At 62.7% G+C, this 105,930-nt stretch carries 135 protein-coding genes and 1 tRNA gene (2 of these 136 running past the window's edge); 81 read left to right on the top strand and 55 right to left on the bottom strand.

Going from position 1 to position 105,930, the window contains the following annotated elements:
- Window positions 1–779 carry the 3' portion of an ATP-binding protein gene (locus FGU64_RS07485; protein ID WP_139951893.1) on the top strand. 631 nt of this gene lie to the left of the window's left edge, so the window shows 779 of its 1,410 coding nt (coding positions 632–1,410); its start codon lies beyond the left edge, outside the window; the stop codon is at window positions 777–779.
- Window positions 780–822: 43 nt separating this feature from the next.
- Here the strand turns inward: FGU64_RS07485 and FGU64_RS07490 are convergent, their stop codons facing one another.
- From FGU64_RS07490 to FGU64_RS07505, 4 genes are all read right to left on the bottom strand, one after another.
- The gene (locus FGU64_RS07490; RefSeq protein ID WP_210239058.1) at window positions 823–1,446 is read right to left on the bottom strand and encodes an alpha/beta family hydrolase; all 624 of its coding nucleotides are present in this window, start codon (window positions 1,444–1,446) and stop codon (window positions 823–825) included.
- A gap of 142 nt (window positions 1,447–1,588) precedes the next feature.
- A complete protein-coding gene (gene choV / locus FGU64_RS07495; protein ID WP_139951896.1) occupies window positions 1,589–2,770 on the bottom strand; it encodes a choline ABC transporter ATP-binding protein in 1,182 nt (393 codons plus the stop codon).
- Window positions 2,767–3,621, bottom strand: coding sequence for a choline ABC transporter permease subunit (gene choW / locus FGU64_RS07500; protein WP_139951899.1), 855 nt, complete (start codon window positions 3,619–3,621; stop codon window positions 2,767–2,769). The genes choV and choW overlap by 4 nt, the downstream gene beginning before the upstream one ends.
- Before the next feature lie 291 nt (window positions 3,622–3,912).
- Window positions 3,913–4,848, bottom strand: a complete 936-nt coding sequence (locus tag FGU64_RS07505) for a choline ABC transporter substrate-binding protein (RefSeq protein ID WP_139951902.1) — start codon at window positions 4,846–4,848, stop codon at window positions 3,913–3,915.
- 251 nt (window positions 4,849–5,099) lie between these two features.
- Between FGU64_RS07505 and FGU64_RS07510 the strand changes: the two genes are divergently transcribed.
- From FGU64_RS07510 to FGU64_RS07555, 10 genes are all read left to right on the top strand, one after another.
- Entirely contained in the window at window positions 5,100–5,711 is a 612-nt protein-coding gene (locus FGU64_RS07510) for a thymidine kinase (protein ID WP_136359015.1), read from the top strand.
- Between the two features lie 159 nt (window positions 5,712–5,870).
- Window positions 5,871–6,152 carry a 30S ribosomal protein S21 gene (gene rpsU / locus FGU64_RS07515; protein WP_180375650.1) on the top strand — a complete coding sequence of 94 codons (282 nt, stop codon included), beginning with the start codon at window positions 5,871–5,873 and terminating at the stop codon, window positions 6,150–6,152.
- Window positions 6,153–6,301: 149 nt separating this feature from the next.
- Window positions 6,302–7,393: a hypothetical protein gene (locus FGU64_RS07520; protein WP_139951905.1), complete on the top strand. Its 1,092-nt coding sequence runs from the start codon at window positions 6,302–6,304 to the stop codon at window positions 7,391–7,393.
- A 19-nt stretch (window positions 7,394–7,412) separates the two neighbouring features.
- Window positions 7,413–8,558, top strand: coding sequence for a hypothetical protein (locus tag FGU64_RS07525; protein ID WP_139951908.1), 1,146 nt, complete (start codon window positions 7,413–7,415; stop codon window positions 8,556–8,558).
- Window positions 8,559–8,577: 19 nt separating this feature from the next.
- Entirely contained in the window at window positions 8,578–10,488 is a 1,911-nt protein-coding gene (locus FGU64_RS07530; protein WP_139951911.1) for an ATP-binding protein, read from the top strand.
- A gap of 59 nt (window positions 10,489–10,547) precedes the next feature.
- Complete coding sequence (locus FGU64_RS07535) at window positions 10,548–11,018, top strand: DUF559 domain-containing protein (protein WP_139955296.1); 471 nt, start codon at window positions 10,548–10,550, stop codon at window positions 11,016–11,018.
- Complete coding sequence (locus FGU64_RS07540) at window positions 11,015–12,307, top strand: DUF6638 family protein (RefSeq protein WP_139951914.1); 1,293 nt, start codon at window positions 11,015–11,017, stop codon at window positions 12,305–12,307. Before FGU64_RS07535 ends, FGU64_RS07540 begins: the two co-directional genes overlap by 4 nt.
- Before the next feature lie 18 nt (window positions 12,308–12,325).
- Window positions 12,326–13,462, top strand: coding sequence for a DUF2333 family protein (locus FGU64_RS07545; RefSeq protein ID WP_136359029.1), 1,137 nt, complete (start codon window positions 12,326–12,328; stop codon window positions 13,460–13,462).
- A gap of 135 nt (window positions 13,463–13,597) precedes the next feature.
- A complete protein-coding gene (locus FGU64_RS07550; RefSeq protein ID WP_139951917.1) occupies window positions 13,598–15,277 on the top strand; it encodes a formate--tetrahydrofolate ligase in 1,680 nt (559 codons plus the stop codon).
- A 182-nt stretch (window positions 15,278–15,459) separates the two neighbouring features.
- On the top strand, window positions 15,460–16,335 hold the full coding sequence (locus FGU64_RS07555) for a DUF1236 domain-containing protein (RefSeq protein WP_139951919.1): 876 nt from the start codon (window positions 15,460–15,462) through the stop codon (window positions 16,333–16,335).
- Window positions 16,336–16,398: 63 nt separating this feature from the next.
- Here FGU64_RS07555 and FGU64_RS07560 read toward each other — a convergent pair whose 3' ends face one another.
- Window positions 16,399–16,956 carry a sugar O-acetyltransferase gene (locus FGU64_RS07560; protein ID WP_139951921.1) on the bottom strand — a complete coding sequence of 186 codons (558 nt, stop codon included), beginning with the start codon at window positions 16,954–16,956 and terminating at the stop codon, window positions 16,399–16,401.
- A 163-nt stretch (window positions 16,957–17,119) separates the two neighbouring features.
- Here FGU64_RS07560 and FGU64_RS07565 point away from each other — a divergent pair, with 163 nt between their 5' ends.
- The 5 genes from FGU64_RS07565 to FGU64_RS07585 all read left to right on the top strand — a co-directional run bounded on the left by FGU64_RS07565 (window position 17,120) and on the right by FGU64_RS07585 (window position 23,791).
- Entirely contained in the window at window positions 17,120–19,318 is a 2,199-nt protein-coding gene (locus FGU64_RS07565; RefSeq protein WP_139951923.1) for an esterase-like activity of phytase family protein, read from the top strand.
- Between the two features lie 135 nt (window positions 19,319–19,453).
- A complete protein-coding gene (locus tag FGU64_RS07570) occupies window positions 19,454–20,500 on the top strand; it encodes a succinylglutamate desuccinylase/aspartoacylase family protein (protein WP_139951925.1) in 1,047 nt (348 codons plus the stop codon).
- Window positions 20,501–20,716: 216 nt separating this feature from the next.
- Window positions 20,717–21,898: an NEW3 domain-containing protein gene (locus FGU64_RS07575; protein WP_230978801.1), complete on the top strand. Its 1,182-nt coding sequence runs from the start codon at window positions 20,717–20,719 to the stop codon at window positions 21,896–21,898.
- Window positions 21,895–22,848, top strand: coding sequence for an ABC transporter ATP-binding protein (locus FGU64_RS07580; protein WP_139951926.1), 954 nt, complete (start codon window positions 21,895–21,897; stop codon window positions 22,846–22,848). Before FGU64_RS07575 ends, FGU64_RS07580 begins: the two co-directional genes overlap by 4 nt.
- Window positions 22,832–23,791: an ABC transporter permease gene (locus FGU64_RS07585; protein WP_139951928.1), complete on the top strand. Its 960-nt coding sequence runs from the start codon at window positions 22,832–22,834 to the stop codon at window positions 23,789–23,791. Before FGU64_RS07580 ends, FGU64_RS07585 begins: the two co-directional genes overlap by 17 nt.
- A gap of 46 nt (window positions 23,792–23,837) precedes the next feature.
- Here the strand turns inward: FGU64_RS07585 and FGU64_RS07590 are convergent, their stop codons facing one another.
- The gene (locus FGU64_RS07590) at window positions 23,838–24,776 is read right to left on the bottom strand and encodes an IS110 family transposase (protein ID WP_139951930.1); all 939 of its coding nucleotides are present in this window, start codon (window positions 24,774–24,776) and stop codon (window positions 23,838–23,840) included.
- Window positions 24,777–25,319: 543 nt separating this feature from the next.
- Here FGU64_RS07590 and FGU64_RS07595 point away from each other — a divergent pair.
- Both FGU64_RS07595 and FGU64_RS07600 read left to right on the top strand, forming a co-directional pair.
- Complete coding sequence (locus FGU64_RS07595) at window positions 25,320–27,509, top strand: anthranilate synthase (RefSeq protein ID WP_136359046.1); 2,190 nt, start codon at window positions 25,320–25,322, stop codon at window positions 27,507–27,509.
- Between the two features lie 8 nt (window positions 27,510–27,517).
- Complete coding sequence (locus FGU64_RS07600) at window positions 27,518–28,453, top strand: cation diffusion facilitator family transporter (protein ID WP_139955297.1); 936 nt, start codon at window positions 27,518–27,520, stop codon at window positions 28,451–28,453.
- A gap of 12 nt (window positions 28,454–28,465) precedes the next feature.
- Here the strand turns inward: FGU64_RS07600 and FGU64_RS07605 are convergent, their stop codons facing one another.
- Complete coding sequence (locus tag FGU64_RS07605) at window positions 28,466–29,566, bottom strand: hypothetical protein (RefSeq protein WP_139951932.1); 1,101 nt, start codon at window positions 29,564–29,566, stop codon at window positions 28,466–28,468.
- A gap of 88 nt (window positions 29,567–29,654) precedes the next feature.
- On the opposite strand from FGU64_RS07605, the gene FGU64_RS07610 reads away from it, so the two are divergent.
- The 3 genes from FGU64_RS07610 (at window position 29,655) to FGU64_RS07620 (ending at window position 31,606) form a co-directional block, all read left to right on the top strand.
- Window positions 29,655–30,095 carry a DsrE family protein gene (locus tag FGU64_RS07610; RefSeq protein ID WP_139955298.1) on the top strand — a complete coding sequence of 147 codons (441 nt, stop codon included), beginning with the start codon at window positions 29,655–29,657 and terminating at the stop codon, window positions 30,093–30,095.
- A gap of 113 nt (window positions 30,096–30,208) precedes the next feature.
- The gene (locus tag FGU64_RS07615) at window positions 30,209–30,508 is read left to right on the top strand and encodes a putative quinol monooxygenase (protein ID WP_139951934.1); all 300 of its coding nucleotides are present in this window, start codon (window positions 30,209–30,211) and stop codon (window positions 30,506–30,508) included.
- Window positions 30,509–30,517: 9 nt separating this feature from the next.
- The gene (locus FGU64_RS07620) at window positions 30,518–31,606 is read left to right on the top strand and encodes an AbrB family transcriptional regulator (protein ID WP_139951936.1); all 1,089 of its coding nucleotides are present in this window, start codon (window positions 30,518–30,520) and stop codon (window positions 31,604–31,606) included.
- Here FGU64_RS07620 and FGU64_RS07625 read toward each other — a convergent pair.
- A complete protein-coding gene (locus tag FGU64_RS07625) occupies window positions 31,596–33,074 on the bottom strand; it encodes an MATE family efflux transporter (protein ID WP_139951939.1) in 1,479 nt (492 codons plus the stop codon). The genes FGU64_RS07620 and FGU64_RS07625 overlap by 11 nt on opposite strands.
- Window positions 33,075–33,288: 214 nt before the next feature.
- Between FGU64_RS07625 and FGU64_RS07630 the strand changes: the two genes are divergently transcribed.
- Window positions 33,289–33,696, top strand: coding sequence for a VOC family protein (locus FGU64_RS07630; RefSeq protein WP_139951942.1), 408 nt, complete (start codon window positions 33,289–33,291; stop codon window positions 33,694–33,696).
- A gap of 35 nt (window positions 33,697–33,731) precedes the next feature.
- On the opposite strand, the gene FGU64_RS07635 is transcribed toward FGU64_RS07630, so the two are convergent.
- Together FGU64_RS07635 and FGU64_RS07640 are read right to left on the bottom strand one after the other, a co-directional pair.
- On the bottom strand, window positions 33,732–34,505 hold the full coding sequence (locus FGU64_RS07635) for an alpha/beta hydrolase-fold protein (RefSeq protein ID WP_139951945.1): 774 nt from the start codon (window positions 34,503–34,505) through the stop codon (window positions 33,732–33,734).
- Between the two features lie 4 nt (window positions 34,506–34,509).
- Window positions 34,510–35,676, bottom strand: coding sequence for an ATP-grasp domain-containing protein (locus tag FGU64_RS07640; RefSeq protein ID WP_139951948.1), 1,167 nt, complete (start codon window positions 35,674–35,676; stop codon window positions 34,510–34,512).
- Between the two features lie 380 nt (window positions 35,677–36,056).
- Here FGU64_RS07640 and leuA point away from each other — a divergent pair, with 380 nt between their 5' ends.
- From leuA to FGU64_RS07660, 4 genes are all read left to right on the top strand, one after another.
- Window positions 36,057–37,796 (top strand): 2-isopropylmalate synthase, encoded by a 1,740-nt coding sequence (leuA, locus tag FGU64_RS07645; protein WP_139951951.1) that lies wholly within the window; start codon window positions 36,057–36,059, stop codon window positions 37,794–37,796.
- Between the two features lie 145 nt (window positions 37,797–37,941).
- Window positions 37,942–39,684, top strand: a complete 1,743-nt coding sequence (locus tag FGU64_RS07650; protein WP_139951954.1) for a hypothetical protein — start codon at window positions 37,942–37,944, stop codon at window positions 39,682–39,684.
- 37 nt (window positions 39,685–39,721) lie between these two features.
- The gene (locus FGU64_RS07655) at window positions 39,722–40,492 is read left to right on the top strand and encodes an alpha/beta fold hydrolase (protein ID WP_139951957.1); all 771 of its coding nucleotides are present in this window, start codon (window positions 39,722–39,724) and stop codon (window positions 40,490–40,492) included.
- Between the two features lie 69 nt (window positions 40,493–40,561).
- Complete coding sequence (locus FGU64_RS07660; protein ID WP_139951960.1) at window positions 40,562–41,182, top strand: hypothetical protein; 621 nt, start codon at window positions 40,562–40,564, stop codon at window positions 41,180–41,182.
- Here the strand turns inward: FGU64_RS07660 and FGU64_RS07665 are convergent.
- Window positions 41,166–42,095 carry a metallophosphoesterase gene (locus tag FGU64_RS07665; RefSeq protein ID WP_139951963.1) on the bottom strand — a complete coding sequence of 310 codons (930 nt, stop codon included), beginning with the start codon at window positions 42,093–42,095 and terminating at the stop codon, window positions 41,166–41,168. The genes FGU64_RS07660 and FGU64_RS07665 overlap by 17 nt on opposite strands.
- A 68-nt stretch (window positions 42,096–42,163) precedes the next feature.
- Between FGU64_RS07665 and FGU64_RS07670 the strand changes: the two genes are divergently transcribed.
- Window positions 42,164–42,649 (top strand): NUDIX domain-containing protein, encoded by a 486-nt coding sequence (locus tag FGU64_RS07670; protein ID WP_230978802.1) that lies wholly within the window; start codon window positions 42,164–42,166, stop codon window positions 42,647–42,649.
- 12 nt (window positions 42,650–42,661) lie between these two features.
- Here FGU64_RS07670 and FGU64_RS07675 read toward each other — a convergent pair whose 3' ends face one another.
- Window positions 42,662–43,648 (bottom strand): glutathione S-transferase family protein, encoded by a 987-nt coding sequence (locus FGU64_RS07675; protein WP_136359074.1) that lies wholly within the window; start codon window positions 43,646–43,648, stop codon window positions 42,662–42,664.
- 270 nt (window positions 43,649–43,918) lie between these two features.
- On the opposite strand from FGU64_RS07675, the gene FGU64_RS07680 reads away from it, so the two are divergent.
- From FGU64_RS07680 to FGU64_RS07705, 6 genes are all read left to right on the top strand, one after another.
- On the top strand, window positions 43,919–44,443 hold the full coding sequence (locus tag FGU64_RS07680; protein WP_139951966.1) for an N-acetyltransferase: 525 nt from the start codon (window positions 43,919–43,921) through the stop codon (window positions 44,441–44,443).
- 70 nt (window positions 44,444–44,513) lie between these two features.
- Entirely contained in the window at window positions 44,514–45,275 is a 762-nt protein-coding gene (locus tag FGU64_RS07685) for a 3-hydroxyacyl-CoA dehydrogenase (protein ID WP_139951969.1), read from the top strand.
- Between the two features lie 14 nt (window positions 45,276–45,289).
- Window positions 45,290–46,453, top strand: a complete 1,164-nt coding sequence (locus tag FGU64_RS07690; RefSeq protein WP_139955299.1) for a CaiB/BaiF CoA-transferase family protein — start codon at window positions 45,290–45,292, stop codon at window positions 46,451–46,453.
- Window positions 46,454–46,498: 45 nt separating this feature from the next.
- Window positions 46,499–47,257: a HugZ family protein gene (locus FGU64_RS07695; protein ID WP_139951971.1), complete on the top strand. Its 759-nt coding sequence runs from the start codon at window positions 46,499–46,501 to the stop codon at window positions 47,255–47,257.
- Between the two features lie 160 nt (window positions 47,258–47,417).
- The gene (locus FGU64_RS07700) at window positions 47,418–47,756 is read left to right on the top strand and encodes a metalloregulator ArsR/SmtB family transcription factor (RefSeq protein WP_139951974.1); all 339 of its coding nucleotides are present in this window, start codon (window positions 47,418–47,420) and stop codon (window positions 47,754–47,756) included.
- A 49-nt stretch (window positions 47,757–47,805) separates the two neighbouring features.
- Window positions 47,806–48,609 carry an RNA methyltransferase gene (locus FGU64_RS07705; protein WP_139951977.1) on the top strand — a complete coding sequence of 268 codons (804 nt, stop codon included), beginning with the start codon at window positions 47,806–47,808 and terminating at the stop codon, window positions 48,607–48,609.
- Between the two features lie 18 nt (window positions 48,610–48,627).
- Here FGU64_RS07705 and FGU64_RS07710 read toward each other — a convergent pair whose 3' ends face one another.
- Window positions 48,628–49,755, bottom strand: coding sequence for a hypothetical protein (locus FGU64_RS07710; protein WP_348639788.1), 1,128 nt, complete (start codon window positions 49,753–49,755; stop codon window positions 48,628–48,630).
- A 101-nt stretch (window positions 49,756–49,856) separates the two neighbouring features.
- On the bottom strand, window positions 49,857–50,387 hold the full coding sequence (locus FGU64_RS07715; protein ID WP_230978806.1) for an EipA family protein: 531 nt from the start codon (window positions 50,385–50,387) through the stop codon (window positions 49,857–49,859).
- Window positions 50,388–50,754: 367 nt separating this feature from the next.
- Between FGU64_RS07715 and FGU64_RS07720 the strand changes: the two genes are divergently transcribed.
- Together FGU64_RS07720 and FGU64_RS07725 are read left to right on the top strand one after the other, a co-directional pair.
- On the top strand, window positions 50,755–51,384 hold the full coding sequence (locus FGU64_RS07720; RefSeq protein WP_136359088.1) for a histidine phosphotransferase family protein: 630 nt from the start codon (window positions 50,755–50,757) through the stop codon (window positions 51,382–51,384).
- Window positions 51,385–51,590: 206 nt separating this feature from the next.
- Window positions 51,591–51,959, top strand: a complete 369-nt coding sequence (locus FGU64_RS07725) for a response regulator (protein ID WP_136359090.1) — start codon at window positions 51,591–51,593, stop codon at window positions 51,957–51,959.
- Window positions 51,960–52,058: 99 nt separating this feature from the next.
- Here FGU64_RS07725 and ctrA read toward each other — a convergent pair whose 3' ends face one another.
- Window positions 52,059–52,754 (bottom strand): cell cycle two-component system response regulator CtrA, encoded by a 696-nt coding sequence (ctrA, locus tag FGU64_RS07730; protein ID WP_136359092.1) that lies wholly within the window; start codon window positions 52,752–52,754, stop codon window positions 52,059–52,061.
- A gap of 447 nt (window positions 52,755–53,201) precedes the next feature.
- On the opposite strand from ctrA, the gene FGU64_RS07735 reads away from it, so the two are divergent.
- Window positions 53,202–53,579: a flagellar export protein FliJ gene (locus FGU64_RS07735; protein ID WP_136359141.1), complete on the top strand. Its 378-nt coding sequence runs from the start codon at window positions 53,202–53,204 to the stop codon at window positions 53,577–53,579.
- 76 nt (window positions 53,580–53,655) lie between these two features.
- Here the strand turns inward: FGU64_RS07735 and FGU64_RS23415 are convergent, their stop codons facing one another.
- Together FGU64_RS23415 and FGU64_RS07740 are read right to left on the bottom strand one after the other, a co-directional pair.
- Window positions 53,656–53,826 (bottom strand): hypothetical protein, encoded by a 171-nt coding sequence (locus FGU64_RS23415; RefSeq protein WP_210239059.1) that lies wholly within the window; start codon window positions 53,824–53,826, stop codon window positions 53,656–53,658.
- A 25-nt stretch (window positions 53,827–53,851) separates the two neighbouring features.
- Window positions 53,852–54,127 (bottom strand): DUF1153 domain-containing protein, encoded by a 276-nt coding sequence (locus FGU64_RS07740; protein ID WP_013529904.1) that lies wholly within the window; start codon window positions 54,125–54,127, stop codon window positions 53,852–53,854.
- Window positions 54,128–54,420: 293 nt separating this feature from the next.
- Between FGU64_RS07740 and mnmA the strand changes: the two genes are divergently transcribed.
- The gene (mnmA, locus tag FGU64_RS07745; protein WP_139951980.1) at window positions 54,421–55,611 is read left to right on the top strand and encodes a tRNA 2-thiouridine(34) synthase MnmA; all 1,191 of its coding nucleotides are present in this window, start codon (window positions 54,421–54,423) and stop codon (window positions 55,609–55,611) included.
- A gap of 50 nt (window positions 55,612–55,661) precedes the next feature.
- On the opposite strand, the gene FGU64_RS07750 is transcribed toward mnmA, so the two are convergent.
- Window positions 55,662–56,642, bottom strand: a complete 981-nt coding sequence (locus FGU64_RS07750; protein WP_139951983.1) for a Gfo/Idh/MocA family oxidoreductase — start codon at window positions 56,640–56,642, stop codon at window positions 55,662–55,664.
- Between the two features lie 333 nt (window positions 56,643–56,975).
- On the opposite strand from FGU64_RS07750, the gene FGU64_RS07755 reads away from it, so the two are divergent.
- Window positions 56,976–57,052, top strand: a tRNA-Met gene (locus FGU64_RS07755).
- Here FGU64_RS07755 and FGU64_RS07760 read toward each other — a convergent pair.
- The 5 genes from FGU64_RS07760 to FGU64_RS07775 form a co-directional block, all read right to left on the bottom strand.
- A complete protein-coding gene (locus FGU64_RS07760) occupies window positions 57,009–58,607 on the bottom strand; it encodes a recombinase family protein (RefSeq protein WP_139955301.1) in 1,599 nt (532 codons plus the stop codon). The genes FGU64_RS07755 and FGU64_RS07760 overlap by 44 nt on opposite strands.
- A 133-nt stretch (window positions 58,608–58,740) precedes the next feature.
- Window positions 58,741–59,562: a DUF3102 domain-containing protein gene (locus FGU64_RS07765; RefSeq protein ID WP_139951986.1), complete on the bottom strand. Its 822-nt coding sequence runs from the start codon at window positions 59,560–59,562 to the stop codon at window positions 58,741–58,743.
- Between the two features lie 177 nt (window positions 59,563–59,739).
- On the bottom strand, window positions 59,740–59,886 hold the full coding sequence (locus tag FGU64_RS23240) for a hypothetical protein (protein WP_180375651.1): 147 nt from the start codon (window positions 59,884–59,886) through the stop codon (window positions 59,740–59,742).
- Window positions 59,880–60,116 (bottom strand): hypothetical protein, encoded by a 237-nt coding sequence (locus tag FGU64_RS07770; protein ID WP_139951989.1) that lies wholly within the window; start codon window positions 60,114–60,116, stop codon window positions 59,880–59,882. Before FGU64_RS07770 ends, FGU64_RS23240 begins: the two co-directional genes overlap by 7 nt.
- A complete protein-coding gene (locus FGU64_RS07775) occupies window positions 60,113–60,334 on the bottom strand; it encodes a hypothetical protein (protein ID WP_139951992.1) in 222 nt (73 codons plus the stop codon). Before FGU64_RS07775 ends, FGU64_RS07770 begins: the two co-directional genes overlap by 4 nt.
- Before the next feature lie 115 nt (window positions 60,335–60,449).
- Here FGU64_RS07775 and FGU64_RS07780 point away from each other — a divergent pair, with 115 nt between their 5' ends.
- The 4 genes from FGU64_RS07780 to FGU64_RS07800 all read left to right on the top strand — a co-directional run bounded on the left by FGU64_RS07780 (window position 60,450) and on the right by FGU64_RS07800 (window position 64,761).
- Window positions 60,450–60,686 carry a helix-turn-helix transcriptional regulator gene (locus FGU64_RS07780; protein WP_139951994.1) on the top strand — a complete coding sequence of 79 codons (237 nt, stop codon included), beginning with the start codon at window positions 60,450–60,452 and terminating at the stop codon, window positions 60,684–60,686.
- Window positions 60,687–61,483: 797 nt separating this feature from the next.
- Window positions 61,484–62,746: a tyrosine-type recombinase/integrase gene (locus FGU64_RS07790; RefSeq protein WP_139951996.1), complete on the top strand. Its 1,263-nt coding sequence runs from the start codon at window positions 61,484–61,486 to the stop codon at window positions 62,744–62,746.
- A 1,157-nt stretch (window positions 62,747–63,903) separates the two neighbouring features.
- The gene (locus tag FGU64_RS07795; protein WP_139951999.1) at window positions 63,904–64,092 is read left to right on the top strand and encodes a hypothetical protein; all 189 of its coding nucleotides are present in this window, start codon (window positions 63,904–63,906) and stop codon (window positions 64,090–64,092) included.
- A 288-nt stretch (window positions 64,093–64,380) separates the two neighbouring features.
- On the top strand, window positions 64,381–64,761 hold the full coding sequence (locus FGU64_RS07800; protein ID WP_139952002.1) for a low affinity iron permease family protein: 381 nt from the start codon (window positions 64,381–64,383) through the stop codon (window positions 64,759–64,761).
- Between the two features lie 217 nt (window positions 64,762–64,978).
- Here the strand turns inward: FGU64_RS07800 and FGU64_RS07805 are convergent, their stop codons facing one another.
- The 3 genes from FGU64_RS07805 to FGU64_RS07815 form a co-directional block, all read right to left on the bottom strand.
- The gene (locus FGU64_RS07805) at window positions 64,979–65,164 is read right to left on the bottom strand and encodes a hypothetical protein (RefSeq protein WP_139952005.1); all 186 of its coding nucleotides are present in this window, start codon (window positions 65,162–65,164) and stop codon (window positions 64,979–64,981) included.
- Window positions 65,165–65,323: 159 nt separating this feature from the next.
- Window positions 65,324–65,557 (bottom strand): hypothetical protein, encoded by a 234-nt coding sequence (locus FGU64_RS07810; RefSeq protein WP_139952008.1) that lies wholly within the window; start codon window positions 65,555–65,557, stop codon window positions 65,324–65,326.
- Window positions 65,554–65,805, bottom strand: a complete 252-nt coding sequence (locus FGU64_RS07815; protein WP_180375652.1) for a DUF982 domain-containing protein — start codon at window positions 65,803–65,805, stop codon at window positions 65,554–65,556. Before FGU64_RS07815 ends, FGU64_RS07810 begins: the two co-directional genes overlap by 4 nt.
- 115 nt (window positions 65,806–65,920) lie before the next feature.
- On the opposite strand from FGU64_RS07815, the gene FGU64_RS07820 reads away from it, so the two are divergent.
- The 6 genes from FGU64_RS07820 to FGU64_RS23245 all read left to right on the top strand — a co-directional run bounded on the left by FGU64_RS07820 (window position 65,921) and on the right by FGU64_RS23245 (window position 68,070).
- Window positions 65,921–66,121, top strand: coding sequence for a DUF3606 domain-containing protein (locus FGU64_RS07820; RefSeq protein ID WP_139952014.1), 201 nt, complete (start codon window positions 65,921–65,923; stop codon window positions 66,119–66,121).
- 80 nt (window positions 66,122–66,201) lie between these two features.
- Window positions 66,202–66,414 (top strand): hypothetical protein, encoded by a 213-nt coding sequence (locus FGU64_RS07825; protein ID WP_139952017.1) that lies wholly within the window; start codon window positions 66,202–66,204, stop codon window positions 66,412–66,414.
- A 148-nt stretch (window positions 66,415–66,562) separates the two neighbouring features.
- Window positions 66,563–66,898 (top strand): hypothetical protein, encoded by a 336-nt coding sequence (locus FGU64_RS07830; protein ID WP_139952020.1) that lies wholly within the window; start codon window positions 66,563–66,565, stop codon window positions 66,896–66,898.
- A 17-nt stretch (window positions 66,899–66,915) separates the two neighbouring features.
- The gene (locus tag FGU64_RS07835; RefSeq protein ID WP_139952023.1) at window positions 66,916–67,182 is read left to right on the top strand and encodes a DUF982 domain-containing protein; all 267 of its coding nucleotides are present in this window, start codon (window positions 66,916–66,918) and stop codon (window positions 67,180–67,182) included.
- Between the two features lie 113 nt (window positions 67,183–67,295).
- Window positions 67,296–67,541, top strand: coding sequence for a hypothetical protein (locus FGU64_RS07840; protein WP_139952025.1), 246 nt, complete (start codon window positions 67,296–67,298; stop codon window positions 67,539–67,541).
- Window positions 67,542–67,902: 361 nt separating this feature from the next.
- Window positions 67,903–68,070 (top strand): hypothetical protein, encoded by a 168-nt coding sequence (locus tag FGU64_RS23245; RefSeq protein ID WP_180375653.1) that lies wholly within the window; start codon window positions 67,903–67,905, stop codon window positions 68,068–68,070.
- On the opposite strand, the gene FGU64_RS07845 is transcribed toward FGU64_RS23245, so the two are convergent.
- Window positions 68,067–69,214 (bottom strand): IS3 family transposase gene (locus tag FGU64_RS07845; protein ID WP_139950891.1). Its coding sequence is split into 2 segments (ribosomal slippage): window positions 68,067–68,968 and window positions 68,968–69,214, totalling 1,149 coding nucleotides; the frame shifts between segments, so codons are not numbered across the junction. The genes FGU64_RS23245 and FGU64_RS07845 overlap by 4 nt on opposite strands.
- Window positions 69,215–69,279: 65 nt before the next feature.
- On the opposite strand from FGU64_RS07845, the gene FGU64_RS23250 reads away from it, so the two are divergent.
- Window positions 69,280–69,426: a hypothetical protein gene (locus tag FGU64_RS23250; RefSeq protein ID WP_180375654.1), complete on the top strand. Its 147-nt coding sequence runs from the start codon at window positions 69,280–69,282 to the stop codon at window positions 69,424–69,426.
- A gap of 53 nt (window positions 69,427–69,479) precedes the next feature.
- Here the strand turns inward: FGU64_RS23250 and FGU64_RS07850 are convergent, their stop codons facing one another.
- Entirely contained in the window at window positions 69,480–69,749 is a 270-nt protein-coding gene (locus FGU64_RS07850; protein ID WP_246671258.1) for a hypothetical protein, read from the bottom strand.
- Complete coding sequence (locus FGU64_RS23255) at window positions 69,746–70,156, bottom strand: hypothetical protein (protein WP_180375514.1); 411 nt, start codon at window positions 70,154–70,156, stop codon at window positions 69,746–69,748. Before FGU64_RS23255 ends, FGU64_RS07850 begins: the two co-directional genes overlap by 4 nt.
- Window positions 70,157–70,206: 50 nt before the next feature.
- Here FGU64_RS23255 and FGU64_RS07860 point away from each other — a divergent pair, with 50 nt between their 5' ends.
- Window positions 70,207–70,425 carry a hypothetical protein gene (locus FGU64_RS07860; RefSeq protein WP_139952029.1) on the top strand — a complete coding sequence of 73 codons (219 nt, stop codon included), beginning with the start codon at window positions 70,207–70,209 and terminating at the stop codon, window positions 70,423–70,425.
- Between the two features lie 56 nt (window positions 70,426–70,481).
- Here FGU64_RS07860 and FGU64_RS07865 read toward each other — a convergent pair whose 3' ends face one another.
- The gene (locus tag FGU64_RS07865; protein WP_139952032.1) at window positions 70,482–70,700 is read right to left on the bottom strand and encodes a hypothetical protein; all 219 of its coding nucleotides are present in this window, start codon (window positions 70,698–70,700) and stop codon (window positions 70,482–70,484) included.
- 2 nt (window positions 70,701–70,702) lie between these two features.
- Window positions 70,703–71,356, bottom strand: a complete 654-nt coding sequence (locus tag FGU64_RS07870) for a hypothetical protein (RefSeq protein WP_246671259.1) — start codon at window positions 71,354–71,356, stop codon at window positions 70,703–70,705.
- Window positions 71,357–71,621: 265 nt separating this feature from the next.
- Between FGU64_RS07870 and FGU64_RS07875 the strand changes: the two genes are divergently transcribed.
- The gene (locus tag FGU64_RS07875; protein ID WP_139952035.1) at window positions 71,622–71,870 is read left to right on the top strand and encodes a hypothetical protein; all 249 of its coding nucleotides are present in this window, start codon (window positions 71,622–71,624) and stop codon (window positions 71,868–71,870) included.
- 248 nt (window positions 71,871–72,118) lie between these two features.
- Here FGU64_RS07875 and FGU64_RS23505 read toward each other — a convergent pair whose 3' ends face one another.
- The 16 genes from FGU64_RS23505 to FGU64_RS07965 form a co-directional block, all read right to left on the bottom strand.
- Window positions 72,119–72,496 (bottom strand): hypothetical protein, encoded by a 378-nt coding sequence (locus FGU64_RS23505; protein ID WP_246671260.1) that lies wholly within the window; start codon window positions 72,494–72,496, stop codon window positions 72,119–72,121.
- The gene (locus FGU64_RS07885) at window positions 72,493–74,193 is read right to left on the bottom strand and encodes a hypothetical protein (RefSeq protein ID WP_139952038.1); all 1,701 of its coding nucleotides are present in this window, start codon (window positions 74,191–74,193) and stop codon (window positions 72,493–72,495) included. The genes FGU64_RS23505 and FGU64_RS07885 overlap by 4 nt, the downstream gene beginning before the upstream one ends.
- Window positions 74,180–74,392, bottom strand: coding sequence for a hypothetical protein (locus tag FGU64_RS07890; protein ID WP_139952041.1), 213 nt, complete (start codon window positions 74,390–74,392; stop codon window positions 74,180–74,182). Before FGU64_RS07890 ends, FGU64_RS07885 begins: the two co-directional genes overlap by 14 nt.
- A 23-nt stretch (window positions 74,393–74,415) precedes the next feature.
- Window positions 74,416–74,781 carry a hypothetical protein gene (locus FGU64_RS07895; RefSeq protein ID WP_139952044.1) on the bottom strand — a complete coding sequence of 122 codons (366 nt, stop codon included), beginning with the start codon at window positions 74,779–74,781 and terminating at the stop codon, window positions 74,416–74,418.
- The gene (locus FGU64_RS07900) at window positions 74,778–75,194 is read right to left on the bottom strand and encodes a hypothetical protein (protein ID WP_139952047.1); all 417 of its coding nucleotides are present in this window, start codon (window positions 75,192–75,194) and stop codon (window positions 74,778–74,780) included. The genes FGU64_RS07895 and FGU64_RS07900 overlap by 4 nt, the downstream gene beginning before the upstream one ends.
- An 11-nt stretch (window positions 75,195–75,205) precedes the next feature.
- Window positions 75,206–75,682 carry a hypothetical protein gene (locus FGU64_RS07905; protein ID WP_139952049.1) on the bottom strand — a complete coding sequence of 159 codons (477 nt, stop codon included), beginning with the start codon at window positions 75,680–75,682 and terminating at the stop codon, window positions 75,206–75,208.
- Window positions 75,683–75,684: 2 nt separating this feature from the next.
- Window positions 75,685–76,677, bottom strand: a complete 993-nt coding sequence (locus FGU64_RS07910; protein WP_139952052.1) for a hypothetical protein — start codon at window positions 76,675–76,677, stop codon at window positions 75,685–75,687.
- Entirely contained in the window at window positions 76,631–77,065 is a 435-nt protein-coding gene (locus FGU64_RS07915) for a hypothetical protein (protein WP_246671261.1), read from the bottom strand. The genes FGU64_RS07910 and FGU64_RS07915 overlap by 47 nt, the downstream gene beginning before the upstream one ends.
- A 20-nt stretch (window positions 77,066–77,085) precedes the next feature.
- Entirely contained in the window at window positions 77,086–77,382 is a 297-nt protein-coding gene (locus FGU64_RS07920; protein WP_139952055.1) for an HNH endonuclease, read from the bottom strand.
- 849 nt (window positions 77,383–78,231) lie between these two features.
- Window positions 78,232–78,744, bottom strand: a complete 513-nt coding sequence (locus FGU64_RS07935; protein WP_139952066.1) for a hypothetical protein — start codon at window positions 78,742–78,744, stop codon at window positions 78,232–78,234.
- Window positions 78,737–79,660: a hypothetical protein gene (locus tag FGU64_RS07940; protein WP_139952069.1), complete on the bottom strand. Its 924-nt coding sequence runs from the start codon at window positions 79,658–79,660 to the stop codon at window positions 78,737–78,739. The genes FGU64_RS07935 and FGU64_RS07940 overlap by 8 nt, the downstream gene beginning before the upstream one ends.
- A 281-nt stretch (window positions 79,661–79,941) precedes the next feature.
- A complete protein-coding gene (locus FGU64_RS07945) occupies window positions 79,942–81,039 on the bottom strand; it encodes a hypothetical protein (RefSeq protein ID WP_139952072.1) in 1,098 nt (365 codons plus the stop codon).
- On the bottom strand, window positions 81,029–81,313 hold the full coding sequence (locus tag FGU64_RS07950) for a hypothetical protein (RefSeq protein WP_139952075.1): 285 nt from the start codon (window positions 81,311–81,313) through the stop codon (window positions 81,029–81,031). The genes FGU64_RS07945 and FGU64_RS07950 overlap by 11 nt, the downstream gene beginning before the upstream one ends.
- A gap of 223 nt (window positions 81,314–81,536) precedes the next feature.
- Entirely contained in the window at window positions 81,537–82,940 is a 1,404-nt protein-coding gene (locus tag FGU64_RS07955; protein ID WP_139952079.1) for an AAA family ATPase, read from the bottom strand.
- Window positions 82,927–83,148, bottom strand: coding sequence for a hypothetical protein (locus tag FGU64_RS07960; protein WP_139952082.1), 222 nt, complete (start codon window positions 83,146–83,148; stop codon window positions 82,927–82,929). Before FGU64_RS07960 ends, FGU64_RS07955 begins: the two co-directional genes overlap by 14 nt.
- 77 nt (window positions 83,149–83,225) lie before the next feature.
- On the bottom strand, window positions 83,226–83,657 hold the full coding sequence (locus FGU64_RS07965) for a hypothetical protein (RefSeq protein WP_139952086.1): 432 nt from the start codon (window positions 83,655–83,657) through the stop codon (window positions 83,226–83,228).
- Window positions 83,658–84,279: 622 nt separating this feature from the next.
- On the opposite strand from FGU64_RS07965, the gene FGU64_RS07970 reads away from it, so the two are divergent.
- From FGU64_RS07970 to FGU64_RS07985, 4 genes are all read left to right on the top strand, one after another.
- Window positions 84,280–84,525: a hypothetical protein gene (locus tag FGU64_RS07970; RefSeq protein WP_139952089.1), complete on the top strand. Its 246-nt coding sequence runs from the start codon at window positions 84,280–84,282 to the stop codon at window positions 84,523–84,525.
- 51 nt (window positions 84,526–84,576) lie between these two features.
- Window positions 84,577–84,840 (top strand): hypothetical protein, encoded by a 264-nt coding sequence (locus FGU64_RS07975; RefSeq protein WP_139952092.1) that lies wholly within the window; start codon window positions 84,577–84,579, stop codon window positions 84,838–84,840.
- Between the two features lie 277 nt (window positions 84,841–85,117).
- Window positions 85,118–85,306: a type II toxin-antitoxin system HicA family toxin gene (locus FGU64_RS07980; protein ID WP_139952095.1), complete on the top strand. Its 189-nt coding sequence runs from the start codon at window positions 85,118–85,120 to the stop codon at window positions 85,304–85,306.
- A gap of 12 nt (window positions 85,307–85,318) precedes the next feature.
- Window positions 85,319–85,753: a type II toxin-antitoxin system HicB family antitoxin gene (locus FGU64_RS07985; protein ID WP_139952098.1), complete on the top strand. Its 435-nt coding sequence runs from the start codon at window positions 85,319–85,321 to the stop codon at window positions 85,751–85,753.
- 630 nt (window positions 85,754–86,383) lie between these two features.
- On the opposite strand, the gene FGU64_RS07990 is transcribed toward FGU64_RS07985, so the two are convergent.
- Window positions 86,384–86,695, bottom strand: a complete 312-nt coding sequence (locus FGU64_RS07990; protein WP_139952101.1) for a hypothetical protein — start codon at window positions 86,693–86,695, stop codon at window positions 86,384–86,386.
- A gap of 48 nt (window positions 86,696–86,743) precedes the next feature.
- Here FGU64_RS07990 and FGU64_RS07995 point away from each other — a divergent pair, with 48 nt between their 5' ends.
- The 5 genes from FGU64_RS07995 (at window position 86,744) to FGU64_RS08015 (ending at window position 89,020) form a co-directional block, all read left to right on the top strand.
- Entirely contained in the window at window positions 86,744–87,466 is a 723-nt protein-coding gene (locus tag FGU64_RS07995) for a LuxR family transcriptional regulator (protein WP_139952104.1), read from the top strand.
- Window positions 87,467–87,552: 86 nt separating this feature from the next.
- Window positions 87,553–88,203 carry an acyl-homoserine-lactone synthase gene (locus FGU64_RS08000; RefSeq protein WP_139952107.1) on the top strand — a complete coding sequence of 217 codons (651 nt, stop codon included), beginning with the start codon at window positions 87,553–87,555 and terminating at the stop codon, window positions 88,201–88,203.
- The gene (locus FGU64_RS08005; RefSeq protein WP_139952110.1) at window positions 88,200–88,463 is read left to right on the top strand and encodes a hypothetical protein; all 264 of its coding nucleotides are present in this window, start codon (window positions 88,200–88,202) and stop codon (window positions 88,461–88,463) included. Before FGU64_RS08000 ends, FGU64_RS08005 begins: the two co-directional genes overlap by 4 nt.
- Window positions 88,438–88,719 (top strand): type II toxin-antitoxin system VapB family antitoxin, encoded by a 282-nt coding sequence (locus FGU64_RS08010; protein WP_139952113.1) that lies wholly within the window; start codon window positions 88,438–88,440, stop codon window positions 88,717–88,719. The genes FGU64_RS08005 and FGU64_RS08010 overlap by 26 nt, the downstream gene beginning before the upstream one ends.
- Window positions 88,688–89,020 (top strand): DUF1902 domain-containing protein, encoded by a 333-nt coding sequence (locus FGU64_RS08015; RefSeq protein WP_180375656.1) that lies wholly within the window; start codon window positions 88,688–88,690, stop codon window positions 89,018–89,020. The genes FGU64_RS08010 and FGU64_RS08015 overlap by 32 nt, the downstream gene beginning before the upstream one ends.
- 227 nt (window positions 89,021–89,247) lie before the next feature.
- Here the strand turns inward: FGU64_RS08015 and FGU64_RS08020 are convergent, their stop codons facing one another.
- From FGU64_RS08020 to FGU64_RS08030, 4 genes are all read right to left on the bottom strand, one after another.
- Entirely contained in the window at window positions 89,248–89,523 is a 276-nt protein-coding gene (locus tag FGU64_RS08020) for a hypothetical protein (protein WP_136360145.1), read from the bottom strand.
- A 45-nt stretch (window positions 89,524–89,568) separates the two neighbouring features.
- Entirely contained in the window at window positions 89,569–89,694 is a 126-nt protein-coding gene (locus FGU64_RS23720; RefSeq protein WP_281405293.1) for a hypothetical protein, read from the bottom strand.
- Window positions 89,678–90,391: a hypothetical protein gene (locus tag FGU64_RS08025; RefSeq protein WP_139952120.1), complete on the bottom strand. Its 714-nt coding sequence runs from the start codon at window positions 90,389–90,391 to the stop codon at window positions 89,678–89,680. Before FGU64_RS08025 ends, FGU64_RS23720 begins: the two co-directional genes overlap by 17 nt.
- A 306-nt stretch (window positions 90,392–90,697) precedes the next feature.
- Window positions 90,698–91,342, bottom strand: coding sequence for a helix-turn-helix transcriptional regulator (locus FGU64_RS08030; protein ID WP_139952123.1), 645 nt, complete (start codon window positions 91,340–91,342; stop codon window positions 90,698–90,700).
- Between the two features lie 145 nt (window positions 91,343–91,487).
- Here FGU64_RS08030 and FGU64_RS08035 point away from each other — a divergent pair, with 145 nt between their 5' ends.
- From FGU64_RS08035 to FGU64_RS08090, 12 genes are all read left to right on the top strand, one after another.
- The gene (locus FGU64_RS08035; RefSeq protein ID WP_139952126.1) at window positions 91,488–91,862 is read left to right on the top strand and encodes a hypothetical protein; all 375 of its coding nucleotides are present in this window, start codon (window positions 91,488–91,490) and stop codon (window positions 91,860–91,862) included.
- Window positions 91,863–91,878: 16 nt separating this feature from the next.
- A complete protein-coding gene (locus tag FGU64_RS08040) occupies window positions 91,879–92,262 on the top strand; it encodes a hypothetical protein (protein WP_139952129.1) in 384 nt (127 codons plus the stop codon).
- Between the two features lie 109 nt (window positions 92,263–92,371).
- Window positions 92,372–92,653: a hypothetical protein gene (locus FGU64_RS08045; RefSeq protein ID WP_139952132.1), complete on the top strand. Its 282-nt coding sequence runs from the start codon at window positions 92,372–92,374 to the stop codon at window positions 92,651–92,653.
- Window positions 92,646–92,960, top strand: a complete 315-nt coding sequence (locus tag FGU64_RS08050) for a hypothetical protein (protein WP_139952135.1) — start codon at window positions 92,646–92,648, stop codon at window positions 92,958–92,960. The genes FGU64_RS08045 and FGU64_RS08050 overlap by 8 nt, the downstream gene beginning before the upstream one ends.
- Window positions 92,957–93,190, top strand: coding sequence for a hypothetical protein (locus FGU64_RS08055; protein WP_139952138.1), 234 nt, complete (start codon window positions 92,957–92,959; stop codon window positions 93,188–93,190). The genes FGU64_RS08050 and FGU64_RS08055 overlap by 4 nt, the downstream gene beginning before the upstream one ends.
- Entirely contained in the window at window positions 93,187–93,384 is a 198-nt protein-coding gene (locus FGU64_RS08060; RefSeq protein WP_139952141.1) for a hypothetical protein, read from the top strand. Before FGU64_RS08055 ends, FGU64_RS08060 begins: the two co-directional genes overlap by 4 nt.
- A gap of 195 nt (window positions 93,385–93,579) precedes the next feature.
- A complete protein-coding gene (locus tag FGU64_RS08065; protein ID WP_246671262.1) occupies window positions 93,580–94,206 on the top strand; it encodes a phage tail sheath C-terminal domain-containing protein in 627 nt (208 codons plus the stop codon).
- Between the two features lie 78 nt (window positions 94,207–94,284).
- Window positions 94,285–94,800 carry a phage major tail tube protein gene (locus tag FGU64_RS08070; RefSeq protein ID WP_139952143.1) on the top strand — a complete coding sequence of 172 codons (516 nt, stop codon included), beginning with the start codon at window positions 94,285–94,287 and terminating at the stop codon, window positions 94,798–94,800.
- A gap of 15 nt (window positions 94,801–94,815) precedes the next feature.
- On the top strand, window positions 94,816–95,094 hold the full coding sequence (locus tag FGU64_RS08075) for a phage tail assembly protein (RefSeq protein ID WP_139952146.1): 279 nt from the start codon (window positions 94,816–94,818) through the stop codon (window positions 95,092–95,094).
- A gap of 117 nt (window positions 95,095–95,211) precedes the next feature.
- Complete coding sequence (locus FGU64_RS08080) at window positions 95,212–97,719, top strand: phage tail tape measure protein (RefSeq protein ID WP_139952150.1); 2,508 nt, start codon at window positions 95,212–95,214, stop codon at window positions 97,717–97,719.
- 29 nt (window positions 97,720–97,748) lie between these two features.
- Window positions 97,749–98,144 (top strand): phage tail protein, encoded by a 396-nt coding sequence (locus FGU64_RS08085; RefSeq protein WP_246671263.1) that lies wholly within the window; start codon window positions 97,749–97,751, stop codon window positions 98,142–98,144.
- Window positions 98,145–98,149: 5 nt separating this feature from the next.
- Window positions 98,150–98,362 carry a tail protein X gene (locus tag FGU64_RS08090; RefSeq protein WP_139952156.1) on the top strand — a complete coding sequence of 71 codons (213 nt, stop codon included), beginning with the start codon at window positions 98,150–98,152 and terminating at the stop codon, window positions 98,360–98,362.
- 1 nt (window position 98,363) lies between these two features.
- Here the strand turns inward: FGU64_RS08090 and FGU64_RS08095 are convergent, their stop codons facing one another.
- Window positions 98,364–98,735, bottom strand: a complete 372-nt coding sequence (locus FGU64_RS08095; protein WP_139952158.1) for a hypothetical protein — start codon at window positions 98,733–98,735, stop codon at window positions 98,364–98,366.
- A 71-nt stretch (window positions 98,736–98,806) separates the two neighbouring features.
- Here FGU64_RS08095 and FGU64_RS08100 point away from each other — a divergent pair, with 71 nt between their 5' ends.
- The 8 genes from FGU64_RS08100 to FGU64_RS08135 all read left to right on the top strand — a co-directional run bounded on the left by FGU64_RS08100 (window position 98,807) and on the right by FGU64_RS08135 (window position 102,689).
- Window positions 98,807–99,940: a contractile injection system protein, VgrG/Pvc8 family gene (locus tag FGU64_RS08100; RefSeq protein WP_139952161.1), complete on the top strand. Its 1,134-nt coding sequence runs from the start codon at window positions 98,807–98,809 to the stop codon at window positions 99,938–99,940.
- A gap of 19 nt (window positions 99,941–99,959) precedes the next feature.
- On the top strand, window positions 99,960–100,733 hold the full coding sequence (locus FGU64_RS08105; protein WP_139952164.1) for an N-acetylmuramidase family protein: 774 nt from the start codon (window positions 99,960–99,962) through the stop codon (window positions 100,731–100,733).
- A 79-nt stretch (window positions 100,734–100,812) separates the two neighbouring features.
- Complete coding sequence (locus tag FGU64_RS08110) at window positions 100,813–101,073, top strand: DUF6527 family protein (protein ID WP_246671264.1); 261 nt, start codon at window positions 100,813–100,815, stop codon at window positions 101,071–101,073.
- Window positions 101,074–101,076: 3 nt separating this feature from the next.
- Window positions 101,077–101,295, top strand: coding sequence for a hypothetical protein (locus tag FGU64_RS08115; RefSeq protein ID WP_139952170.1), 219 nt, complete (start codon window positions 101,077–101,079; stop codon window positions 101,293–101,295).
- 2 nt (window positions 101,296–101,297) lie between these two features.
- Window positions 101,298–101,489 carry a hypothetical protein gene (locus tag FGU64_RS08120; RefSeq protein ID WP_139952173.1) on the top strand — a complete coding sequence of 64 codons (192 nt, stop codon included), beginning with the start codon at window positions 101,298–101,300 and terminating at the stop codon, window positions 101,487–101,489.
- On the top strand, window positions 101,489–101,896 hold the full coding sequence (locus FGU64_RS08125; protein WP_139952176.1) for a hypothetical protein: 408 nt from the start codon (window positions 101,489–101,491) through the stop codon (window positions 101,894–101,896). The genes FGU64_RS08120 and FGU64_RS08125 overlap by 1 nt, the downstream gene beginning before the upstream one ends.
- Window positions 101,893–102,342: a hypothetical protein gene (locus tag FGU64_RS08130; protein WP_139952179.1), complete on the top strand. Its 450-nt coding sequence runs from the start codon at window positions 101,893–101,895 to the stop codon at window positions 102,340–102,342. Before FGU64_RS08125 ends, FGU64_RS08130 begins: the two co-directional genes overlap by 4 nt.
- Entirely contained in the window at window positions 102,342–102,689 is a 348-nt protein-coding gene (locus tag FGU64_RS08135) for a hypothetical protein (protein ID WP_139952182.1), read from the top strand. Before FGU64_RS08130 ends, FGU64_RS08135 begins: the two co-directional genes overlap by 1 nt.
- Window positions 102,690–103,285: 596 nt before the next feature.
- Here the strand turns inward: FGU64_RS08135 and FGU64_RS08140 are convergent.
- Complete coding sequence (locus tag FGU64_RS08140; RefSeq protein WP_139952185.1) at window positions 103,286–104,167, bottom strand: LysR family transcriptional regulator; 882 nt, start codon at window positions 104,165–104,167, stop codon at window positions 103,286–103,288.
- Between the two features lie 116 nt (window positions 104,168–104,283).
- On the opposite strand from FGU64_RS08140, the gene FGU64_RS08145 reads away from it, so the two are divergent.
- A complete protein-coding gene (locus FGU64_RS08145) occupies window positions 104,284–105,498 on the top strand; it encodes a pyridoxal phosphate-dependent aminotransferase (RefSeq protein WP_139952187.1) in 1,215 nt (404 codons plus the stop codon).
- 46 nt (window positions 105,499–105,544) lie between these two features.
- Here the strand turns inward: FGU64_RS08145 and FGU64_RS08150 are convergent, their stop codons facing one another.
- Window positions 105,545–105,930, bottom strand: partial view of a hypothetical protein gene (locus FGU64_RS08150; protein WP_136355979.1) — the 3' portion only. The gene runs 178 nt beyond the window's last position; only the last 386 of its 564 coding nucleotides appear in the window; its start codon lies beyond the right edge, outside the window; its stop codon occupies window positions 105,545–105,547.

The raw sequence follows: 105,930 nt of genomic DNA on the forward strand, positions 1-105,930 counted from the left end.
GACTGACAGCGCCTTACCGCATCATGGAAAGCGCGGTCCGCCGCATCGGCGACGACCTGAAAAGCCCGCCCCTCGACGAGGCCGGCAGCCGCGAAATCCGCAGCGCCGCGCACGCCATCAACACCATGCAGGCGAGGCTGCGCGCCTACGTCGAGGACCGCGAGCAGCTTGCCGCGGCACTCGCCCACGACCTGCGAACGCCGCTGACCCGCATGCGGCTCAGGCTGTCGCTGCTGCGCGGTTCCGGCGTGCGCGCGGCCCTTGCCGCCGACCTTGCCGACGTCGAGGCCATCGCCAGCTCGGTCATCGATTTCGCCACCTTCGAGGTGGCCGAGGAGGCCAGCGAGCGCGTCGACCTCCTGTCGCTGGTGGAATCGGTGGCGGACGGCCACCCGCAGGCAACGCTGGAAGACGGCGCCGTGCAGGCGCGCGAACTGGTCTGTGAAGCCCGTCCCGTCGCGCTGAAACGCTGCATCGCCAATCTCGTGCAGAACGCCATCGCCTACGGCAAGCAGGCCGAGATCGGCCTAGCCCGGTCGGGGGATTTCGCCGTCGTTTCGGTCCGCGACGCCGGCCCCGGCATTCCCCAGGCACGGCTCGACGCCGTGTTTTCGCCCTTCGTGCGGCTGGAGGCCTCGCGCAACCGCGAGACCGGCGGGCTCGGCCTCGGCCTCACCATCGCCCGCAACATCGCCCGCGCCGCCGGCGGCGAGATCGTGCTCGCCAATCATCCCGAAGGCGGCCTGCTGGCTGAACTGCGTCTGCCGCTGGCGGTGTGACGAGGCTTCCTTCTCCCCGCTTACGGGGGAGAAGAAGATAGCCTCACGCGCCCGCCCAATCGGCAACGGCCGATGCCGCCTGCCCGAGATTCTCGTCCAGCGTCACGCCGTCCGCCTTCCGCGGCTTCAGGTCGTGGTCGCCCTCGAACCAGTGCAACGCGATGGCCGCCGAAAGGTCGTAACCGGCCACCTCCTCGCGCGTGCCGAACGGATCGCGCGTGCCCTGGCAGATCAGCGACGGACAGCGCAGTGTCTCGAGATGCGCGGTGCGCAGCTTTTCGGGCGAGCCCGGCGGATGGAAAGGATAACCGAGGCAGACCAGCCCGGCGACCTTGCCCGCGCGATAGAGGTCGTCGGCGACCATCGAGGCGACACGCCCGCCCAGCGACTTGCCGCCGATCAGCAGCCTGCCCTGCCGCTTCAAGGCGTCGACGGCCGCGCGATATTCGTCCAGAAGCTTCTCGGCGCGCGGCGGCGGCTTTCGCTGGCCGGTCCGCCGCGCCGCCATGTAGGCGAACTCGAATCGAGCGACCCGGATGCCCAGCCCGGCCAGCTTCGCAGCCATGGCGTTCATCCAGTCCGAATCCATCGGCGCGCCGGCGCCATGGGCAAGCAGCAGCGTGGTCGAGGCGTCGCGCGGACCGCTGAAAAGGAAATCATGCATCACGGCCCCCTTTCCTTCTCCCCGTTCACGGGGAGAAGGTGTCACGAAGTGACGGATGAGGGGCAGCGCCAACATCGCAGAACTTGGCGCCGCCCCTCACCTGCCTGCTGGAATCCTCTCCCCGTAAACGGGGCGAGGATAGCTGTCACCGCCGCAGCACAGCCGACAGCACGTCCCTCACCCCGATGGCGCCGACGAAGCGCGACTGGTCGTCGAACAGCGCCACCGGCGCGGTCTGCGAGCGATGGATGGCCAGCATCACCGTCTTGAGCGAGGTGCCGGGCGTCGCCCAGAACACCTGGCCGTCGTCCGACGGCCGCTGCTCTATATCCTCGCAGGACACCCAGTCGACCGGCCTGCCCTCGCGCTCGGCCGCCGCTACCAGGCCGTGCTCGTCCAGCCGGAAGCGGGTCGTCTGGCGCCGGTCGAGCCAGATCCAGCCGTCGCCGTCCTTCTCCAGTTCATGCTGGGCGCGCATGACGTTCCAGGCGGTCAGCACCGACAGCGGGTTCACGTTGGCGATGAATTCGCGCACGTAGTCATTGGCGGGCCGAAGCACGATATCCTCGGGCGCGCCGGTCTGAACGATACGCCCGCCCTCCATGATGGTGATGTGGGAGCCGATCTTCAGTGCTTCCTCCAGATCGTGGCTGACGAAGACGATGGTCTTCTTCAGCTCCGATTGCAGTTGCAGCAACTCGTCCTGCAACTTGGTGCGGATCAGCGGGTCGAGCGCCGAGAACGGCTCGTCCATGAGCAGGATCGGCGCTTCCGTGGCGAAGGCGCGCGCCAGCCCGACACGCTGCTGCATGCCGCCGGAAAGCTCGTGCGCGTATTTCTTCGCCCACTGGTCGAGATTGACCAGCTTCAGCTGACGCGCCACGCGCTCCTTGCGCTCGGCATCCGGCACGCCGGCCAGTTCCAGCCCGAAGCCAACATTCTCCTCCACCGTCCGCCATGGCAACAGGCCGAACTGCTGGAACACCATCGCCACCTGCTTCTGGCGCAGCCGCCGCAAGGTGGCGTCGTCGCAGGAGACGACGTCGACGCTTCTGTCGCCGTCCTTCACCAGCACCTGCCCGCGGCTGACGATGTTCAGCCGGTTGACCGCGCGCAACAGCGTCGACTTGCCCGAGCCGGACAGGCCCATCAGCACCGAAATCTCGCCCTCGTGGACGGTGAGGTTGGCCCCCGCGCAGCCCAGCACGTTGCCGGTCTTTTCGAGGATTTCGGCGCGCGTGGCGCCCGCATCCACCATCGCCAGCGCCGCGCGCGGGTCGGAGCCGAAGATGATATCGACGTTCTTGAAATCGACCGCGACGTTCATTTCTTGCCTCCCACGCCGATGCGCGTCATGCGGTCGAGCACGATCGCGAGCACCACGATGGCAAGCCCGGATTCAAGACCGAGGTCGATGCGGCGAGAGCCCAGCGCCCGGTTGATCTCGGTGCCGAGGCCGCCGGCGCCGATCAGGGCCGCGAACACCACCATCGACAGCGACAGCATGATCGACTGGGTCAGCCCCGCCATGATGGTCGGCAGCGCGGACGGCAGCTCGACCTTCCACAGAAGCTGCCTCTTTGTCGCGCCGAACGCCTCGCCGGCCTCGATGATCGCCTTGGGCACCGAAGTGATGCCGAGATGGGTAAGCCTGACCGCCGTCGGGATGACGAAGATGATGGTGACGACGAGGCCCGGCGCGTTGCCGAGGCCGAACAGGGTGAGCACCGGGATCAGATAGACGAAGGTCGGCAGCGTCTGCATCATGTCGAGGATCGGCTGCATGACGCGGTAGACCTTGGGCTTGTGGCCGGCCCAGATGCCGAGCGGCACGCCGATCAGCATCGAAAAGAACGTCGCCGCCACCACCAGCACCAGCGTCTCGACCGTCTGCTTCCAGAGGTTCTGGTTGAGGATGAAGATCAGGCCGACGAAGACGCCGATCGCCAGCGGCTTGGAGCGTTGCAGGAACCAGGCAAGCAAGGCGATCACGAAGGCCAGCAGCACCGGCGGCACCGTCAGCAGCAGATCCACCGCGCCGCCGAGCACGAAATTCAGGCCGCGCGAGAAGCCGCGGAAGACGGTGTCGAAATTGTCGGTGAGGAAGGTGAAGAAGTCTTTTCCCCACCGCCCGATGGGAATTTTCCATTCCGTCAGGAATTTCGAAACCGGATCCATCACGCTCCCCTCATACGTCCTCCCACCCATGGCACCGGGCGGCGGTCAACGCATGTTTCCCCAAAACGGGAACCGAGCCGGGACAGGGCCATGCGTTGAATCAAAACCTAAAGCATGTCTCCCGAACGTGGGAACCGGTTTTCGGGAAAAAGACATGCGAAAAATCAGGAATCCAAAGCGCACGAGGCGAATCCGGAAGATCGCGATGCGCTTTGGCTTCGCGCGAAACGAAAAGGGGCGGCCCGACCGCGAGCCGCCCCCTTTTTCGGATCACCCAGCAGGCATGCCGGTTCAGCCGCCCAGCGCGGTCTTGACCGCCGCGGCCGCGTCGCTGCCGTCGAAAGCGGTGACCCCGTCGAGCCATGGGCCGACCACGTCCGGATGCTTCTTGAGATAGTCGGTCGCGACCGTATTGGCGTCGCCGCCCTTCAGGATGGCGTCCATCATCTCGCCTTCCATGTCGAGATTGAACTTGAGGTTCTTGACGAACTTGCCGACGTTCGGGCACTCCTCGAGATAGCCCTTGCGCACGTTGGTGCTGACGGTCGCCGCGCCGAAGCCGGAATCGCCCATGCCGTCGAGATAGGTGATCTTCATGGCGCCCATCACCGGATGCGGGGTCCAGCCGAGGAAGGCGATCCACTCGTTGTTCTTCATCGACTGCTCGGCCTGCGTGAGCATGCCGGCCTCGGAGGATTCGACCAGTTCGAAGCCGGCGAGGTTGTCGGCCGGGTTCTTGATCATGTCGAGGATGATGCGGTTGCCGTCGTTGCCGGCCTCGATGCCGTAGATCTTGTGGTCGAACTTGTCGGCGAACTTGCCGATGTCGGTCAGCGTCTTGACGCCGGCGTCCGCCACATAGGTCGGCACGACGATGCCGTAGCCGGCGCCTGTCAGGTTCTCGCTGATCGTCTCGACCGAACCGTCGGCGGTGTAGTCCTTGATGTCGTTGGTCATCGACGGCATCCAGTTGCCGAGGAAGACGTCGAGGTCCTTGTTCTTCAGCGAGGCATAGGTGACCGGCACCGAGAGCTGGATGACCTGCGGCTCGTAGCCGAGCGCGGTGAGCAGCACCGAGGCGACGCCCGTGGTCGCCTGGATGTCGGTCCAGCCGACGTCGGAAAGGCGCACCGTCTTGCAGCTGTCGGCGTCACCGGCAAAGGCGGCGCCCGTGGACAAAAAAGTCGCCAGGCCGAGGCCGGCGACGATTGCTTTCATACGCGACATGTATTCCTCCCATTGCGGCCCGGCAGCGGACCTTCGCGGTACGCACAGCCGAAGCGTCTCCCTCGGCTTTTGCCAAGCCAAACATCATTTTCGTTTGGGTTCAAGCACCAACACATGACCGGCGGCGGCGCGCTCTGGTCGATCAGCGACACTGTGTTTCGTTTTTCGGGTTTCGTTTTCGGGTTTCGTTTTTGGTGGATGGCGCCCGCCCGCCCCTCCCCGCCCGCAAGCAGTTCGGCTTAAAAGAACGGATGGCCAAGCTCTACTTCCACTACGCGACGATGAACGCCGGCAAGACGACCATGCTTTTGCAGGCGTCCTACAACTATCGCGAAAGCGGCATGACGACGATGCTGTTCGTTGCCGGCCACTACCGGCATGGCGACACCGGCCTGATCTCCTCGCGCATCGGGCTGGAATCGGAAGCCGAGATGTTCCGCGACGGCGACGATCTCTATGCCCGTATCGCCGACCATCACGAGCACACCACCGTGCACTGCGTCTTCGTCGACGAGGCGCAGTTTCTGGAAGAGGAGCAGGTCTGGCAGCTTGCCCGCGTCGCCGACCGGCTGGGCATCCCGGTCATGTGCTACGGCCTGCGCACCGACTTCCAGGGCAACCTCTTCACCGGCTCGCGCGCGCTGCTGGCGATTGCCGACGATCTGCGCGAGGTGCGCACCATCTGCCGCTGCGGCCGCAAGGCGACGATGGTGGTGCGCCTCGGCGCCGACGGCAAGGTGGCCAGACAGGGCGAGCAGGTGGCGATCGGCAAGGACATCTACGTCTCGCTCTGCCGCCGCCACTGGGAGGAGGAAATGGGCCGCTTCGAGGCCGACGATTTCATCGGCTTCGTCTCGCCCTGACACGCCCGAAACCCGTGATCCGTTCGCGGACATTCGGGGGTGCATTGTGCGCACAACCTGTTAGAAGGGGTGCCGTCACCCTATATGTCGGGTCAGGCGCGGTCGCGGTTTCGCGGCCGGTTGCCGCTATTTTCAACACAAACGACAGAAGGAAGTCCATTGCAGGTACTTGTACGCGACAACAACATCGAACAGGCCATGAGGGTCCTGAAAAAGAAATTGCAGCGTGAAGGCGTCTTCCGCGAGATGAAGGCGCGCCGCGCCTACGAGAAGCCTTCCGAGCGCCGCGCCCGCGAAAAGGGCGAAGCCGTGCGGCGCAACCGCAAGGCGGCACGCAAGCTCGCCATCCGCGAAGGGCTGATCGCCGCGCCGCCGAAGAAGGCCCCGCCGCCGCGCCGGCCGGCCGCTTCCGCCGCCGCGCCTTCCACGCCGCGGACCTGATTCGCCTGATCGGGCAGGCCCGGTTGCTTCCGCAAGGCCGGAAGACCGGGGCTGCCGGCACACTCTTCTGCCTTCCCTTCCCCAAAAGCGACACATATATTCGCCGCTGCGCGCCGCGCGCGGGGTGATGGGTCCAACGGAGAGATACCATGGCGACGTTGCAGAATTTCGATGCCGAGATCGCGAAGACCAAGCAGGTCGTCGAGGACATGCGCTCCAGGATCGACCAGTCGGGCACCGTGCTCGACACGCTGGCCAAGGCCGACAAGAAGATCGGCGATGCCAATTTCGACATCGAGAACGCCCGTATCGAGGACGTGCTGAAACAGCAGAAGGTGATGGAAGGCAACATCGCCGACCTGATCATCGGCCTGGAAGACGCCACCAACGTCTTCGGCGCCGAGTTCGAGTCGATGAAGAACTACACCGGCTGGGAAAAGTTCATCGGCATCTTCTCCAAGCAGCGCCAGCAGCGCATGCGCTCCGACCGTGTGCGCAATATGTCGCTGGCCGGCAACCTGCAGGAGTTGCTCTCCAAGTCCGACACCATCGTCGGCATCCTGAAGGCGCAGAAGGGCATCCTCGACCAGCGCTACAAGACCTCCGAGACCAGCCTCGGCCAGGTGATCGAGCGCCGCAAGGCGACCATCGAGAACCTGACGGCGACACAGAAGCGCATCGAGGAACTGAACCCGCTGCTGCTCGACATCGAAAACAAGATCGCCTCCTCCACCAGCCAGACCGAGCGCACCAAGCTGGAAGGCGAGCGCTCCAAGATGGCGACCGAATACAACGAGAAACAGGCCAAGGAGCAGGAGCTGCTGGCCGAGAGCCAGACGCTGGAACGCTACACCTCGATGTTCCAGACCTTCGTCGATTCGCTCAACAACCAGATCGCCGCCCAGTCGACGCTCATCAACAAGCTGACCATCGATACCGAGCAGCGCATCGTGCTTTACAAGGCGCTGGAGGACTCGTTGAAGACCGCCGCCCAGCAGGACGTGGCGCACAAGATCAACACGCTGGGCTCCAAGGTCGACACCACGGCGGAAGAGACGATGGCCGGCATCGGCGCCGCCTCGCAGAAGCACATCGGCGACCTGCTCGAACTGCACGAGAAGAACATGGTGGCGTCGGCCGACATCCAGCGCCGCAAGAAGCTGGCCGACGACGCCTTCGCCCGCCGCTTCGAGGAGGTGTTGAGGAAGCACAACGCCGCGGACTACGTGCAGCAGTCGTAGCCGGCGCGCACCCTTCCTCATGACCCCTGCCGACGATCCAGCCGAGCGCTATTTCACCGTCATCACGGCGGCGCTGTCCGGCCTCGAGATCTTCATGCGCGACGACCGCTCGCCGCTCTACCGGCACGGCATCGTGGCGAAAATCGTTGCCGAATACATCGCCCGGCTGGACAAATCCTTCGCCTGCTGGCGCAACCGGCTGGGCTTCCAGGACACGTTCCGCATCTCGCGCGCCGAAAGCGGCTATCCCGTCTTCCAGACCGTCCTGGAACTGGAGAACGACCGCCGCTCGGCCGACCAGCGCCTTGCCGGCATTCCCCTGCCCGACGAACTGCGCGCGGAGATGGCCGACTTCATCCTGCGCCACAAGGAATTCCCGGCCGCCTTGCAGAAGTCGATGGCCGAGAGGCTCTATCTGGAAGACGTCAAGAGCAAACAGACCTTCGGCCCCTTCACGCTGGCGCAGACCGCCAAGGTCTCGGTCAATCCCAAGACCGGCCGCCCCTACTACCTCGTCCATTGGGCGACGTTCGACGGCAGCGCCAACCTGCCACTGGTCTACATGGTAACGGTGGAGGACTCTTCCGAGGCGATGGTCGACCAACTGGTCACCAGGGGCGGCAAGCTGAACGACAAGGTCGACATTCCGCTTCCCGTCGACGGTCTGCTCAATCCCGATCTCGCCCACCGCTTCGACGACTACACCGAGAAGAACTCGGCCTATTCGCTGTCGCCGCTGACGATCGCCATGAACCTGGACAAGGATTTTCCCGACCTGCATCCCAAGCAGTTGCGCCGCGTCGTGCTGGGGCCGTTCTATTCGGCCGGCATCACCGAGAACAATTCGACGGTGCAGGAAGTGCTGTCCAAGGTGCGCAAGCCCGAAAACGCCTGGCTGCTGACCTGGACCATCCAGGAAGTCTATTCCAAGGGCGAAACGCCGGGCCGCAAGGGCCTGTGGTCGAGCCAGCCGGCGCAGGAAGAATTCTTCATCGACACCGCCGACCTGGAAGCCACCCGCCAGGGCGTCTCCTCCTACGAGAACCACGCGCTGGTGCCGCACGAGGCCTATCAGGCGCTCTACGCCGCCGGCGAGGCTGACAAGACCTTTGCGGGCTACAAGGTGCATATCCTGTCGAACGGACAGGTGATCAGCGATGTTTAAGCCCGAGCGGAGGGATTGAATGGACACCGGCCTGACCACCATTCCCGAAGCGGCGATCGAGAAGCATCGCGCCACGGCGCAGAGCTTTATCACTCGCGTCGTCGTGCTGGAGGACCCGTCACGCGAATCCGGTACCGCGCTGGCCGGCACCAACCGCCGCTTCGTCTCGACGGTATCGGTCGGCTCGGTGCGCCGCACGCGCGAGGTCGAGCTTTCCAGGACCGTGCAGGCCGTCCACCCGGACGACCAGCTTTTGACCATCCCACAGCACACCCTGCTCTACCGCGCCCGCCGCGGCATCCAGATCGCGCTTGCGGTCAGCGACACCTTCGCCGAAGGCACCGACCTCGAAAGCCTGCAGGCGAAGAACGCGCGCGCACCTTTGCAAGGCGACGAGGCCGCAAGCTTCAAGAAGCTGCTCACCGCCTCCGGCTGCATCGCCGCCTTCGCGCTCGCGGCCTATCTGTTCCAGCTGATCGACGCCGACGGCGAGGCGCCGAACGACGTGGCCGAGCCCGATTTCCTGTTCGACACGCCGCAGGACGCGGTGAAGGCGCTGATCGCGGGACTGGACAGCGCTATTGCCGGCGCCAAGGACGACGCCGATCTCGCGACCCGCGCCCGCGCCTTCGCCCGCACGGCCATCGACGGCCTGCTCCAGCGCAAGGCGCGCTTCGACGGCACGCTTGGCTCCTTCGAGAACACCCACATCCGCATCGACGCGGACGATTTCACCCTCGACGGCTTCGACGTCGCACCGGGCAAGAAATCCAAGCCGCTGGTGATGACCTTCAAGAAGCCGGAAGAGGTCGTCGGCAACCACATCGCCAAGTATCAGTCGGTGAAGCTCGCCAAGATGCTGATGGCCTACGACTTCGATCGGCAGTTGAATCCGTTCGTGGAACTGGGCGGTTTCCTCTTCACCTTCATCGGCGACGGCGCGCCCGGCACCGGCAAGACGACGCTGATCCAGATGATCGCCGGCCTGCTCGACAATTACTGCAAGGTCGCCGGCTACCCCTTCGTCTACGAGAATTTCGGCGTCGACCAGATTTCCTCATATCAGGGCAAATCCGGCCAGAACTGCCGCCAGTTCATCGACGATGTGCTCAACCCGCGCGCCATCGGCTTCGGCACTATCGACGACATCGACCAGGTGGCCGCCAAGCGTTCCGACGACCGCGCCTCCGCCGGCCAGCAGGAGATCACCGGCGTACTCATGGACGCCTTCGCCGGCGCCTCCACCGTGGTGCGCGGCAACTGCTCCTTCGGCATGTTCTCCAATTATCCCGAGAACGTCGACGACGCGCTGCGCCAGCGCGCCGGCGCCCGCTGGCTGGTCGACGGGCCGCAGACGCTCGACGACTACATCGACATTTTCGTGCTTCTTGCTGGAAAGAATCATGAAATCCCGCTGGGCGACCACAAGCTCTACGCCGCGCAGGAAATCCAGCGCGCCGTCGCTGAGGAATACGGCTCCTACGCCAAGCCGCATGAGGACGGCTTGAGGAAAGTCTACGACCGTTTCGTCAAGGAGGTTGGCCAGCCCAAGACCATGGCCGACATCGGCAACTACCTGCACCTCATCAAGGAGGCCGAACCGCGCTTCACCGGCCGCGCCATCAAGAACGTCACCGACGCCATCAAGATGCGGGCGATGGACATCGAACTGCCGGACGACTGGTTCGAGAAGCCTGAGACGTTCATGCACAAGAGCTATGACGACAAGAAAGCCATGATCGAGGACCTGCGTGGACCGTTCGACATGGACATGGTCATGCAGGAGATCAACCGCTACGCCGATTCCGAGTTCCGCTACTCCGACCGCTCCGACGACGCGGCGGTGGAAAAGATGCTGCGTGACGCAAGGCTGCGCGAGCGCGCGGCACGCGAGATGGAGGAGATGAAGAAGAAGGGGCTGTGGAATTGATCTTCCTTCTCCCCGTTCACAGGGAGAAGGTGCCCGAAGGGCGGATGAGGGGCGGCGCAATGCGTGGAGGAAATGAACCAAAGGTGGCGAGAGCCCGACAACTGCGCCACGTGGAGAATGATGCGGAAGAGAAACTTTGGCATGAATTGCGCGGCCGACGGCTCAATGGTTTCAAGTTCGTCAGGCAGCTGCCGATAGGACCGTACTTTGCGGATTTCGCCTGCCGTGACGCGAACCTCGTGGTGGAGGTTGATGGTAGCCAGCATGCGGATCAACGCCGCGACCGATACAGAGATGAAACGATGAACGGCAACGGTTGGTCGGTGCTGCGCGTGTGGCATATAGATGTCTTGAAGGATCGACGCAGCGTGCTCGATACGATTTTGGCAGCGCTCAGCGGAAACATGACTAGCAAGATCATTGCACCCGATTTGAAATTCCTGCCATCGGAGCAACTTTGCAAAAGTCGGCGCAGCCCCTCATCCGCCCTTCGGGCACCTTCTCCCCGTGAACGGGGAGAAGGAAGATGAGCAAATTCCCCCTGCTGCGCGACAACGACCTCATCTTCGGTCGCCTGCTCACGGTGGACGAGCCGCATCTGATCGAGCGCTACAACAAGGCGATGACCGCCTTCGGCCTGAAGCCGACGAAGCTGAAATCCTTCCAGATCGACCGCACCGGCTTTTCGCCGGAGATCGCCGAGGAATGCGGCGCCGACTATCTCGACCCCAACAAGGTCAACCGCCGCTTCATCATCCTGACGCCTGCGCAGATCAGCCTGCCGGTGGTGCATACCGCTTTTTCCAACACCTCGCAGCTGATGTTCGAGTTCATGACCAAGAACCAGCGCGCCATCGACGCGCTGACCATCAAGGACGTCATCTACGGCGAGATCGAGGATTCCGTCTCCAGGGTCGAGGATATCGAGGACCTTCTGTCGATCAACCAGGTCGAGTTCAAGGTTCTCTCGGCCGAGGACGTTCTCGGCAAGGCGGCCGAACTCGGCAAGATGGTCGACCGGTTGAAGCAGGAACCCGACGCCTGGCGCGACGACGCCATGCTGAAGCGCATGGTGGAACTGGCCAAGGTGTGCGGCGACATCCGCGAGAACGCGCTGGTGCCGGATCAGGTCATCTTCCGCCACAACGCCTACTGGACGTCCCATTTCGGCGGCCTGTACGTCTTCATCGACCCGGACGTGACGACGGTGATTTCCGATCCCGCAGCACCCGGTTTCCGCCGTTCGCGGCCCTGGCAGGTCAGCTACCTGTCGATCCGCGACGCCGACGCCGTGTTTCAGTTCATCGCCTCGACCGGCCGCATCGAGCTGCCGCGCGCCTCGTGGATCGAGCAGTCGGGCTATCTCGAACATCGCGCCGAGATGATCGTGCGCGGCCTGATCCGTGACGCCGAACCAGACCGCAACCTGTCGGACGTCGACAAGATCTGGCTGCAGACCTGGATTCACGGCCACGCCGACCTGATCGCCAGGGACGGCAATTTCCCGTTCCTCAACGCCGCCAAGCGCGAGATCAACCTGCTGGGTCAGTTGCGGATCGAGGACATCGCCCCACAACAGCGCTTCCTGGTGGTGCGCGCCCGGCCCGACCATCCCGACGCCTGGCTGACCAACCGGCTGATCTCCGATTTCGTGCCCGCCGATTTCGTCTCCCGCTACATCTTCAACAAGCAGGGCTTCTACCGCGACTACGAAGGTTTTTCGCAAGCCTGGCGCTCGCATGTTGTGGACGTGCTGAAAACCACATATCTCAAGGACAAGGCTGGCTTCCGCGCCCGCCTCTACGGCCTGACCGACTGACCTGACGAGGGGGATGCCATGCTCGATCCGATCGTGACCTTCTTCACCCGCATCTTCCAGTGGATCGGCCGCGGCATCGGCTTCGTCATCGGCATCATCCTGTGGCCCTTCATGTGGGCGGGCCGCTGGTACACGCAGCGCGGCTGGATTCTCAGGGCTGTCATCGGCCTCGTCATCCTGGTCGTCCTGGGTTTCTACGCCCGCTTCTTCTACATCACCCAATGGTGGAACGGCTTCAATCCGGACTATCCGGCCGCCGAAGTCGCGGCCGCCGGTGCCACGGGCGCAGGCGAGCCGGTGCAGCCGGCAAGCAACGTCCAGGGCCAGGCGGCCACATCCCAGCCGACAAGCTGCAAGCCTTCGGCAATCGCCGCCGTCGCCGCCGATCTGGTCGATTTCAACGTCAACCAGAATGCGTGGATATCCTCCACGCTCCTGTCGAAAGCCGGTCTGTTCGGTCTGGACTGGCGCCGCACCCCCTTCTTCGACAACAAGGCCGCCTTCCAGCTCGGCATCAACCAGGTTCTGCGGCGCACGACGACCGAACTCGTCGACACGCTGGGCCGCGTGCGCGGCACCTCGCAGATCGACGAGAACCTGCAGAAGGCGCGCACCGCGCTGGCCTGGGACGAGACCGCCTGGTACATCGGCTGGCGCGGCCCGACCCGCCCGACGCCCAGCGTCTACCGCGAGGCCATCGCGGACCTGCGCGCCTTCAACACCAGCCTGGAGCAATGTCGCGCCACGTTCGACCCGCGCGCCGACAACCTGTTGCTGTTCCTCGACCGCATCGCCTCCGACATCGGCTCGACCTCGGACATCCTGCGCGCCCGCATCGAGGCCTCCGATGCCGGCTGGTTCGACCCGCGCGCCGACGACCGCTTCTGGTTCGCCTACGGCCAGCTCTACGCCTACTACGGCATCCTGACGGCCACGCAGTCCGATTTCGCCAACGTGATCGCCGAACGCAACCTGAAGACCCTGTGGGACCGGATGGAAAGCCAGTTGCGCGCTTCGCTCGACGTCCAGCCCTGGATCATCTCCAACGGCAACGAGTCGAGCGCGTTCTTCCCCTCGCACCTCGCCACCATGGGCTTCAACCTGCTGCAGGTGCGTTCGAACATCGTCGAGCTGCGGTCCATCCTCGACAGGTAGCGGACGAAGCCTGTCGTTTTTCGCGCATTGCGCGCCTGTTTTGAGATTGCGCGAGCGCGTCCGCTCGCGCTTCTATGCGCGGCCTGAAGGGTGCGTCGCCATCCTCGCCGAACGACGAACAATGGGAGCGCCGTCATGGCCGAAGTGAAATCCGACATCGCAATCGCGCGCGCCGCCAAGAAGAAGCCGATCCTGGAGATCGGCGCCAAGTTCGGCATTCCAGCTGAACAGATGGTTCCCTACGGCCACGACAAGGCGAAGATCTCGGCCGACTTCATCAAGTCGGTGCAGAAGAACGAGGACGGCAAGCTGATCCTCGTCACCGCCATCAACCCGACGCCGGCCGGCGAAGGCAAGACCACCACAACCGTCGGCCTCGGCGACGGCCTGAACCGCATCGGCAAGAAGGCGATCATCTGCATCCGCGAAGCGTCCCTCGGCCCGAACTTCGGCATGAAGGGCGGTGCTGCCGGCGGCGGCTACGCTCAGGTCGTGCCGATGGACGACATGAACCTGCATTTCACCGGCGACTTCCACGCCATCACCACCGCCCACAACCTTCTGTCGGCGCTGATCGACAACCACATCTATTGGGGTAACGAACTCGGCATCGACACCCGCCGCGTTACCTGGCGCCGCGTCATGGACATGAACGACCGGGCGCTGCGCGAAATCGTCTGCTCGCTCGGCGGCGTCGCAAACGGCTATCCGCGCGAAGCCGGCTTCGACATCACCGTCGCCTCCGAGGTGATGGCGATCCTGTGCCTGTCGCGCGACCTGAAGGACCTCGAAAAGCGCCTCGGCGACATCATCATCGCCTACCGCCGTGACAAGACGCCGGTCTACGCCCGCGACGTCAAGGCCCATCGCGCCATGGCCGTGCTGCTGAAGGACGCCATCCAGCCGAACCTCGTGCAAACGCTGGAGAACAACCCGGCCTTCGTCCATGGCGGCCCGTTCGCCAACATCGCCCATGGCTGCAACTCGGTGATGGCCACCACCACCGCTCTCAAGCTCGCCGACTACGTGGTGACGGAAGCCGGTTTCGGCGCCGACCTCGGCGCGGAAAAGTTCTTCGACATCAAGTGTCGCAAGGCGGGCCTCAAGCCGGCGGCGGCCGTCATCGTCGCCACCGTGCGTGCCATGAAGATGAACGGCGGCGTCAAGAAGGAAGACCTCGGCGGCGAGAATGTCGAGGCAGTGAAGAAAGGCTGCCCGAACCTCGGCCGCCACATCGAGAACGTGCATCAGTTCGGCGTGCCGGTGGTGGTGGCGATCAACCACTTCCATTCCGACACCGATGCCGAGATCGAGGCGCTGAAAGCCTACGTCAAGGGGCTCGGCGCCGAGGCGATCCTGTGCAAGCACTGGGCGCAGGGTTCCGCCGGCATCGAGGAACTGGCGCACAAGGTGGTGCAGCTTGCCGAATCCGGCGCCTCGCAGTTCGCGCCGCTCTATCCCGACGAGATGCCGCTGTTCGAGAAGGTCAACACCATCGTCCAGCGCGTCTATCGCGGTTCGGAGGCGATCGCCGACAAGTCGGTGCGCGACCAGCTCCACGGTTGGGAGAAGGCCGGCTACGGCAACCTGCCGGTGTGCATGGCCAAGACGCAGTATTCCTTCTCGACCGACCCGAACCTGCGCGGCGCCCCGACCGGCCACACCGTGCCGGTGCGTGAGGTGCGCCTCGCCGCCGGCGCCGGTTTCGTCGTCGTCATCTGCGGCGAGATCATGACGATGCCCGGCCTCCCCTCCAAACCCTCGTCGGAAAACATCTTCCTCAACGACGACGGCAACATCGAAGGCCTGAGCTGAGGCAAAAGCCGGGGCGAGCCCCGATTTTCCAGGACTTGGAGGTCAGAACCCCGCCCCGCCGGCGGGGTTTTGTTTTGGGCGGCGGCTGCAAACATTCGTGATCGGCCATATTAGCGAACCCCGGAACAAAGGCCGAAGAGGAGGATTGGGACGACGAGGGACCACAATCCAAGGAGATTCCGATGAAACAGATTGTCATCAAGAGCATGTTGGTGCTCGGCCTTGGCGTTGCGTCCAGCGTAGCGCTCGCGCAGAGCCAGCCTTCGGGCGAGTCCACCGGCCAGTCCGGAATGACCAATTGCACAGTGGGCAGCGCCGATTGCTCAGGGTCGCAGTCGGGTGCCGGCAGCAAGACCGAGGGCAGCACGAGCAGCACCACCGAACGCAAAGCCCAGGGCTCGGCCAACGGCGACACCGAGCAGCAGAGCCAGGGCAAGGCGTCGACGACGGAAAAACGATCGGCACAGGGCAAGAGCGGCAGCGCCTGCCCGGCTGGCGCGACCGACTGCAACGACGCGAGCGGAGGAACGACCGCGCAAGGAAAGTCGGAAGAGAAGTCCGGCAAGGCCGCCCAGGGCTCGGACACCGGGCAGAACAACACACAGGCTGAGGGTAAGACCGGGACAGGACAGGCAGGATCCGGCACCGCCGCCGAAGGGTCTTCCGGCACGACCAACAAGGCCGAAGGCTCGACAGGGCAGACAGAGCAGCAGTCCGGGCAGAGCAGCGGCAGCACGACCACGAATGAAGCGCAGGGCCAAAGCTCAACTACAACCGACAAGAACTCGACGGCTTCGATCAGCAATGTGACGGTCGAGCAGAAAACCCAGATTGTCAACGTGATCCATGATGCAAAGGTGGAGCCCGTCTCCAAGATCGATTTCGAGATAACGGTCGGCACGGCGGTGCCGCGCCATGTGCATCTGCATCGCCTGCCCGCCCGCATCGTCAAGATCGTGCCAGCTTATGAGAGCTACGAGTATTTCGTACTGGCCGACGGCCGGATCGTCATCGTCGATCCCGACAGCCTGGAGATCGTGGCCATCCTGACGGCCTGACGATATCCTCATCCGCAGCACAGGCCGCGGCGGCAATGCCGCGGCCTTTGCCTCGCCCGCGCTCTACCGTCGTTCGATTGGCCGCGCCGGATTGCCGGCCACCGTCGCGCCCGCCGGCACGTCGCGCGTCACCACGGCTCCTGCGCCGACGATGGCGCCGTCGCCGATGGTCACGCCGCCGAGAATGATCGCACCGCCGCCAATCCAGACGTCGTTGCCCACCGTGACCGGCCGCGCGATCTCAAGTCCGGCGCGACGGCCTTCGACGGTCCGGTGATGATCCGCGCAATAGATCTGCACCGAAGGACCGATCATCGTGCCGTCCCCGATCCGGACCGGCGCCGTGTCGAGAACGGTGCAGCCGGCGTTCACGAAGGTTCGCCGGCCGAGAAAGATGTTGAACCCGTAGGGACAGTAGAACGGCGCCTCGATGCGGGCGCTCTCGCCGTCCGAGCCGAGCAGGGCCCGCAAGGCCGGCCCGATGTCGCCGCGCACTATGGGCGGCAGCGAATTGTGCTCGAACACTGCCGTCTGCGCCGCCGTTCTGAGCGCGTCGAGTTCATCGTCGACGCAGGCATACCATTCGCCCACCGCCATCTTCTCGCGTTCGGTCTTCGCCATGCGCGTATCCTGCCTCGCCTGTTGCAGCTTCGCCCATCAAACCGTGCCGGTCCAGAAGGGACCGCACGGCTACGGTGAACTGTCAGCAAACTTTCACAATCCCTTCATGCGGCTGCAACATCGCTTGCGCAATGCAAGCTGTTTCAATCGAGAGGGATTTTCGATGTCCATCAAGCCAAGCCTGCTCGCGCTGGCCGCCGCGCTCGCCGTCCCGGCCGTGCCCGCCCATGCCGACATGATGTTCAGCCGTGTCGCCACCTTCGCGGTCGCCGACAACCTGCCGAAGGACGCGGACGCCGGGACCGCCACCTCGTCCGAGATCATTTCCGCATCGGAAGACGGCAACACGCTGGTTTATTCCGACAGCCCCTATGGCGGTATCGGCTTCATCGACATCACCGACCCGAAGGCGCCCAAGGCGGGTGGTTCGATCAAGATGGATGGCGAGCCGACCTCGGTCGTGATTGCCGGCGGCAAGGTTCTGGTTGCCGTCAACACCTCCGAGAGCAAGGTCAATCCGTCCGGCCAGCTTCGCGTCGTGGACATCGCCACAAAGGCGATAGAAGCCTCCTGCGATCTCGGCGGCCAGCCGGACTCGGTCGCCGTCAGCAAGGACAAGGCCTGGCTCGCCGTCGCCGTCGAGAACGAACGCGACGAGGACCTGAACGACGGCGCGCTCCCGCAGATGCCGGCCGGCAACCTGAAGATCGTCGCTCTCAAAGACGGCACGCCTGATTGCGCCACGATCCGCACGGTCGATCTCACCGGCCTCGCCGAAGTGGCGCCGGAGGACCCGGAACCGGAGTTCGTCGCCTTCAACGAAGCCGGCGAGATCGCCGTCACGCTGCAGGAAAACAACCACATCGCCATCGTTGATGCCGCCAGCGGCAAGGTGACGGCGCATTTCTCCGCCGGCTCCGTCGCGCTGGAGAACGTCGACACCAGGAAGGACGGCGCGCTGTCCTTCACCGGCAAGGTCGAGCCCACGCCGCGCGAGCCCGATGCGGTTAAGTGGCTGGACAATGACCGTCTCGCCGTCGCCAATGAGGGCGACTGGAAGGGCGGCACGCGCGGCTTCACCGTCTTTTCCAGGAAGGGCGAAGTGCTTTACGAATCCGGTCCGTCCTTCGAGCACGAGATTGCCCGCGCCGGCCACTATCCCGACAAGCGCAACAAGAAGGGCGTCGAGCTGGAAGGGCTGGAGTTCGCCGCCTTCGGCGACGACAAGCTGCTGTTCGTTGCCGCCGAGCGCGCTTCCGTCGTCGGCGTCTACAGGATCGGCGACGCCGACCCGCAGTTCCTCCAGCTCCTGCCCTCCGGCATCGGCCCGGAAGGGCTGGTGGCGATCCCGCAGCGCAACCTGCTGGTCACCGCCAACGAGACCGATCTCGGTGAGGACGGCCTCGCCCGCTCGCATGTCATGATCTATGAGCGCACGGAAGCGCCTGCCGCCTATCCGATGATCCTCTCGGCCAATGACGATGCCGGCCTGCCGATCGGCTGGGGCGCGCTGTCCGGCCTGTTCGCCGACCCGGACAAACCCGGCACGCTCTATGCCGTGTCGGACTCCTTCTACCGCAACGCGCCGGCCATCTTCACGGTCGACGCAGCCAGGACGCCGGCGCTGATCGCCGCAAAGATCTTCGTCACGCGCGACGGGGCCCCGGCGCAGAAGCTCGACATCGAAGGCATCACCGGCGACGGCGACGGCGGCTTCTGGCTTGCCAACGAAGGCGACGCGGCCAAGCTCGTTCCGCATGCGCTGCTGCATGTCGACGGCAAAGGCGCAATCAAGGAAGAGATCGGCTTACCCGTTGAATTACTCGCAGGACAGACCCGATTCGGCCTGGAAGGCGTCACCGCCATAGGCGACGGCGACGACCGTACGCTGGTGATGGCGATACAGCGCGAATGGAAGGACGATCCGAAGGGCCAGGTCAAGCTGCTCGCCTACAAGCCGAAATCGAAGCAATGGGCGGCGGTGCGCTATCCGCTCGACAAGCCGGAGGGCGGCTGGATGGGCCTGTCGGAGATCACCGCCCACGATGGCAAGCTGTACGTCATCGAGCGTGACAACCAGATCGGCAATCTGGCCCGCACCAAGAAGCTCTATGCGGTGGCCATGGACGCCTTCAAGCCAGCGCCGCTGGACGGCGAGTTGCCGGTGGTGGAAAAGACGCTGGTGCGCGATCTGCTGCCCGACCTGAAGGCCGCCGCCAGCGGCTATGTCCTCGACAAGGTGGAAGGCTTCACCATCGATCCTGAAGGCAACGCCTTCGTCGTCACCGACAATGACGGCGTCGACGATTCCTCCGGCGAGACGCTGTTCCTGCGCCTCGGCAACATCGCCGCCGTGAACTGACTTTGCCGCAGCGGGAGGCGGCCAGCCGCCTCCCGCAATCGTCACTCGGTGGGCGGTCAGCACAAAGCCCGCCTTTGGACCACTCGACACCAGCCTCACAAACGGGCAAGGCTTCCCGCCAAACAGGAGGCCGCCATGAAGAAGTCCGTCGAGCGTATTGAAGGCGACACCGAAGGCGTTGCCTACGAATTTCCGGTTCTTCGTTTCGAGGGCTCGGACAAGGCCGCTCCCCGCGCCTATCTGCAAGCCGCGCTGCATGCCGGCGAACTGCCGGGCACCGTCGCCATCGACGCGCTGATGCCGATGCTTCTCAAGGCCGAGGCCGAAGGGCGCATCCTGGGTGCGCTGACCATCGTGCCATGGGCCAATCCGATCGGCCGCGCGCAATACCAGTTCGGCGACCACCAGGGCCGCTTCCATTCCGGCACCCGCGTCAACTTCAACCGCGATTTTCCGCTGATGGACCGGCCGGACCCTGCCCTGTTGCCGGACACCACCCACGCCACCGTGGACCAGAAGCTGAAGGCGCGGCTGCTGTCGCTGTCGCTCGGCCACGATATCGTGCTCGACCTGCATTGCGACGACGAAGGCCTGCCCTATCTCTACGTCCCGGCGGAACTCTGGCCGGCCATGGCCGACTGTGCCGCAGCCATGGGCGTGGCCGCCGTGCTTCTGTGGCAGGGCGAAAGCGGAGCCGCCTTCGAGGAGGCCTCCGTCCACCCGCATCTCGCGGCAGGCGGCCCGCTCGACCGCGTCGTCGTCACAACCGTCGAATATCGCGGCGTCGCCGATGTCGACCGCGCCACAGCCGAAGGCGATGCCGCCGGCCTCTATCGCCTGCTGGTGGCACGCGGCGTCGTCGCCGACCCGTCCGTGCCCGCGCCCGGCCCCTTCAAGGGCGTGGTCACGCCGCTGGAAAACATCGACATGATGCCGGCGCCGCAGGCCGGCGCCGTCCTCTACGACGTCAAACCGGGCGACCGCGTGAAGAAGGGCGACCGCCTTGCGACGGTCGTCCACCGCCCCGGCGAGCAGGGCGGCCATGCCGAGGTGTTCGCGCCGCAGGACGGCACCATCCTCACCCGCCGCTCGCACCGCATCACCCGTGCCGGCGACGATCTGGTGAAGCTGCTGGGTCGCGCGCGCAGCACGGACGCACGCGCCGGCGCGCTGGAAGACTGACGACACGCGCTTCTTCACGCGAAATCGCGGCGATTTACAATTCCGTGAGCGGATGACGCTTGCACGGAATTTGCCGCATTCGTGCCACAAAGCGGTCCATCCTCCGCCCGGCACGAAGTCGCCAAGGCTTTGCAAACAAATGTGATTTCAACTTTATGCGGGGAGGCACGCGTGGTTCCTGCACGCTTTCGTTCGTCTTTAAATACCCCTTCGAAATTGCTTGCCGCGACCGTCGTCGCCATCGGGCTCGGCCTCGCAACGGCACCGCCGGTATGGGCCCAGTCGGCCGGCGCTGCGGCCGCCCAACAGGCGCCCGCCGGCCTGTGGCTGACCACGCGCTACCCGGATTTTTCCGCCCAGGCGGGCAAGAGCATCTCCGTCGACGTCACCCTTTCCAACCACGGCCTGCCGCCGCAGCGCATCGACCTCGGTCTCGACGGATTGCCGGCCGGCTGGAGCTGGGAGATCGACGGCGGCGGCAAACCGGTGCGCGCGGCGATCGCGGCGGCCGATTCCACGGTCGACCTGACGCTGAAGCTCACCCCGCCAGCCGATGCGAACGCCGACAAGCCCGTCGCCTTCGCGCTGACCGGCAAGGGCGACGGCCAGTCGCTCAGCCTGCCGCTATCGCTGACGCTGACGAAAACCGAACCCGCCAAGCTCACCATGGAGCCGAAGCTGCCGGCGCTGCGCGGCACCGCCAAATCCGCCTTCGACTATCAGGTGGACGTCAAGAACGACGGCCAGGAGGACACCACCGTCAACCTGCTTTCCAAGGCACCGGACGGTTTCCAGGTCACCTTCAAGGAAGGCTACGGCTCGCAGGAACTGACCAGCCTGCCGCTGAAGGCCGGCGAATCGAAGGAGCTGAAAGTTTCCGTCCAACCGCCCGACAGCGCCCAGGCCGGTCAATATCCGGTCGAAGTGGCGGCCGCCGCCGGCGACATTTCGGCCAATGCCAAGCTGATGCTCGACATCACCGGACGCCCGACCGTCGCGCTCACCGGTCCCGAAGGCAGGCTTTCCGGCGACGCCACTGCCGGGCAGGAACGAACCTTCACCTTCACCTTGCGGAATTCGGGCTCGGCGCCGGCACGCGACGTCGCTCTCTCCGCCAGCCCGCCGTCCGGCTGGAAGGTCGCCTTCAATCCCGAGAAGGTGGACGACATCGAGCCGGGCCAGGACGCCAGCGTCGCCGTCTCCATGACGCCTTCGCAGCAGGCCATCGCCGGCGACTACATGGTCTCAGTCCGCGCCAACGGGCCGGGCGCTTCCGACAGCGCCAATTTCCGCGTCACCGTGCGCACCTCCACGCTGTGGGGCGTCACCGGGCTGGCCGTCATCGGCATCGCCGTGCTGGTGCTGGGCTTCGCCGTCGCCAGGTATGGCCGCAGATGAGCGCCGCCGGAGCACCCGTCATCGAGGCCAGCGGCCTCACCAAGCGCTATGGCCGCTTCACCGCCGTCGACGGCATCGATCTTGCCGTGAACAAGGGGGAGGTGTTCGGCCTGCTCGGGCCGAACGGCTCAGGCAAGACCACCACGATCCTGCTCCTGCTCGGCCTCACCGAACCGAGCGCCGGCACCATCCGCGTGCTGGGGCTCGATCCCCTGCGCAAGCCGCTGTCGGTCAAGCGCCGCGTCGGCTATCTGCCGGACCAGATCGGCTTCTACGATCACCTGAGCGCCGAGGAGAACCTTGCCTATTCGGCGCGGCTCGCCGGCCTTGCATCCGCCGAGGCCAACAGGCGCATCAGCGACGCACTGGCGCGCGTGCGGCTTTCCGACGTGCGCGGCAAGCGCGTGGCGACCTATTCGCGCGGCATGCGCCAGCGGCTCGGCCTCGCCGAAGTGCTGGCCAAGGGCTCCGAGATCGCCATCCTCGACGAGCCGACCTCCGGGCTGGATCCGCAGTCGACTCAGGAACTTCTGGAACTCATCCGCGAACTTGCCGCCGACGGCGTCACCATCGTGCTGTCTTCGCATCTGCTGGCCATGATGCAGTCGCTGTGCGACCGCGTCGCCCTGTTCAGCCGTGGCCGCATCGGCCTGATCGGCAAGGTGGCCGACCTGACCGCCGACGTGCTGGGCGGCACGCATGTGGTCGAGGTCGAGGCCGACGGCATCGACCTCGCGGCAGTCCTGAAGGACGCGCCCCACATCGCCGCTGTGACGCCGCTGAGGGCCGGCCGCTGGCGCGTCGACGCCGATGCCGACGTGCGCGCCGACATCGCCCGCCGCGTGGTGCAGGCCGGTGGGGCGCTTTCCGGAATGACCATCCGCCAGTCCAGCCTCGACGAGGTCTACGCGCATTTCTTCGAGGGAGAAGACCATGACCAGGCAGCGTGAGGGCTCGCCCTTCGCCGGGCTGTCGACGGTGGCGCTGAAGGAAGCTGCCGATCACATGAATTCCGCTCGCATCCATCTCGTGATGCTTCTGGTGACCCTCACCGCCATCGGCTCGGTCTATGCCGCGATCGGCCAGATCAAGGCGACCATCGGCGAGGACCAATTCCTGTTCCTGCGCCTGTTCACCACCGCGCAGCAGCCCTTGCCCTCCTTCGTCTCCTTCCTCGGCTTCCTGATCCCGCTGGTGGCGATCGCGCTCGGCTTCGACGCCATCAACGGCGAATACAGCCGCCGCACGCTGTCGCGCGTGCTATCGCAACCGATCTACCGCGACGCGCTGCTGACGGGAAAATTCCTCGGCGGCCTGATCGTCATCGCCATCTGCCTGCTGACGCTGTGGCTTTTGGTGACCGGGCTCGGCATCCTGTCGCTCGGCCTGCCGCCGGGCGGCGAGGAGATCGCGCGCGGGCTGGCCTTCCTGTTCGCTTCCTTCGTCTATGCCGGCGTGTGGCTGGCCGTGGCGATGGCCTTCTCGACGCTGGTGAAGTCGCCCGCGACCTCGGCGCTGTGCGCGCTGACGCTGTGGCTGGTCTTCACCGTGTTCTGGCCGATGCTGACGCCGCTGGTGGCCGGCGCCGTCGCCCCCGTCGACCTTCTCAACCCGATGACGGCCGTCCACCAGATCGCCGTGCAGCAGGGGCTGGCGCGCATCTCGCCGAACGTCCTTTACGGCGAGGCGACGCTTGCCCTGCTCAACCCCGCCACCCGCTCACTCGGCCTGCTCTTTCCCTCGCAGCTGAGCGGGGCGCTGATGGGCGCGCCCTTGCCGCTGTCGGCCAGCCTCGCTTTGGTCTGGCCGCAGATCGCCGGCATGATCGCGGCTCTCATCGTGCTGTTCACCATCGCCTACGTGTCGTTCCAGCGGCAGGAGATCCGGGCGTAGGACACTGGCGGCTCCCTCCCCTTGAGGGGAGCGACTATCTGAGGTGTCAAGTTGCATTTGCGAACTCGGTGCGCGCGTCGCGTGCTTTTGCGTTGAGGATGACGAGTAGCTTGCGGGCGAGCGCGATGCGGATGACCATCTTCTCTTTTCCGGCGGCCTGCAGCCGCTGATGGAGGGCGGCGAGATGCGGGTCGTATTTGGCGGCGAGCCTGGCGATGAGAAAGAGCACACCGCGCGGCCCGGCGCGGCCACCGCGCAGGTGACGTCGGCCGCTACGCCTGCCGCTGTCGTTGGCCATCGGCGCCAGCCCGGCGAGCTTGGCGATTGCCTTGTTGGAAAGGATGCCGATTTCGGGCAATTGAGCAAGCAGGCGGGCCACGGTGCGCGAAGCCACGCCCTTGATCGAGCGGAAGGTCCGATCGAGCCTGGCCCACAGCGGGTCGTCGTCGATCAACGAGGCGATCTCGCCCTCGATGCGGCGGCTCTGGCGCGTGAGCAGCGCGATGACCTCTTCGAGACTTGCGACCGTCTCGGCATCGGCCGCCGCGCTCCTGCGCTGCTTGTTGACGGTCAGGTCGGCGCCGAGCTGGGAAAGTCGGACCATCAGAGCTTTGAGCCGCGCCTGCGCCGGGCTGGGCGGCGGCGTCGGCATGATCTGCTTGGCTTCGGCGAAGCGGGCGATGACGGCGGCGTCGATCCGGTCGGTCTTCTCCAGGAAGCCAATCCCCTCAGCGAAACAGCGCACGTTGCGCGCGTTGACGATACCGCAGGGCTGGCCGGCCTGCCACAGCAGCAGGAAAGCCAGCCGCTCATAGCCGCCCGACGCCTCCATGACGGCGAGTTCGGCACCATGGTCCCGGCAGAAGCCGGCGAGCCCGGCAATGCCGGCCGCGTCGTTGCCGAAACGCTCTGCCGTCGCGCCTGGCTCGACATGGGCGTCGAGCCAGTCTTTCGAAACATCAACTCCACAAATGGTCCTGCTCACGGTAACCTGCCTTGTGCGTGCGGTTGAAGCCAAGCGACTATTCGGTCGTGCGTGACGAGGCGAAGATCCCTGGCTCCCCTGCGGTTGTGGCCGGAGGGTGTACGGGCGACTTCGCCAAGCCTCGAACCGGATGGCCATCCGGTTCGAGGCTCAGTCGCTTTCCTCGCACAAATCCTGCCTGCGTGCAGATACAAGGGTGGCCCGCGCAGCGGGTCGGGAGGGGTAACCTCAACCACTCCAGCCTAAGAACAAATGTTGGCGCACTGCCGCGGCGACCCTCCCGGCAGGCCTACGGCGTGCCACCTTCCCCTCAAGGGGGAGGGAGCCGCCAGCCCCGTATCAAATCTCTTGCCCTGCCCTGCGTTCGCCGCTAAGGAAAACCCATGAGCATTCGTTCGATCAACTCGATCTGGTGGTGGGCCTGCTGACAGCGGCCGCCGAACGCATGCGCGTGAAAATCAGGGATGGCCGCAGGAGAAGTCCGGCGGCCTTTTTGTTTCCACAGGCGCCTCCGGACCTCCACGGCGGAACAAGGAGACGGCAATGACGGTGGAAATCCTGGAAAACGGCGGTGAGCGATTCGTCACGGCCGGCGGCATCGCGATCACCCGCGAACGCCACGAAAAACCCTATGCCGGCGCCATCGACGCCTATCTCGAAGGCCTCAATGCGCGGCGCGGCGCGGTCTTTTCCTCCAACTACGAATATCCCGGCCGCTACACCCGCTGGGACACCGCCATCATCGATCCGCCGCTGGTGATTTCGGCGCGCGGCCGCGCAATGAAGATCGAGGCGCTGAACAGGCGCGGCGAGGTCATGCTGCCCGCCATAGAGCGCGTGCTGCGCAAGGAAAAGGCCGTCGGCTTTACCGATGCGACGAAGCGATTGCTGGCGCTGACGGTCGCTGAGCCCGGCCATGTCTACGCCGAGGAGGAGCGCAGCCGCGCGCCTTCCGTCTTTACCGTGCTGCGTGCCGTAACCGCCCTGTTCCACACCGATCAGGACGCCAATCTCGGCCTTTACGGCGCCTTCGGCTACGACCTCGCCTTCCAGTTCGATCCGGTCGCCTACAAGCTCAAGCGGGCCGAGAGCCAGCGCGACCTGGTGCTTTACCTGCCCGACGAGATCCTCGTCGTCGACCACTATTCGGCGAAGGCCTGGACCGACCGCTACGACTATTCCGGCGAGGATTTTTCCACAACCGGCCTGCCGCGCGACGGCGCTGTCCAGCCGTTCAAACCGTCCGACCGCATCCCGCCGCGCGGCGACCATGAGCCGGGCGAATACGCCAATCTGGTCCGGCGCGCCTTCGACAGCTTCAAGCGCGGCGACCTGTTCGAAGTCGTGCCCGGCCAGATGTTCTACGAGCGCTGCGAGACGGAACCGTCTGCCATTTCGCGGCGGCTGAAGACCATCAATCCCTCGCCCTATTCCTTCTTCATCAACCTCGGCGAGAACGAATACCTGGTCGGCGCTTCGCCGGAGATGTTCGTGCGCGTCAACGGTCGCCGCGTCGAGACCTGCCCGATCTCCGGCACCATCAAGCGCGGCGACGACGCCATCTCGGATCACGAGCAGATCCTGAAACTGCTCAACTCCAAGAAGGACGAGAGCGAGCTCACCATGTGCTCGGACGTCGACCGCAACGACAAGAGCCGGGTTTGCGAGCCGGGCTCCGTGCGCGTCATCGGCCGCCGCCAGATCGAGATGTATTCGCGCCTCATCCACACCGTCGACCACATCGAGGGCCGGCTGCGCGAAGGCATGGACGCCTTCGACGCCTTCCTCACCCATGCCTGGGCCGTCACTGTCACCGGCGCGCCGAAACTGTGGGCGATGCGCTTCATCGAGAACAACGAGAAGAGCCCGCGCGCCTGGTACGGCGGCGCCATCGGCATGGTGCATTTCAACGGCGACCTGAATACCGGCTTGACGCTGCGCACCATCCGCATCAAGGACGGCATAGCCGAGGTGCGCGCCGGCGCGACGCTGCTCTTCGATTCCGTCCCCGAGGACGAGGAAGCCGAAACCGAACTGAAGGCATCCGCCATGCTTGCCGCCATCCGCGACGCCAAAGCCGGCAACGCCGCCACCACCGAGCGCGCCACAGCGCGCGTCGGCGAAGGCGTCACCGTCCTGCTGGTCGACCACGAGGACAGCTTCGTCCATACGCTCGCCAACTACTTCCGCCAGACCGGCGCCAACGTCTCCACCGTGCGTTCGCCGGTGCCGGAAGACCTGTTCGACCGGCTGAAGCCCGACCTTGTCGTGCTTTCTCCCGGTCCCGGCACGCCGAAGGATTTCGATACCGCAGCCACCATCAGGAAAGCGCGCGAGCGCCGGTTGCCGATCTTCGGCGTCTGCCTCGGCCTGCAGGCGCTGGCAGAAGCCTATGGCGGCGAGTTGCGCCAGCTTGCCGTGCCGATGCACGGCAAGCCCTCGCGCATCAAGATCTCGAAGCCGGGCATCGTCTTTTCCGGCCTGCCGAAGGAAGTCACCGTCGGCCGCTATCATTCGATCTTCGCCGATCCGGCAAAGCTGCCGGCGGACTTCGAAGTGACGGCGGAAAGCGAGGACGGCACCATCATGGCCTTCGAGCATCGCAAGGAACCGGTCGCCGCCGTGCAATTCCATCCCGAATCGATCATGACGCTGGGCGGCGACGCCGGCATGCGCATGATCGAGAACGTGGTGGCGCACCTGTCGCGCAAGGCGAAGGAAAAAGCGGCATAGTGACCGACATGGCTGCGACGATACCCCTGGCAGGAGCAGCGGCGAAGCGGCGCATCGCCGCCCTCGCGTTCTGGTCGATCGTCGTCGCCTTCGTCGTGCTCGGCCTGAAGGCGGTGGCGTGGTGGATCACCGGTTCGGTCGCGCTCTATTCGGATGCGCTGGAATCTACCGTCAACGTGATCGCCGCCGCAGCCGCCTTCTGGGCCATCCGGGTGAGCCAGAAGCCCGCCGACGAGGACCATCCCTTCGGCCACCACAAGGCGGAATACTTCTCCGCCGTACTGGAGGGCGTGCTGATCGTCGTGGCCGCCCTGCTGATCCTCAGCGAGGTCTGGCGCACTTGGCGCAATACGGCGCCGCTGGAGCAGCCCTGGGAGGGCCTAGCCGTCAACGGCGTCGCCACCGTCATCAACGCGGCCTGGGCGTGGACGCTGATCCGCGTCGGCCGCAACGCGCGCTCGCCGGCCCTCGTCGCCGACGGCCAGCACATCATGACCGACGTCATCACCTCGGTCGGCGTCTTCATCGGCCTCGTCGGCGCGGTGATGACGGGCTGGCGTATCCTCGACCCGGCGCTGGCCGTCATCGTCGCCCTGAACATCCTGTGGCAGGGCTGGCACGTCATCGGCGCATCGCTGAACGGCCTGATGGATCGCGCCGTCGACCTGCACGACAACATGCGCATCCGCGATATCATCTCGACCAATTCCAAGGGCGCCATCGAGGTGCACGACCTCAAGACCCGCATCGCCGGCCGCGCCACTTTCATCGAGTTCCACCTGATCGTCGACGGCGACATGCCGGTGCGCGAAAGCCACGTCATCTGCGACCGCATCGAGGACGCGCTGAAAGCAGAAATCCCTTCGGTGCGCATCACCATCCACGTCGAACCCGACGACGAGGCGAAACTGCCGAAAGGCACCGCCGCCGTCCCCTTCGCGTAGAACGAGGCTACTTCACAATCCGCACTCGGCCGGTTGCATCGGCTCGAGCCGATAAATCCTGTCGTCGGAAGCCGTCGCTTCCGCCGCCTCGGCCGAGCATAAGTCGATCAGCGGCAGGCCGTTGGCCGGGTTGGACAGCATCATCGTGCCCTTGGCGCCGCGCCTCAGATAGATTTCACGCGAGGAAATGTCGCAATCGGCGTCGCTGGTCTTCGTCGTCGCCACGCAACGCCACTGGTCGCCCTCCCCGTCGCAGGAATAGCTCTGCACCGAGGTGCCGGACGCCTTGCGCGTGGCGACCGAGACCATGATGTCGGCGCCGTTCGGCCAGTTGTCGAGGTCGCGGCCGGCTGTCGCGTAGGACGCCAGTTCGGAGGGACCACGGAAGACGCGGATGGTCTTCGTCACCTGTTCCGGGTTCGAGGCGAGATGCGCGGCGGTGTAGTCGCGGCCAAAGCAGAAGGGCCGATCCGGCTTCAGCCGCACGCGGAGCGGCTCGCCCAAGGCAGGATCGATCGGATCGACCTTGGCGAACTCGGCCTTGCATTCGGCCGCCGGGCGGCGCTCGAGCGCGAAGCCGTCGTCGTCGGTGCCCAGCGCCAGCTTCTCGTATTGCTCCTCTTCGAGTTCCGCCGTCTCGGAAGGATCGAGATAGACGTAACGGTCCAATTTCTCCACGATCAGCCGCCCCTTGGCGTCGAACCGGAGCGAGGCGAGCGTGCGGTCGCATTCCATGCCGCAATGGATGCCCTGGGGATTGCCGTCCTCGTCGACGCCCGCCCTGCACCAGGCGCCGACCCAATCGGGCTTCTTCGCCCCGCGTTCCGTCGTCGTCAGATAGCTGTCGTAGCTGGAACCGGAACTCGGCTCCTCGTTCGGGTGGCTGACCGGATCGCCGCCGCGATAGAAGAAAATGCGCTGCACCTTCTGGTTCGGATGCGCCTTCAGATGGGCCTTGTCATAGACGCGGCCGAAGCAGGCTTCCGCACCGTCGGCCTCGAGCGCCTGCCAGCCGGACGCCTTGCCGCTTTGCTGGCCCGAGGCGGATGCCGCCAGAGCCAGCCACAACGCCGCGCCGGCTCCGATGCCCGCCAGTCCCCTCACCGCCGCCATGCCCGCCTCCGCCGCAACAGGATGGCGGCGATTTTATGCTAGGATCGTCGTCATGACCATGCGTCCACCGGACGGGAGAGGAGCCGCCATGCTGCGCCGAGACATGTTCCGCGGACTGTTCGCCTCGGCCGGCGCGCTTTTCGGCCTCGGCCAAGCGCATGCGGCCACGCAGCAAAGCCCCGTCAAGCAGAGGGTCGCCTACCATCTCAGCGATGCCGACAAGGTCGCCTTCGTGCTCGGCAACATCAGGAACCACTATGACGGCACCGGCGGCAACGTCGAGATCGTGCTGGTGGTGCATGGACCGGCATTGGCCGCTTTCCGTACCACCGGCGCTTCCGCCGCCGTCGTCAGCCGTTTCGCCGGCCTGGTGAAGGACGGGCTCGCCCCGCAGGCCTGCGCCAACACCATGCACGGCATGGATATCGCGCTCGCCGACCTGCTCGACGGCTTCGTCAGCGCCGAGCAGGGCGGCGTCGTCAGGCTGGCTGAGTTGCAGAGAGAAGGCTACGCCTATCTGCGGCCTTGAACGACGTACGCCGTCACCACACGTTGCCGGAATCCGATCATGCTCTAAACTAGCAGAATCGGACCCGTCCGGCCCCGGCGGCGCGGTCGGCCGCCAGGACAAGGGAGGCGCGTATGTATGGCCTGATCGGAAAGATGCGTGCGGCGACCGGCAAGCGGGACGAAGTACTCGCCATCCTCCGCGAAGCGACGACCGGTTTGCCGGGCTGCCTGAGCTATATCGTCGCCCGCGACCCCGCCGACACCACCGCCATCTGGATCACCGAAGTGTGGACCGACGCCGAAAGCCACAAGGCGTCGCTGGCCCTGCCCGAGGTGCAGGCGGCGATTGCCCGGGCAAGGCCGCTGGTCACCGGATTCGACATCCAGATCGAGACGGAGCCGGTCAGCGGCGTAACCATGCTGGCGGGTTGACCCGCCGCAATGGATGGCATTTCGCAAGCGCCGCCACCCGGCCGTCTCACCGCGCGCGCGCCGGCCGCCCAATGGCTGGTCATCCTCGTCCTGTCGCTGCTCGGCGCGGGCTCACTGGAAGCGGCGGCCCTGCCGGCTGCGCTGCTGATCGGGCCGATGCTGGCCGGTATCGTGGCCGGCATCAACGGCGCCACCGTCCGGGTGCCACGCCTTGCCTTCGGTGCCGCGCAGGCGATCGTCGGTTGCCTCGTCGCGGCTTCGATCTCTCCCGGCATCTTCCCGACCTTCGTAGCCGACTGGCCGCTCATCCTCGGCGCGGTCGCCGCCACGCTGGTCGCCTCCAGCCTGCTCGGCTGGCTGATCAGCCGCTGGCGCATCCTGCCCGGCACCACCGCCGTCTGGGGCTCCTCGCCGGGCGCCGCCACCGCGATGGTGCTGATGGCCGGCGCCTTCGGGGCGGACCAGCGGCTGGTCGCCTTCATGCAGTACCTGCGCGTCATCTTCGTCTCGATGGCGGCCGCCATCCTGGCGCGCCTATGGGTGGACACCTCCGGCGTCGAGGTGCCTGCGACCGTCTGGTTCCCCGCAATCGACCCGAAACCCTTCGCCGCGACGCTGTTGATCGCGCTGGTCGGCGCCAGCGCGGGACGTCTGCTCAAGCTGCCGTCGCCCTATTTCCTCGGCACCATGATCCTCGGCACGGTGCTGCACCTCGGTGCCGGCATAGACTTTCAGCTGCCGCAATGGCTGCTGGCCGTCAGCTACGCGGCGGTCGGCTGGGCGATCGGCCTGAACTTCACCATGCCTATCCTTCGCCACGCGACACGGGCGCTGCCGCAGATCGTCGCCGCTATCCTCGTGCTGATCGCGATATGCGGCGGCGTCGCCTGGCTGATCAGCCGCACGCTCGGCATCGACCCGCTGACGGCCTATCTCGCCACCAGTCCGGGCGGCATGGATTCCATCGCCATCATCGCCGCCGCCGCCGACAACGTCGACATCTCCTTCGTCATGGCCTTACAGACGGTGCGCTTCCTGATCGTGCTCGTGCTGGGTCCAAGCATAGCCCGGCTGATCGCGCGGACGGTCAGGGAGTAGTGTCTTCGGGCGCATCGAGGCCGAGCCCAGCCCGCTCGCGCGGCACGCCGAGCCCGGTATCCGGTGCCTCTCCGGCCGCCGGACGCTCCTGCTCGATCATGTGCATGGAGCGCCAGCCGCCGAAGCGGTAATAGGCGAGGCCGAGCAGCAGCGAGCAGATCGAGCCGGCCGGAAAACTCCACCACAGCGCATCCTCCCCCATGATGTCGCGCATCCAGTAGGCAAAGCCGGTGCGCACCAGGAGCACCGAGAAGACCAGGATGATGAGCGGCGGCATCACCGCGCCGGTAGCCCGCACCGTGGCGAACAGAACGATGGTGATGCCGAACAGCACGAACGACCAAGAGGCCATGTCGTTGACGTGCTCGGCGATGTCTATGGCAGCGGTGTCCTGCGCCAGGAACAGGCCGAGCACGGGCCGGTCGAACAGATAGAGCACTGCCACCAGCACGCCCGTCAGCACCATGTTGAAGCCGACACCGGCAAGCGTGATGCGGTCGATGCGGTCCCAGCGCCTGGCCCCGACATTCTGCGCCGCCATCGAGGAGACGGCGGCGCCGATGGCCAGCGCCGGCATCTGCACATAGGTCCACAGCTGCGCGGCAATGCCGTAGGCCGCCGTCACCCGCGAGCCGTAGCTGTTGACCAGCCCCATGATGGTGAGCGCCGCCACCGAGATGACGATCATCTGCAGGCCCATCGGCACGCCCTTGGCGACGACGATCCTGAGCAGCTTCGGGTCCGGCCGCAGCAGCGCGAGATCGGCGCCGGCGAGGGTGAGCGGATGCTTGCGCGCGTAGAGCAGAACGAGCAGGGCCGCCACGCTCACCACCTGGCCGATCAGCGTCGAGGCGGCCGAGCCGGCGATGCCGAGCCGCGGAAACGGACCGATGCCGGCGATCAGCAGCGGATTGAGGGCGATGTCGAACGCCACCGCCATCAGCATGAAATAGAAGGGCGTGCGCGAATCGCCGGCGCCGCGCAGCACCGTCATGAGGAAGGAGAGCAGGTTCGCCGCCGGTACGGCGATAAAGAGAATGCGCAGGTAGGAACGGGCCAGCGGCAGCGCGTCCGCAGGCGTGCCGAGCAGACCGAGGATGCCGTCCACCCAGATCCAGCCACAGACGGCGAACAGCGCCGAAATGGCAAAGAAGAAGGTGGCGCTGGTGCCGACGATGCGCCGTGCATGCGCCCAGTCGCGGGCGCCGACCGACTGCGCCACCAGGATGGTCGCCGCCATGCCGATGCCGAAGACAGTACCGAGGATGAGGAACAGCACCAGGTTCGCGTTGGAGGTCGCCGCCAGCGCCGCCTCGCCAAGGAAACGGCCGACCCAGATGGAATTGACCGAGCCGTTGAGCGATTGCAGCACATTCGCGCCCAGCACCGGCAGCGCGAAAATGAGCAGCGTGCTGGCGATCGGACCGGAAGTCAGGTCGCGGGAACGGCCGCTTCTTGTCTCATTCATGGCAGGTCGGCCCCGTGTCGGGGGATTCGGCACCCCGGCAGGCTACCGCAAGGCGCTGGCTTATGCACCGTGGGTTGCACAGCGTCAATATTATCCGGGTAAAATAATCGGACGGGCTACCGTCTCCGGATGTCAGCAGAGAGAGCCGGACCAATTTCCTGCGAGCGGATTGACCGGTAGGAATGGCAACCGCCCATGAACCGGAGGGACCGTCATGCAATTCCACCGAGGCCGTCTGATCGACCACATCCATCTGCGCGCCCGCGATCTCGAAGCGAGCAAGCACTTCTATCGGGCCGTGCTCACCGCCATCGGGCGCGGCGACGCGATCCACGAAGGGGAAACCTTCTTCAGCGCCGACGAGCTGTGGATCGACGCCGCGGACGGCTATACGTCGCGCGTGCACCTGGCTTTCCAGACGCCGGACCGGGAGACGGTGGCCCGCTTCCACGCCGCCGGGCTGGAAGCCGGCGGTCGCGACAACGGGGCGCCTGGCGAACGGCCCTATCACCCCGGCTACTACGGCGCCTTCCTGCTCGATCCCGACGGAAACAATGTCGAGGCCGTCCACCACGGCCCGGCCGAGAGATCGGCGGAATCGGTCGTCTTGACGGTGAAATGAAAGGCGAGGCGCCCTCCTTCGGAGGGGCGTCCTTCTCAATCCAGCCGCTGCTTCAGATCCTCGTCCAGCCAGCGGCCGAAGAAATAGGCAAGCTGCTTGTGCCACCACGGCCAGTCGTGGTCGACGTCGCCGCCCCAGTAGTCGACCCAGGCCGGGATACGCTTGGCCTGCAGCACCTTTTCCAGGGCGCGGGTCTCGACCAGCATGGGCTCTTCCCATTTCCCCTGCCCGCAGCAGAACACCATGCGCAGCGCCCGGATGCGATCGAGGATCGCCCCCTCGATGCCCGGCAGGTAGTCGAGCGGCGAATTGTAGTAGACCGCGCCTTCCAGCGTGTCGCCGAGGAAACCGCGCGTCGAATAGACGCCCGACAGCGAGATCACGCCGCAGACCAGTTCGGGAAAGCGGAAGGTGAAGTTGGACGAATGGAAGCCGCCCATGGAACAGCCCGTCATCAGCGGCTTCAGCATGCGCCCGCCATTGGCGCCCGCCGCGGTGGCCGCGAAGACCGGCAGCGCCTCCTCACGCACATAGGCGAAATAGGCTTCATGCCGGCCGATCCGCTGCCGGACGTCGCCGCCCTTGTCGAAGAAGCTTTCGGAATCGACACCATCGACGGTGAAAAGCTGGATGCGGCCGGTATCGACGAATTCGGCCAGCGCGCCGACGCCGCCGGAATCCTCGAACTGATAGAAACGCCCCTGCGAGGTCGGAAACACCACCACCGGCCGCCCCGCATGGCCGTAGCGCTTGTATTCCATGTCGCGGCCCAGGCTGCGGCTGAAATGCCTGTGGTAGGAGATGTCCATCGGTTCAACCCTTGAGGGCGTGGATATAGGCGACCGCGTCCCTCAGCGCCTGCGGGTCGGTCGACCGCATCTGATAGGCATAATTGCCCATGGCCCGGCTGAAGACCGGCTCGATCGCGTTGTGGCGCATGATCTTGTCGGCGTGCGCGGCTAGCACGTCGGCGTGGTCGTGCAAATAGGCGATGTGGTCCTTGCGGCTGGCATAGGCGGTGAAATACCTGCCCTTATGCGGTCCACAGGTGGCGTTCTTCACCGCCATGTTCGCCCATTCGGCATAGATATCGATGTCAAAGGAGTAGTTGATCGCGTCCGTCATCCATGCTCCCGGCGGGCGGATGTTGACCTCCAAGGCGACGATGCGGCCATCCTTCGTCTCGAACAGCTCGATGTGGAAGAAGCGCTCCTTCAGGGCAAAAGCCTTGACGATCTTCCTGCCCGCCTCCTCCACCTCCGGCGGCATTTCGGGCCGGCAGGTGTAGCTCATGTGCTTGTTCTTGTTGACGACGTCCATGATGGAGTCGTCGTACTTGGTCGAGGCGGCGAAGACGATCTCGCCGTCGCGGTCTACCAGCCCGTCATAGGTGACGACCAGCCCATCGATAAACTCCTCCATGACGAAGCTCATGCCGGGCGGCTTGATGCGGAAGAATTCGTCCAGTTCGGCGGCGTTGGAGATCTTGTAGGTATGCGCCGCGCCCGCGCCGGAATCCGGCTTGACCACCACCGGGTAGCCGGTCTTGCGGATGAACTCCATCGCACCCGAGCGCTCGGACGTCTTGCGCTGCGCGATGACGTTGACGCCCGCCTTGCGGAAGGCGGCGCGCATGCGGCTCTTCTTCTTGATGTTCTGCACGTAGTCGAGGCGGATGCCCTCGATGTTGAAGTCGGTGCGGATGCCGGCCTCGAGGTCCAGCCAGTGCTCGTTGAGAGATTCGAAGCGGTCGACGCGGCCCCATTGGTGGATGAAATGCCCCATCGCGCGAAAAGTCCGGTCGTAGTCCTCCATGTCGGCGATGCGGTAATATTCCGCCAGCGCGTCCTTGAGTTTGCCGGAGAGCGAGTCGTACGGCGCGTCGCCGATGCCGAGCACCGTGGCGCCCGCCTTCCTCAGCCGGTCGCAGAATTCGGCGCCGGTGGCCGGAAAATGCGGCGAGAAGAACACGAAATTCATGGGCATCCCCCTGAACGATCGGCGCGTTCGCGAGTGTGGCGCATTTGCGCGAACCGGGAAAGGGTTTCGAGCGCCCGGCAAACGCTTGCCTCCCGCCGATCCCTCCTGTAAGAGAGCCGCCATGATCACGCGCCGCACCGCAGCACACCGTCCGACCGGTTTCGCCGGCGAGACGCTGCGCGCGCTTTCCGCGACCCTTCTGCTTCTCGGCCTTATCGGCGATCGCCGGGCTCGCTGAAGGAGCGCCCGGCGGTCGTTTCGCCGCACGGCACCCATGCTCCTTGGCAAATCGTAACCAGCGAACCACAATCCGATAAGGCAATGCCTGTCACCGCGACGGCCTCGTGGCCGGTTCGGCAGGCAGCCGGGAGAACAAGACGATGAACGCACGACAGGAAATCCACGCCGATACGCAATCGGCGGCCAAGGGCATGCCGGACGCCGCCCGCAAATACGCCCCCTACCCCACCGTCGGCCTCCGGGACCGCACCTGGCCCGACAAAATCATCGACAAGGCGCCGATCTGGTGCTCGGTCGACCTGCGCGACGGCAACCAGGCGCTGATCGACCCGATGGGCCACGAGCGCAAGGCGCGCATGTTCCAGTTGCTGCTCGACATGGGTTTTCGCGAAATCGAGGTCGGCTTCCCCTCCGCTTCCCAGACCGATTTCGACTTCACCCGCTGGTGCATCGAGGAAGGCAATGTGCCTGACGACGTGGACTTGCAGGTGCTGGTGCAATGTCGGCCGGAGTTGATCACGCGAACCTTCGAGTCGCTTCAGGGCGCCAAGACCCCGATCGTCCATTTCTACAACTCCACCAGCGAGTTGCAGCGCCGCGTCGTGTTCGAGAAGGACGTCGGCGGCATCAAGAAGATCGCCACCGATGCGGCGAAGATGATCACCGACATGGCCGCGAAAGCAGCCAAGGAACCTGGACATCGCGGCTACCGCTTCCAGTATTCGCCCGAAAGCTTCACCGGCACCGAACTCGAGGTGGCGCTGGAGATCTGCAACGCGGTCATCGAGATCGTCGAGCCGACGCCCGACAACAAGCTGATCCTCAACCTGCCCTCCACCGTCGAGATGGCGACGCCCAACACCTATGCCGACCGCATCGAGTGGATGTGCCGCAACCTCGACAGGCGCGACTCCATCATCGTCTCGCTGCATCCGCACAACGACCGCGGCACCGGCATCGCCACCACCGAACTCGGCCTGATGGCCGGCGCCGACCGCGTCGAGGGCACGCTGTTCGGCAATGGCGAGCGCACCGGCAACGTCGACATCGTCACGCTGGCGCTCAACATGTACACGCAGGGCGTCGACCCGATGCTCGACTGCTCCGACATCACCCGGATGAAGGACGTCTACGAATATTCCAACCAGCTGAAGATCCCCGAACGCCACCCCTATGTCGGCGAACTGGTCTACACGGCCTTTTCCGGCTCGCACCAGGACGCCATCAACAAGGGCATGAAGGCGCTCAAGAAGGCCAACAAGGAATTGTGGGAGGTTCCCTACCTGCCGATCGATCCCGCCGACGTCGGCCGCTCCTACGAGGCGATCATCCGCATCAACTCGCAGTCCGGCAAGGGCGGCATCGCCTATGTGCTGCAAGCCGACTACGGGCTCAACCTGCCGCGCGGCCTGCAGGTGGAGTTCAGCCAGGCGATCCAGGCCATCACCGACGCCGAGGGCAAGGAGGTGCCGGTCAAGCGCATCTACCAGCAGTTCCTCGAGACCTATGTCGAGCAGCCCGGCGCGCGGCTGAAATACATCGAGCACCGCACCTATCCCGATACGGCGGTCAAAGGCCGCCGCATCGTCGAGGCGACGATCCTCGACGACGGCAGGGAGGTGACGATCTCGGGCACCGGCACCGGCCCGATCGACGGCTTTGTCGACGCGCTGTCCAAGCATGTCGGCGTGGCGATGTCGGTGCTCGACTATTCCGAGCATTCGATGCAGCGCGGCTCCAACGCCTCGGCCATCGCCTATGTCGAGATGGAGCATCCCGGCGGCAAACTGTTCGGCGCCGGCATCAACACCAACATTTCCGCCGCCTCGCTGGAAGCCGTGGTGTCGGCGGCAAACCGGATTGTCGGACAAAGTCGTTAAGAATCGACCGCTTGCCGAAATCGTCCTCCGGCCGGAACTTTTCGGCCGGGGGAAACAGGCGTTTCGCATGGTAAAACGCTTGTCGCCCGGGGCTGGCGCTATATAAGATTGGACTCCCTCTGTGCCGACTGGAGAGGTCCGACACTTGCGGCATTCCACGCCTGCTGCCCCCGCAGTGCGCGAGACGCTGGAACGGGTGCTTGCCAGCGAAACGTTCGCACGCTCCGAGCGTGCGCGCGACCTTTTGCGATATCTGGTCGAACGCGAGCAGGCCGGTGAAGCCGACCGGCTCAAGGGCTTTGCCATAGCCGTCGACGTCTTCGGCAAGGACGCCGATTTCGATTCCGCGACGGATGCGGTCGTGCGGGTGCAGGCGGGACGCTTGCGCGATCTGTTGCAGCTATATTCCGAAACCGAAGGCGCCGGCGACGCTTTCCGCATCACCGTCCCGCGCGGTTCCTACGTTCCGGTCTATGAGCAGAAGGAGGATCGCTCCTGCCCGCCGCAGGCCGGTTCATCCCGGAACGCACCCGATACCCTGACTACCCCTCTGCCGCTGGCTGCCGGTGCCGCAGCCATGCAGCAGGCCTCGCCGCTTCTGATGCGCCAGATCCAGTTCATCTGGCTCGCCATCGCGCTGGTCATCGGCATGCTCGGCGTGCTGATCGTGCGGCAGGGCAGTTTTCTTTCCGACACGACGGCGGCGGAAGCCGAGGCTTCGGAGGCCACTGCGAGCATCAGGGCGGCGTCCGCCATGGAAGCCTTGCCCACCGTCTACCTCGCCGTGAAGGCGGGCGGAACGGAAGCGGACAGGGTCGCCGCCGCCCTGCGCGCCGGCCTGACGAGCTTCGAGACGATCAGGTTCATCGGTCGAGACGTCAGCGCCGACCGCGACCGTTCGGCCGACGCCACCAGCTTCGTCTACGAGCTGCTGCCCGGCCCGGAGGCGGGCGGCGTCACCATCGAATTGCAGAACGTCGCGACCGACCGCGTCCTGCTGTCGCGAAAGCTGAGCCGGGCCGATGCCGCTCCCGCCGTGGTCGAGGATCGGATCGCCGACTTGCTGAGCACCACCGCCCCTGCCTCCGGCACCATCTACACGGCCATCGAGGAAAGCGGCGCACAGACCGGGCTGGTTCGCTGCCTGCTGCTCAACGAGGATTATTATCTCGACCAGAACGAGGAAACGCACGAGGCGGCCTATCGCTGCCTGCAGGCGCTCGCCGACCAGAACGCGAAATCCTCGCTGGTCTATGCGGAACTGGCTTCGCTGCATGTCGAGACGGTGACCGACCGCTACCTCTATCCGCCGAACGCCACCCTCGAGCAGGCAATGGTTCTGGCGCACAAGGCGGTGCAGAACGGAGCCACCAGCCCCGACGCGCACCGGATCTACGGCTACGTCAATGCCCGGTTGGGCAAGACCGACGAGTCGATCCGCTGGATGCGCAAGGCCTACGAACTCAACACCTACGACCTGTCGATGGCCGCGTCCTACGGCTATGCGCTGATCTTCGCCGGCCGCTATCGCGAAGGCACGCCGATCGTCACCCGCGCGGTCGAAGCTTCCAGCAGCCATCCGTCATGGTGGGATTTCGGCCTGTTCGTCGGCGCGTTCATGCAGGGCGACATGCGACGCGCCGGCGATGCCGCCGAGGCGCTGACCAGCGCGTCCACCAAGTCGCACTATCTCGCCGCGCGCCTCATCGTCGCCGATGCCACCGGCGACGACAAAGCCAAGCGCACGATCATGGCCGAACTGACGAAGGATTATCCCAAATTCGTCGCCAACCCGCGCAGGACCTTCATCCAGCGCAAATATCCCGCGGACCTGACCGACCGGCTGGTGGACGCCCTGCGGTCAGCAGGGCTCGGAGGCGCCTCTTGAGGCATCCGCCCTCTCCTGTCAGCGACCCTGACCGTCCATGACGGTATCGCTTTTCGCATCCGAGCGCGGCACCGGCAGCCGCACGATCGCCCTGCTGCACGGCTTCGGCGCCTGCCATCGCGTGTGGGACGGTATCTCAGCCGATCTTAGCGAAACGGCCCGCATCCTCGCCTACGATCTTCCGGGCCATGGCGCCTCGCTCGAAGTCCCCGATGCCGGTTCTCCACGCAAGGCGGCGCAGGCCATCGCGGCGGATATCGCCGCGCGCGGCCTGCCCCGCGTCCATCTTGTCGGCCACTCCATGGGCGGCGCGGTCGCCATGCTGACGGCGCTGGCCGCGCCCGGGCACATCGCCTCGCTGACCCTGCTGGCGCCGGGCGGCGTCGGTCCGGAGATCGACGCCCCGCTGCTCGCCCGCTACGCCCTCGCCGACAGCGCCGATGAGCTGGCCGCGTGCCTCGCCGCCATGTCCGGGCCGGACGCCAAGTCCCCTGCCGCGACCATCGAGGCCTTGCTGGCGATGCGCGGCGTGCCGGGCCAGACCGGCCGGCTGGCGGAGATCGCGGCGGCGATCACCCGCGACGGGCGCCAGGGCGTCATCCCGGCAGATCTTCTCGCTTCGCTCGCCATGCCCGTGCAGGTGTTGTGGGGAACGGACGATCCCGTCCTTCCCGCCGCGCAGGCGGACCGGCTTCCGGCCGCCTTCGCCGTCCGCCGGCTGCCGCGCGCCGGCCACATGCTGATCGAGGAGACGCCGCAAGCCGTCGTCGAGGCGATCCGCTCTGACCTGTTGCAAACCGTTCCCTGACCGCCATGACGAGTGCATTGGCCACGCTTCTGTGTTAACTCTCCGTTAACCGAACCACGAGGCAGCCCGATGCAGGACGCAGGCGAGAATGTGACCCCCATCGATCCGTCGCGAAAGCTTTCCGACGCTGTGCGCGAGGTGAAGAACGCCCTTGCCGACCGCGACGACGTGGTGGTCGACCTGCGCGAGGCTCATCGCATGCGCCTCGACCTGCTGGCGGCAGAACTGGCGCCGGTCTTCGCCGACGTGCCGGCCGACAACGACAGTTTCGATTTCGCCGTCTCCTCCGGCTTGCAGCCGCGTTTGTGGATCGACGCCGTCACCCATGTCGCGATGGGCCGCGACCGCCGCACCTACCGTTTCCTCAAGGATACCCGCATCGGCCGCGTGGTGCTGGCCGAATCGGCCGACATGAAGACAGTTGCCGACCATGTGACGCGCTATGTCGCCGAACGCGTGGTGGAGCGCGAGCGATTGATGGAAGGCGGCACCGAACCTGCGGCTGGTCTCTCGCGACCGCAGGTCGCCGAAGCCGAGCCGCCGATGCGACTGGCCGGCCAGGGGAACGCCGGCTTCTGGCCGACCGTCTTCTCCACCCTCGGCATCGTCACCGCCGGCGCCCTTGTCGGACTGGCGCTTGCAGCCCTCCTGTTCTGGGACCGGCTGTCGGCGATCAAGGTAAGCTTCTGACCGCCTCGGGCTCGACGCCAAGTTCGACCGTCTCGAGATCGGCCGGCGGCAGCGCAGGTCCCGAAAGGCCGCGCCGTGTCAGCCGGATACGCCAGGCGTCCGGCGATCCGTCGATCTCGAAGAGGTTGTATTGCGAGGCCGGATGCCGGCCACCCGGCGCCTGCCCGGCGGCGGCGACACCGACCACAGGAATGCGCGCGCCGCGCTTGCCCAACCAGCCCAATGTCGGCAGGTGCGAATGGCCGTGCAGCACCAGTTCGGCACCGTGGCGGGCCAGCGTCTTCTGGAAGCGGGAAATGCCGAACAGGCGCTTTTGCGGCGACACCGCTCCGCGCAGCGGCGGATGATGGATCATAACGACGCGGAAAAGGCCCTGCCTGCCCGTCTCTTCCAGTATCGTCCCCAAGCGCGCCGCCTGCCCTTCCTTGAAGAAGCCGTTGGCCATGAAGGGTGCGGTGGCGCGCGCGGTCGAGACGCCGATCAGCGCCACCGGCCCGCGCACGCGCAGATAGGGAAAGCCGTTGCGGTCGACCGGCGCATGGCCGTCGTCGCCGGTCATCCACGCACCCCACGCCCGGCAGGCCTTGTGGAAGGCGCCCGGAACATAGGCGTCGTGGTTGCCCGGCACCACCGACACGTCGGCGGGCGAACCCAGCGTTTCCAGCCACAACCGCGCCATCTCGATCTCGCCGTCCAAAGCGAGGTTCACCAGATCGCCGGTGACGGCAAGATGATCCGGCCCGGCCGCCCTGATGTCGGCCACCAGCGTCTCAAGCACGCTGTCGTGCATGTGCCGGCGCCGGTTGCGCTGCCAGTTGACGTAGCCGACCACCCGCTTGGAGGCGAGGTCGCGATAGGTTACAGGAGGCAGGGGGCCGAGATGGACGTCGGAAATATGCGCAAGCCGGAACATATCCCTTTCTTACGGGACGGATGCGCGCCTTTCCACACATGGTTTCGCACCCGATGACGGATAGCCAAGTGGAAACGGCATTCCGCCAGACCGGCTGGCCGGGCCTGCGTGCGAAACTGTTCCATCTCTATTTCGTGCTGAGCCGGCCGATGACGCTCGGCGTGCGTGGCCTGATTTTCGACCGCGCGGCGAACGCGGTCTTCCTCATCCGCCATACCTACGTGCCCGGCTGGCAGCTTCCCGGCGGCGGCGTCGAGCGCGGCGAGACGATGGAGGAGGCGCTGGCGCGCGAGATCGCCGAGGAGGCCAACATCACGCTGACGGCACAGCCGCAGTTGCGGTCGATCCATTTCAACCGCCGCTCCAGCCCGCGCGACCACGTCGCCTTCTATCTCGTCGAGGCGTTCAGCCAGTCGGCGCCCAAGCTGCCGGACCGCGAGATCGCCGAAGCCGGTTTCTTTTCCCTCGACAGCCTGCCCGACGGCGTGACGCCGGCGACGCTCAGGCGCATCGCCGAGGTCTTCGGCGACGCGCCACCCTCGCCCGATTGGTAATCGGCCTACTACTCAACCGGCGAGCAAGCGGGCACGGTCGTGCGGCGCCGTATAGTCGACCTCCGGTCCCACCGGCACGATGCCGGTCGGGTTGATGGTCTTATGGCTGCCGTAATAGTGCCCCTTGATGTGGAGAAGGTTCACAGTCTCGGCCACGCCCGGCACCTGGTAAAGCTCGCGCAGATAGTTCGACAGGTTCGGATAGTCGGCGATGCGGCGCAGATTGCACTTGAAATGGCCGACATAGACCGGGTCGAAGCGCGCCAGCGTCGTGAACAGCCGCCAATCCGCCTCGGTGATGCGGTCGCCGACGAGGTAGCGCTGGCGTGACAGCGTCTCCTCGATCCGGTCGAGCGTCGAAAACAGCTCGCCGAACGCCTCCTCGTAGGCTTCCTGCGTGGTGGCGAAACCGGCGCGGTAGACGCCGTTGTTGATCGCCGGATAGACGACCGCGTTGATGACGTCGATGTCCGCGCGCAACGCTTCGGGGTAGAGGTCGATACCGGCATCCCCCCATTCGTCGAAGGCCGAGTTCAGCATGCGGATGATCTCGGAAGACTCGTTGTTGACGATCGTCTGTTCCTTTTTGTCCCACAGCACCGGCACGGTGACGCGGCCGGAATAGGCCGGATCGGCCTTGGTGTAGATCTGGTGGAGGAATTCCAGACCGTAGAGCGTGTCGCCGGTCGCGCCCTCCTCGGCCAGGAACGTCCAGCCGTTCTCGCCCATGTGGTAGTGGACGACGGAAACGGAAATGACGTCCTCTAGCTTCTTGAGCTTGCGGAAGATGAGCGTGCGGTGCGCCCACGGGCAGGCCAGCGAGACGTAGAGATGATAGCGCCCCGGCTCGGCCTTGAAGCCGCGCGTACGGCCCTCGGCCGGTTTCCCGTCCACCGTCACCCAGTCGCGCCACTGCGACTGGCCGCGCACGAAGCGGCCACCGCTTTCCTTGGTGTCGTACCAGCGATCCTGCCACTTGCCGTCGACCAGAAGGCCCATCGTCGTTTCCTTTCGTTTGCTGCCGTCCATGTAGGCCATCGCCCCACACGGCAAAAGCGCGAGCGGGGAAACGCACCGTCAACCGATACGCCCGCGCAAAAGCCCGATTGCGGGCACCGGAATTTGATGCTAGCGGAGACCATCATGTTCGATATCTTTGCCATGCTCCGGTTCGACCGACGACGAAAGGACGCCCGCGCCTGAGGCGCGCCATTGGCGAACGCTGCCTTCGTGCAGCAATCCTTTCCCGTACCCCGGAACGCAAAGACCATGAGCCTTGCCGACATCGCTTACCTGCCGGAAACACCGGCGCACGACCCCGAAATCGACGTCATCAACGAGGAAGCCTTCGGGCCGGGGCGTTTTGCGCGCGCCGCCTACAAGATCCGCGAGGGCGGGCCGCACGAGCGGGCGCTGTCCTTCGTGGCAATGGACGGGAATGCCGTCGTCGCATCCGTGCGCATGACGCGCATCGTCGCCGGCAAGGGAAGCGCCGTGATGCTCGGACCGCTGGCGGTGCGCCCCACGCACAAGAACGTCGGCATCGGTCGCCGGCTGGTGGCGATGGCGTTGGAAGCCGCCGCCAAGGCGCATGTCCCTGCCGTCATCCTCGTCGGCGACGAGCCCTATTACGGACCGCTCGGCTTCACCCGCATCCCGCGTGGTCAGATCGCCATGCCGAGGCCCGTCGATTACGACCGCGTACTGGCCCACGAAATAAAGCGCGGCGCGGTAGCGAAGCTGACCGGCATGGTCCACCACGCCGACGCCGTGCCGACCGACGAGTTGGCCTGACCGTCTCTACCGGTTGCGCCCGCGCCCGCACCCCCATAGCATCGGCATTCATCATCGGGAGAAGACGGATATGAACCCAGGCGGCCAGACAGCGATCGTCACCGGAGGCGGCTCCGGCCTCGGCGAAGCCACGGCGCGGGCGCTGGCCGCGCGCGGCGCCAAGGTGGCCGTGCTCGACCTCGGGGCGGATCGCGCCGCCAGGGTCGCCGCCGAGATCGGCGGCGTCGCCGTGCAATGCGACGTGTCCAGCGCCGACAGTGCTGCTGCCGCAATTGCCGAGGCGACAGAAAAGGCCGGCCCCGCCCGCATCCTCGTCAACTGCGCCGGCATCGCCATCGGCGTCAAGACCGTCGGCAAGGACGGCCCGCACCCGCTCGACCAGTTCCGCAAGGTGCTCGAAGTCAACCTCGTCGGCACCTTCAACATGATCCGCCTGTTCGCGGACCAGGCGTCGAAGCTGGACGCCCTGGAAGGCGGAGAGCGCGGCGTCATCGTCAACACAGCCTCCGTCGCCGCCTATGACGGCCAGATCGGCCAGGCCGCCTATTCGGCCTCGAAGGGGGGCGTCGTCGGCATGACGCTGCCGGTGGCGCGCGACCTCGCCCGCTCCGGCATCCGCGTCTGCACCATAGCGCCCGGCATCTTCAAGACGCCGATGATGGCCGGCATGCCGCAGGAGGTGCAGGATTCGCTCGGCGCCGCTGTCCCCTTCCCGCCCCGCCTCGGCGAGCCCTCGGAATATGCCGCCCTTGCCCTGCATATCGTCGACAACCAGATGCTGAACGGCGAGACGATCCGCCTCGACGGCGCCATCCGCATGGCACCGAAATAGCCGGCATGCTGGCCATGGGGCCTGTCCCGCAGAAATCCGGCCCACTGGCCGGCCTGACCGTGGTGGAAATGGCCGGCCTCGGCCCGGTGCCGCTGGCCGCCCTGATGCTGTCGGAAATGGGCGCCGAGGTGTTGCGCATCGAACGCACCGACGCCGGGCGGCCGTTCCTGTCGCTGCCGCCCGAATACGATCTCGATCGCCACGGCCGCATCATCCTCAAGGCCGACCTGAAGCGCCCTGAGGGACGGGCCCTGATGCTGCGCCTGCTTGGCAAGGCCGACATCCTGATCGAAGGCTTCAGGCCGGGCGTCATGGAACGGCTCGGCCTCGGACCGGCCGAGGCCGCGGCCGCCAATCCCGGCCTCGTCTACGGCCGCATGACCGGGTTCGGCCAGGACGGCCCGCTCGCCGGCCGCGCCGGCCACGACATCACCTATCTGGCACTGTCGGGAGCCCTGCACGCGATTGGCCCGCAGGACAAGCCGCTGCCGCCGCTCAACTTGGTGGCCGACTATGGCGGCGGCACCATGATGCTGGTCGGCGGTGTGCTGGCGGCCTTGGTCGAGCGCGGCCGCACCGGCAAGGGCCAGGTGGTCGACGCGGCCATGGTGGAGGGCGCGGCGATGTTGTCGGCGCCGCTGTACGCCTATATGGCGGCCGGCCTGTGGCAGGATGCGCGCGGCGTCAACCTGCTCGACGGCGGCGCGCCGTTCTACGACACCTATGAGACGGCGGATCGGCGCCATGTCGCCGTCGGCTGCCTGGAGCCGCAATTCTTCGCCGAATTCGCCCACCTGCTGCCGTTGGACGAGCGTTTCGTCCCCGGCCAGTACGACCGCGGCCTATGGCAAGACATGCGCACGGCAATCGCCGGCCGCTTCCTCCTGAAAACGCGCGACGAATGGACAGCGACCTTCGCCGACAGCGACGCCTGCGTGGCGCCGGTGCTGAGCCTGGCAGAGGCGAAGGACCATCCCCACAACCGCGCCCGCCGGACATTCGCGAAGGCCGGCACTCTGGAGCGCCCTGCCCCGGCGCCGCGCTTTTCGCGGACGCCTTCCGCGATCGCAGGCCCGCCGGGCGACGGCCGCGAACCGCTCGCTGCCGCGCTGGCGCGCTTCGGTCTGACCGTGAAGGAAACCGAGGGGCTTGTCAGCAGCGGCATACTTGTTCAATAACTGGCCAATAACTGGATTGAATAAGTAGACTTTACGAGGACCGCCGTGCAGGAACCGAAGAAGGACGTCATCCGCGAAACCGACGCGGCGGCGATCAGGCAGGCCAGAACGCTGGTGCGCAGCGCCCGTTTCGGCGCGCTGGCGGTGCTGGAGCCGCAAACCGGAACGCCGCTGGCAAGCCGGGTCGGCGTCGCCACCGACCTCGACGGCACGCCGCTGATCCTGATTTCCATGCTTTCGGCCCACACGGGCGCGCTGCTCGCCGATCCGCGCTGCTCGCTGCTGGTCGGCGAGCCCGGCAAGGGCGACGCGCTGGCGCATCCGCGCATCACGCTGGTCTGCCGCGCCGCCAGGCTGGAGCGCGGCACGCCGGAGCATGCCCGCGCCGAACGCCGCTATCTCAACCGCAACCCGAAGGCCAAGCTTTACGTCGGGCTGGGCGACTTCTCCTTCTTCCGGCTGGAACTCGAACGCGCCAGCCTGAACGGCGGCTTCGGCAAGGCCTATCTGTTCAAGCGCGACGATCTCATTGTCGCTGGTCCGGTGACCGAGGCGCTGGCCACCAGCGAGCAGGGCGCGCTTGACCACATGAATTCCGACCATCGCGAGGCCATCGACATCTATGCCAGCCACTATGCGGGCGCGACCGGCGACGGCTGGGTGCTGACGGGCTTCGATGCCGACGGCATGGACCTCGCGCGCGGCGACGAGGTGCGGCGCGTCTCCTTTCCCGAACAGCTCGCCGCCGCACAGGACCTGCGCGTCAAGCTTGTCGAAATGGCGAAAGCCGGCCGCGCCGCGTAGACGGCTTGACCGCAACGTTTCGATCATGGGTTGAGATTTGAGCGGAATGGTCTACGGTTCGAAGCGCACCTGCCAATGGCAGCGTGATGCGGCACACAATCTGACCAGCGGACGCCAGCGCCCCCATGGCATGCCGGGTCATTGAGATTATGGGGCAACGATGGCTTCCGACAAGCTGATCGCCGACACCGAGGCTGCGGCGGCATTCCTGGCCTTGATGGCCAACGAAAAAAGGCTCGCTATCCTGAGCCACCTTATCGACGACGAACTGTCGGTGGGCACCATTGCCGAGCGCGTGGCGCTCAGCCAGTCCGCTTTGTCCCAGCATCTGGCGAAACTGCGCGGCCTCGGCCTGGTCGAGACGCGCCGCGACCGCCAGATGATCTACTATTCCTGCCAATCCGATGCGGTACGGCAGTTGCTGGACCTTTTGGCGACGCTGTTTTCCGCGTCGGGCCGTGAGGCGGCGCCGCTGCATCTGAACGCGACGGGAACTTGACCGCCCGGCGGCATCGGCCCTATCCGGCGGCACGAACTGCTGGACCGCGATGGAACCGATTCGCATAGACGATCCCGCCGACCCACGGGTCGCCGCTTTCCTCGACATACGTGAGCGCGACCTCGCCGGGCGGCAGGGCCGCTTCGTCGCCGAAGGCAAGGTCGTGCTGGACGTCCTGCTGACCGGCAGCCGCTTCGAGGCCGAATCGGTGCTGGTCCTGGAAAACCGGCTGGCCGGCCTCGCCGACATTCTGGAAAAGGCGCCGCCCGCCCTGCCCGTCTACGTGGTTTCAGCAGCCGTCATGGACCGCATCGCCGGCTTTCCCATGCACCGCGGCATCCTCGCCATCGGCCGCAAGGGGCAGGAAATACCGGCCGCGGATGTGCTCGCCGCCCTGCCCGAGCGCGCTTTGGTGCTGGTGCTCGTCGGCATCGCCAACCATGACAATATCGGCGCGATCTTCCGCAACGCCGCAGCCTTCGGCGCCAACGCAGTGTTCCTAGATCCGACCTGCTGCGATCCGCTCTACCGCAAGGCGATCCGCGTCTCGGTCGGCGCAGCCCTCAAGGTGCCGTTCGCCGTTATCCCCGACGTCGGTGCCTTTACCGGACTGCTGGCTGAAAGCCGGTTCGACAGCTTCGCCCTGTCGCCGCGCGGCGACCTCGACATCCGGCAGGCCCGGCATCGCGGCAGGGTAGCGCTCTATCTCGGAACCGAGGGCGAGGGCCTGCCCGAACCCCTGCTGGGGCAGATGCGGACGCTGCGCATCGCTATGGCCAAAGGGTTCGACAGCCTCAACGTGGCGGCCGCTTCCGCCGTCGCGCTGCACCACTTCTTTGATGGTTCCGACTGACGGAAACCGGCGCAGGGGCTACGACCGGGAAGGTTCCCCCTGCCCTTCCTTTTGGAGCGCCCGCACGCGGTCGGCAAGGCTCATCATCCGCGCGCCGTCCTGGGCACCGGCCGGCGCGGCAAGCGCCTTGGCGATCGGCGAATCCGGACCGTCCAGCTTCATGACAAGGGTGACGACCTCCGCCGCCAGATCATGCATTTCCTCGCGCAGCGCAGCCGCGCCACCGCTCACAGGTAGCAGCTCGGCCTTACCTGCCGTGGCGGCGGCGAGATCGGCCTTGAGGCGCTTGTTTTCGCGCAAGAGCGCCGTCAGCCTCGCCTCCAGCCGCTCGCGCTCGGCCTCGCCGCCTTGCGGCGTTTGTCCGGCTGCGCCAGTGTCGCCCTGTGCCACCCCGCGCAGGCGTGCCAGTTCCTTTTCCCGGCGGTCCAGCTTGTCGTCGCGATCGGCGACCGTCGCCATCAGGCGATCCAGCTTCTTCTCGAACTCCGCCGCCTTCTTCCGTTCGGCCGCCAATGCCTCGCGGCCCAACTTGCTCTCGGCCAGCGCGTCGCTCCTGGCCTTGTCGGCCTCCTTGCGCTGGTTGCGCAGCGCGGCGATCTCGGCGGCGAGCTTTTCCAGTTCCGCTTCGCGCGCGACAAGCTCGATCTGCCGGTTCGATGACGAGAAGCTGGCCTCGTCGTACATCTGGCCGAGCTTGTCGAATTCCCTGGCGCGTTCCTGCAGCAGGTGCTCCGTCTCGCCGACCTTGCCGGTGAGATCGCGAAGCTGCCCGTCACGCTCGGCAAGGGCCTTTTCCACCTGTTCCTTGCCGGCCTGAAGCGCGGCAAGAGCGCCGTCCTTGCGCTCGCCTTCGGCGGCCAGCGCCTTCAGGTCTTCCCCGGCACGGCCGATTTCGACCAGCTGCGCCGCCAGCTTTTCCTTGAGGGCCTTCGTCTCGACTTCCAGCTTGCGCACGGAAACGGCGAACTCGGCGCGAACGCGATCCTTGTCGGCCTGGATCTCGGCCAGCGTGAGCGGCATCGTCGACTCGATGCGCTTGCGCGTCAGCGCCACCGCCCGGCGCCAGACAGCCGGCGCGACCAGGACGGTCAGGAAGCCGGCACAAAGCAGGCCGAGCACGAAGAACAGGATCGACTGGACCAACACGCTTTACCCCTGGGACGGCCGGCGATCCGCCGGCACCCGTCCTTCTGGCATGGCCGAAATCGGCGGCCCCGGCAAGAGCCGAGGCCAGGCTCGAGTGCCGGTCAGAACGGATTCCAGGTCGGTTGTTGCGTCAGTTTCAGGTAGCCGAGGTTGACGCCGAGGCGGGCGCCGACGCCGGTGCGGATCGGCACGAGCAGCACGTTGCCGGCCTTGAGTACGTTGAAGCCGATGCCGGCGACGACATAGGCCGAGCCCGATACGCCGCCGAAGCGGTTGTAGAGGCTGCCGACGTCATCGAGATTGTAGACCAGCATCATCACGCGCGAGCCGTTGCCGCCGAAATCCCAGCCGAGCGAGGGCCCCTGCCAGTAGACCTTATGGTCGCCGGCATTCTTCGTGTAGAGCGTGCCTTCGCCATAGGTCAGCCCGCCGATGATCGCGCCGGACCCCTCCTCTCCCAAAAGATAGCCGTTGGGCAGGCCGTAGGAGGCGAAGATCTTCTCCACCACCGTCGCAAGGCCCCCCGATGTCTCGCCGAAGAAACGGTGGCCGGAATCGACGATCTCCTGCGCCGTATATTCCTGCGCCCGCGCCGCCGGCGAAAAAGCAACCAGCCCGCCAAGGGCAACCATCAGGGCGATGAAACGCAAAAGGCTCGGAGAGCCGAATCGGGAAAGCATGCTTCCAATCTCCGTCAGGGAGCACCTTCGCCGACGCCTCGCACCCTACGGCTCTTGATCGGCCGCTTAAGGTGATTCTTGAACGGCAAACTAGGCCGTAATCCTTTTTCAACCATTAAGCTCGCACATGAACATGGCGGTTCGAGGGCCGCACGTCCTGTCGCCTGCCGAATGATTTGCAATTTCGGCAATTCCAGATTTACTCCTGTACACATATGTATCGTACATCGAGGAACCCGAGGGGAAACGGTATCCGTGCGGGGACCGCGACGACGTGCCGTCGTTTTGATATCGTCTGATTTTGCAAGGACCTTCGCCTATGGCCGACCTTTTCTCGCTCTCCGCCACAGATCTTGCCGCGCTCCTGTGCAGCCGCGTCTGCCACGACATCATCTCTCCGGTGGGAGCCATCAACAACGGCCTTGAGCTGCTTGACGAGGGGGGCGCCGACGAAGACGCCATGAACCTCATCCGCCAGAGCGCGCGCAACGCCTCGGCCCGCCTGCAGTTCGCCCGCATCGCCTTCGGCGCCGCCGGCTCCGCCGGCATGCAGATCGACACCGGCGATGCCGAAGCGGTGGCGACAGCCTTCCTGAAGAACGAGAAGCCCGAACTGACCTGGACGGGCGCACGCGCGCTGCTGCCGAAGAACAAGGTCAAGCTGCTGCTCAACCTGATCCTGATCGCCAACGCCGCGATCCCGCGCGGCGGCAAGATCACTGTTGCGCTCGAAGACCTCGACACCCAGCCGCGCTTCACCTTCACGGCCAGCGGCCCGATGCTGCGCGTGCCGCCGAAATTCCTCGAGCTCCATTCCGGCAACCGCCCGGAGGAGCCGATCGACGCCCATTCGGTGCAGCCCTATTACACCCTGCTGCTGGCGCGCGAAGCCGCCATGGAAATCACCATCCACGCCACCTCCGACGAGATCGTCCTGACCGCCGCCTGATCCGACGGCCTCGGATAGCGTCCCTCCGTCCCTTCACCTCCCGGTTGCATCGACCGCCCTTGCCGGCGGTCTTTGCAAAAATTTTACCCAAAGCCTTTTCGGCTTTTTTACCGGGGTCCGCCTATCCTGTGCGGAGGACAAGGCATCGCGCCGGAAAGTGGAGGCCGGTTTTCGGTAAAAGCGATGCGGTCAAGAGGGGTCCGCACATGAAACGTTGCATGTTCGTCGACGCGTCGAGCGTCATCCGCAAGGTCGCCAAGCGCATTCTCGGCGGACCCGACCTGATCGTGGTCGAGGCCGAAAGCGGCGCCAGCGCGCTCGATATGTGCGCGGCCGAGATGCCCGATGTCATCGTCGTCGATGGCACCCTCCCCGACATGCAGACCGCCGCCTTCATCCGTTCGGTACGGTCGATCGAAACCCCGGTGGTGCCGCAGATCCTGATTTCCCTGGTCGAAATGGATGTCGGCGCCATCATGCGCGCCAAGCGCGCCGGCGCCCAAGGTTATATGCTGAAGCCCTTCAACCGGGCGCAGTTGCTGGAGCGGTTCCGCTCGCTCGACGTGGCGGCTTGAAGCGGACAGCGAAAAAGCAGCAAGGCCGCTGACGATCGTCAACGGCCTTGAAAAGATTTGGCGAGCTCAATTGGCCGCTCGCCATTGCCTGTTCGGTTGTCAGGCGCTTTCGCGGATGTCTTCCGGCTCGCGCAGCACATAGCCGCGGCCCCACACCGTCTCGATGTAGTTCTGCCCGCCCGAAGCCGCGTCAAGCTTCTTGCGCAACTTGCAGATGAAGACGTCGATGATCTTCAGCTCCGGCTCGTCCATGCCGCCATAGAGATGATTGAGGAACATCTCCTTGGTCAGCGTAGTGCCCTTGCGCAGCGAGAGCAGCTCCAGCATCTGGTATTCCTTGCCGGTCAGGTGCACCCGCTGTCCGCTGACCTCGACGGTCTTGGCATCCAGGTTGACGATTAGTTCGCCGGTGGCGATGACCGACTGGGCGTGGCCCTTCGAACGGCGCACGATGGCATGGATGCGGGCGACCAGCTCGTCCTTGTGGAAAGGCTTGGTCATGTAGTCGTCGGCGCCGAAGCCGAGGCCGCGCACCTTGTCCTCGATGCCGGCCATGCCCGAAAGGATCAGGATCGGCGTCTTGACCTTCGAGAGCCTGAGCGTGCGCAGCACCTCGTAGCCCGACATGTCGGGCAGGTTCAGGTCGAGCAGGATGATGTCGTAGTCGTAGAGTTTTCCGAGATCCACGCCCTCCTCGCCGAGATCCGTCGTATAGACGTTGAAACTCTCGGATTTCAGCATCAGTTCGATGCTCTGTGCGGTTGCACTGTCGTCTTCTATCAGCAGAACACGCATGTCATTCCCCTTTCTGCTGCCGAACCCACGTCGCGCCCCATCCGGGACCGGAGCAGTGATTGCCTGAACCGAAGCTGCCACTCAATGGTTAACAAAACATGATTCCCTATGCGAAGCGATATCAGATTTTTTAACCATCTTCTACACTCACTTGAATCCAAAGCTGAATCACCGGGGTCCACGACCGATTCGACGCATTAAGAAACGCGCCTAAGTGATTCAACTGACTCGCTCAATCCCCTCGTCCAGCGGCCGAAATTTTTACCGGCCCTTAAGTCCTGACCCGTATGATTAACAATGCCCGTAAACGAAAGGTTACCGGCAGCGAAAAACTTTAGGATTTCGTTTCCCATAGCGAGGGGAAGCTTGGGGAACACCGGTGCGGCTGCAGCTTGCCAAGCCAGGGGACGTTATGTGCGAGGTATGCGTGCACAGGAGTATCGAGTCATGAAGTCACGGGAAAACCTCGTTCGTCTGAAGACGTTTCAGGTGAACGAGAAGCGGCGTCAGCTCCTGCAGCTGGACATGATGATCGCCGAATTCGAGCGGATGGCCACCGAACTGGACCTGCAGATAACGGCCGAGGAAAAGAAGGCCGGCATCACCGACATCAATCATTTCGCCTATCCAACGTTCGCCAAGGCGGCGCGCCTGCGCCGCGACAACCTGCGGGATTCGCAATCCGATCTCGCCCAGCAGCGCAGCAATGCCGAATCATTACTCGCCGAAGCTGAAGCGGAGCTGTCCAAGGCCGAGATGCTGGAATCGCGCGACTCCAAGGTCCGCGACATGGACACGGGCGGCCGCAGCGCCATGATCGGCTGATCGCGGCGACTACGCCGCGCTTCGCAAGACCGATACCGAGCGATACGCAAAGGGCGCGGCCAGGCCGCGCCCTTTTTCATTTCGTCGAAAGCAGGTCTCCCGCCCGCACGGCGCCGTGCGGCAATCTCCGGTCACATACCGGATCCGCCACCCCGTCGATCGCCAAGAGCAGCGCCCAGCGCGGCAGGCAGCGGCCGACGGGTTCATGCGCGGTGATGGGATTGCCGACAGTCCAGGGATGCGACAACCGCACCCCTGTCATCGAAGCCGGATCAGTGGCGATATTGCTGGATACGCGTGGTGCGCAGACCGGCCAGGCCATATTCGTCGATGGAGGCCTGCCAGGAAAGGAATTCCTCGGTCGTCAGCTTATAACGCTGGCACGCCTCGTCGAGGCTGAGCAGGCCGCCGCGCACGGCGGCCACCACTTCGGCCTTGCGCCGTATGACCCACCTTCGCGTATTGGTGGGAGGCAGATCGGCAATCGTAAGAGGGCTGCCGTCAGGCCCGATAACATATTTGACTCGCGGTCTAACCAGATCGGTCATCGTACTCTCTACTGAAACTCGCGGACCTAATCACCGCCACGTTACCGCCGCAGCTTTAAAAATTGCCTAAGCGTTCCCTAATCGATAGGTAAGGTTCGTGAACGTCACGTTAGGAATGGTTTCCGCATTTGAGACAAATGCCCGGCACCGCCGCTGCGGAGGCCATCCAGGCCGATCGGGAGCTTGCAAGCTGGCGCGACCGGAAAGCTTGACCTATATTGTCCGCATTAGCCGGGCTGGCACCATTGCCCGGCACAAGCGGTATCGCTGAGCCGACTTCGGAATGCATGACCATGAACAGCCTTGACCTGCCCGGCCTCCCGAAGGACACGCGCGTCGTCGTCGCCATGTCGGGCGGCGTCGATTCCTCCGTCGTCGCCGGGCTCCTGCAACGGGAAGGCTACGACGTCGTCGGCGTGACGCTGCAGCTCTACGACCATGGCGCCGCCACCCATCGTGCCGGTTCCTGCTGCGCCGGCCAGGATATCGACGACGCCCGCCGCGTTTCCGAAACGCTGGGCATCCCCCACTATGTGCTCGACTACGAGGAGCGTTTCCGCAAGGCGGTCATCGATCCCTTTACCGAGAGCTACGTGGCCGGCGAGACGCCCATCCCCTGCGTGTCCTGCAACCAGACGGTCAAGTTCGCCGACCTTCTGGCCACCGCCCAGGAGCTCGGCGCCGACGCGCTGGCCACCGGCCACTATATCCGCAGCCGCGCCAACGGCGCACACCGCGCCCTTTACCGGCCGGTCGACGCCGATCGCGACCAGAGCTACTTCCTCTTCGCCACCACGCAGGCGCAGATCGACTATCTGCGCTTCCCCCTGGGCGGCCTGCCGAAGCCTGCGGTTCGCGCCATCGCGGAAGAAATGGGGCTGGCCGTCGCCGCCAAGCACGACAGCCAGGACATCTGCTTCGTGCCGCAGGGCAAGTATTCCGACATCATCGCCAAGCTGAAGCCGGCGGCCGCCAATCCTGGCGAGATCGTCCACATCGACGGGCGCGTGCTCGGCCGCCACGAGGGCATCCTGCGCTACACGATCGGCCAGCGGCGCGGCATCGGCATCGCCTCAGGCGAGCCGCTCTACGTCGTCCATCTCGACGCCGACCGGGCCCGCGTGATCGTCGGCCCGCGCGAGGCGCTGGAAACGCACAAGATCTACCTGCGCCAGATCAACTGGCTGGGCGACGGCGCGCTCTCCGAGATCGGCGAATCCGGCATGGAACTGTTCGCCAAGGTGCGCTCGACGCGCCCGCCGCGGCCCGCCACCCTTCACCATCGCGACGGCGCCACCTGGGTGGAACTGGCCGACGGCGAGTCCGGCGTCGCACCCGGCCAGGCCTGCGTGCTCTATTCCGACGACGGCAACGACGCCCGCGTCTTCGGCGGCGGCTTCATCGAGCGCTCGGAACGCGGCGCAGAGGCCGAAGCCATGCTGTCGCGGCTGAAGGCCCGCCCGGCCCCCGAACCGGTTCAGTAGACTGCCGTCATAGCCGCCAGATCAGGGCCGCCCAGATCAGGGCCGCCAAGTCAGGCGCTCTTGCTCTTGTCGCGGAACCTGTCGTGGGGGACGGTGCCGGCCGTCAGGATGCGAAGGACGCGGATCGCCTCCTCGCCATCGGTTGCCGGCTCCCGGCGCGTGCGGATGCACTCCAGGAAATGCTCCAGTTCGCGCGTCAGCGGCATGCCCTGTTCCACCGTGACATAGCTGGGCTCGTTGGCGGTGAAGGCCCAATGGCCGCTGTCCTGCCAGACCGCATGGCGATAGACGGCAAGCTTGCGTTCCCACGGCTCGACATCGTCGAACACCGCCATCGCCTTGGTGCCGACCACCGTAAGCCGCCGCTCGCGATAGGGGTTGAGCCGCGAGGTGAACAAATGGCCGCGCAGATTGTTCGGAAACACCATATGCAGGTGTGCGAAGTCGCTCAGGTGATCGAGCAGGGCGGCCCCCTCCCCGCGCACCTCGATCGGCTCGGTGCCGGTGATGGCGAGGATCATCGACAAGTCGTGCGGCGCAAGGTCCCACAGCGCGTCGTTCTCGGTATGGAATTTGCCGAGCCCCAGCCGATGCGAATGGATGTAGCGCACCTCGCCGAGCTCGCCGGCGTCGACCAGCGACTTCAGCTTCTCGAAAGCGGGATGGAAGCGAAGCACATGCCCGACCATGAAGATGCGGCCGGCCGCCTTGGCGGCGGCGACCGCACGCTCGGCATCGGCCACCGTCAGCGCGACCGGCTTTTCGACCAGCACATCCTTGCCGGCCTGCACCGCGCGGGTCGCCATCTGGGCGTGGAACTGCGGCGGCAGCGCCAGCACGATGGCGTCGACGTCGTCACGGGAAAACAGCGCCTCCGGCTCGATCGCCAGGCAATCCTGTTCGCTGGCAAAACCTTCGGCGCGCGCCTTGTTGAGATCGGACACCGCATGCAGCACGCCAAGCCCTTTCAGCGTGCGGATGTGGTTGGAGCCCCAATATCCGCACCCAAGAACTGCCAAACGCGGTTTCATCAATCCGAGAACTCGAAAATTTCGTGGCTGAGACATAGCGGCGCACATGCGCGAACTCAACCCCGCCGGGCCAAGAAGCCGCAGCAAATCACGATGCGCGGCCGGATCGGCAAGGAGCGCCACGCCGTTCTGTCACCCTTCACCGACAGAGACCCGTTACGAAGGTCAAAATGGTGGTCGGCCGCGCCATTGCACTCAAGACAAGCGTTGCGTCCTCGACCCTGGCGCAATCCCTGAAAGACGCCGGTCAATCGGCTTGACACATCCGGCGGCTCAACCTTATATCCGCGCGACCTCGCCGAGACGCCAGACAGATCATGGCTTCGGCCCCGGGGCGGAGTAGCTCAGTTGGTTAGAGCAGAGGAATCATAATCCTTGTGTCGGGGGTTCAAATCCCTCCTCCGCTACCATCGTCATAGCCGACAAATCGGCACCAAGCAGCGTCGATAGATACCCCTTGATCTGTATCTCGTACGGATCGCCGCGTTCTCGTGGTGAAACCACAACGGCTGCGACAAGTTCACGAAACGAGCTTACAATGTCCGAGTCCGGTGTTTCGCCGTCTGCAAGGATTGCGGCCAAATTTTCGATGTTCTCTTTGAACCGTGTCACCGCTTGTGGGTGAAGCTCGATCACATTAGTCTCTTCGCCGGCAAGACGAAGTTCTTCCTCTAGACGCGCCTTCTCATTGCGCATCGCGTGCAACAACGGTTCGGCTTCCTCGTCGGAAATGAGATCGCGGCTCATCTTGTCGATAAGCTTGCCACGTCGCGAGAGAACATCGGCAAGCGCCTTTTCGATACCCGTCCTATTGCGCCGCGCTTCGCTCTCGATCTGACGACGTTCATCGCGATAGGCTCTGACGTACTCATCGATAATGCGCGTGTCCGAGAACTGATGACGCAACACGTCCACCACCTGTTGCTCGATCTTCTCGACGTAGTAGCGCGCGCCATTGCTGCAGCTGCCAGACTCTCGGAAGGTGCTGCATTGGATGCGAGGCCCGGAGCGGTCGCGTCCAATGATGGTCATGCCGCCACCACACGCCCCGCACCTAAGCAAGCCCGACAGGACGCGCTTCGCACGAGGTGCTTTCCGCCCGACCTCACCTCCGCGAGACGCTTTGCGGGCGGCCACGCGCTCGAACAGCTCCTGGTCAATGATGCGGAGCCGCGGCACATCATTTACAAGCCATTCGCTTTCAGGATTTGTGCGCGAAACTCGTTTGCCGGTTGTCGGATCCTTCACCATCCGCACGCGATTCCAGACGATGCGACCCGAGTAGATCGGGTTCTGCAATATGCCGTGGCCACGCTCCTTGCTGCCGTTGATGGTCGACGCATTCCAGTGTGTGCCACGAGGCGGACGGACGCCTTCCCTATTTAAGCATGAGGCAATCGTACGAGGGGCGGCGCCGCCTGCATACATTTCGAAGACACGTCGTACCGTAGAGGCTTCTTCCTGGACGATCTCAAGCTCACCGGCCTTGCCGAGAACTGGCTTGTAGCCATACGCCTTTCCGCCGGCATTGCGTCCGCTGGCCACGACGCCGCGCATGCCGCGGCGGACCTTCTTGGCGCCCTCTTCGCGCTGCATCTGGCCGATGACGCCGTACATTCCGATCTGAATCGTATCGAGGCGCCCTCCGTTTACGCAGTTCATTTCGATGCCGCGGAACTCGAACGTCTTATGAATGCCCGCAAGGTCCGCCATGTCGCGACTGATACGGTCAGGCGCTTCCGCAATCAGGACGTCAAAGGCATTTTCCTCCGCGAGCCTCATAACTTGAGCGAGCCCGGTGCGGCCGAAAATTGATGCTCCGGATTTTGCACGATCGTGGTGTTCAGCGATAACGGCCAGGCCGCAACGGGACGCATACTCGCGGCACAGCGCAATCTGGTCTTCGACGGATTTATCGTTCTGCAGGTCCGTCGAATATCGCGCGTAGATGATAGCCCGCCTCATTGAACCTGCCTGTTGTCATTGGCGGCTTCGAGGGTGCGAGCGTCGATCCGAGCCTGACGCCGTGCAATGGCGCGCACCAACTGAATGATTGCGTCTGGCACCGGATGTAACGGGGTTGCGTTTGCTTGCTGCATCAGGCTGCGTCCTCCCAATCGCGTTTTTCAATGGGGGCGAAGGTAGGCGGGGTGAAGTCGGCAACCATAACGGTTTCCGCTGATGCAGCGACAGCCTCCTCTATCGCCACGTCCATTGGCGAAAACGGCACTCCCGAGGCATAAGAAATCGTCCAAACGCTGGACAGTGTATCTGTACGCAATGTTTTCCTGACCTTCGCCAAAGCTTCTTGCGGCAGATGCTGCACCAATATGGCGGCTATCTCCCTTCGCTCTTCGGCAGCAGCGCGGCGTTCTTCCTCTATCTCTATCCTGATCTGCTCGGCTCTGGCTTCGCGCTCGGCCTTTTCGGCACTACGCCGCTTTTTTGTCCGCTCGGAAAGCCTCGCCTCCTCAGCATCCTTGCGCTTCTGTTCACGCGCCTCAGAGAGAAGCACGTCCACGTCGCTAACCTTCACAACGGTGCCGGCCTGGACCTTCCCCGCGACTGCCTCGACGACACTCTCGGGTGTCGACTTCGCCGCTAACTTGAGGACTGAGGTGGGCTGCAAATGCGAAATCAATTTCGCATTTCTCCCATCACTCGCCCATTCGGCCGCGCGCATATACAATTGCGCCATGCGGTGGCTGAGGCCGACTTCGTGTTCTACCCATGCGAGAAAAGTGCCGTGTGGCACCTTGTCCTTTGTGGCAGTCAAGCTCTTGCCGACTTCCAGCATTTCACACGTGACGGAAGCGTGCCTGCGCCTGATATCGATTGCGCACTGGCGCAATTCCTCAGCAACATCACTGTCCAGGGAGTCGTAGACATGCCCGGCCGGCGGTATCATTAGTTCTCGCATGTTCTCCCTCCTTCATTACCTACGACCCTTGGTGCGCCGGTGGCCGGTGCTGTCAATATTCGGTACGTTTCATGTACCGCTCGTCAAGCCCGGCTGTGTCAGTTGGTATTTTAGGTTGGGGGGTCGTCAAGTGGCCCGTCGCCCCACGGAGATAGGGCGACGGGCACCGGCTCGTGACTATTCCGCGGTTCGGCGCGCCAGTTTGAAGATCAACACGGCCAGCACAGCGTCCAGTTCCGCCTGCAAGGCTGCGTCCTCTGCGTCGATCGGCTTGCGGCGCGCATTCTCCTGGCGCCGAGTTCTGGCTTGGACGAGGGTCAGCACGGCATGAGCCGATACGTGCCAACCCACTCTTCGCCGTCCTTCTCACGCCAATGGACTAGCCAGCGGCCTTGGCTGTCGAAGATAGCGCGGATGGCGGTACGCGTGCCGTTCGTGATCTGGCGGTGATTGCACCTGGCCGGGTCCCGCTCGCCGAGCCCGGTGCATTCGTAGCACGGCTGGCGCGTGGCGGATTTCCTGTTTTTGGTGGCGGTGACTGCGGTGGCTTTCATGAGCGCGCCTCCACAGAAGCGGTGAAACCGTCCGCAAGCTTCTCGACGTGAAGGGCTTGCCAGCCGATAAGGTCGCGCATCCCTTCGCTGATCGGAAACTCGTGCACGAGCAGGGAGAGAATGCGGACTGCCGCATGAAGTTCGCCGAACTCGTCTTTGACTCTGTTGACGTCGACCAAACTGCGGGTGGCTTGTTCGGGCATAAAGTGGGCGTTCATGTGGGTGGGCTCCAGATTCAACGAAAATCGTTTACCATTCTTGTAAAGCGTGAATTTTTCACGCTGTCAACGATTTTCGTTTGTGCTAGACGTTTTTCGTCAGCGTGGAGGGAGCATGTCAATTACGCCCGAACAGTCCCGCGCGGCCCGAGGCTTACTCGATTGGCCGCAGGTGCGGTTGGCCTCACGGTCCCACTTGAGCGAGAGCACGATACGCGACTTCGAGAAGGGCAGACGTCTGCCATCTATAAACAATCTTGCCGCCATACGGGCCGCATTAGAGGCCGCGGGCGTCCTGTTCATCGAGCCAAACGGCAACGGCCCCGGCGTCCGGCTAAAGGACAGATCATGACATGGCGTCCCCACCAGTTTTTTGCCCCATTCTCCATTGACATCCGAAAAACGCGGAAGGTTTCGACCGCGATAATCGATTTTTTTGAATACCTTCTTGTTCTTTCAGGTTTTGTAGCAGCATACATTAAGACAGGCTCAAACGCCCTATTGTGTGTATGCGCAATTCTGATGTTCTGCATATTTTTTTATGTGAATTCATTTCTTCCTCAAACGATAATCTACGAGAATAGCTATAGAGTTGAGTTCGCCTTAAATGTAGCTCTTACATTTACGATGAACGTCCTGCTAGTCGGGCTTGGATATTTTGTCGTCTCGACGTTGTCGAGCTTATTAGCTGTGGCATTAAATTGATATTTGACTCCTCACCTTCCTAGCGCACAGAATGACGCTGGGTTTAATGGGAGGGGTTATTATGCCAATCTATTTGGTCAACAAGAGAGCACAGCCTACGGGGGAACACGAGGTGCACGAGAATACGTGCAGTTACCTTCCATCCATTTCAGATAGACAAGACCTTGGATGACATTCCGATTGCCACTCAGCAGTACGATCAGCCAAAAATCATTATTCAAACGTCGACGGTTGTTATTGGTGCTGTCGGCCCTGTCACACCAGATAGGCGGCCGTAGTCTTCGGTCATGAATTAATTCAGGGGCAGAGAGGATTTGACCTCAACCGCCCCGTTGCCAACACCTGACGGCACGCCTGGCAGCCCCGAAGACAGAGGAACCCACCAAGAAAATTTGATGCCTCCACGCAATCGGTGCAATCCTCCAGCCTAAAGGAGGATCCGCAATGTCCGACATCCCTGCTATGACGGAGCGCCGCGTCAAAGCACCAGGCCTCGTATGGATCAGACGTAGCAACGGCTTCACCCCGCGTTGGGTCGCACGCGAATCCGACCGCAAGGCAGGCTTTCGCCCAAAGACCGTTAATCTATCTCGCTGGGCCGACGATCCCATCGCCTTGGCAGAACGATGTGATTCCCTTTGGGCCGAGATGCTGGAGTGGCGATCGGCGCGAGTTGCCGATCCACTTCAATTCGATGGGACATTGCGCTCCTTATTTCTACTGTATCAGTCTCATCCACAAAGCACGTTCCATCAGCTTAGCTCGGCAAGTCGACGTCCCTACGACTCGTATCTAGCTCGTTTGGTAAAGGACGTTGGAGAAAGAACGGTCGATTCGGTTTCGGGGCTGGATCTACTTACATGGCACACAAACTGGTCAAACGGAGGAGCAAATCTCGCAGCGTCAGCGATGTGCCGAGCCGTTCTCGATGCCGCCATTAACTTTGGCGTAATGGCTCGTTTAAAGGGTTGCGTCGAGTTGGCCGCCGCCCTCCGCGCAACCAAGCGTTCACTGCCCAAGCCTCGGCCCCGTTCAGTCGCGATGACCGCCGATGACGTTATACGGTTGCGCCAAGCAGCACACGCGGCAGGAAGGCCGTCAAGCGCCCTCGCCTACGCTCTCGTCTTTGAAACAGCGATAAGATTGTGGGACGTCATTGGCCAATGGGATGTGGTCGACCGACATGGCAAATCCCACCCCCGAGGGCGACGAACGCTCTGGCGAGGTCTTCGGTGGGAGGACATCGACGCCGACATGGTGCTTCGGTACGTGCCGTCCAAAACGAGTGCGAAAACCGGTCTTGCCGTGACATTTCCCCTCTCAAAGGCACCGATGGTCATGGAGGAAATGAAGCACTGGTCCGAAGAAAAACGAAGCGGGCCGATTATCGTGTGTGAGCGCACCAGACGCCCATATGGCAGCGCGGATTTTTCAGGCTGTTGGCGCCTCGATAGCAAAGCTTGTGGTCTGTCTTCAAAAGTTTGGGCACGGGACCTACGCGCGTCGGGGATTACCGAAGGTCGCGCTGCCGGCACGGCAACCGATGATGTTGCCAAGGTGGCCGGACACGCCAGCACGAAGACAACCGCAACCGTGTATGACCGCGCTGTGCTGGAAGCCGCTGAGCGCTTTGCGACGGCACGGGTGTTACTGCGCCAGGCGCGGCGGACCGCCATGAAGGTCGGGGAAGCCAAGGACTCCCGCTGAAGTCCACTCACACCCATCCCATTGTTTTTACAAAATAAGTTCCCATATTGTACAAAGCAATACGGAGCGTTTTGGATATGGTGCAAGTACGGAAAGAACGCGTAGAAGATAGGAATGAGCGATCGAATAGAATTGCGCACGAATACATTGAAACCGCGCGCATTAAGCGTGAAAATAAAACTTCTCGACTAAGGGCGCTGCGCCTCCAAAGAGAACGTCACTCCGGCGAGTAAACTTTGTCCTATTGCATTAATTCTTTTAGGCGTTATATTCATTTCTTACGCTTCGCCTGACGCCGGATGTACGCGCAGGAGGAGGCAATCAGGCCGGGCTAGTGATTAGCGCCGGCCTTTTCCTCGGCCTCGATCGCACTTCCGCCGGCTCCACCTCCAGGGTGTCGAGCTGCGCGATGGTTGTGATCGAGGCCGAGGCTCTACGGTGCCGCCGGCAACCGTGAACCCAGCGGTTGCACACCAATTGTTTCCGTGTAGAATAATCCGTGAGGTTTACGCCTCTGGCCACATTAGTCACGCCCGCCTCTGTGCGGGCGTCTTTTTTTGCGCCTTGTCTCCGAAACAAATAGTAACATTGTATGATTGGTCGGAATAACAGGATTCTGGCACTTCAATTGTGCGGCAGACCTTCGGGCGAGCAGCGGGGCGGGCATCTCGGGCAACGCCGTTCGTTGGGGACGGCGCCCGCTTCTAAGCTCTGCGGAGATGTAGCGCGCCGGCCTTTTTCGTTCACTGCGGCGCCTCTCGCCAATCTATCGGCATATGTCATATCTTCTCCTCATGGGTGAGATCACGGCAGAGGGAAATGTCGGACACGCCCACATTTAATTCTGATCGATCTAGCGTCATATGATATATCTATTCGGCGCCCTCACGGCGCAGAAAGAAAATCCTATGAAATATATTCATCGATTGAATGAAAATCCTACATCATGGCTTTTAGTTGCGATCGTAGTCGGATTTATTTTGATGATGGCATATGTCGTCTTGACCGAAATTACTTGGTGAGAACGTCCGATAAATCCCTAAAAGGCCAATCGTGCGATCCACGACCCGAATAGTTTGTTCCTACGACGAGTCCGTGCGTGGTCCCCTCCCAAAAGACGTAGTTGTGACTGAATACGAAAGGTGGGAGGATGGGCCATGCTGAAGAAGCAGCAGACCGATTGGGAAAAGGCAGCGCGAGCGCTGTGCGCATACCACGGCCAGCCGGAAAACACGATGCACAACGGCCGCCCCATGTGGATGAGCTATCTTGCCGAGGCGAAAGCGGTTCTAATGGCGATAGGCCGGTTTGATGAGCCGGGCAGAGAGCCAGAGCGAAAAGCTTAGCCGCGAGGCGAATAAGAAAGCTACTCAAGGAGTGGCGATGCAGCCAGTGCGACAACCGCAGGATGATTTGGGGAACACCGAAGGCTTCAAATGCTCATGCGTGTTAGCGATATAGAGGTCGGAGGTCTTCGTCGCCATCGAGTCTTGGATATATGTCAGGCGTAAATGCTAGTCAAAATGTCAGTAGAGCGGCAAACCGACTCATTGGAACTTAATCTCCCAACCACGGTTGATGTGAGCTTAGATGCCTCGGCACCTCGCCGTGGTCTTTTTCGCATAGGGCCGAACATGGAAAAGACTTTCAACCGCATGGCGGAAGCCGTCGCGCACGCTACCGGGCGGCCGTGGGCTTTCGCGACATGTGTTGCGTCGGTCGTGATATGGGCGGTTTCGGGTCCATTTTTCGGGTTCTCCGAAACTTGGCAACTGGTGATCAACACCGGAACGACGATCGTCACCTTCCTAATGGTGTTCCTGATCCAGAATACGCAGAACCGAGACGGAGCGGCCATACAGGCGAAGCTCGATGAACTAATCAGGTCCGGCGATGGCAAGAACGCCTTTATCGGGATCGAGCATTTGACTGAAGCTGAGGTGGAGAAATTTCGTGCTCTTTGCAAAGAAGCCAAGGAACGTACGGGCCGCGCCAGTCAGTCGGCCATCGCATGAAGCTCGTCAGGGCGACGCGTCCTGTTGAGCAGCTTCGGCTTCGCCCTTGGTTATCGTAAAGAGCAGCGCTCCCGGCTCGTCATAAATTCTCACCAACCAGGCGGATGGCGAAAGCCCCTGTTCCAGATCGCCAAGCAAATCTACTGCCGAACGGACAGCTTCCTCGCGTGCCGTATCCCGGCCGGGTAGCAACGACGGCGGTATGCGCCTGCTTGTTTCACCGTCCCGGTACTCGAAAACGAACCATTTCCCCGTCCTTGTTCTGACGCTCTACCGGTCCGAGCGGACTGTTGCCATCCGCCTGGTGAGCCGCATCTCCAAACACTGCTGTCTGAATAAGAAGGGCCTTGGCCTTTTCGATGGCCGTCTTGTCGTCCGGTCGCTCTCCGTTCGTCTCAACCACGACACTATCTCCACCTTCTCCACGGAAGGTGACGCGAGTAGCCGGCTCCCCGTTTCCGACGGTTGAGCTCTCTACTTCCGTACGGACAATTTGCATCACGCATCCACCGTAACTTTGATTGTCCATCACAATGCGGGGTTTTGAAAAGCGTTCCGCCCATCAGTTTTCACGTAACTCGGGCTCAAGCAGGAGATCGGCCGGCGTCTTACCTTGCTCCAGAAGCTGCAGTTGGCGGGCGCTCACCTCGTAGGCTTCGCCGTCGACGAGCACGCGGGCCGAGGTCATGCCGCTTCCGCCGGCATAGGTGCGGGACGAGATAAACACCTTATGGCGATTGAGCGCGGCACGTACCGCGGCGCGCTTCTTATTCTGGCCTGAGGCGTGGGCACTCATTGGTCTCTGACGAAGACATCGGATTCTTTTGCCGCGGCCAGGAACGCTTGGCGCGCCTCGCCAACGGCTTTGCGCTGTTCGAGCACGTCCAGCGCGGCTTGCAGGGCTGCGCGGTGTTTTGAACCGCGTTTGCCGGGCCATTCGTGCAAGAGAAAGTCAGCAGCCTGTTCCGTGCCCGTGATGGTCAGGTAACGACCAACATGGGCGGTCTCGACAGTCAGTGGCTTGTCGAAGGGGACATCACGCATCAACACGCACTCGCAACGGTGGCGAGACGAACGACAATAACGGGGTTTCGTTCCTGCTCTGCAACCGATTCCTTCGCGTGGCGTTGAAGTCCGCCGGTAATCTAGGGAGGAAACCATGGCCGACGACAAGAGCAAACGCGATTTTCGGGACCGTGATAGGGTATCGGCGGCGGAGGATTATGAGGTCGAGCATTTCGCCCAACAGAACGGGCTCACGCCTCAACAAGTGCGCAACCTCATAGCGAAGCACGGCAATAGCCGGGCCGTTCTGGCGGAGGAAGCTCGGAAATTGCGGGAACACCCCGTGAAGAATTGACCGCCTAAAAATCCCGGCGGTTCAGTCGGGTGCAACATTCCTGCGAAATCCGCGTTCCTCTCCAGGTGGAGGGATCATAAATGCGAATTTCCGTGCAGCCAGCAAAACGGAATGACCGGGTAAAGATTATCTTCGACCGTCCGATGACGATAGATGACGTGCAAATCGGCTTGCAGGGCGGCGCCTCACTCCTGGTTGTGGCGGGCGATCTTTATAATAGTGGATCGCGCTTCCGCTATACGCTCGACCTTACTGCCGACGAGGTTGGACTGTTGATAAGTCGGCTCGATTAACCGCAAGGCGAGTCCGTGTGACCGAGCGACGATAGTCCTCGCTATGCTACGCTGGAAGGCGTAGGGTGCAAACGTCGACAGCCATTTTCAAGGGCGCTGTCGATTGAGGGCGGCCATCAGGCCCTAGCCCCGACAAAAGGAGGACGCAATGTCTTCCACTTATCTTACAAATGACGACATGCTCATAATCGAGCGTCTCCTTCGGGAGGCGCAGTTGGAAGCCTCCGACGTATTTGAAACGCGGGAAGCTCGATTGCTCATTCACGCGTTCGAGGAAGGAACGCGCGATGAAAACGCCCTCCGCATCCTTCTTCGCAAGACTGTCGGTAGAAAGAAAAGCTGGCCCGAAGCTATCGACAGATGGGACAACGAAGGCGGCGCCGCTGCCACCCCCATGAAAGAAACACAGCGGCAGATCGATAACGACACGAGTGGGAAACGGCGCCGCGCCAAAAATGTACAGGACCGTAACGACATGCACTGAGAGCGGGATCTGTAGCCATGAACGGAAAGAACCTTCCCACCGCCTTGGTTATCTGGACCGGCTCGCCAATCCGATTTCATCTAGTTGTCACCGTTCAAGATGCATCGGATTTTCTTTTCGATAACTGGCCCGACCACGATTGTCTGGAATGGATTGACGCGATGAGCAGATGCGCATGGGCCAACCTGGGCAAGGTGACCGTTGAAGATGCACGGGACGCATTTTTCAGTGCAATGAAGGCCGCTGGCATTCCGATCGACCCTGCACTGGCGCTGTTGAAGTAGGTCATCCATCAATCGACAGGTTGGATCGTGACTGTCGCCACTGCGTGCAGATTGCGGCAAGGGGTTAAAAGTGCTTCGATCAGATATGGCTGGGGGCAGTCAGGGAGGCTACCATGCAAGTGCATCAACGCGGCCTCGACCTACTCATGAACGTGCAGGACGCCGCCGCCCACATCGATAGCCTGACACGAGAAGACATCCGCCGGCTGCTGGAAGAAACCAGCGTCGTTCTGGGCCAACTGCTGGAGCGGGGCATCCCGGCTTACGGCCGACCCAGCGGCCAACCTGAAACGCATGGCTGGACAGAAAACCCGCCCGGAGTAGCCGCCGGGCGGGCCTACTCCAAGGCGCACCTATGAGGGGAGGCAAGCAAGGGAGCCAACCAAGAAGCCTCAGATAGCGGATTGGTTCCGAAGATGGACGCGCTTTGCAGCGTCTGTCTTTCCCGGTATGGGCAGGGAGCGCGCGGCGAGGGATATGCCACCTTCATTCCCCCCGCACTAGAAACCTGTACACCGTGTACACCTTTATCTCCGTCTTCCTCCTCCGCCCATTTCATCCATTCATTTTCATGGACGGCGCGCTGGTCGCGGTCCAGGTCGCTTCGAAGCAACAAGCCCCCCCAAATGGGAGAGGGCAGCCGGAACTGGAATGCGGCCGATTCGTTGGGTTCTGATCGTAAATTTCCGCGATCGGACAAAAGTCCTAGGAGGAACCATAATGAAAAAGCTGCTTATGGGCGCGTTCGCGCTCACGATGATGACCGGTTCGGCGTTGGCCGCCGGTGGTACGACTTCGGCCTTGGACAACAAGGATATGATGGGGGCGTTCTACACCGACGCCGACATGAAGACTGGCCTGCTGCCGGTTTTTCGGACACGAGGTTAAGCTAACATAGCTTTCTCTTCGAACTCGACCGGGCTCATATATCCCAATGTCGAGTGCCGTCGCCGGGGATTGTAGAAGCGCTCGATGTAATCGAACACATCCGCCCTGGCGTCATCCCTCGTCCTGTAAACCTTGCGTGCTGTCCGCTCGGTTTTCAGCGACGAGAAGAAGCTCTCCATCGCAGCATTGTCCCAGACGTTGCCCGACCGGCTCATCGAGCAGGTGATGCCGTGATCGGCCATCAGGCGCTGGAACTGTTCGCTCGTATATTGGCTGCCCTGGTCGCTGTGATGCAGCAGACTGTCCGGCTTGCCTCTGCGCCAGATCGCCATGATGAGAGCGTCGGTGACAAGCTGGGCCGTCATCTCCGCCTTCATCGCCCAACCGACGACACGCCGGGAGAATAGGTCGACCACGGCGGCAACGTAGAGCCATCCTTCGGCGGTCCAGATGTAGGTGAAGTCGGCGATCCACTTCTGGTTCGGGGCCGAGGCCTCGAAAGCGCGGTCGAGGATATTGTCCGACATTGCGGCTCGCTCGCCGGTGTCTTTCGGTAGCCCACGACGCCGCGGCCGGGCACGCAGCCCGTTCTGACGCATGAGCCGCTCGATGCGATGCAAGCCGCAGGAGAGACCCTCGGCCAGCACGTCATGCCAGACGCGGCGAGCGCCATAGGTTCGGTCGCTGCTCTTGAAGCTGCGATCGATCGCCGTCACCAGCACCTCGTCGTGCCGGGAGCGCGTGCTGGGGGTGCGGTTGAGCCAGGCATGGAAGCCCGAACGGGACACATCCAGAGCGTCGCATAGCCATGCCACCGGCCAGATGCTCCGGTGCTTCGCAATGAAAGCGAACCTCATATCGCTTCCCTCGCGAAGTAGGCTGCGGCCTTTTTTAAGATGTCGCGCTCCGCCTTCAGCTTGGCCACTTCCTTGCGCAGCCGATCGATCTCGAGCTGCTCCAGCTTCATCTGACCATGGCCGGGAAAGGCGTGTCGCGGATCAACGCTTGTCTCGCGAATCCATTTGCGCAGCACATTCTCATGGAGATCAAGGTCACGAGCCGCCTGGGTCACCGCGACGCCCCGTTCCTTCACCAGTCTCACTGCCTCAAGTTTGAACTCGCGGCTGAACTTCCTTCTCTGCATTCCAACTCTCCAGTTCCGTTAAACACCTTATCTCGGTGTCCACGAAACCGGCAGCAGGCCAGACGATGAAATCGGACGACGAGTTCAAGGCCGCCTGGATGGCTTTGAAGCCGGAAGACCGTGATACGATCACCAAGGAATGCAGCAACGATACTGAAAAGCTGCATAACGACTTCTGCGAGATGACGAAGAAGCTCGGCGGCGCCAACTAGCGTTGCCGACGTAAAAAGCCCGCCAACCGGTTAGGGTTGGCGGGCTTGGTGGGTTAAGATCGCGGGCGCGGCTTACTCTCAAACGCCCGATCCAGGCGCTCCGAAATGCCGTCGATTCGTTTGCCGATGCCGTCGATGGCATGCATAATCTGCGCCGTCTGCTCCTGCATCCCGGCTTTTGTAACGTAGGTTTCGGCCGTATGCAGGCGGTGCGCGGCAAGCTCATCCTTCACGCTGGCCACCACCGACGAGAATCGCCAGTAGGCACCGCCAACCGCACCGGCAATGGCGAGTACGAGATAGACCATTTGTTCCGGGGTCATTTGCGCCCCCGAATGGCCGAGGCAACCAATTGCAGCCCGGCCACGCCGCCGCCCACATAGAAGATGTTCTGAAACACGATGTCTGCGTACTCTTTGAGTTGTGGCGGCAGGGCGGCGACGTCAGGCAGCGCGCCGTGAAACAGGCTGTCGCACATGCCCCAGCCAAACCAGGCGGCGGTCGGTACGGCGGCAATCAACCACGGAATCCAGAACGCCTTGTGCTGCATTCCGGTCGTGACGACCTGGGCAGAGGTGGCGCGCGCCTGCACGGCAGCTTCAAGCTGCTTTACGACTGCATCGGCCACCAACTTCTTTTCGTCGGTGTCGGCGGCAAGCTTGTCCTTGTAGGCCGCGGTTAGCTGGCCAACCAGATCGCCGGTTATCCAGCGGATGAGCGCGGCTAGCATTGCGTCAACTCATCGGCTGTGGTGCTATTCGAACGGGCGGAGGAAACAAAATGTTCGAAAAGGCGAAGATCGGGATTCCGTGCCCGAAGTGCGGACACAAGACGGAGAAAACCGTCGCTTGGATAAAGGCCAACGACAATTTCACATGTGGAGACTGCGGGTCGACCATTACAGTCGATGCTGAAAATCTCCTCGCCGGACTCCAGAAAGTCGAGAAGAGCGTCGCGGATTTCCGGAAGAAGCTCCGCGGCCTCAGCAAGCGCCGCTAGCGCTTTTTCACAGCGGGACGTGTCAAGCGACATCACTAGCTTGCAGCACGCCATGACTACTTACCCAAATCCGGATCGCGCCGCTTGCGGGCGTACTCAAGCAGGACGCCGAAGCCGATCAGAAACACCGGAAACCACTTGGCGCCAATCAGCGTCGAAAACGACTGCGGATCCATCGTGTCGAGCACCTGCAGCACCGCGCCGAAGAGCGCCGACAGGCGGGCCAGGAAGATGGTTTCCGAGTCGTGGAACCAGGATTTGAATTTCGTCCACATAGCTATGCGGCCTTTCTGAAAATGCCGACCAGCGCCGCGAAGAGCGCGGCCAGCCAATTCGGTTTGTTGTCGTTTGCTGGGGCGGGCGGCACCTTCGGTGCGGCAGGCGCGGCTGGCTTTGCTCCCTCAACCCCCTCCCGAATTTTCATCAGGATCGGCGCAACGCCTAGTTGCTGATCGACGGCGTTCGGATCGAACCGGCCGTCAGCAACATACTTGCCCTTGACGTACTGGTCCGTGCCCGCCCACAGGTAGGGAGACGGCAGGCCCTTATTGCGGTAGCCAAGCCCGTTGTAGCGCTCCAGAAGATCAAGCGTCGCCCCAATGGACCAGTCCTTGTTCTTGCCGGCATAGGGCGGGCAGTTCATTAGCGCGTCAATCGCCGCGTCTTCCCACGTCTTAAACGGACCGCGTCCCTTCGGGACGAGTGTGGTTTTCCTGCCGGTTCCGATAATCTTCTGGCCGTTGTGCAGCACGCCGGCAAACGAACCGGAGCTTTCCCGGTAGTGAATGACGCCGATCACGTCCCACGGAACGCCGGTCTGCGCTGCTACAGTCTGATAACGATAGCGGTTGGCCCTGATTTTCGCGGCCTGCGCATTGATTTCTGTGCTGCGCGTGAATTTCGCGCCGCTCCATCGGTCTAGGTTGTTCATCTATCTATCCTTTGGCTGGTGTACGTCCCGCGCCGCTCCCACCGCGCCAGTTCCAGCCGGCAATGATTTGGCTCAACCAGCCGCGCCATGAGCCGGCAGAACCAACAGTCCGGATTGCGGGCCGCTACGCGGGCGCAGAGCGTTTGGTTGGCCTGGCCGCCAGTGACGCGTGAAAGCAGCCGCGAAAGGCGGCCGAGTCGAGTCATGGCCGTACCGGCGCGCTGGCGGGCACCTCGGACATGGTGGTGATCCTTTTGGTTGAATTGTGGGCGCGCAGGTTCGCGCCTACGATCCAATCTCCGGCGATCCCCCATCGCCTAAGCCCGGTCTGCTCTCCGGCATGTTAGCGGCCGGGCTTTTCGTACCGATGGCCCTGCGGAACTTCCGCTTGCAACCGGCGTTGTGTAACGCCGGAGGGAACGCCATGCCAATGCCGCTGTTCTGGACTATCTATACGGCGCTCATCGCTATCAGCGTCTTTATGATGACATCGGCTTTCACCACCTACATCTAAAAGAGCGTGATGTAGCGCGCTGGAGCGGGCCGGGGGCGGCCCTTCAGTGGAATTGATCGCAGCCCGATTGCAGGACTACCTTTCTGCCGTCGTCGCATAGAACTTGGCACCCGGCCGCCAGCCTCCTGCTTCGCGGCCGGGCTTTTCTAGAGCGGGCGCCTGATGTGGAACCGGGGCAACGATCTGATCTTGGTCGCCTTCATCGTGGGAATGATCGGCATAGCGTTTCTGGCTCGATATTCCATCCACTAGAGCGAGGCAGCAGCCGTGAAGAATGCGTCGATCTGCTCCGTCGTGAAACCGAGCGCCGCAAAGCCGGCTTGCATCATCGGATCGGTGCGAACAAATGTGGCGCTCCGATTGAAAGACCATTGCGTCGACGCGTCTTGCTGTCCGACCCACGTCTGTACTTGATCGAGGATACCAAGCGCTGCAAGTTGCTTGCCGAACTGGTTAGCAGAAACACGGTGAGGAATCGGCGCCGAGACCGTTGGCGCTGCGAATTCGTTGCCGTCGTACAGGCAACCTGGGGCAACCCATCCGGGAGCTTTCATGAAGCCCTCGGGAGGATTGTCGGTGCGATCCGACTGAACGACGACGCCGTCTTCGATCAGGACGTGGTTCATGACGTTCTCCAGAAAAGCAGTTGGGAATAGGCCTCCCATGTGAAGCCGGACGCGACGCCGAAATCGGATGATCCAGCCGAAACTTCAATCATGTGTTCAAGTCGGTACGTCTTGCCGGTCTGAACAGCGCCAAGGCCCACGCTGTCGGAATTCGTGCTTGCCCTGCTGAAAGCGCTCGATCCGTAAGACACCGTGTCGCCATCGGTGAGGTTAAACAAACGCGTCCGATGCCGATCGCATTCCTGTGCTGGGCAACGCCATTGGACGAAACCATTTACGGATGTCGTGAAGTGATTGCTGCTTAGCGAGATCAGTGAAGCAGGATCGCGGACCTTGGTATTCAGTTCGCGCTCGACCCACGTCAATGCGGTGCCGGTCCCACCCATGACGCCTGACGCTTTCTGGTCTTCAAGCACCGCGTCCGGCGCGCCGCTCGGTGAGAGAGCGTAAGGCTTCCATGTTCCCCATGTGCTGCTTGAACGATAGCGGCGGTATTCGAGGCCCGTCGCTATCGCCATGAAGGTCTGAACGCCGGCCGCGTTGTTATCCCACATATCGGTTCGCAGGATGCCCTGCGTGGAAACGGGCAAATTGGTTGCCGTGCTGTCGACAGCACGCCAGCCGTTGACCAGGATCGTGTCGACATCCCCTGTGAACCGGGTTGGGGAACTGCTGCCAAGCCCGAAAGCTCCAATGGTCAAGATCGCGCCGGATGTAGTATCGACAGCCGAAGTTTGGAGCGGCGGGCCTTCTTTGATCGCTTTGCCAGTTGTTCCGTCGAAAAGCGCCACGCTCGCGTCATCGGACGAGGACGGCCCGACAACATCTCCGATACCGGTTCCGTCTGTACCCTTGAGAGCCAGAAGCCCCCAATATGTCGCATTCGTCGGGAGATTGCCGGTGGTCGCCTGAAGCGCGATGTAGGACGACCCGTTATAGGTGACGACATCGTCCTTCACGTACGCGGTGCCGCCAGCATATGCTCCTCGAAAATAGAACCCCTCGCCAGCCGGGATGCCGAAATCCAAGACGGGCGCGGTAGCCGTTCCGGAATTTGCAACCGTGGCATTGGAACCAGGCGCCAGCGTCGTCGTCGCACCAACGGCTATCGACGCCAGAGGGCCGACCGGGCCCGTGATGAACGCCGGATCCGACCAATCGCCAGATGTCAGCGACGCCTTTGAATAGAGCGCCGAGCGACCATCGCCAATGTCGGACACCAGAACTGCGAACCCGGTCGCCTCGCCATCGTAGGCAGCACGATCCGCCAGTTCATCGACCTGCACGTCATAACTGACGCCGTTGATGAGGTCTGTCTTCGGGATCACCACCATGGCGCCCGGCCCGGTGAACATAGGAATGACGTTGGTAGCACCGGTCAGCGCAGCCAGCGCATCGAGATTGCCGTTTGCCTGCCGTTCCACCAGCGCCCTTGCCGCGGCGGTGTAGCGGGAGCCATCAGACTGGAAACGGATGCGATAGGCAGAGCCGGCAAGTGTCACGCCAGGCCAGTTCTCGGCCAGCGTCAGGTGAGTGTTGTCGGTGACGGAGGCGATGACGACGCCATAGCCATCGCGCATGAACATGTCGCCCGGCCGGATGTCGGCAGCAGCCCATGCCGTGCCGACACCTGTAACGGCTGTGTCGCCATTGGCAATCGAAACCGTTCCGGTGACGTAGTCATTAACTATGGTCATTGTTCATCACTTTCGGTTCCGTCGTCTTGTCGTTGGCTTGCGCTTCGATCTGCCTGCGCAGCACGAGCACTTCGTTCTCCAGCAGCAGACAGCGGTTGCGGTAGAACTCGCGCTCTGCCGAAAGCAGGCTGACCGCAGCCATCGGATCGACAGGCACGGTTCTGGATGCGACCGGTTGAGCGGTCGATTGATCAGTCATGCGATGGCTCCTGATTGTGCCGGCTATGCCGCGAGCGTGTTGGCAAAGAGCCAGTAGTAGATCGTCCGAGCGCCGCCGTTGTTGGTCAGGCGGAAAGTTGAGAAACTGCTGCCCAAGATCCGCCCGAAGTAGTTAGCTGGATGAGCAATGGTCCCGTCACTGCATTTCAGGATGCCGATCGGTGATGCGGAAAAGCCCGATATCGAGATGTCGCTGGTGCCAGCCCCACCAAACGCCACGCTGCCCGACAAGTAGGGCCGAAACGTCAGCGAATTTTCGGTGAGCAGGAAATCGTCCGGATTTGTAGACGACACATCCCTGCCTGGCCGCGATATCCGAAACATCGGCGTCCCGGTCGAAAAGTCGAGGAGTATCCGGTCCACCATCAATCGTAGACCCTGTTCTTGAATACGACCCAAGCGATGATCTGCGAGTCGGTTGCGTAAGTTTCCGGCACGTCGATGGTCAGGCCATTGCTGCGGACTTCGGTGGCGATCTGATAGGTAGCCGCCTGCCACATCATCAGAGCCGACGGGATGGATGCGCCACGATCATTCGCAGCTGCGTTGCCGATCATAACGAGCGGGCGATAGCCAAGGTCCGCGAAGGACACCACGTAATCCGAATAATAGTAGTAGTTCGGTCTGGCCGGGTCGGCCGTCCCGGTCACCGTCGCCGATCCGGTGGCGTGGATTTGCAGATGCCCATAGTCGGAATTGAGCACCATGCGGCCCGTCTCGCCCGAAGCATCGATGCCGGCCGGCGAAACCCAAAAGCCCATCCGGCCGTTCTTCAGACCCATGTGAATCCGGCTCATACGGCAAACACCGTGTACTCGATGGCGAAGCAGCGCGGATATGGCGGAGAGGTCGCCGGACTTGAAAGGCGCAAGGTCGGGAACGTTCCGGACGATATGTTGAATTTCGGAATGCGGATTTGGCTGTTCGTCACGCTGGCAAACGTCGTCACGCCGCCCCTGTTTGAAAAATAGGGACCCCAATTCCGATACACGCCGATGAGGGCCGGCGAGCCGTCGTACATGGTCGGAAGATCGACCACATTCAGAATTACGGCGGGCACATAATCAAGCGCGGTCGGGAAATCGATCGTGTAATATCCCGACGTCGTGTCCTCGACGGTGAACTGCTTCACCCCCGCCGTAATGATGGCGCCGCCGAAGGCCCAATCGCTGTCGAATACCTTGTTGGCGTCGGCCAGCGATGGGGAGGCGTTGTAGCCGGGCTGCGATATAATCATCCGGCCTGTTTCAAGAAGAATGCGATCAGCCATTGTCAGTCCGAAAAAGTCAGCCGCTTATTGGCAAGATCGAATTTCACTTTGCCGTCTGGTGACTGCAGCACGCCTGCCGTCACAGTGCCGATATTGGCGACCTGCAACGCCGCAACCCCGCCGATGAAGACAAAAGGCTGCTTTTCGTAGCCAGGCGCAGTGACAATGAACTGATCAGCCGAGATGATGACCCGCGCCTGTGTGGCGGTGCTCTCGATGAACAGGCCGGCATCGCGGAACACCGCTCCGTCATTGATGCGGGTTTGCAGTCCGATCTTCGATGACCAACCAGCCGACGGCGTGTAGCCAGTCTCCATACGGAATGTCGCGCTGCCCGACACCTCGTCATAACTGGCCTGAAGCGCGATGATGGCAGAGGCATTGGTGGACACCTTGCCATCGATTATGTCGACTTGCGTCTCGAGCAATGACACGGCATTCGCCACCGCCGGCAGGCCCGTGTCCGGATCGAACACCTGGGCCTGCAATTCGTCGACCTTCAGCGAGATCGCCGAACCAGGCCCGGTCGCCGCGATGATGGTCTCGCGGAAGTAGGCGGTAGTCTGCTCGGTGGTAGACGCAACCTCGCGGCGAAGCTCCTGCTTGTCGGAGAAGTTCGATAGTTCCTGATTGGCGGCCCACGCAGAAACGGCGCGCAGTTCCTCCAGCGCATCTCGCAGGCCATTGCCCATGTACGACTGCCAGGCCTTGACGTCCTCTGCCAACCGGTCGAGGTCGATCGGATAGATGTCCTGAATCCAGACGTTCGGCGTCTTGACCGCGATCCACGCGGACCATTCGGTTGAGCGCCCCGAGAATGGCAGATAGATGCCGCGGACCAAGTCCGCAAAATGACGCCGACATGCTGCTCGAATATGTGGGCCGGCAGTTTCAACGCCGTCAATGACTCGCTGTGCGTAGCCGCTTACGCGAGCGAGCGCACTGTTATCATTCGCGGCTGAATAAAGCCTCGTCCGGGTCTTCCTCGTCGCCATCCGGAATTGTCACCTTTGACGCATCGGCTGGAGTGGCGCCCATTTGCGAAAGGCACTGCCGCAGAAGCGTAAGCGACTGCACACCAACATCCTGGCCCGCAATCATCCGGCCACGAATACGACTGGCCAGCTCCACAAGAGTGCGGTGACTACCGTTGAGCCACGGGATCTCTTTGGCGAACAGCGCCCACGCCTTGCGTGATTTGCCATCATCATTATCCAACAGCCACGCAGGGGCGGGACCGAGCGCATCCTTTACGACTGGCTCCTTGCGCTGCCGATAACGCCCAGGATCCTTCTTATCGCTGCCCTCGACAGCAGCCGAGGCTAGCGGCTTTCGCGGCCTCGCCATATTTTTCAGCCTATCGTTTGAATTGCGGATGCGCACGCTTTGGGTCGGACGCTGGTCTAGGCCCTGTCGACCCTGAAAGCCGACCCTCCCCCTCCCGATAAACCCGGGTGCCTCGCGTCGAGGGGCCATCCGTCGACGCCTATGGTGGTATCGAAGCCCCGTCGCTCGATGCTCTGCTTACGGCTCGAATGACAGCGCCACGGTGCGGCATCGCAGAGACTCTGCGTGTTCTCGTAGTCGAAGAACAGCGCCTCCGACCCGTTGTGCCTGACGATGTGGTCAACGACTGTCGCCGGAGTTATGCGACCTTCAGCCCCGCACATCCGACATAGTGGCTCGGCCGCCAAGCGCATCGCCCTGATGCCATGCGTGCCGCACCAGCGAGGGTCGCGGTAGAGGCGACGATATTGCTGGGCTTCGGCGCTGCGCGGGTGCGGACCATGCTGTCTGTCACCCACGCCAGCAGAGCGATGAACTGGTGGCTTGCAGCGCGCGAGTTGATCTGTGCTATACAAACCTTATGTCCCGATCTCGCCGCAAGACACCAATTTTCGGAATGACGACTGCCGAGAGCGACAAGCTCTTCAAGACGGCCGAGCATCGCCGTGAGCGGCGCACTGTGCGAAACATTGATCCTACCAGCAGCGATGCTCCATCCGGACTAGCGTTTGGCAATCCGTGGGCGTCAGCGAAAGACGGCAAGAGGTACCGGAGGCACGTCCCGCCAAAGGACATGCGGAAATAGACCCGACGCCGGTTGCACGGCGGACGCCTTATTCGGTGCACCAGCCTTACACCAATCGCCATCCCTATTGCCGACTCGTGCCATGTTTGTTTTTCTGGCGCGGGGTCCACATGGTAGGGGTGAACAATGCCGGCATACGTGATCAGCTATGATCTTAGAAAAGCGCGCAACTATGATGGTCTGCTGAAGTTACTGCGCAGCTGGAATTGTGTTTCGCCTCTCGAATCACTTTGGGTTGGCAACCTCAAAGGAGATTGCGGGGCCATTCGTGACCTAGTCCAACAGCAGATTGACGCAGATGACGGGCTACTCGTGATTGAACTGAAGTCCCCAGGCGATTGGGCCTTTCACAAGCCCAACAACGAAGCGCTCTCGCGGGCATGGTTAAAAGCCAACATACACCAGTAACTAATCATGAGCGGAGGTTACCGATAGGCAATTGCCCGTTGGTGCGCCGCTAATTCTTATCGATAGTAGAACTTTTAGCTTTTCTAGATTCAATCACTGCATCGAGCCTATCCATCTGAATAGCCATTAACGTCCACGGAAGTCCGAAAGACAATGCGAACGCCGTTGTTGCGAGACCGAAATACACTCGCTCCATCCAAATTACGACATCTTCGCACCTTCCTCGCAAAAGAGACGATGCAAAAATGATGGCGAGGGTAACGAGATAGAGGCAGAACAACCATTTTTGCCTCGTCATTTTGGCTTTGATCCGATTTCTATTCGCCGCGCCCATACGCCAGCCGCCTGGCAGCATTGATTGGTCGCCGAGCAGCGTCATCACCGCTATCAGGAAGCCTGCCAATATTGAAAAGACAGTAACGATTACGCCGGTTGCTCGCTCGTTCCCTCGGATCAGGTCTCCACCCCATATAAACGCAGCTACACCTGCCGCAATACATGCCGCGCTGAACAGCCAATGCGACCACGGCAATGAAGCTGCCTTTTTCTCGGGGTCAGTCATTTTGAGCCGCGCGGAGTTCTGCGTTGAACTCGATGAGAAAACCCCACGCATCTTCGTGCCGCACCGATTTCCCGAAGGACGACATCGTAACCGTCTTTGAGAGCAAAATGTCGTTCGAACGAACCTTTCGGCCCGTCATTGTCTCGATTGAGAACCCCTCGTCGCCTTCGTCCAGTACACTCTCGGCTATCGTCTGAAGTTGGCGCTTCTCTAATTCCGCTCCATGGCGCTTATCGAATGATAGGGAAACCTCAACCTTGATGTTTTCTGCCTCTTCAGGAACTTCCGCTTCCAAACCAAGAATATCTCTTAGTTCATCTAATACAGAGCCAGTAAACCTCCTACGTATCGTAGAGCGCTCGGCTTCATCCACCGACACAGAATGTGCTACGGCATTCATCGTTAAACGATGGACGCCCTCCTTTGCGATCAGCGCCATCTTGTCGATATTGACACGCTTCCCTAGCGTGCATCTGCTGACTTCGTGTGAGAAGCCAGAATTCATTCCAATCTGTTCCACGTAGTTTAGAAATACGCTCTCCGAGAGACCGCACTTACACATGAGAACATCGTTGCCCTGCACGAGCAACATCATTTCGCCGTCTAGATATTCCGTATTTTCCGGCGGATCAGCCAGTTGCAGGCCAGCGTCAGCCGCCAACGGTACAACCTGCATTTTGTCGTCTGGAACGTAAGCTACCAGATGAAGCAGTTGATAACTCGCCTCATTACGAAAATTGCGCGCCTGTACGACCAGATCCCCCGACAGGATAGTCCGATCGGCAACAGTCGATTCGTCCTTATGGGCGTTGCGCAGAATTGCCTCCAGAGTGCCTGGTCCATTGGACTCCGCGCCGAAATTATTGATATTGTAAGCCTCGCGCAGCCCAAGGGTTCTGATAACAAAGTCTGGCATATCGCCCCTCCCCTTACTCCCCACGATAATCAAAGCGGGCAATCTGAGCAGAGTCGAGTCAGAATACGGATGGCTGATTGATCCAGTCTAGATTTCTAAAAGAAAAGCAGCGGGGAGCCGGCGCCGCACTCAAGCGCGCCAAGCTCAACCCGCCGCAAAAACCGCAAGGCAGCCGAAGGGGAAACGGCGCCAGGCGGCGAGGCATCGCATGGCCGGAAATTCCAGCGCATTCGCGATGCCTCAATCTATAGGCGGGACAAGGTCGCGAAATCGGACACGTCCTACGCGATTTTTTTCATCGCTTCTCGCGCGTTGTCGTTCGCGGCCAAGACCGCCCGCTTTCCGGCCTTGCGTGCGTAGTCCCCGCTGAAGCCGAGGGACTGCCCGACGTCTTCGTAGGACCGGGCAGTCTTGGCGATGTCCAGTACGGCCTTGTCCTCGTCCTTCAGCGATGCAACCCACGTGAACCATACCTTGCGGTTTTCCTCCGTCTCGATCGCATCCTGCCAATTGATCGCTCCGCCACCCGCACACGTTGTTTTCTGCAGGCCGATGAAGAGGTCGCGCGGTCGGTAATTCCCGCCGCTGGCAATCCCCGGCTCGCACATGGTGACGGGCGGCAAAACCGGCGTATTGGAATACGCCTCGGCCAGAATCGTTGCGGATTCGGCGCGGCTATATGATTTGCCCTTCTTGCAGAGACCGCCTTTCACATACCGATGCTTCGCGCCCAGCATGGCTTCGAAATAGGGCTTGGAACCCGCACGGGAACCCTCGCCACCGCGAGGTTGATTGGCCTCGTACCGCATGCCTAGCATTGCGCCGACTGGCATCTTTAGGCGCGTCTTGACGACTTTTTTGTCCCGACGTTTGTGCGCTTGTTCTGTCTGCTCGCCATCGCTGAATCGCCAGCAACCGAGGCGAGTGACGACCTTGTGTTTCGTCTCGACTTTCTCTCCGTCAACCTCGCGGGTCTCAATGTGCACGCCATACCCAACCCGTTTGCCGGGTATGGGGATAAGTTCGACGCTGCCTCCACCGCCAGCCTTGGCGTGGCGGAATTCGCGGAATTCCACGCCTTCAAGCCCAGCCATAGTCAGATTCTCGGAAGGTCGGATTTCGTGACGGCTCTCGGTAGAGTAGCTGGATTCCTCAGCGTCGTTCTCAGGATCAAACACGAAGGTGCCGTTCGGCGTGAGCGACCAGTTAGTCTGCACTCCCGCAGAGGGTGGGCCGTTCCGGTAGGGTAGCAAAGGAGCCATGCCCTTGGCGTTGTCGTTAGCGGCCTTCCGTTTCTTTGGCGCTCGGAGCCGATCCATGTAGGCGCTGAGGCCTTCGAGGAAAGAGGCGTACTTTTCGGCGTGCTGATCAGGCTGCATTCGTCATCGTTCCCTTATTGTCGTTGGCCGCCACGAGACTGCGACCGTGGTACTTGTTCAGCGCAGCTAGGCCCTTTGCGTTGGCGCGCAACGCGCCGTGGCCAGAGGGTGTCACTACCCAGCTCAACATCCTGCGGCGGCTGAGGCTGTCTTCGGTCCGATCCGAAAGTCCCGGTGACCAACTCGGCGGCAATCCGTTGGCCAGAAATGCGGCCTGGTTTTTGGTGATGCGCAGCTCTGATGCTGGCCAGAGTGGTTTGGTGGTGGTGATCATTTTTCCTTTCTCCTAGGGATGGGCGTTCCCGACGCCATCCCCTACGTAGTAGGGGTAAATGCCGGGAAGGCGGGAATGTGTTTGTTTTCAATTACTTAAGTCATTCCCGATTTTGTCGGGAACGCCGGGAATGGGAACGAAAAACTCAACAAAATCAACGAATCTCGTTCCCGCGTTCCCGGGAATGGACCGTTCCCGAAACATTAGCGGGAACGCATATACTCTACGCGCTGCGGGCCATTCCCGCTCGAAACTCACCCAGTCCGGCTGCAAATGGTCCGGTTGGCACGTCGAGCCATTTTGCCGTTTTCTCTCCCCTCCCTTTCGTCTTCACGATGTCACCGCGAGCCAAGACTTCATCCGCAAGTGCGTCCATTCGAGCCTTCGACAACAGCCGCAATTCTTCCGGCAACCGTTCGCGCATCTCGAAGAGCCCTGACTGCCCTGTTTTGGTAAAAGGGCTACCGGCGGCTGCGGCAGCCTCGATGGCGACTACCAGTGTTGCGCGGAGATCGCCTTGGTCGGGGATTGAAGCGCCAAGGCTGACAGTACGATCGATCAGCAGACCGTTGTCGGCACGGGCATAGGTGGATAGAACGCGGCGGGCGGCTCCATTTGCCTTCACGACGCCGCCGTGAACGATGCGGTTGGGCTCATAGGGCACGCCGATCTGCTTGCAGATTTTACGAGCTTTTTCGACATCACCGTACCACAGCCCGTAGGCAAGGCGGACGCCATCAACCAGCGCGCTAGTGCCACGGATGGCGTCGCGAGCATCAGCAAGTGTTACGATCTCCTTCGCCCTTTTCGCCATGTGATGCGGAACAAAAAGGTTCGCGCCGGTATGCGCCGATAGGGTCGCTATCGATCCACAGACGAACTGACCCGCCGCCGGATCCTCGTTCAGAGGCACCGCCGCGAAAAGCTGAAGAGGGTCAATTGTTACCACCCGAAGGTCAGGTATCTTGATTAGCGTGTCGCAGAACTGGCGCCACTCTGGTGTTTCTGTCGGTTCGCCTTTGACCATTTTCCAGAACGGTTTGATTGCCTTTACCGCTGAGGGCATGGGGATAACGATCAGCTTGTCGCCCTTCTCCGTCAGCCGCTGGGCTTTTGGGTCGATTGCGGCAAGCCGTCGGTGAACGGCGCGGACATCGTCCTCACCCGCTAAGAAAACAGCCGTCCCCTCCTGGACCACCTGGCCGCCGAAAATCGGCGTGGGCGGAAATGTACCCGTACGACCAAACGCCACGCGCCGACTGATTTCCAGCAGCGCGAAGGACTTTCCGACCTCGCCCATCGCTGCGACCATGCCCGGAATGCCGGACTCGACAACACCATCAATGAGAAATTCGGTCGGAGCAGGCTCACCTACGAACCGCGAAGCTCGCCAGTCATTGATATTCAATTCGACAGGAAGATTGTCGTTGCTGGCGGCAGGCATAGCAGGCGGCTTGGGCTGGCCTGGCTTTAAGAAGGGGTGCAAAACCTTCTTCGGAATGCCGATGAAGTCGAAGATCACTTCAACCTTGTGATTTTCGACAGAATTGACCGTGCCTCCGCCAAACCGGTCATGTTGAACCCTGTCGCCAACCTTATAGGGGTTTTCTCCTTCAGCCTGCAGCATGGGCGACCGCCTCCGCAATTGCGTCTGCTACAGCAGGCGGAATGGCAACAATGGTCCTGTCGCCGATGGTCGGGCCGTAGACGCGGATCCCGTTCCGCGTCTCAACCAAGCGCAGGTCGCGGATGAATAGGCCGTCAGGGAATTTGACGTCGATAAAGGCGCGCGTGCGCGCTCCGGGCAGTCCTGGACGGTAGTTCTGGATTTCCAATGGAAACCTCCCATGCTTCGTAGATATTGGTCGCGGACTGTCGACCAAAGACTGAGTCGACAGTCCGCTAAGCCTTGCTAGGCCGCTTTGGAGTTGCGGTCTTCGTCCTCCTCGGCGACCATGGCCTTGAATTCCTCCACCGACTCGAACCTGTTGCCGTCGACGTCAATTATCTCGCCGGACGGACACTCAATCGCAGCGTAGCCATCCTCTTCGCTGTAGTTGCCGCCAGCGGCTAGTGGGTAATTCCCCCCAGGGCAAAGGCGCCAGGCTACCACGGGCTTGAAAGTGTAAATTCGCTCGCCGTTGACAATGTCTTTTTCGACCGTTCGGAAACCGACCGCCGCCGGAACGATTGGAAAAAAGGCCATCTCGGGGTCGTCGACAAAGCCCGAAATGGTGACGTTGCCCGAAAGGCAAAATTCGTAGGCGCCGGATTTCTGCGGTCGAAAAAGAATGACGTTTTCAGAGTTCAGTTTACGGCCGTCTTCAAGCTGAATCAGCGGCATGAATATCCCTTCCTCCCGCTCGCCGCGGGGTTGGTTGATGGATTGGATTCAGTTCGTTTGGTTGCTGCCGACGTTGCGGCGGTGGAGCCGCGTGACCGCGGTCGTTGGGCGCTGAGGCCAATATACATTATATAGCGGCGAACCTGCTCGCAAACACCACATATAGCGATTTCGGCTAAATTATTCCAATCGCACACTACATATTGTTATGTGTCAGAGAGGGGCATAACGGGGAGAAATCTCTACGTGCTCCCATCCTCGTAAACGGCTCGATGCGCGTAGAAACGCACGTTCTTCCTATAAATAGCGATTTAGAGTGGGTTTTTCCCGTCCACGACGATGGACGCATGGCCTATAAAAGGCAGCGCACTCCGAACCGTCAAGGAGACGATCAAGAACTATCGTTGTATTCGCGCAGCGCCCTTACGAGCGCTTCCTGCCACGTTCCGAGATCAATGATATCAAGAGCTTCCGTTCGGCTACCGTGCCCAGAACGGACCTCCGCTACCAATCCTTTCAATGGCTTAGCCGAAAATTTGCGCTCCTCATGTCGCATTCGTGTTGCAACTGACAATCCTTGGAAATCAAGGGTTTTTACTGATGCGCGGCAACTCGACGCGACATGAAACGCAACATGAGCAACTGGCCACCCCCCCGTTTTATGACCGACGCGGACCTTCGCCGATATTTCGGATTGTCAGCTCGGGCCCTGGCACGATTGCGGCTCACCGGGCGTTTCCCTGAAAAGGATCCGCTGATCGGAAAGACGGACCGGAAGGCAGTCGACTGGTTTTTTGACCGGAGAGCCGGGCTCGATCTCGGGCAGGTTTTGGCGATCGAGGACGGCCCGGAGAACTTCGGCAATTGACGCCCGGCCGAGCCCGCGCGATTGTGGAGCGTGCTCTGGGAGGGCTTGGGGATGGGGTATCTCGATTTTGTCGTTTTGATCGTGCCAGCGGTTATCGGGCTGGTGGCCGCGCTCGCTTTCGGACCAAATCGCGGGTCCATCGGCGGCGCCGTTGTGATGCTGGTGGCGGTGTTCGTCCTACTGTTGTTCCAGGTGACGCCACATGAAGCCGGGAGCGCCCTGGGGCTAATGCGCTTCGAATGGTATCGCTGGGTGCCGGCTTTCCTGGTAGGCGCGGCTGCTGGCTCCGTCATCTTCCGGATGCGGAAGGGATGACGGATGCGATTTTGGTCAGTGGGGATGACGAAGTAGCGGGAACGCATGCCCCGGAGCGGCGTGGATCGAGACCGTGGCCATGCATATGGAAGCGGCCGAGGCGTTGAAGCCGAAGGGGCTTAAGGGGGAAGCGGCTTGAAGGGTAAAATCGTAGGGGGAAGGCACATCCGGCTGGAACAAATAGGCACTTTCAAGAAAGTTCGCTTGCCTTTTCAATCCACTAGAATAACTCAACACATATGTTGACTTCCACACTTGTGTGGAATACGCTATCTATATGAACGCGAACGAACTCAGGCGATGGCTCGCCAAGCAAGGCTGCACCTTTGAAACCCATCGGGGCGGCAGCGGGCATGTCACGATCAGGCTTAAGGGCAAAGTATCGCAGTTGCCCATGCACGGCGGCGGCAAGGAGCTTGGCACCAAACTGGTCGAGAAAATCAAGAAAGACCTGGGCCTCAAGTGAGGAGATTTTTGTATGTGGTATGAACTCGCGTTTACTCCCGACGACAACGACACCTGGTTTGTAACCGCCCCGGAGTTTCCCGAAGTTGCGACGTTCGGCGCAACGCAGGAGGAAGCTTGCCGGAATGGTCTGAACGCAATTGAGGAAGCAATCGCTGCCCGGATCGCGAACGGCGACGATATTCCTTTTCCTCTGAAGGATACTCCCGGCAAGGGTCGATTTGTAGAAGTCCCTGGCATGGTCTTTCTGAAATCGGGGCTTCACATGATCCTTAAAGGCAAAGGCTGGACCCGCGCCGATCTAATGCGCGCGCTCAACTGCAAGCGCGAACATGTGGATAGGCTATTTCGGATCGACCACAATTCGAGGCTGGATTCGTTGGAGGATGCGTTCAAGGCACTCGGCCACCCGCTGCGCTTCGACATGGACTTTCCACAAGCAGCATAGCTGGGCCGACCAGCATTACCTCTCGCCCCGGCTCCGGCCGGGGTTTTCGTTTAGGGATCAGCCTTCGTCGCCCCGGGAGGGCTCTGTCCACCGATCGCGGATGTGGCTTGGAACTGCTTCGCCAGCTCCTCCAACGCCTCAACGTCGCTGGTGTAGGATGCCGCATGGTTGGGATACCGATCGCGCTGCCGTCGGTAGAAGTCGAGCCATTTCGGAAGGTCGGAGATCGGGAACGTGCCTGACCATGGCCCCTTGGACAGGGTGAAGGTGCCTGTCTGCGAATCGTATATCGCTGTCGTCTGCATGAGTGCGGTATAGTCGCTCGATGCTCGACAAGATCACCTTTCTGTTGGCTTTCTCGGTCTTCTTCGCGATCGGCGGCGCGCTGGCATGGGCGCTGCTCTGATGCGCGTTTCCATGCTCCTGCTCGCTGCGGTGGTTGCCTTCATGGTGGTCTATGCCATCACCGGCGGTTTCCGCATTTTCTGAAAGGCGAGATCGCCTGATCTGGTAGCTGGAGCCGATCTGAAATCCGGGGCTTCGACTTTAGGTCGCAATCCGACCTGTTAGCTTGCACTTAAAGGCGTTGCGGCTAAAATTCTGTTGGGGTTAGATTCGGCGCAGCGGGGGCTATTTATGCTGGCTGATGTCATCAATCAGGCCTTGGACAAGCCTGATATCGCGGGGATTTTGCGCGATCATCTGCATGCGGCGAGCTACGCAAGCAGCATTCCGACCATAGAACGCGATCATAGCCGTTGCCGCGTCCCTGTACTGCCGCCGGTCCACCAGCGTTTCCACAAGACCGTACATCTTAAAAAGAACCGGATCGGTCCGGGCGACTAGCCCCGCGGCCCGCTGCCGCATCTTTTCAAACGGGACAACAATCAACTGCAGCTCGGCGCCGGGGCCGTCGATCTGAGAGCTGTCGCGCGTACTCATGACACCTGAACGACCACTGGTTTCGAGCTGGCCAACGGGAGACACGCCATGCTCAAGATGCGAAACGAACTTCTGGAATTTGCCGAACGCTCACATCAGTACAGCAACCTTGAGGTGCTTGTCGATGAGTTCGCACAAGTCATAGATGCACAAGGCTTCGGGTCCTTCATCATGACAGGCCTGCCTTCGACGGGAAATGATGTCGAGCCCCTTGTGATAGCAAACGGCTGGCCGGTGGCATGGTCGGACCGATACCGCGAGCAGGCTTATTTCGCCGACGACCCGATATCGAAATGGTCAATGACCAGAACGCGACCTTTTCAATGGCGCGATGCGTGGCGCATGCACATGCAGACGGAGCGCGTGAAACAGATCAATGGTGAAGCCAAAGAACATGGGATGGCTGATGGAATAGCCTACCCGATGCGTTCCATTGGTGGCTGGCAAGCCGTCGTTTCGCTCGCAAGCGAGTATCCGTTGGACATTGGCCCCGGTGGCGAGGCGCTCCTTCACATGGCGAGCTTATACTTCCACATGCGAGCAACTGAAATCTTGTCAGCCCGTTCGCAAGTGCCCCTGTTGTCGGCCCGACAGCGGGAAATCCTGTCATGGATCGCAGCCGGCAAATCATCTTGGGAGATCAGTGAAATTCTCTCGATCGCGCAAGACACCGTGTCGAATCACGTCAAGGCGATTCGTGAAAGGATGAACGTCAACACCGCCGTCCAGGCGGTCGTTCTGGCTCTGAAATCCGGTCAAATACAACCGTGAATCGAGCTGGCATGACCAAATCCGGTCATACCTTACAACCGGAGTTCTGAAGACCCTACTGCCGTCAACAAGCGGTGGGGTTTTCCATGCAAATTCATGTCGTCAATGCGGCCAACAGGCACCTTTATGATGACCTGTTGGATCAGTTCTTCCGTGCTCGCCACGAGATCTACGTCGAGGAAAAAGGTTGGCGGGACGCCGACCCGAGCGGAAAAGAGATCGACCAGTTCGATACCGACGCCGCAACATACCTGATTGGGGAAATCGGCGGAGAAGTCATGACCGGGACGCGCCTGGTCCCGACCACCGAACCGCACCTCCTCAGCGAGGTGTTCCCCCATATGGCCGATTTCAAAGGGTTGATCCGGCACCCCGATGTGGCCGAATGGACGCGAGGGTTCATCACCAAGAAATTCCGCGAACAAGGTCACGGGCCAATCAAGGGCCAGTTCTGCGGGACCGTCATGGAATATTGCCTTCTCGAAGGCATCAAGGCGATCGGCGGCGTGCAGGAAACCTATTGGCTTCCGCTCTGGAAGCGCTTCAGGTGGACTGTCAGGCCGGTCGGCAACCCGCGCGAGATCGATGGCGTTCCCTGCGTTGCGGCGTTCTTTGATGTCTCTCGGACAGCCCAACTCAAGGCTCTCTCGTGCGGTGGCCTGTCATCTTCGATCCTTGTCTACCGCGGTCCATACCGGCCGTTCGTGACCGAAGCCGAACGGAGGATCGCGGTATGAGCGCGGTTCAGAAAACGCAGAAAGATAAGGCTCGCACAAACTCATCCATCCGCAAGGCAGCAACGCTGGACTATGTCCGCGAGATGCTGCGGGAGCTTCGAGATATGACGGACGCGGAGAATGAGCAGTTCATCACGCATCTCATCGGGATGGCCTACCTCGCAACCAGTGATGTGATCCGCACGAGGTACGCCAACCTCGTTTCCGGCAATCACTCGCCCAAGGAAGTTCGTGATGGCTCTGCATTTCAAGGACGCTGAACTCGACCGGATGGTTCGGTCTTTGGCAAGGAGACGGCAGCTTTCCTTGACCGATGCCGTGAAGTTCGCCGTCAGGCGCGTCCAAGGGGAACCCGACGCGATTCCGCTCGATCTCGCCAAGGCGATCGATGGCATGCTCTTCGCGCTGGCACCACTCAAAGAGCAGATGAACCGAAATGGACTAAAAAGCCGGATTGAAATCTTGGAACATGGAGAATCACCTCATGCGCGTGGAAATTCAGATCCAATGGGATGACGAAGCCAAGGTGTGGATGGCGTCCAGCAGTGGCGACTTCGGGCTGGCAATTGAAAGCGCCTCGCTGAAGGCGCTGAAGGAACGCATCCCTGAGGTCGCGGCCGATTTGGCAGACCTCCCGGTAGGTAACCTAGAAATCATCATGGTGGAGGCAAAGCATCCGGCCGGCTATCAGTACGATTCCGAACAGGATTGGCTGCAGTGGGAGGACACGAAGCGGTTTTTGGACGACGGCTGGCATGGACCAAAGGGCGACCTCTCGAAGACCGACCTCAATATCGTCACGGCAAAGAAGCGATGAGGTGTGGGGAGGAAAGCTCGGCTGAATGACCGCGGGATGAGGCCAGACACCTTCAACGTCCTCTCCCTGACGACAGGACAGCACTGGTATTGCTTCGAGCATCGCGGCGAAGGGAAACCATACCTCAGAAAAGCAAAAACCCGCCCCGGCGAACCGGAGCGGGCGAGCAGTATGCAGAAAGTGCATAGTGGTCAGGGCGAACCTGTGCATAAATTGCACGACTTGGATTAGGGCGCGAACCCACCTTTGATCATGAAGCCGACGACGGCGACGACGATCCCGGTTACGACCATCCACATGATGCGCGACAGGCCTTCGGAAATTTTGTCGACCTTCTTGCCAACAGCGTCGATCTTGTCGTCCATTCGCTTCCACCGTTCATCGTGACGCGCTGAATCGATATCGCGTTGTGTTCGCCACGCCTCCAGCGTTGTAAGCCGCTGGCCGTTTGCCGCTATGCCCTGCTCCAAAGCAACCACGCGCCCGCGCAGATCGGTTTCCATCTCAGGTGCCTTTTCGGTCACTGTCCCCGTGCCCTTTTCTGAATGCTATTTGCAGTAGGCGTCACGGCGGGCATTCGCCTGCCGGACTTCCGCGACGGTCTGGGGCGTGTCGCCCTTGGCCGAATAGGTGATCGGTGACCAGATCAGGCACACGTCACGACTTCCGGTCACGGTTGTACTCGTCGTCTGGCATCCCGACAGGAGCAGCGCCAGCAGCGCGCTTGATGCGATCGATCTCATTGGCACGTGCTTCGGCCTCCTTTGCCTTCTGTCTGGTTTCAGCGGATTGCTTGCCGGCTGACCGTCCGCGCAGATAGGTCGCCACGAACGCGGCGATGACGACGCCAGCGCCAACAAGGTACGTGCTGGCCTTTGCAGCCAATGCGGCGAGGATCGCGCTCACAGCTGCCACCCCATAGTCCGGTCCCGTTGCAGCAAGAAGCTGCTCGTCATGGCGATATAGCTTCACCTGCTCGGCTTCACGGTTGTAGCGGATGCCGTAGGTCAACGCGTCGGCAACGATCTGCGAAGGAAGGGTGCGATAGTGACCTGCCGGCGCCTTCGCGAGGGTGCAAAGCTGGCCGAAGCTCCAATGTGTCGGATGGGCGATGTTGCCGCCGTCCAAGCCGACCGAAAGATCGTGGGTTTCCTCGATCGTCGCCGGGTTGCCAGGCGCGATAAATTCGATGTTCCGGGTGCTGACCCTGTTCTCGACCGAAGCATCGGCTCGGGCCGAGACGCTCGCATGTAGGTCGGTCAGCGAAAGGAAACGCTGATCGGAAGGCCGGGCGATCCACTGGCGAGACAGGTCGGTTCGGACCTCTCCTTTGCCGAAGTTCCCGACCTTGTAGGCGGCTGATTGCTGCATTGCACATCCCCTTTTGGATTAATCCCGGCCAGCCAAATCGGCGGCACATACGGAATTAATCCCGATTTTTAAGGTTATGCAACTGCTAAATTCGGGATTTAAGCCGGATTTTAATGTTGATTTTTTCGCGGATTTTTTCCTCGCGCGCGTACACGCACGCGGAGTTTATATCCATACATAGACAAGGGCAGGGTCCGTAAGGAACCCTGCCCCTTTATCTGGGTATATCGTTTCTACGAGACCACCAGTAAATTTCTCTGGTGAGAGATTCGAGACTGACCGGATACGCGCGCGCCTGGAGGCGCGCTATGCGAGGTGCCGAATTGTCGTCACGGCAAGTCCCTCGATCGACCAGTCGCCTTCGATCGGCTTTCCATGAGCCTTGCGAAGATTGATTTTCCCATTGGACATCGAGACGACCTGCGCCAAGCTGCGCTCATGCAGCGAGGAATTGCGTTGTCGGTTTAGAATCACGACATCGAGCGGCTTGAACGGACGCCCGATCGCCTCAATCCCAGAAGCCAGGAGCGTGATCACCACCTCGTCTTCCACAATGCCGAAGGCTTCGGAGCTTTCTCCTTTGACGATGAACACGCATTGGTGCTCGGATGGGAACCGCGGCTCTGGATCGTAGGGCGAAGTTGGGAATGATTTCGCCATCTCCTTCGCCTCGCGCCAGGCGCCTTCCTCGATCACGCCGTAGATCGGCAATCCATCTTCGGGAATGCCATCCTTTCGCGGTGCGCGCTGATACAGCATCAGATATTCGAGGTCGCAATCGAGGACGTTCGCGAGCTTGGCAAGGTGCGACGGCCGCGGCTGCGCCTTTCTGCCCGACAGTAGATCGCGGACAAAACCGTTCTTCAATTCGGCCGTTTCCTCGGCCTTTTTGATGTTCAGACCCACAGCTTCCAGCCGAAGTCGGATGCGCCGGGCGACCAGATTTTCCATGCTGTCCACTCCTGAATTAACCCTGAAAACTTCAATGAGTGTGGTTTATATCCAAAAATAATCGGAGGAATAGCCCCAAATATTTTTTGGGAGCTATGCTTAACGCCGGTTGAATGTGGATTTAATCCCGATTATGCCTTGTGGCATGACCAAGCTCGAAAAGTTCCGATCCGATCTTGCCACCCTATTCGAGGTCTTCGCTGCCGCGACAGGCCGCCGGTTGAGCAATATCTCCGAGGCGGTCGCCAACGATCCGAAGTTTGCGGCCACCTTCCGAGAACGCGACATGCGGATCGGAACCTACGATACCGTCACGCAGAGATTCTCCGCGATATGGCCTACCGACCTGCCCTGGCCGGATGGCGTCGACCGCCCTGCGCCTGCTCCGATCGATGAAATCTCGCTCCGAGCCTCGCGAACGAATCCGATCCATCCTGACTGGCCCGCCGATAACCCATGGCCCGCCGACATACCGCGGCCAGTCGCATCCTCGCAACCTGTCGACGGGAATGGAGCCTAAGAGCATGGCAAGGCGAATGAAGAAGGCCGACGCGGCGCCGTCGACGAGCGAGATCAGCGCCGAAGACCTCAAGCGGGTCGTCAAGGAATACGGCAAGCAGGTGGCGAACGCCGCCGAGTATCAGGGCCTTGCCGGGCAGGCCATCAAGACGGCGATCGAGCGCCACAACCTCGACCGGAAGGCGTTCCGCTTCACCCTCGGCCTGTCGAAGATGGAAGAACAGAAGCGCCAGGCGACGCTTCGCGGCCTGCTCGAATACTGCCACAAGATGGGCTTTTTCGATCAGACCGACGCCTTCGACGACATCGTTGACCGCATGGAAACCATCGCGGCCGAAATCCGTGAAGGTGCCGGCGAGCCGGCCAAGCAGGACGGCGTGGTCGCCCACCTAGTCCAGTAGCATGCGAGTTCCCGCGCACCGGCCCGAACAGTCAGAGCGCGCGGGATAGGGCCGAGGGACTGCCTCCCTCGGCCCACCACCACATCAGAATTTTGAGAGGGGAAACCAGATGCTTCGCATCTTGGTGACGACCACGATCGTTTCGCAACGCGATACGCAGCGCCTCGTCCACTTCGCGATGGAGGTCGATGAGCCGTCGCTCGAAAAGGTCCATGAAGCGCTTGTCCGCGACGGGTCGATCTTCGGCCAGCGGATCGTCACAGAATTCAAAACAGAGGGCGTGCGTCGGATAATCGGTCGGGTGCCGCAGATAGTTGGCCTCGCCACTTTGGCGACCGCCACGATCTGCACATACGAATTCGTCGAGCCGGAGGGCGGCTCCGATGAATAGCCGCCTCACCACAATCGGGACCGCTCTGGCGGTCCTTTGTCTTTCCGGCACCGCCAGGGCGCATGACGCACCCACCGGATGGGCATACCCGCTGTCGTGCTGTTCCGGCGTCGATTGCCGCGAGGTGCCCGCAGACTGGATTGCGGTGCGCCCCGATGGCTATCGGATCGTCGTCACCGGCGAGGTGATCCCTTACGGCGATCCTCGTCTGCATTTCTCGCCGGACGGCCGCTTCCATTGGTGCAGCGTGGCCGGCTCGATGGATGGCCGGACGATCTGCCTGTTCGTGCCTGGGTCATCGTCATGACGGTGCGCGTCCTCGGCAAGACGCAGGTTGCGATCCTGCGCAGCACGGTTGGCAGGTGGTTTCTGACCACGACGGAAGGCCAGCAGAACTCGGCGCTTCGCCTGCATGATCGTGGCCTCCTTGATCGCGATCCGAAGAACAGCCGGCGGTTCACGGCGACGACCGCCGGCCGCGACGCGATCTATGAGCACGACGACGAGATCGCGCGGCGAGGAAGGTCGTATCGATGACCGGCCTCGTCGAGGTGATTGATGAGCAGATTGCCATCGTAGAGAGCGCCTTGGTGATCGAGCGCGCGATCATCACAAGCGCCATCGAGACCCGCCAGATCGGCGAGCACTATTGGCAAAAGCGGGTGCAACTAGAGCGGAAGCTCGCCGCCCTGCTCGTCGTCCGCGATGCGGTAGCGGAGGCACTTTCATGACGCATCCCCGTCCACCCCGCTCGATCCTTTTTCTCGATGTCGCGACCCGCACCGGATGGTGCGAGGGCGTGCCGGGGCAGAAGCCACAGCATGGCTCCCTTCGGTTCGCGCCGGAAGGGTCGTCGCCGGAAGCTGTCGCGGCCGGCGCAATCAAGTGGCTCGGCCAGCGTCTCCAAGCCTTCCGGCCCAATGTGATTGTGGTGGAGGCACCGCTCGATCCACGCCACATGGGCAGCAAGACCAACGTCAACACCGCGCAGCTTCTTCTCGGCCTGCCGCTCGTCCTGGGCGGCGTGGCGCACCTTTCCGGCGTCTACGATTTCCGGTCGGCGCGGATCGACGACATTCGCCGACATCTTCTCGGTCAACCTCAACGAGAACCGCGTCAACACGATCGTCAATATCGACAACACCGGCTATCGCCTGTGGGGTGTCTGGACCTGCGACAGCGATCTGCTCTGGCAGTTCGTCAGCGTGCGTCGCACCGCCGACGCGATCAACGAGGCGCTGGAGGCGGCGTATCTCGAATTCGTCGACCGGCCGTTCACCAAGGCGAACCTCAAGTTCATGATCGAGGCGGGTCGAGCCCTTCTTCGCACCATGGAGCTCGAGGGTGCGATCCTGCCCGGCTCCGACGTGTGGCTGCTGGACAGCAACACCGACACCGAACTTGCGCAGGGCATCGTCAAGCTCGGCGTCAAGTTCGAACCGCCGGCTCCGATGGTCGACATCAGGATCACCAGCTACCGCAACATCGCCTCCTACACGCTCCTGCTCAATCAGGTCGCGCAGGAGATCAGCGGCGGCACCCTGGCCGCCTGAAGCGGCACGCAACTCCCTCGGCGCCGGCAATCTGCCGGCGCCGCCATCCATCGACCTCAATCCTGAAAGGTGGCTGTCATGCCGAGCAACTCCGACATGCCGAGGTATATCCTCCGCAACTGCACCGTCTTCGCCGATCGCGTCTCCAAGATCGGCCAGGCCAGCGAGATCACGCTGCCGGTCCCGACCGAGAAGGTCGAGGAAATGCGCAACGCTGGCATGGTCATGCCGATCGATATCCCGATGGGCTACGAGAAGATGGAGTCCTCGTTCAAGCTCTCCGGATTCGACCCGCAGGTCATCCAGCTTTTCGGCCTCTCGGTCGGGGTCGAGCGCGAATTCATGGTGACGGGCGCGCTCGCCCATGAAGACGGCACCATCATCAACGCCACCGCCTATATCCGTGGCCGTCTCATCAAGAACGATCACGGCTCCTGGAAGCCGGGAGAAGCGGGCGAGAACGACTTCCAGATCACGCTGCGCTACTACCGCCTCGAAATCGACGGCCGCACCGTCATCGAGGCCTCGCCCTTCGATGTGTCGATCGGAGGCGTCTCGCAGACGAGCAGCATTCGCTCAGCTCTGCTGGCGTAACGGAGGGCCGCGATCATGACCAGGACCATCGAGGTCAAGCTGTCCAAGCCTTACAAGCTGGCCGGCAAGGACACCGACACGATCAGCTTCCGCGAGCCGAAACTCGCCGACCTGATTGTCATCGAGAACGTGGTAAAGGATGGCGGGCCGCATGGCGTTACCGCCGTCATGATGGCGCAGCTTTCCGGGGCGACGCAGCCGGAAATCGCCGAATTTTCGCTGGCCGATTACGCGGCTTGCGACAAGGCCCTGCGCCCTTTCACGACGGTCGCCGAGCAGGGTGGCGGCGACTGACAGCCTGGCTCTGCCGGGAACTCAACAGCCCTCTTTCCGAGATCGCCGCATTGACGCCAGCGGAGGCGATCCGCTGGCGTGACGCGGTGACCGAACTCCTGCCAAAGAGGCCATGACGTGGCAACGCTTACCTCCCGCCTGATCGTCGCGCTGACCGACCGCGTGTCCGGCCCGGCACGCGGCATCGGCGCCGCGCTCGGCCGCCTGCATCGGCAGGGCGAGCGCACGTCCGGCGCCATGCTCGGCACGGCCGGCGCGTTCGGCGGCGGCATTGTGCGCGGCGCGCTTGCCGTTGGCGCAAGCTACTATGGCATGTCGAAGGCTATCGGCGGCACGGTTGGCGCTGCGATCAAATTCGAGGAAAAGTTCGCCGACGTTCGCAAGGTCGTCGACGGCACGCCTGCGCAGCTTTCTGCCGTTCGCTCGGAAATCATCGACCTGTCGAAGCGCCTTCCTGTGACCGCCGAAGGCATGGCAGACATTTTCGCCGCCGCCGGCCAGTCCGGCGTCGCCCTGAATGAGCTTGGCAAGTTCTCCGAAATGGCCGCCAAAGTGTCCGTTGCCTGGGACATGGCGCAGGGCGAGACAGGCGACGCGCTGGCGAAGATCAAGACGCAGCTTCAAATGAGCGTGTCGGAACTTGGCCTGCACGCCGATGCCATCAACCACCTCGCCAACAACACCGCCTCGGCGGCGAATGATCTTGTCGACTTCGACAAGCGCGTCGCCGCGGTTGGCAAGATGTTCGGCTTCACCGACACGCAGACGCTCGCCTTCGGCGCCTCGATGATCTCGGCCGGCGCGCAGAGCGAGGTGGCGGCCACGTCCTTCCGCAACATGGGTCGGGCCCTGACCATGGGCGAGCGCGCCACGAAGGCGCAGCGCACCGCCTATGCCAAGCTCGGCCTCGATGCGGTGAAGACTGCCAAGTCCATGCAGAAGAACGCGCTGGCGACGACGCTGGACGTGATGGATCGCCTTTCGGCGCTGCCGAAGTGGCAACAGGCCAGCATCGCGTCAGCCCTGTTCGGCGACGAGGCGCGCGGCCTTCTGCCGGTCATTGCGGATTCGCGTGAGCTTCGGCGTGAATTGCAGATGGTCGGCACGGAGGCGAACTATACCGGTTCGGCCTTCCAGGAGTATCTCGTTCGATCGCAGACAACGGCGAACGCGCTGACCCTGATCGGCAACAAGATCAGGGCAGTGGGCATCGGCATCGGCGATAGCTGGCTCCCAACCATCAAGGAGCTTGGCGCTGGCATCGGTGACGTTCTGGACACGCTGGAAAAGCGCGTCGGCGTCCTCGATCAGGTCAGGTTCGCATTCCAGGGCTTCATGGGTGGCCTCGGCTACGGTGGCACCGGCGGCCTGCGTGAAGCTGTCAATGACATCGGAGACCTGATTTTTGGCAAGGCTTTCGGCGGCGACCTTGCCCAGGCTGACGATCGCGTGGTCGGTCTGGCGCGCCTCTCCAATCGCTTCCGTGGCATCGGAGCCGACCTCAAGGCGTTTGCCGACAACGTTGCCGGCGGCAACATCGGCGATGCGATCGGCAACATCGGCGGCGCGATCCAGAAGATGGGCGGCGGCCTGACGGTGGGCGGCGCGCTCGCTATAGCCATGACCGGCCGCGCACTGATCGGGCTGGCGCAGGGCGCCACCGCGCTGGCGCTGTCGAAGACCGGCCAGATATTCCTGATGGCGATGGCGGTCTCGACGCTCATCAACGCCGTCAAGGACGCACACAGCCTGGGCGAGTTCGTCGAGAACCTGAAAGGGCTGTCCGCGCTCGAATGGGCGGGCATCGGCGCCGGCCTTCTCATGGTGGCAGGTCGCGCGGCAAAGGTGGTGGGATGGTTCCGGCAACTTGGACGCCTTGCGCCCACGGCGGCGACCGTTGCCGGCGGCACAGCAGCGGCGGCAGGCGCGGCCACCAAGGGCGGCGGCGCCAGTGTAGCCGGTGCCGGTGCCAAGAAGAGCGTCGGGTGGTTCTCCCGGTGGCTCACTGGCGGCGGTGGCGCCAAGGATATCGTGGCGTCAGGCCGCGCATCCACCGAGGCCACGCTTCTCGAAAAGCTCGGCCTGTCGGCTGGTCGCCTAGGCGAGGCAACCGGGATCATTGGTCGGGCGGCCAGCAGGCTTCTCGGCCTGCCTGCCATTGCCGGCGAGATCACTACGCGCGCGCTGCTCGCCACGCCGCCGACCGATCCGCGCTTGGCCGACCCGTCCTTCGCGCCGTGGGCCTACCGTCGCGCCGAGGATCGGAATGCGGGCCGCGCGCAGGAGCCGCAGCAAGCGGCGCCACCGCAGGCGAACCAGCCGGTCCCGTTCTCGTTCAGCCAGATGTTCCGCGACCTGCTCGCGCCTGTCGGCAGCAAGGATGCTGGCCCGTCCGAAGTCAACGTTATCGGCGTGCCGGAAGTCTCGATCCCTGCGCCGGTGACCACCACACCGAGCGGCACGCAAGACGTGCGCGTCACGAACCCAATGCCGGCGCCGGTGTTTAATATTTCAATATCGGCACCGGCAAGCGACGCGAAGGCCATGGCCGATGCTGCCGTAGCTGCTCTGTCGGCTAAATGGAACGCGCTTTCGAGAGGCGCCTTTTCTGATGGGGCGAACTGATGCCGATCCCGATGGCCCTGGGGCCATTCATGTTCCACAGTCTGCGGTTCGGCTACAACGGCCTGCGCCGCAACCTATCGACCCGATGGGCTGACATCGCGACGGTCGGCGGCCTCAACCGCCTGCAATGGACGGGCGGGGATGACGACACGACCGACATCGAGGGTGTCGTCTTCCCGCATGAATTCGGCGGCCTTGCGGCTTTGGAGGGTGTGCGCGGCGCTGCGCAGAGCGGCGCCGTGCTGCCGCTGATCACGCTCGCTGGCAATGTCTACGGCCTGCATGTGGTTGAGGGCGTCAGCGAGGATCAGTCTTTCCATGACGCTCTCGGCCGTCCGCGCATGGACGTGTTCCGGCTGCGGCTCAAGCGATATGCCGGCGGCGGCTTCTCGCCGATCTCGGTGGTGGCGACCTTGTTCGGATGACGGCGATGGCAACGATCTACACCACGATGCAGGGCGAAATGATCGACGCCATCTGTCGTCGCGCCTATGGCGATGAAAGCGGCTATGTCGAGGCGGTGCTTGAGGCCAATCCAGGCCTTGCCGCGCTCGCCGCGCCGCTGCCAATCGGCACGGAAATCACGCTGCCTGATCTCGTCGCCGCAACCGACGTGGTGCCGGTCGTCGCGCTTTGGGATTAAGCTATTGGCGGCCGGTGCTCGATCCACTGGCAGGCACGCCACGGCCCAGTTCTTCGGCCGCAATGTTCCCCCGACAGCCTTGATCTTTGCCGTCAATGACCATGATGTCGTGGGTGACGAATCCCATGTCGGTGATGATTACCCGCGTGCCGGGTTTTTCTATGCAGGACACCAGCTTCATAACCATGGCGGGGTTCGTTTTATGAACACCAGCCTGGATAAGCTGCATACCCTCACTTTGGGCGTCCGAAGATTTCCAAACGATGATGCTGTTCGCGCCTCCGAAGGCTTGAAGGAAATAATCCTCGGCCATGGCAGATGTGGCGCATAGCGCCACCGAGGCAGAAATCAGCAAGCGTGAATAGATTGTCATGTTGCCCTCCTAGTCATTCGCCGCCGCGTAGCGGCGCGCGGTGGGGCGAGAGATAGGCTTGTCGCCACGCCATGAAAACTCCCCGCGCCGAAATAAAAGTCAACGGCAAGCCGGTGGCAACGCTGTTCAACGAGCGCCTGATCTCGGTGACGATCACCGACAAGGAGGGCGTGACCTCCGACACGATCTCCTGCGAATTGAACGACGGGAACCCCTTCGCCGACATCCCAAAGAAGGGCGACACGATCACAGCCGCGCTCGGCTACGTCGAAACCGGCATTGCCGACTTCGGCAGCTACACCGTCGATGACCCGGAAGTGCGCTGCCTGCCGTATGGAATGACGGTGAACGGTAAGGGTGCGAACGTCCGCGACAAGGCTAAGCAGCATAGGTCGCGGCATTGGGATCAGAAGACGGTCAAGGATATCGTCTCGCAGATTGCCGGCGAGAATGGCCTGTCGCCGGTCATCGACGGCGAGGTCGGCGCCTACAAATACGAATGGTTCGGTCAGCAGGACGAAAGCGACCTGCATGTCGTCGAGCGCTTGGCGCGCCGGCACGACGCGCTGTTCTCGATCAAGGACGGCAAGCTGATTTTCGTCAAGAAGGGCAGCGGCCAGGCGGCCAGCGGCGCGGCGCTGACCGCCGTCGTGGCGACGCCCTTCAATATCGTTGAAGGCACCTGTCGGGTGAATTTCGCCCATCGCAACAAGTTCAAGAAGGTGAAGGGCCGGCATCAGGATCGCAAACAGGCGAAACTCGTCGAGGTCGAGGAAGACAGCGATGATGAGGGGACCGCAGAATACACGATGCCGGAACCCTTCGCCGATCCCGACGAGGCGAAGAAGGCGGCCAAGGCCAAGGCCAAGCACCTCAAGAGCGAGACGATCCGCACCACCGTCACGCTGTGGGGCGATCCGACCATCCGAGCCGGCGCGCCATTTACCTATTCGCGCGTGCGTCCCGGCGTCGACGGGATCGAGTTCATCATCGAGACGGCGACGCACACGATCAGCAAGGCCGGCTACACAACGCAGGTCGAGGCGAAGCTCAAGCCGGAAGCGTCGTCGAAGGCCAAGGGCGGGGCCACAGCCGGCGCAGGAAGCGCGTCAGGCAATTCCGGGGCCGGCGGCGGCTCAACGCCGCCCACGGCCGCGCCTGTGTCGTCTGTGCCGTCGCCGACGAGCCTTATCACCCATCAGTAAACCCGGAAGGGGTTCCACCATGGACACGACGTTCCGTGGCGCCGCCAAGCGCCTCGACGATATCGATTTGCCGAAGCTCGGCCACCTGATCGGCGTCGGCGAGGACGAGCTTCATGCCTTTATCGACGTGGAAACGCGCGGCAGCGGCTTCGACGCGCAGGGCCGCCCGGTCATCCTGTTTGAGCGGCACAAGTTCTACAAGTATCTGCCGGCCGAGAAGCGTGCCAAGGCCGTCGCGGCAGGCCTCGCCAACGCGAAGGCGGGTGGTTACGGCAAAGAGAGCGAGCAGTATCCGAAGCTGCTCAAGGCCATCGCGATCGACCGCAAGGCGGCACTCTATTCCTGCTCATGGGGCCTCGCGCAGGTGATGGGCTTCAACCACAAGCTGGCCGGCTACGATGATGTCGAGGATATGGTCGAGGCCTTCATGGTCGACGAGGAAAACCACCTCGCGGCGGCAGTGGCCTTCATCAAGAATTGCAATCTGGACGGCGCGCTTCGCCGACACGATTGGGCCGGCTTCGCGAAGGGCTACAACGGCGCGAATTACAAGATCAACGCCTACGACAAGAAACTGGCGGAATCCTTCGCGAAGTGGTCGCGTATCAAAGACACGCCATGGTCGCCGACAGACCCGGCGCCGGCTCCCGCCACGCCAGCACCGCCGGCCGCCCCTGATCCTTCGCCGGTCCCGATTCATCCGCCGATCGTCGCCCCGACGCCGAAGCAGAAAACGACGATCTGGCAACTCATCGCCGCCGCGTTCGCGGCGATCACCAGCAAGTGGGGTTGATATGGCGGCGCGCGGCGTCCTGCGCACAGCCGCAGGAGGATACCTTTTCTTCTTTTGCCCAGGCTGTCGGGAGGCGCACATGGTCGGCCCGACGTGGGGTTTCAACGGCGACTTCGACCGACCGACCTTCACGCCATCCGTCTTGGTACGTGGCTACAAAGTCGTGAAGGACGAAAACGGGCGATGGGTCGGGGATTGGCAGCGGGACGCTGCCGGCAACCTGATCCCCGAAACCTGCCATTCCCTTATCGGCGACGGCCAGATCAAGTTCCTCGGCGACTGCACCCATAGCCTCGCCGGGAAAACAGTCCCTCTTAAGCCCTTCGATCATGGAGAATGACCTATGTGGAAGCGCGTCAAAAAGTTCTTCGCCGACAGCGAGACGATCTTTTGGGCGCGGCTACAAGCCGCGCTCGGCGCCGCGGCTGTCGCCGTTACCTACGTCGATCCTGCCGTGCTGCGCCCGATCCTGCCGCCTGAATGGTTCCCCTGGCTGATGGTCGCGAACGGGGTATTCACCGAATACCTCCGACGCCGACGCGAGCCCGGATTGGGGGATTGACCATGGCCGATGTCCTTCTCGCGACGGTTCTTCTGTTTGGCGGCATCTGCTGGTCAGGTCTAGTTCTTCTGGCAATGGCCAATAGCCCGACTGGCGGCACCAACTTCGCCATGGTCCCGTTCATTGCTGGTCTGGCGGCCGCAGCGTTGGGCGCCCTTTACTGGATGTATATCGTTGCCGGGTGGCTATTCTGATGTGGGTCGCGATCATCCAGTGGATCACCGGCGATCTCGTCGGCCAGCTTACCCGCGCCTATGAGGTGAAAAAGCAGGCCGACACCGACGAGAAGAAGCTCGTCGCCGACGCTGCGATCAAGTCGATCGAGGCGCAGATGGCGGCGAAGGCGCAGGCGACAGAGATCAGGCTCGCCACGGCCGGCTTTTGGGAAATGCGCCTCATCACATTCGTGATCGCCGGATGCTTCGCCCTGCACCTTCTGCTCGTCACGCTCGACACATGCTTCGCCTTCGGCTGGCGCATCGCCGCCTTCCCGTCGCCATTCGATCAATGGGAGGGAACGATTCTTCTGTCGTTCTTCGGCGTGCAGGTGGCCGGCCAGGGTATCACGGCGATCGCCAGCGCCATCAGAGGTCGCCGATGATTATCCTCCGAATAGCCAGCGGGATTTCGGAACACTTCCCGCAGCGGGTGTCCGAATGGATTATGACAGGCGCCATCCTCGGATGGTCGAGCGTCCTTGCGGCCGATCCCGGCACGTTCGAAACCTCCATTTCGTTCGCCGTCCTAAAGGCATACGGCGACGAGGCGACGTGGGCGCTGGTCTGTTTCGTGGTCGGGATGACGAGGCTTGCCGCCCTCGTCGTAAATGGCACCTTTCGGCAATTCGCCTACTCGCCGCATCTGCGCGGCGGGGCATCCTTCATCGCGTGCGTGTTTTGGGGCCAGATCGGACTTGGTGTCTGCCTGGCATGGTGGGCCGGTGGATCAGGGACGGGGGTGGTTGCCTACTGCACGTTCATGGTCATCGAAATGTGGAATCTCTTTCGGGCGTGGGCTGATGTCGGCGCTGCGCGGAAGGCACGGTGATGTTTGGCATACCCACGGAACAGATCATCCCGATCGCCAATTTCATCGGCCTGGGCATCCTCGGTGTCCTGGCTTATTTCGGGCAGAAGTGGGGAAAGGCGCAGCCGACACACGTCGAGCGGGCCGTAGAGGTCGCCGGGGCGCTGGTCGACAATACCGCCGTTCGGGAGTTGGCGACGGCCTTGACCGCACACACCGCCGCTCTTGTGGCTTCGCGGCTTGACAATGAGAAGGAGCGACAGGCGCGATATCGGATGATGGAGATAGGGTCGTCGCTCACCGGGGAAGTCGAAGAATTGCGGCGGGCCATAGCGGACGCCGCCACGCAGATTGCCAGATTGAAGTAGATCGCGCCGTTGATGCCGATCAGCCCGCCGCCCTTCGGGGTGGCGGGCTTTTTTTTGCGTTTCAGGCCACGAAACGGCCAATGATGAATGTTGCGGAATCCCGGTTTTCTGCGGGTTTTGTTGACCTTCGGAATTCCAGTATGCGCGCAGAACGCACCTCCGCTACCATCAAGTCCCACACCCGATGATGTGGTTCTTGGCCAAGACGCCCTCCGCTACCATCGCCAGCACCCCATTGTATTCAGGGGTTGGCCGCCTTTTTGCTGTGGCGCGGCGTCAGCCTCGGACAGATCGGCGTTGGTTTCTGGACGGCAAAACTGACTCACTAGCGGGAGAGGCCGGCGCCCAGCCGTTCCAGTCCTATGACTAGGCTGGCTTACGAGCCAAAATGATCTCGCTCGCAAATCGATGACCGAGATTGATTGCATGCCTGCGCTCGACATGCTCCGCTTCCAAGCGGCGACATGATGAAAATCGTTTCTTCCAGAGCCGACACAGCACGTCCCCAACCGGCGTCGAGCCCCGGTGTTCCTGTCACGATCGGATGCGAAGCCGGCAGCGCCGGGGATTTACGCCCAGCGGCAGAACATATCCGCTTATGGATTTCCAGAGGCGGGGGCAATCCCGGCGCACGCGGCGACAAAAGCACGGATTGCCGCAATGCGCGAACTCGACCGGTTCGACAACACGCCGATCGTGCGCCTTGCGGCGCCCGCCAACGGGATTTTGCGCAACCGTAGCCCTTCGGGCCACGGCGGCAGCCAGTCAGGCACGACGGCCACGCCGAGACCGCGGTCGACCAGCGCCGCGATGGAATCGAGCGCGTCCAGTTCCAGCCATTCACGCACCTTCAGCCTGTTCTGGCGCAAGTAGCGATCCACGACCTGCCCACCCCATTGGTTGCGGTCGTAACGGATGAACGGCGTGGCGGTGATCACGGCTTCGGCGCTGGCGACCTCCATCGCCTCCGGGACGATCAGCACCAGGGGTTCCTCGTATAGCGTCAGCCAGTCGACCTCCTTCGATATCGGGAACGGCGGCTTGACGATGACGGCCGCATCGATCCCACCTGACGACACCTCCTGATGCAGGTCCGCGGATGACCCGGGCCGCACGAAAAGCTCAATGCGCGGATAGTCTCGCCGAAGGGACGTCAGCACACCGGGCAGAAAGCCCGTCAGGCCCGACGCGGTCGAACCGAGGCGCAATTCGCCCGCAGGCTGGTCGTTGGCGGCGATGACCCGTAAGGCGCGCGCATCGTCGATCAGCTGTCGCGCCTTTTCCAGGACCGCAAGCCCCGAAGCCGTCGGCCGCACGGTCCGTCCGGCCCTGGCGACAAGGGAATGGCCCAGTTCACGCTCGATCGTCCTCAGTTGCTGCGCCACCGCGGCGGGTGTCAAATTGAGCCGCCGAGCGGCCTCGGCCATCGAGCCGCACGCGGCCACCTCGATGAAACTCTCAAGGAAACGAACGTCCATAAATCAATTTTTCTATCTTCTAACGCTACAAGAACCGAGATTTTATATCCCCTTTTCGCACTCTACAACGGCCAGACAACGGGACCGCGGCGCCGGCGGTCCGACGGAGACTTTCAATGAGCGTAGATGACAAGTTCGCCCGGCTGGGCACCGACAACGCGCCCGGCCAGGAGGTACGCCAGAAGACGGGCGATCTGCACAACCTGATGCGCGGCGCCGCGCTCGCCGGCACGCGGGTCGACTTCTCGCATGGCGACGTCGATGCCTTCACCCCCACGCCCGGTTCCTTCGAGGTCTTTGCCGATGGCGTGCGCGCAGGCGGGCGGCAGGCCTATACCGAATATCGCGGTGCCGCCGCGATCCGTGAGGACCTTGCCGGCAAGCTGGCGGCCTTCACCGGCGCGCCGGTCGACGCGGCTGACGGGATGATCCTGACGCCGGGCACGCAAGGGGCGCTATTTCTCGCCATCGCCAGTACGGTGGGGCGCGGCGACAAGGTGGCGGTCGTCCAGCCCGACTATTTCGCCAATCGCAAGCTCGTCGAGTTCTTCGAAGGCGAGATGGTGCCGGTAAGTCTCGACTACATGAAGGACGGTGCCGACGCCGGGCTTGACCTTGGCCAACTGGAGGATGCGTTCCGGCGGGGCGCCAAGGTGCTCGTCTTCTCCAATCCCAACAATCCGGTGGGCGTGGTCTACTCCGAGGCCGAAATCCGCCAGATTGCCGAGTTGGCGGGAAGGTACGGCGTCACCGTCATCGCCGACCAGCTCTATTCGCGCCTGCGTTATTCCGACGCCTCCTACACGCACCTGCGCGCCAGCGGCATCGACCCCGACAAGATCGTCACCATCATGGGGCCTTCCAAGACGGAATCGCTGAGCGGCTATCGCCTCGGCGTCGCCTTCGGCTCACCGAAGCTGGTCGGGCGCATGGAGAAGTTGCAGGCCATCGTCTCGCTGCGCGCCGGCGGCTACAGCCAGGCCGTCCTGCAAACCTGGTTCTCCGAGCCCGAGGGCTGGATTGACGAGCGCACCCGCCTGCACAAGGCCATCCGCGACGACCTGCTCGAGGCGCTGCGGGCGGTGGAAGGCGTCGCGGCCCGCACGCCGCAGGCCGGCAGCTACCTGTTTCCGCGCCTGCCAGATATGGCCGTCACGCCTTCGGATTTTGTCCGCATCCTGCGTCTGCAGGCCGGGGTCGTAGTCACGCCGGGGACCGAATTCAGCCCGCATTCCGCCACCAGCGTGCGCCTGAACTTCTCGCAGGATCATGCGGCCGCGGTGGGCGCCGTAGAGCGGATGGTCGAGCTTGTTGCGCGCTACCGCGCATGAGCGGGACGCAGGCGTCCACGCCGTCCCGACCTTCCCAGGATCGGCCTCAGACCGTCCTGCTCGCGACGGCATGCGCCGCAAGGCCGCGGCCGGCCTCGGCGTCGTGATCGATCGAACTGCGCATCAGCATGATGTTGCCCATGAATTCGACGCCGCTGGCCATCGAATCCATGATGACGCGGGCGGTTTCGTTGACGCCCACCGTGTTGCCCACCAGGGAAAGTTCCGACGGCAGTTCGATGACGCCGAGCGTCGTCATGGTCTTGTAGATCTGGCTCAGATGCAGGCAGGACCACTTCATCGACATTGTGAGCGGGCACTTCATGTAGAGCGTCGGCTGCGTATGCCAGATTTTCAGGCCGTTCCGGTTCTCCAGCGTGAAGTGAAGGTCGACCTGGTCGTTGAGCCGGAACTCCCGGTGGAAGATCGCCT

It is taken from the genome of Mesorhizobium sp. 8 (assembly GCF_006351905.1).
GTDB classification, from domain to species: Bacteria; Pseudomonadota; Alphaproteobacteria; order Rhizobiales; family Rhizobiaceae; genus Mesorhizobium; species Mesorhizobium composti.

What these genes read in the sequence shown, in the direction of transcription:
- choV (WP_139951896.1), bottom strand. Translation starts at nt 2,770, where the DNA reads ATGAACGTCGCGGTCGATTTCAAGAACGTCGATATCATCTTCGGCTCC.
- choW (WP_139951899.1), bottom strand. Translation starts at nt 3,621, where the DNA reads ATGGATCCGGTTTCGAAATTCCTGACGGAATGGAAAATTCCCATCGGG.
- FGU64_RS07505 (WP_139951902.1), bottom strand. Translation starts at nt 4,848, where the DNA reads ATGTCGCGTATGAAAGCAATCGTCGCCGGCCTCGGCCTGGCGACTTTT.
- FGU64_RS07510 (WP_136359015.1), top strand. Translation starts at nt 5,100, where the DNA reads ATGGCCAAGCTCTACTTCCACTACGCGACGATGAACGCCGGCAAGACG.
- FGU64_RS07520 (WP_139951905.1), top strand. Translation starts at nt 6,302, where the DNA reads ATGGCGACGTTGCAGAATTTCGATGCCGAGATCGCGAAGACCAAGCAG.
- FGU64_RS07525 (WP_139951908.1), top strand. Translation starts at nt 7,413, where the DNA reads ATGACCCCTGCCGACGATCCAGCCGAGCGCTATTTCACCGTCATCACG.
- FGU64_RS07530 (WP_139951911.1), top strand. Translation starts at nt 8,578, where the DNA reads ATGGACACCGGCCTGACCACCATTCCCGAAGCGGCGATCGAGAAGCAT.
- FGU64_RS07535 (WP_139955296.1), top strand. Translation starts at nt 10,548, where the DNA reads ATGCGTGGAGGAAATGAACCAAAGGTGGCGAGAGCCCGACAACTGCGC.
- FGU64_RS07540 (WP_139951914.1), top strand. Translation starts at nt 11,015, where the DNA reads ATGAGCAAATTCCCCCTGCTGCGCGACAACGACCTCATCTTCGGTCGC.
- FGU64_RS07545 (WP_136359029.1), top strand. Translation starts at nt 12,326, where the DNA reads ATGCTCGATCCGATCGTGACCTTCTTCACCCGCATCTTCCAGTGGATC.
- FGU64_RS07550 (WP_139951917.1), top strand. Translation starts at nt 13,598, where the DNA reads ATGGCCGAAGTGAAATCCGACATCGCAATCGCGCGCGCCGCCAAGAAG.
- FGU64_RS07555 (WP_139951919.1), top strand. Translation starts at nt 15,460, where the DNA reads ATGAAACAGATTGTCATCAAGAGCATGTTGGTGCTCGGCCTTGGCGTT.
- FGU64_RS07560 (WP_139951921.1), bottom strand. Translation starts at nt 16,956, where the DNA reads ATGGCGAAGACCGAACGCGAGAAGATGGCGGTGGGCGAATGGTATGCC.
- FGU64_RS07565 (WP_139951923.1), top strand. Translation starts at nt 17,120, where the DNA reads ATGTCCATCAAGCCAAGCCTGCTCGCGCTGGCCGCCGCGCTCGCCGTC.
- FGU64_RS07570 (WP_139951925.1), top strand. Translation starts at nt 19,454, where the DNA reads ATGAAGAAGTCCGTCGAGCGTATTGAAGGCGACACCGAAGGCGTTGCC.
- FGU64_RS07580 (WP_139951926.1), top strand. Translation starts at nt 21,895, where the DNA reads ATGAGCGCCGCCGGAGCACCCGTCATCGAGGCCAGCGGCCTCACCAAG.
- FGU64_RS07585 (WP_139951928.1), top strand. Translation starts at nt 22,832, where the DNA reads ATGACCAGGCAGCGTGAGGGCTCGCCCTTCGCCGGGCTGTCGACGGTG.
- FGU64_RS07595 (WP_136359046.1), top strand. Translation starts at nt 25,320, where the DNA reads ATGACGGTGGAAATCCTGGAAAACGGCGGTGAGCGATTCGTCACGGCC.
- FGU64_RS07600 (WP_139955297.1), top strand. Translation starts at nt 27,518, where the DNA reads ATGGCTGCGACGATACCCCTGGCAGGAGCAGCGGCGAAGCGGCGCATC.
- FGU64_RS07605 (WP_139951932.1), bottom strand. Translation starts at nt 29,566, where the DNA reads ATGGCGGCGGTGAGGGGACTGGCGGGCATCGGAGCCGGCGCGGCGTTG.
- FGU64_RS07610 (WP_139955298.1), top strand. Translation starts at nt 29,655, where the DNA reads ATGCTGCGCCGAGACATGTTCCGCGGACTGTTCGCCTCGGCCGGCGCG.
- FGU64_RS07615 (WP_139951934.1), top strand. Translation starts at nt 30,209, where the DNA reads ATGTATGGCCTGATCGGAAAGATGCGTGCGGCGACCGGCAAGCGGGAC.
- FGU64_RS07620 (WP_139951936.1), top strand. Translation starts at nt 30,518, where the DNA reads ATGGATGGCATTTCGCAAGCGCCGCCACCCGGCCGTCTCACCGCGCGC.
- FGU64_RS07625 (WP_139951939.1), bottom strand. Translation starts at nt 33,074, where the DNA reads ATGAATGAGACAAGAAGCGGCCGTTCCCGCGACCTGACTTCCGGTCCG.
- FGU64_RS07630 (WP_139951942.1), top strand. Translation starts at nt 33,289, where the DNA reads ATGCAATTCCACCGAGGCCGTCTGATCGACCACATCCATCTGCGCGCC.
- FGU64_RS07635 (WP_139951945.1), bottom strand. Translation starts at nt 34,505, where the DNA reads ATGGACATCTCCTACCACAGGCATTTCAGCCGCAGCCTGGGCCGCGAC.
- FGU64_RS07640 (WP_139951948.1), bottom strand. Translation starts at nt 35,676, where the DNA reads ATGAATTTCGTGTTCTTCTCGCCGCATTTTCCGGCCACCGGCGCCGAA.
- leuA (WP_139951951.1), top strand. Translation starts at nt 36,057, where the DNA reads ATGAACGCACGACAGGAAATCCACGCCGATACGCAATCGGCGGCCAAG.
- FGU64_RS07655 (WP_139951957.1), top strand. Translation starts at nt 39,722, where the DNA reads ATGACGGTATCGCTTTTCGCATCCGAGCGCGGCACCGGCAGCCGCACG.
- FGU64_RS07660 (WP_139951960.1), top strand. Translation starts at nt 40,562, where the DNA reads ATGCAGGACGCAGGCGAGAATGTGACCCCCATCGATCCGTCGCGAAAG.
- FGU64_RS07665 (WP_139951963.1), bottom strand. Translation starts at nt 42,095, where the DNA reads ATGTTCCGGCTTGCGCATATTTCCGACGTCCATCTCGGCCCCCTGCCT.
- FGU64_RS07675 (WP_136359074.1), bottom strand. Translation starts at nt 43,648, where the DNA reads ATGGGCCTTCTGGTCGACGGCAAGTGGCAGGATCGCTGGTACGACACC.
- FGU64_RS07680 (WP_139951966.1), top strand. Translation starts at nt 43,919, where the DNA reads ATGAGCCTTGCCGACATCGCTTACCTGCCGGAAACACCGGCGCACGAC.
- FGU64_RS07685 (WP_139951969.1), top strand. Translation starts at nt 44,514, where the DNA reads ATGAACCCAGGCGGCCAGACAGCGATCGTCACCGGAGGCGGCTCCGGC.
- FGU64_RS07690 (WP_139955299.1), top strand. Translation starts at nt 45,290, where the DNA reads ATGGGGCCTGTCCCGCAGAAATCCGGCCCACTGGCCGGCCTGACCGTG.
- FGU64_RS07700 (WP_139951974.1), top strand. Translation starts at nt 47,418, where the DNA reads ATGGCTTCCGACAAGCTGATCGCCGACACCGAGGCTGCGGCGGCATTC.
- FGU64_RS07705 (WP_139951977.1), top strand. Translation starts at nt 47,806, where the DNA reads ATGGAACCGATTCGCATAGACGATCCCGCCGACCCACGGGTCGCCGCT.
- FGU64_RS07715 (WP_230978806.1), bottom strand. Translation starts at nt 50,387, where the DNA reads ATGGTTGCCCTTGGCGGGCTGGTTGCTTTTTCGCCGGCGGCGCGGGCG.
- FGU64_RS07720 (WP_136359088.1), top strand. Translation starts at nt 50,755, where the DNA reads ATGGCCGACCTTTTCTCGCTCTCCGCCACAGATCTTGCCGCGCTCCTG.
- FGU64_RS07725 (WP_136359090.1), top strand. Translation starts at nt 51,591, where the DNA reads ATGAAACGTTGCATGTTCGTCGACGCGTCGAGCGTCATCCGCAAGGTC.
- ctrA (WP_136359092.1), bottom strand. Translation starts at nt 52,754, where the DNA reads ATGCGTGTTCTGCTGATAGAAGACGACAGTGCAACCGCACAGAGCATC.
- FGU64_RS07735 (WP_136359141.1), top strand. Translation starts at nt 53,202, where the DNA reads ATGAAGTCACGGGAAAACCTCGTTCGTCTGAAGACGTTTCAGGTGAAC.
- FGU64_RS07740 (WP_013529904.1), bottom strand. Translation starts at nt 54,127, where the DNA reads ATGACCGATCTGGTTAGACCGCGAGTCAAATATGTTATCGGGCCTGAC.
- mnmA (WP_139951980.1), top strand. Translation starts at nt 54,421, where the DNA reads ATGAACAGCCTTGACCTGCCCGGCCTCCCGAAGGACACGCGCGTCGTC.
- FGU64_RS07750 (WP_139951983.1), bottom strand. Translation starts at nt 56,642, where the DNA reads ATGAAACCGCGTTTGGCAGTTCTTGGGTGCGGATATTGGGGCTCCAAC.
- FGU64_RS07760 (WP_139955301.1), bottom strand. Translation starts at nt 58,607, where the DNA reads ATGAGGCGGGCTATCATCTACGCGCGATATTCGACGGACCTGCAGAAC.
- FGU64_RS07765 (WP_139951986.1), bottom strand. Translation starts at nt 59,562, where the DNA reads ATGCGAGAACTAATGATACCGCCGGCCGGGCATGTCTACGACTCCCTG.
- FGU64_RS07770 (WP_139951989.1), bottom strand. Translation starts at nt 60,116, where the DNA reads ATGAAAGCCACCGCAGTCACCGCCACCAAAAACAGGAAATCCGCCACG.
- FGU64_RS07775 (WP_139951992.1), bottom strand. Translation starts at nt 60,334, where the DNA reads ATGAACGCCCACTTTATGCCCGAACAAGCCACCCGCAGTTTGGTCGAC.
- FGU64_RS07780 (WP_139951994.1), top strand. Translation starts at nt 60,450, where the DNA reads ATGTCAATTACGCCCGAACAGTCCCGCGCGGCCCGAGGCTTACTCGAT.
- FGU64_RS07790 (WP_139951996.1), top strand. Translation starts at nt 61,484, where the DNA reads ATGTCCGACATCCCTGCTATGACGGAGCGCCGCGTCAAAGCACCAGGC.
- FGU64_RS07795 (WP_139951999.1), top strand. Translation starts at nt 63,904, where the DNA reads ATGCTGAAGAAGCAGCAGACCGATTGGGAAAAGGCAGCGCGAGCGCTG.
- FGU64_RS07800 (WP_139952002.1), top strand. Translation starts at nt 64,381, where the DNA reads ATGGAAAAGACTTTCAACCGCATGGCGGAAGCCGTCGCGCACGCTACC.
- FGU64_RS07810 (WP_139952008.1), bottom strand. Translation starts at nt 65,557, where the DNA reads ATGAGTGCCCACGCCTCAGGCCAGAATAAGAAGCGCGCCGCGGTACGT.
- FGU64_RS07815 (WP_180375652.1), bottom strand. Translation starts at nt 65,805, where the DNA reads ATGCGTGATGTCCCCTTCGACAAGCCACTGACTGTCGAGACCGCCCAT.
- FGU64_RS07820 (WP_139952014.1), top strand. Translation starts at nt 65,921, where the DNA reads ATGGCCGACGACAAGAGCAAACGCGATTTTCGGGACCGTGATAGGGTA.
- FGU64_RS07825 (WP_139952017.1), top strand. Translation starts at nt 66,202, where the DNA reads ATGCGAATTTCCGTGCAGCCAGCAAAACGGAATGACCGGGTAAAGATT.
- FGU64_RS07830 (WP_139952020.1), top strand. Translation starts at nt 66,563, where the DNA reads ATGTCTTCCACTTATCTTACAAATGACGACATGCTCATAATCGAGCGT.
- FGU64_RS07835 (WP_139952023.1), top strand. Translation starts at nt 66,916, where the DNA reads ATGAACGGAAAGAACCTTCCCACCGCCTTGGTTATCTGGACCGGCTCG.
- FGU64_RS07840 (WP_139952025.1), top strand. Translation starts at nt 67,296, where the DNA reads ATGCAAGTGCATCAACGCGGCCTCGACCTACTCATGAACGTGCAGGAC.
- FGU64_RS23245 (WP_180375653.1), top strand. Translation starts at nt 67,903, where the DNA reads ATGAAAAAGCTGCTTATGGGCGCGTTCGCGCTCACGATGATGACCGGT.
- FGU64_RS23250 (WP_180375654.1), top strand. Translation starts at nt 69,280, where the DNA reads ATGAAATCGGACGACGAGTTCAAGGCCGCCTGGATGGCTTTGAAGCCG.
- FGU64_RS07850 (WP_246671258.1), bottom strand. Translation starts at nt 69,749, where the DNA reads ATGACCCCGGAACAAATGGTCTATCTCGTACTCGCCATTGCCGGTGCG.
- FGU64_RS23255 (WP_180375514.1), bottom strand. Translation starts at nt 70,156, where the DNA reads ATGCTAGCCGCGCTCATCCGCTGGATAACCGGCGATCTGGTTGGCCAG.
- FGU64_RS07860 (WP_139952029.1), top strand. Translation starts at nt 70,207, where the DNA reads ATGTTCGAAAAGGCGAAGATCGGGATTCCGTGCCCGAAGTGCGGACAC.
- FGU64_RS07865 (WP_139952032.1), bottom strand. Translation starts at nt 70,700, where the DNA reads ATGTGGACGAAATTCAAATCCTGGTTCCACGACTCGGAAACCATCTTC.
- FGU64_RS07870 (WP_246671259.1), bottom strand. Translation starts at nt 71,356, where the DNA reads ATGAACAACCTAGACCGATGGAGCGGCGCGAAATTCACGCGCAGCACA.
- FGU64_RS23505 (WP_246671260.1), bottom strand. Translation starts at nt 72,496, where the DNA reads ATGAACCACGTCCTGATCGAAGACGGCGTCGTCGTTCAGTCGGATCGC.
- FGU64_RS07885 (WP_139952038.1), bottom strand. Translation starts at nt 74,193, where the DNA reads ATGACCATAGTTAATGACTACGTCACCGGAACGGTTTCGATTGCCAAT.
- FGU64_RS07890 (WP_139952041.1), bottom strand. Translation starts at nt 74,392, where the DNA reads ATGACTGATCAATCGACCGCTCAACCGGTCGCATCCAGAACCGTGCCT.
- FGU64_RS07900 (WP_139952047.1), bottom strand. Translation starts at nt 75,194, where the DNA reads ATGGGTCTGAAGAACGGCCGGATGGGCTTTTGGGTTTCGCCGGCCGGC.
- FGU64_RS07905 (WP_139952049.1), bottom strand. Translation starts at nt 75,682, where the DNA reads ATGGCTGATCGCATTCTTCTTGAAACAGGCCGGATGATTATATCGCAG.
- FGU64_RS07910 (WP_139952052.1), bottom strand. Translation starts at nt 76,677, where the DNA reads ATGGCGACGAGGAAGACCCGGACGAGGCTTTATTCAGCCGCGAATGAT.
- FGU64_RS07920 (WP_139952055.1), bottom strand. Translation starts at nt 77,382, where the DNA reads ATGCGCTTGGCGGCCGAGCCACTATGTCGGATGTGCGGGGCTGAAGGT.
- FGU64_RS07935 (WP_139952066.1), bottom strand. Translation starts at nt 78,744, where the DNA reads ATGACTGACCCCGAGAAAAAGGCAGCTTCATTGCCGTGGTCGCATTGG.
- FGU64_RS07940 (WP_139952069.1), bottom strand. Translation starts at nt 79,660, where the DNA reads ATGCCAGACTTTGTTATCAGAACCCTTGGGCTGCGCGAGGCTTACAAT.
- FGU64_RS07945 (WP_139952072.1), bottom strand. Translation starts at nt 81,039, where the DNA reads ATGCAGCCTGATCAGCACGCCGAAAAGTACGCCTCTTTCCTCGAAGGC.
- FGU64_RS07950 (WP_139952075.1), bottom strand. Translation starts at nt 81,313, where the DNA reads ATGATCACCACCACCAAACCACTCTGGCCAGCATCAGAGCTGCGCATC.
- FGU64_RS07955 (WP_139952079.1), bottom strand. Translation starts at nt 82,940, where the DNA reads ATGCTGCAGGCTGAAGGAGAAAACCCCTATAAGGTTGGCGACAGGGTT.
- FGU64_RS07965 (WP_139952086.1), bottom strand. Translation starts at nt 83,657, where the DNA reads ATGCCGCTGATTCAGCTTGAAGACGGCCGTAAACTGAACTCTGAAAAC.
- FGU64_RS07970 (WP_139952089.1), top strand. Translation starts at nt 84,280, where the DNA reads ATGAAACGCAACATGAGCAACTGGCCACCCCCCCGTTTTATGACCGAC.
- FGU64_RS07975 (WP_139952092.1), top strand. Translation starts at nt 84,577, where the DNA reads ATGGGGTATCTCGATTTTGTCGTTTTGATCGTGCCAGCGGTTATCGGG.
- FGU64_RS07980 (WP_139952095.1), top strand. Translation starts at nt 85,118, where the DNA reads ATGAACGCGAACGAACTCAGGCGATGGCTCGCCAAGCAAGGCTGCACC.
- FGU64_RS07985 (WP_139952098.1), top strand. Translation starts at nt 85,319, where the DNA reads ATGTGGTATGAACTCGCGTTTACTCCCGACGACAACGACACCTGGTTT.
- FGU64_RS07990 (WP_139952101.1), bottom strand. Translation starts at nt 86,695, where the DNA reads ATGAGTACGCGCGACAGCTCTCAGATCGACGGCCCCGGCGCCGAGCTG.
- FGU64_RS07995 (WP_139952104.1), top strand. Translation starts at nt 86,744, where the DNA reads ATGCTCAAGATGCGAAACGAACTTCTGGAATTTGCCGAACGCTCACAT.
- FGU64_RS08000 (WP_139952107.1), top strand. Translation starts at nt 87,553, where the DNA reads ATGCAAATTCATGTCGTCAATGCGGCCAACAGGCACCTTTATGATGAC.
- FGU64_RS08005 (WP_139952110.1), top strand. Translation starts at nt 88,200, where the DNA reads ATGAGCGCGGTTCAGAAAACGCAGAAAGATAAGGCTCGCACAAACTCA.
- FGU64_RS08010 (WP_139952113.1), top strand. Translation starts at nt 88,438, where the DNA reads ATGGCTCTGCATTTCAAGGACGCTGAACTCGACCGGATGGTTCGGTCT.
- FGU64_RS08015 (WP_180375656.1), top strand. Translation starts at nt 88,688, where the DNA reads ATGCGCGTGGAAATTCAGATCCAATGGGATGACGAAGCCAAGGTGTGG.
- FGU64_RS08020 (WP_136360145.1), bottom strand. Translation starts at nt 89,523, where the DNA reads ATGGAAACCGATCTGCGCGGGCGCGTGGTTGCTTTGGAGCAGGGCATA.
- FGU64_RS08025 (WP_139952120.1), bottom strand. Translation starts at nt 90,391, where the DNA reads ATGCAGCAATCAGCCGCCTACAAGGTCGGGAACTTCGGCAAAGGAGAG.
- FGU64_RS08030 (WP_139952123.1), bottom strand. Translation starts at nt 91,342, where the DNA reads ATGGAAAATCTGGTCGCCCGGCGCATCCGACTTCGGCTGGAAGCTGTG.
- FGU64_RS08035 (WP_139952126.1), top strand. Translation starts at nt 91,488, where the DNA reads ATGACCAAGCTCGAAAAGTTCCGATCCGATCTTGCCACCCTATTCGAG.
- FGU64_RS08040 (WP_139952129.1), top strand. Translation starts at nt 91,879, where the DNA reads ATGAAGAAGGCCGACGCGGCGCCGTCGACGAGCGAGATCAGCGCCGAA.
- FGU64_RS08045 (WP_139952132.1), top strand. Translation starts at nt 92,372, where the DNA reads ATGCTTCGCATCTTGGTGACGACCACGATCGTTTCGCAACGCGATACG.
- FGU64_RS08050 (WP_139952135.1), top strand. Translation starts at nt 92,646, where the DNA reads ATGAATAGCCGCCTCACCACAATCGGGACCGCTCTGGCGGTCCTTTGT.
- FGU64_RS08055 (WP_139952138.1), top strand. Translation starts at nt 92,957, where the DNA reads ATGACGGTGCGCGTCCTCGGCAAGACGCAGGTTGCGATCCTGCGCAGC.
- FGU64_RS08060 (WP_139952141.1), top strand. Translation starts at nt 93,187, where the DNA reads ATGACCGGCCTCGTCGAGGTGATTGATGAGCAGATTGCCATCGTAGAG.
- FGU64_RS08070 (WP_139952143.1), top strand. Translation starts at nt 94,285, where the DNA reads ATGCCGAGCAACTCCGACATGCCGAGGTATATCCTCCGCAACTGCACC.
- FGU64_RS08075 (WP_139952146.1), top strand. Translation starts at nt 94,816, where the DNA reads ATGACCAGGACCATCGAGGTCAAGCTGTCCAAGCCTTACAAGCTGGCC.
- FGU64_RS08085 (WP_246671263.1), top strand. Translation starts at nt 97,749, where the DNA reads ATGTTCCACAGTCTGCGGTTCGGCTACAACGGCCTGCGCCGCAACCTA.
- FGU64_RS08090 (WP_139952156.1), top strand. Translation starts at nt 98,150, where the DNA reads ATGGCAACGATCTACACCACGATGCAGGGCGAAATGATCGACGCCATC.
- FGU64_RS08095 (WP_139952158.1), bottom strand. Translation starts at nt 98,735, where the DNA reads ATGACAATCTATTCACGCTTGCTGATTTCTGCCTCGGTGGCGCTATGC.
- FGU64_RS08100 (WP_139952161.1), top strand. Translation starts at nt 98,807, where the DNA reads ATGAAAACTCCCCGCGCCGAAATAAAAGTCAACGGCAAGCCGGTGGCA.
- FGU64_RS08105 (WP_139952164.1), top strand. Translation starts at nt 99,960, where the DNA reads ATGGACACGACGTTCCGTGGCGCCGCCAAGCGCCTCGACGATATCGAT.
- FGU64_RS08110 (WP_246671264.1), top strand. Translation starts at nt 100,813, where the DNA reads ATGGTCGGCCCGACGTGGGGTTTCAACGGCGACTTCGACCGACCGACC.
- FGU64_RS08115 (WP_139952170.1), top strand. Translation starts at nt 101,077, where the DNA reads ATGTGGAAGCGCGTCAAAAAGTTCTTCGCCGACAGCGAGACGATCTTT.
- FGU64_RS08120 (WP_139952173.1), top strand. Translation starts at nt 101,298, where the DNA reads ATGGCCGATGTCCTTCTCGCGACGGTTCTTCTGTTTGGCGGCATCTGC.
- FGU64_RS08125 (WP_139952176.1), top strand. Translation starts at nt 101,489, where the DNA reads ATGTGGGTCGCGATCATCCAGTGGATCACCGGCGATCTCGTCGGCCAG.
- FGU64_RS08130 (WP_139952179.1), top strand. Translation starts at nt 101,893, where the DNA reads ATGATTATCCTCCGAATAGCCAGCGGGATTTCGGAACACTTCCCGCAG.
- FGU64_RS08135 (WP_139952182.1), top strand. Translation starts at nt 102,342, where the DNA reads ATGTTTGGCATACCCACGGAACAGATCATCCCGATCGCCAATTTCATC.
- FGU64_RS08140 (WP_139952185.1), bottom strand. Translation starts at nt 104,167, where the DNA reads ATGGACGTTCGTTTCCTTGAGAGTTTCATCGAGGTGGCCGCGTGCGGC.
- FGU64_RS08145 (WP_139952187.1), top strand. Translation starts at nt 104,284, where the DNA reads ATGAGCGTAGATGACAAGTTCGCCCGGCTGGGCACCGACAACGCGCCC.